Origin of the sequence: Streptomyces sp. NPDC057424 (assembly GCF_042803315.1) — a bacterium.
Classification (GTDB): Bacteria; Actinomycetota; Actinomycetes; order Streptomycetales; family Streptomycetaceae; genus Streptomyces.
Map to the genome: position 1 here is coordinate 1 of NZ_JBHVCP010000014.1, position 114,091 is coordinate 114,091.

The 114,091-nt window shown below is 71.1% G+C and carries 96 protein-coding genes, 7 pseudogenes and 1 riboswitch (1 of these 104 cut by a window edge); of the genes and pseudogenes, 35 read left to right on the forward strand and 68 right to left on the reverse strand.

Features of this window, described 5'->3' with window-relative positions; all coding sequences use genetic code 11:
* Positions 1-35: 35 nt before the first annotated feature.
* Positions 36-974 carry a PfkB family carbohydrate kinase gene (locus ACFU3E_RS14325; protein ID WP_384156538.1) on the reverse strand — a complete coding sequence of 313 codons (939 nt, stop codon included), beginning with the start codon at positions 972-974 and terminating at the stop codon, positions 36-38.
* 372 nt (positions 975-1,346) lie between these two features.
* Here ACFU3E_RS14325 and ACFU3E_RS14330 point away from each other — a divergent pair, with 372 nt between their 5' ends.
* Entirely contained in the window at positions 1,347-2,018 is a 672-nt protein-coding gene (locus ACFU3E_RS14330) for a potassium channel family protein (protein WP_384156541.1), read from the forward strand.
* Positions 2,018-2,692, forward strand: coding sequence for a potassium channel family protein (locus ACFU3E_RS14335; RefSeq protein ID WP_384156546.1), 675 nt, complete (start codon positions 2,018-2,020; stop codon positions 2,690-2,692). Before ACFU3E_RS14330 ends, ACFU3E_RS14335 begins: the two co-directional genes overlap by 1 nt.
* A 79-nt stretch (positions 2,693-2,771) precedes the next feature.
* On the opposite strand, the gene ACFU3E_RS14340 is transcribed toward ACFU3E_RS14335, so the two are convergent.
* The 6 genes and pseudogenes from ACFU3E_RS14340 to ACFU3E_RS14365 all read right to left on the reverse strand — a co-directional run bounded on the left by ACFU3E_RS14340 (position 2,772) and on the right by ACFU3E_RS14365 (position 6,159).
* On the reverse strand, positions 2,772-3,503 hold the full coding sequence (locus ACFU3E_RS14340; RefSeq protein ID WP_384156549.1) for a DUF3159 domain-containing protein: 732 nt from the start codon (positions 3,501-3,503) through the stop codon (positions 2,772-2,774).
* A gap of 3 nt (positions 3,504-3,506) precedes the next feature.
* Positions 3,507-3,905, reverse strand: a complete 399-nt coding sequence (locus ACFU3E_RS14345; RefSeq protein ID WP_384156552.1) for an OB-fold nucleic acid binding domain-containing protein — start codon at positions 3,903-3,905, stop codon at positions 3,507-3,509.
* 41 nt (positions 3,906-3,946) lie between these two features.
* A pseudogene (locus tag ACFU3E_RS14350) lies at positions 3,947-4,096 on the reverse strand (winged helix-turn-helix domain-containing protein); the annotation flags it as partial.
* A 77-nt stretch (positions 4,097-4,173) separates the two neighbouring features.
* Positions 4,174-4,926 carry a DUF3710 domain-containing protein gene (locus tag ACFU3E_RS14355; RefSeq protein WP_031106683.1) on the reverse strand — a complete coding sequence of 251 codons (753 nt, stop codon included), beginning with the start codon at positions 4,924-4,926 and terminating at the stop codon, positions 4,174-4,176.
* Position 4,927: 1 nt separating this feature from the next.
* Positions 4,928-5,497 carry a dUTP diphosphatase gene (gene dut / locus ACFU3E_RS14360; protein ID WP_384156808.1) on the reverse strand — a complete coding sequence of 190 codons (570 nt, stop codon included), beginning with the start codon at positions 5,495-5,497 and terminating at the stop codon, positions 4,928-4,930.
* 77 nt (positions 5,498-5,574) lie between these two features.
* On the reverse strand, positions 5,575-6,159 hold the full coding sequence (locus ACFU3E_RS14365; RefSeq protein WP_384156555.1) for a PaaI family thioesterase: 585 nt from the start codon (positions 6,157-6,159) through the stop codon (positions 5,575-5,577).
* Positions 6,160-6,217: 58 nt separating this feature from the next.
* Here ACFU3E_RS14365 and ACFU3E_RS14370 point away from each other — a divergent pair, with 58 nt between their 5' ends.
* Complete coding sequence (locus ACFU3E_RS14370) at positions 6,218-6,676, forward strand: DUF3093 domain-containing protein (RefSeq protein ID WP_384156558.1); 459 nt, start codon at positions 6,218-6,220, stop codon at positions 6,674-6,676.
* A gap of 47 nt (positions 6,677-6,723) precedes the next feature.
* Here the strand turns inward: ACFU3E_RS14370 and ACFU3E_RS14375 are convergent, their stop codons facing one another.
* From ACFU3E_RS14375 to ACFU3E_RS14390, 4 genes are all read right to left on the reverse strand, one after another.
* Entirely contained in the window at positions 6,724-7,695 is a 972-nt protein-coding gene (locus tag ACFU3E_RS14375) for a hypothetical protein (RefSeq protein ID WP_384156561.1), read from the reverse strand.
* A 13-nt stretch (positions 7,696-7,708) separates the two neighbouring features.
* The gene (locus ACFU3E_RS14380) at positions 7,709-8,005 is read right to left on the reverse strand and encodes a DUF4193 domain-containing protein (RefSeq protein WP_003993510.1); all 297 of its coding nucleotides are present in this window, start codon (positions 8,003-8,005) and stop codon (positions 7,709-7,711) included.
* Between the two features lie 406 nt (positions 8,006-8,411).
* Positions 8,412-9,659 carry a sensor histidine kinase gene (locus ACFU3E_RS14385; protein WP_384156564.1) on the reverse strand — a complete coding sequence of 416 codons (1,248 nt, stop codon included), beginning with the start codon at positions 9,657-9,659 and terminating at the stop codon, positions 8,412-8,414.
* Between the two features lie 6 nt (positions 9,660-9,665).
* Positions 9,666-10,319, reverse strand: coding sequence for a response regulator transcription factor (locus tag ACFU3E_RS14390; protein WP_010353034.1), 654 nt, complete (start codon positions 10,317-10,319; stop codon positions 9,666-9,668).
* A gap of 416 nt (positions 10,320-10,735) precedes the next feature.
* Here ACFU3E_RS14390 and ACFU3E_RS14395 point away from each other — a divergent pair, with 416 nt between their 5' ends.
* Positions 10,736-10,909: a hypothetical protein gene (locus ACFU3E_RS14395; RefSeq protein WP_363121754.1), complete on the forward strand. Its 174-nt coding sequence runs from the start codon at positions 10,736-10,738 to the stop codon at positions 10,907-10,909.
* A 121-nt stretch (positions 10,910-11,030) separates the two neighbouring features.
* Here the strand turns inward: ACFU3E_RS14395 and ACFU3E_RS14400 are convergent, their stop codons facing one another.
* Both ACFU3E_RS14400 and ACFU3E_RS14405 read right to left on the reverse strand, forming a co-directional pair.
* On the reverse strand, positions 11,031-11,846 hold the full coding sequence (locus ACFU3E_RS14400; protein WP_384156568.1) for an inositol monophosphatase family protein: 816 nt from the start codon (positions 11,844-11,846) through the stop codon (positions 11,031-11,033).
* Between the two features lie 8 nt (positions 11,847-11,854).
* Positions 11,855-12,982 (reverse strand): ferrochelatase, encoded by a 1,128-nt coding sequence (locus ACFU3E_RS14405; RefSeq protein ID WP_384156570.1) that lies wholly within the window; start codon positions 12,980-12,982, stop codon positions 11,855-11,857.
* Between the two features lie 171 nt (positions 12,983-13,153).
* Between ACFU3E_RS14405 and ACFU3E_RS14410 the strand changes: the two genes are divergently transcribed.
* The 3 genes from ACFU3E_RS14410 (at position 13,154) to sepH (ending at position 17,586) form a co-directional block, all read left to right on the forward strand.
* On the forward strand, positions 13,154-14,392 hold the full coding sequence (locus tag ACFU3E_RS14410; protein ID WP_384156573.1) for an MFS transporter: 1,239 nt from the start codon (positions 13,154-13,156) through the stop codon (positions 14,390-14,392).
* Positions 14,352-15,671 (forward strand): D-arabinono-1,4-lactone oxidase, encoded by a 1,320-nt coding sequence (locus ACFU3E_RS14415; RefSeq protein WP_384156577.1) that lies wholly within the window; start codon positions 14,352-14,354, stop codon positions 15,669-15,671. The genes ACFU3E_RS14410 and ACFU3E_RS14415 overlap by 41 nt, the downstream gene beginning before the upstream one ends.
* Positions 15,672-16,548: 877 nt before the next feature.
* Positions 16,549-17,586 (forward strand): septation protein SepH, encoded by a 1,038-nt coding sequence (sepH, locus tag ACFU3E_RS14420; protein ID WP_384156580.1) that lies wholly within the window; start codon positions 16,549-16,551, stop codon positions 17,584-17,586.
* Positions 17,587-17,649: 63 nt separating this feature from the next.
* Here sepH and ACFU3E_RS14425 read toward each other — a convergent pair whose 3' ends face one another.
* The gene (locus ACFU3E_RS14425) at positions 17,650-18,501 is read right to left on the reverse strand and encodes a sulfurtransferase (RefSeq protein ID WP_384156583.1); all 852 of its coding nucleotides are present in this window, start codon (positions 18,499-18,501) and stop codon (positions 17,650-17,652) included.
* A 257-nt stretch (positions 18,502-18,758) separates the two neighbouring features.
* On the opposite strand from ACFU3E_RS14425, the gene ACFU3E_RS14430 reads away from it, so the two are divergent.
* Positions 18,759-19,562 (forward strand): VOC family protein, encoded by an 804-nt coding sequence (locus ACFU3E_RS14430; protein ID WP_384156586.1) that lies wholly within the window; start codon positions 18,759-18,761, stop codon positions 19,560-19,562.
* A 22-nt stretch (positions 19,563-19,584) separates the two neighbouring features.
* Here ACFU3E_RS14430 and ACFU3E_RS14435 read toward each other — a convergent pair whose 3' ends face one another.
* From ACFU3E_RS14435 to ACFU3E_RS14450, 4 genes are read right to left on the reverse strand one after another with little or no spacing between them, the layout of a single operon-like run.
* Positions 19,585-20,235: a thymidine kinase gene (locus ACFU3E_RS14435; RefSeq protein ID WP_351627187.1), complete on the reverse strand. Its 651-nt coding sequence runs from the start codon at positions 20,233-20,235 to the stop codon at positions 19,585-19,587.
* Between the two features lie 46 nt (positions 20,236-20,281).
* Positions 20,282-21,478 carry an alkaline phosphatase family protein gene (locus ACFU3E_RS14440; RefSeq protein WP_384156590.1) on the reverse strand — a complete coding sequence of 399 codons (1,197 nt, stop codon included), beginning with the start codon at positions 21,476-21,478 and terminating at the stop codon, positions 20,282-20,284.
* On the reverse strand, positions 21,478-22,065 hold the full coding sequence (locus ACFU3E_RS14445; RefSeq protein WP_248506359.1) for a DUF5998 family protein: 588 nt from the start codon (positions 22,063-22,065) through the stop codon (positions 21,478-21,480). The genes ACFU3E_RS14440 and ACFU3E_RS14445 overlap by 1 nt, the downstream gene beginning before the upstream one ends.
* Before the next feature lie 51 nt (positions 22,066-22,116).
* Positions 22,117-24,951, reverse strand: a complete 2,835-nt coding sequence (locus tag ACFU3E_RS14450) for a GNAT family N-acetyltransferase (protein WP_384156594.1) — start codon at positions 24,949-24,951, stop codon at positions 22,117-22,119.
* Between the two features lie 179 nt (positions 24,952-25,130).
* On the opposite strand from ACFU3E_RS14450, the gene ACFU3E_RS14455 reads away from it, so the two are divergent.
* Positions 25,131-25,412 (forward strand): HPr family phosphocarrier protein, encoded by a 282-nt coding sequence (locus ACFU3E_RS14455; protein WP_033308341.1) that lies wholly within the window; start codon positions 25,131-25,133, stop codon positions 25,410-25,412.
* A 167-nt stretch (positions 25,413-25,579) separates the two neighbouring features.
* Here ACFU3E_RS14455 and ACFU3E_RS14460 read toward each other — a convergent pair whose 3' ends face one another.
* From ACFU3E_RS14460 to ACFU3E_RS14475, 4 genes are all read right to left on the reverse strand, one after another.
* Positions 25,580-26,275 carry a GntR family transcriptional regulator gene (locus tag ACFU3E_RS14460; RefSeq protein WP_384156598.1) on the reverse strand — a complete coding sequence of 232 codons (696 nt, stop codon included), beginning with the start codon at positions 26,273-26,275 and terminating at the stop codon, positions 25,580-25,582.
* A gap of 188 nt (positions 26,276-26,463) precedes the next feature.
* Complete coding sequence (locus ACFU3E_RS14465; protein WP_384156601.1) at positions 26,464-27,252, reverse strand: M23 family metallopeptidase; 789 nt, start codon at positions 27,250-27,252, stop codon at positions 26,464-26,466.
* 12 nt (positions 27,253-27,264) lie between these two features.
* Positions 27,265-27,429: riboswitch (cyclic di-AMP (ydaO/yuaA leader) on the reverse strand.
* 191 nt (positions 27,430-27,620) lie between these two features.
* The gene (locus tag ACFU3E_RS14470) at positions 27,621-29,009 is read right to left on the reverse strand and encodes a M16 family metallopeptidase (RefSeq protein ID WP_384156604.1); all 1,389 of its coding nucleotides are present in this window, start codon (positions 29,007-29,009) and stop codon (positions 27,621-27,623) included.
* Positions 29,006-30,373: a M16 family metallopeptidase gene (locus tag ACFU3E_RS14475; protein WP_384156606.1), complete on the reverse strand. Its 1,368-nt coding sequence runs from the start codon at positions 30,371-30,373 to the stop codon at positions 29,006-29,008. Before ACFU3E_RS14475 ends, ACFU3E_RS14470 begins: the two co-directional genes overlap by 4 nt.
* A 340-nt stretch (positions 30,374-30,713) precedes the next feature.
* Here ACFU3E_RS14475 and ACFU3E_RS14480 point away from each other — a divergent pair, with 340 nt between their 5' ends.
* Positions 30,714-33,170, forward strand: a complete 2,457-nt coding sequence (locus ACFU3E_RS14480) for a DNA topoisomerase (ATP-hydrolyzing) subunit A (RefSeq protein WP_384156609.1) — start codon at positions 30,714-30,716, stop codon at positions 33,168-33,170.
* Between the two features lie 6 nt (positions 33,171-33,176).
* Here ACFU3E_RS14480 and ACFU3E_RS14485 read toward each other — a convergent pair whose 3' ends face one another.
* Together ACFU3E_RS14485 and ACFU3E_RS14490 are read right to left on the reverse strand one after the other, a co-directional pair.
* A complete protein-coding gene (locus tag ACFU3E_RS14485; protein WP_384156612.1) occupies positions 33,177-34,364 on the reverse strand; it encodes a CobW family GTP-binding protein in 1,188 nt (395 codons plus the stop codon).
* A 241-nt stretch (positions 34,365-34,605) separates the two neighbouring features.
* A complete protein-coding gene (locus tag ACFU3E_RS14490; protein ID WP_384156615.1) occupies positions 34,606-35,766 on the reverse strand; it encodes a citrate synthase/methylcitrate synthase in 1,161 nt (386 codons plus the stop codon).
* A gap of 109 nt (positions 35,767-35,875) precedes the next feature.
* On the opposite strand from ACFU3E_RS14490, the gene ACFU3E_RS14495 reads away from it, so the two are divergent.
* The 4 genes from ACFU3E_RS14495 to ACFU3E_RS14510 all read left to right on the forward strand — a co-directional run bounded on the left by ACFU3E_RS14495 (position 35,876) and on the right by ACFU3E_RS14510 (position 40,594).
* Positions 35,876-37,135 carry a citrate synthase family protein gene (locus ACFU3E_RS14495; RefSeq protein ID WP_384156617.1) on the forward strand — a complete coding sequence of 420 codons (1,260 nt, stop codon included), beginning with the start codon at positions 35,876-35,878 and terminating at the stop codon, positions 37,133-37,135.
* A gap of 53 nt (positions 37,136-37,188) precedes the next feature.
* Entirely contained in the window at positions 37,189-38,133 is a 945-nt protein-coding gene (locus ACFU3E_RS14500) for a sucrase ferredoxin (protein ID WP_384156620.1), read from the forward strand.
* 101 nt (positions 38,134-38,234) lie between these two features.
* Positions 38,235-39,908 carry an ATP-binding protein gene (locus tag ACFU3E_RS14505; protein WP_384156623.1) on the forward strand — a complete coding sequence of 558 codons (1,674 nt, stop codon included), beginning with the start codon at positions 38,235-38,237 and terminating at the stop codon, positions 39,906-39,908.
* Positions 39,908-40,594 carry a response regulator gene (locus ACFU3E_RS14510; protein ID WP_384156811.1) on the forward strand — a complete coding sequence of 229 codons (687 nt, stop codon included), beginning with the start codon at positions 39,908-39,910 and terminating at the stop codon, positions 40,592-40,594. Before ACFU3E_RS14505 ends, ACFU3E_RS14510 begins: the two co-directional genes overlap by 1 nt.
* 84 nt (positions 40,595-40,678) lie before the next feature.
* Here ACFU3E_RS14510 and ACFU3E_RS14515 read toward each other — a convergent pair whose 3' ends face one another.
* The 3 genes from ACFU3E_RS14515 to ACFU3E_RS14525 all read right to left on the reverse strand — a co-directional run bounded on the left by ACFU3E_RS14515 (position 40,679) and on the right by ACFU3E_RS14525 (position 45,442).
* The gene (locus tag ACFU3E_RS14515; RefSeq protein ID WP_384156626.1) at positions 40,679-42,271 is read right to left on the reverse strand and encodes a cation acetate symporter; all 1,593 of its coding nucleotides are present in this window, start codon (positions 42,269-42,271) and stop codon (positions 40,679-40,681) included.
* Complete coding sequence (locus ACFU3E_RS14520) at positions 42,268-42,828, reverse strand: DUF485 domain-containing protein (RefSeq protein WP_384156629.1); 561 nt, start codon at positions 42,826-42,828, stop codon at positions 42,268-42,270. The genes ACFU3E_RS14515 and ACFU3E_RS14520 overlap by 4 nt, the downstream gene beginning before the upstream one ends.
* Before the next feature lie 490 nt (positions 42,829-43,318).
* Positions 43,319-45,442, reverse strand: coding sequence for a type IIA DNA topoisomerase subunit B (locus ACFU3E_RS14525; protein ID WP_384156631.1), 2,124 nt, complete (start codon positions 45,440-45,442; stop codon positions 43,319-43,321).
* Positions 45,443-45,884: 442 nt separating this feature from the next.
* On the opposite strand from ACFU3E_RS14525, the gene ACFU3E_RS14530 reads away from it, so the two are divergent.
* Positions 45,885-46,115: a hypothetical protein gene (locus ACFU3E_RS14530; RefSeq protein WP_033308327.1), complete on the forward strand. Its 231-nt coding sequence runs from the start codon at positions 45,885-45,887 to the stop codon at positions 46,113-46,115.
* A gap of 119 nt (positions 46,116-46,234) precedes the next feature.
* On the opposite strand, the gene ACFU3E_RS14535 is transcribed toward ACFU3E_RS14530, so the two are convergent.
* The 7 genes from ACFU3E_RS14535 to ACFU3E_RS14565 all read right to left on the reverse strand — a co-directional run bounded on the left by ACFU3E_RS14535 (position 46,235) and on the right by ACFU3E_RS14565 (position 57,708).
* Positions 46,235-47,083 (reverse strand): S1 family serine peptidase, encoded by an 849-nt coding sequence (locus ACFU3E_RS14535; protein WP_384156634.1) that lies wholly within the window; start codon positions 47,081-47,083, stop codon positions 46,235-46,237.
* A gap of 136 nt (positions 47,084-47,219) precedes the next feature.
* Positions 47,220-48,761, reverse strand: coding sequence for an RNA polymerase sigma factor (locus ACFU3E_RS14540; RefSeq protein WP_384156637.1), 1,542 nt, complete (start codon positions 48,759-48,761; stop codon positions 47,220-47,222).
* A gap of 426 nt (positions 48,762-49,187) precedes the next feature.
* Positions 49,188-50,075 (reverse strand): FadR/GntR family transcriptional regulator, encoded by an 888-nt coding sequence (locus ACFU3E_RS14545; RefSeq protein WP_384156640.1) that lies wholly within the window; start codon positions 50,073-50,075, stop codon positions 49,188-49,190.
* Between the two features lie 161 nt (positions 50,076-50,236).
* A complete protein-coding gene (locus ACFU3E_RS14550) occupies positions 50,237-52,390 on the reverse strand; it encodes an ATP-binding cassette domain-containing protein (protein ID WP_384156643.1) in 2,154 nt (717 codons plus the stop codon).
* A gap of 132 nt (positions 52,391-52,522) precedes the next feature.
* Complete coding sequence (locus ACFU3E_RS14555) at positions 52,523-53,281, reverse strand: NUDIX hydrolase (RefSeq protein ID WP_366714323.1); 759 nt, start codon at positions 53,279-53,281, stop codon at positions 52,523-52,525.
* A gap of 129 nt (positions 53,282-53,410) precedes the next feature.
* A complete protein-coding gene (locus tag ACFU3E_RS14560; RefSeq protein WP_384156814.1) occupies positions 53,411-55,330 on the reverse strand; it encodes a glycogen debranching N-terminal domain-containing protein in 1,920 nt (639 codons plus the stop codon).
* Positions 55,331-55,938: 608 nt separating this feature from the next.
* Positions 55,939-57,708, reverse strand: coding sequence for a DUF4192 family protein (locus ACFU3E_RS14565; protein WP_384156646.1), 1,770 nt, complete (start codon positions 57,706-57,708; stop codon positions 55,939-55,941).
* A gap of 141 nt (positions 57,709-57,849) precedes the next feature.
* Between ACFU3E_RS14565 and ACFU3E_RS14570 the strand changes: the two genes are divergently transcribed.
* Both ACFU3E_RS14570 and ACFU3E_RS14575 read left to right on the forward strand, forming a co-directional pair.
* A complete protein-coding gene (locus ACFU3E_RS14570; RefSeq protein ID WP_384156649.1) occupies positions 57,850-60,015 on the forward strand; it encodes a RecQ family ATP-dependent DNA helicase in 2,166 nt (721 codons plus the stop codon).
* A 312-nt stretch (positions 60,016-60,327) separates the two neighbouring features.
* A complete protein-coding gene (locus ACFU3E_RS14575) occupies positions 60,328-60,936 on the forward strand; it encodes a hypothetical protein (protein WP_384156652.1) in 609 nt (202 codons plus the stop codon).
* Positions 60,937-61,215: 279 nt separating this feature from the next.
* On the opposite strand, the gene ACFU3E_RS14580 is transcribed toward ACFU3E_RS14575, so the two are convergent.
* The 3 genes and pseudogenes from ACFU3E_RS14580 to ACFU3E_RS14590 all read right to left on the reverse strand — a co-directional run.
* Positions 61,216-61,845 (reverse strand): hypothetical protein, encoded by a 630-nt coding sequence (locus ACFU3E_RS14580; protein WP_384156655.1) that lies wholly within the window; start codon positions 61,843-61,845, stop codon positions 61,216-61,218.
* 68 nt (positions 61,846-61,913) lie between these two features.
* A complete protein-coding gene (locus tag ACFU3E_RS14585) occupies positions 61,914-62,615 on the reverse strand; it encodes a ribonuclease HII (RefSeq protein ID WP_384156658.1) in 702 nt (233 codons plus the stop codon).
* Positions 62,616-62,742: 127 nt separating this feature from the next.
* Positions 62,743-63,083: pseudogene (locus ACFU3E_RS14590) on the reverse strand (TetR-like C-terminal domain-containing protein); the annotation flags it as partial.
* A gap of 9 nt (positions 63,084-63,092) precedes the next feature.
* Between ACFU3E_RS14590 and ACFU3E_RS14595 the strand changes: the two are divergent.
* Positions 63,093-63,702: pseudogene (locus ACFU3E_RS14595) on the forward strand (MFS transporter); the annotation flags it as partial.
* Positions 63,703-64,076: 374 nt separating this feature from the next.
* Here the strand turns inward: ACFU3E_RS14595 and ACFU3E_RS14600 are convergent.
* The 3 genes from ACFU3E_RS14600 to ACFU3E_RS14610 all read right to left on the reverse strand — a co-directional run bounded on the left by ACFU3E_RS14600 (position 64,077) and on the right by ACFU3E_RS14610 (position 66,500).
* The gene (locus tag ACFU3E_RS14600) at positions 64,077-64,982 is read right to left on the reverse strand and encodes an ADP-ribosylglycohydrolase family protein (RefSeq protein ID WP_384156661.1); all 906 of its coding nucleotides are present in this window, start codon (positions 64,980-64,982) and stop codon (positions 64,077-64,079) included.
* Between the two features lie 12 nt (positions 64,983-64,994).
* Positions 64,995-65,654, reverse strand: coding sequence for a histidine phosphatase family protein (locus ACFU3E_RS14605; RefSeq protein WP_384156664.1), 660 nt, complete (start codon positions 65,652-65,654; stop codon positions 64,995-64,997).
* Positions 65,655-65,894: 240 nt separating this feature from the next.
* Positions 65,895-66,500 (reverse strand): YdbC family protein, encoded by a 606-nt coding sequence (locus tag ACFU3E_RS14610; protein ID WP_384156666.1) that lies wholly within the window; start codon positions 66,498-66,500, stop codon positions 65,895-65,897.
* Positions 66,501-66,655: 155 nt separating this feature from the next.
* Between ACFU3E_RS14610 and ACFU3E_RS14615 the strand changes: the two genes are divergently transcribed.
* Complete coding sequence (locus ACFU3E_RS14615) at positions 66,656-67,189, forward strand: TerD family protein (RefSeq protein ID WP_384156669.1); 534 nt, start codon at positions 66,656-66,658, stop codon at positions 67,187-67,189.
* An 83-nt stretch (positions 67,190-67,272) separates the two neighbouring features.
* Here ACFU3E_RS14615 and ACFU3E_RS14620 read toward each other — a convergent pair whose 3' ends face one another.
* Positions 67,273-70,170, reverse strand: coding sequence for a vitamin B12-dependent ribonucleotide reductase (locus ACFU3E_RS14620; RefSeq protein WP_384156671.1), 2,898 nt, complete (start codon positions 70,168-70,170; stop codon positions 67,273-67,275).
* A gap of 162 nt (positions 70,171-70,332) precedes the next feature.
* Complete coding sequence (nrdR, locus tag ACFU3E_RS14625; RefSeq protein ID WP_384156674.1) at positions 70,333-70,893, reverse strand: transcriptional regulator NrdR; 561 nt, start codon at positions 70,891-70,893, stop codon at positions 70,333-70,335.
* Between the two features lie 621 nt (positions 70,894-71,514).
* Between nrdR and lexA the strand changes: the two genes are divergently transcribed.
* The gene (gene lexA / locus ACFU3E_RS14630; RefSeq protein ID WP_030845416.1) at positions 71,515-72,294 is read left to right on the forward strand and encodes a transcriptional repressor LexA; all 780 of its coding nucleotides are present in this window, start codon (positions 71,515-71,517) and stop codon (positions 72,292-72,294) included.
* 199 nt (positions 72,295-72,493) lie between these two features.
* Here lexA and ACFU3E_RS14635 read toward each other — a convergent pair whose 3' ends face one another.
* The 4 genes from ACFU3E_RS14635 to ACFU3E_RS14650 all read right to left on the reverse strand — a co-directional run bounded on the left by ACFU3E_RS14635 (position 72,494) and on the right by ACFU3E_RS14650 (position 79,495).
* Positions 72,494-74,470, reverse strand: coding sequence for an ATP-dependent DNA helicase (locus ACFU3E_RS14635; protein WP_384156678.1), 1,977 nt, complete (start codon positions 74,468-74,470; stop codon positions 72,494-72,496).
* 215 nt (positions 74,471-74,685) lie between these two features.
* Entirely contained in the window at positions 74,686-75,411 is a 726-nt protein-coding gene (locus tag ACFU3E_RS14640) for a GNAT family N-acetyltransferase (RefSeq protein ID WP_384156817.1), read from the reverse strand.
* Positions 75,412-75,814: 403 nt separating this feature from the next.
* Positions 75,815-77,803, reverse strand: a complete 1,989-nt coding sequence (locus tag ACFU3E_RS14645) for an IucA/IucC family protein (protein WP_384156681.1) — start codon at positions 77,801-77,803, stop codon at positions 75,815-75,817.
* A gap of 222 nt (positions 77,804-78,025) precedes the next feature.
* Positions 78,026-79,495: an aminotransferase class III-fold pyridoxal phosphate-dependent enzyme gene (locus tag ACFU3E_RS14650; protein WP_384156684.1), complete on the reverse strand. Its 1,470-nt coding sequence runs from the start codon at positions 79,493-79,495 to the stop codon at positions 78,026-78,028.
* 328 nt (positions 79,496-79,823) lie between these two features.
* On the opposite strand from ACFU3E_RS14650, the gene ACFU3E_RS14655 reads away from it, so the two are divergent.
* The gene (locus ACFU3E_RS14655) at positions 79,824-81,047 is read left to right on the forward strand and encodes a trypsin-like serine peptidase (protein WP_384156687.1); all 1,224 of its coding nucleotides are present in this window, start codon (positions 79,824-79,826) and stop codon (positions 81,045-81,047) included.
* 75 nt (positions 81,048-81,122) lie between these two features.
* A pseudogene (locus ACFU3E_RS14660) lies at positions 81,123-81,320 on the forward strand (hypothetical protein); the annotation flags it as partial.
* An 85-nt stretch (positions 81,321-81,405) separates the two neighbouring features.
* Here the strand turns inward: ACFU3E_RS14660 and hflX are convergent.
* From hflX to miaA, 6 genes are all read right to left on the reverse strand, one after another.
* On the reverse strand, positions 81,406-82,899 hold the full coding sequence (hflX, locus tag ACFU3E_RS14665; RefSeq protein ID WP_384156690.1) for a GTPase HflX: 1,494 nt from the start codon (positions 82,897-82,899) through the stop codon (positions 81,406-81,408).
* Between the two features lie 126 nt (positions 82,900-83,025).
* Positions 83,026-84,591: a M1 family aminopeptidase gene (locus ACFU3E_RS14670; RefSeq protein ID WP_384156693.1), complete on the reverse strand. Its 1,566-nt coding sequence runs from the start codon at positions 84,589-84,591 to the stop codon at positions 83,026-83,028.
* Between the two features lie 128 nt (positions 84,592-84,719).
* Complete coding sequence (locus ACFU3E_RS14675; protein ID WP_384156696.1) at positions 84,720-86,894, reverse strand: RelA/SpoT family protein; 2,175 nt, start codon at positions 86,892-86,894, stop codon at positions 84,720-84,722.
* A gap of 296 nt (positions 86,895-87,190) precedes the next feature.
* Positions 87,191-88,063, reverse strand: a complete 873-nt coding sequence (gene dapF, locus ACFU3E_RS14680; RefSeq protein WP_384156699.1) for a diaminopimelate epimerase — start codon at positions 88,061-88,063, stop codon at positions 87,191-87,193.
* 71 nt (positions 88,064-88,134) lie between these two features.
* Complete coding sequence (locus ACFU3E_RS14685; protein WP_384156820.1) at positions 88,135-88,647, reverse strand: hypothetical protein; 513 nt, start codon at positions 88,645-88,647, stop codon at positions 88,135-88,137.
* Between the two features lie 108 nt (positions 88,648-88,755).
* Positions 88,756-89,694 (reverse strand): tRNA (adenosine(37)-N6)-dimethylallyltransferase MiaA, encoded by a 939-nt coding sequence (gene miaA / locus ACFU3E_RS14690; protein ID WP_384156702.1) that lies wholly within the window; start codon positions 89,692-89,694, stop codon positions 88,756-88,758.
* A 182-nt stretch (positions 89,695-89,876) separates the two neighbouring features.
* On the opposite strand from miaA, the gene ACFU3E_RS14695 reads away from it, so the two are divergent.
* A complete protein-coding gene (locus ACFU3E_RS14695; protein WP_384156705.1) occupies positions 89,877-90,146 on the forward strand; it encodes a hypothetical protein in 270 nt (89 codons plus the stop codon).
* Between the two features lie 26 nt (positions 90,147-90,172).
* Complete coding sequence (locus tag ACFU3E_RS14700; protein ID WP_384156708.1) at positions 90,173-90,514, forward strand: antitoxin; 342 nt, start codon at positions 90,173-90,175, stop codon at positions 90,512-90,514.
* Positions 90,515-90,634: 120 nt separating this feature from the next.
* Here the strand turns inward: ACFU3E_RS14700 and ACFU3E_RS14705 are convergent, their stop codons facing one another.
* The 3 genes and pseudogenes from ACFU3E_RS14705 to ACFU3E_RS14715 all read right to left on the reverse strand — a co-directional run.
* Entirely contained in the window at positions 90,635-91,348 is a 714-nt protein-coding gene (locus ACFU3E_RS14705) for a class III extradiol dioxygenase subunit B-like domain-containing protein (protein WP_384156711.1), read from the reverse strand.
* 58 nt (positions 91,349-91,406) lie between these two features.
* Positions 91,407-92,921, reverse strand: coding sequence for a tRNA (N6-isopentenyl adenosine(37)-C2)-methylthiotransferase MiaB (miaB, locus tag ACFU3E_RS14710; RefSeq protein ID WP_384156713.1), 1,515 nt, complete (start codon positions 92,919-92,921; stop codon positions 91,407-91,409).
* A gap of 63 nt (positions 92,922-92,984) precedes the next feature.
* A pseudogene (locus ACFU3E_RS14715) lies at positions 92,985-93,209 on the reverse strand (response regulator transcription factor); the annotation flags it as partial.
* A gap of 187 nt (positions 93,210-93,396) precedes the next feature.
* On the opposite strand from ACFU3E_RS14715, the gene ACFU3E_RS14720 reads away from it, so the two are divergent.
* A complete protein-coding gene (locus tag ACFU3E_RS14720; protein ID WP_384156716.1) occupies positions 93,397-93,882 on the forward strand; it encodes a cation:proton antiporter regulatory subunit in 486 nt (161 codons plus the stop codon).
* A gap of 4 nt (positions 93,883-93,886) precedes the next feature.
* Positions 93,887-95,104 (forward strand): cation:proton antiporter, encoded by a 1,218-nt coding sequence (locus ACFU3E_RS14725; RefSeq protein WP_384156719.1) that lies wholly within the window; start codon positions 93,887-93,889, stop codon positions 95,102-95,104.
* 53 nt (positions 95,105-95,157) lie between these two features.
* Here the strand turns inward: ACFU3E_RS14725 and ACFU3E_RS14730 are convergent, their stop codons facing one another.
* Complete coding sequence (locus tag ACFU3E_RS14730) at positions 95,158-95,565, reverse strand: MazG nucleotide pyrophosphohydrolase domain-containing protein (protein WP_384156722.1); 408 nt, start codon at positions 95,563-95,565, stop codon at positions 95,158-95,160.
* A gap of 98 nt (positions 95,566-95,663) precedes the next feature.
* Here ACFU3E_RS14730 and ACFU3E_RS14735 point away from each other — a divergent pair, with 98 nt between their 5' ends.
* On the forward strand, positions 95,664-96,665 hold the full coding sequence (locus ACFU3E_RS14735; RefSeq protein ID WP_384156724.1) for a TAXI family TRAP transporter solute-binding subunit: 1,002 nt from the start codon (positions 95,664-95,666) through the stop codon (positions 96,663-96,665).
* A gap of 127 nt (positions 96,666-96,792) precedes the next feature.
* Here the strand turns inward: ACFU3E_RS14735 and ACFU3E_RS14740 are convergent, their stop codons facing one another.
* Positions 96,793-98,199, reverse strand: coding sequence for a sensor histidine kinase (locus ACFU3E_RS14740; RefSeq protein ID WP_384156727.1), 1,407 nt, complete (start codon positions 98,197-98,199; stop codon positions 96,793-96,795).
* A 9-nt stretch (positions 98,200-98,208) separates the two neighbouring features.
* Positions 98,209-98,895 (reverse strand): response regulator transcription factor, encoded by a 687-nt coding sequence (locus tag ACFU3E_RS14745; RefSeq protein ID WP_384156729.1) that lies wholly within the window; start codon positions 98,893-98,895, stop codon positions 98,209-98,211.
* Between the two features lie 288 nt (positions 98,896-99,183).
* On the opposite strand from ACFU3E_RS14745, the gene ACFU3E_RS14750 reads away from it, so the two are divergent.
* The 6 genes and pseudogenes from ACFU3E_RS14750 to ACFU3E_RS14775 form a co-directional block, all read left to right on the forward strand.
* The gene (locus tag ACFU3E_RS14750) at positions 99,184-99,960 is read left to right on the forward strand and encodes an amino acid ABC transporter ATP-binding protein (RefSeq protein ID WP_384156732.1); all 777 of its coding nucleotides are present in this window, start codon (positions 99,184-99,186) and stop codon (positions 99,958-99,960) included.
* Positions 99,961-100,034: 74 nt separating this feature from the next.
* Positions 100,035-100,877 carry a glutamate ABC transporter substrate-binding protein gene (locus ACFU3E_RS14755; RefSeq protein WP_384156735.1) on the forward strand — a complete coding sequence of 281 codons (843 nt, stop codon included), beginning with the start codon at positions 100,035-100,037 and terminating at the stop codon, positions 100,875-100,877.
* A gap of 132 nt (positions 100,878-101,009) precedes the next feature.
* Complete coding sequence (locus ACFU3E_RS14760) at positions 101,010-101,687, forward strand: amino acid ABC transporter permease (protein ID WP_384156738.1); 678 nt, start codon at positions 101,010-101,012, stop codon at positions 101,685-101,687.
* Positions 101,684-102,592 carry an amino acid ABC transporter permease gene (locus ACFU3E_RS14765; protein WP_384156741.1) on the forward strand — a complete coding sequence of 303 codons (909 nt, stop codon included), beginning with the start codon at positions 101,684-101,686 and terminating at the stop codon, positions 102,590-102,592. Before ACFU3E_RS14760 ends, ACFU3E_RS14765 begins: the two co-directional genes overlap by 4 nt.
* Positions 102,593-102,874: 282 nt before the next feature.
* A complete protein-coding gene (locus ACFU3E_RS14770; protein ID WP_384156744.1) occupies positions 102,875-104,482 on the forward strand; it encodes an FAD-dependent monooxygenase in 1,608 nt (535 codons plus the stop codon).
* Positions 104,479-104,783, forward strand: a pseudogene (locus ACFU3E_RS14775) (rhodanese-like domain-containing protein); the annotation flags it as partial. The gene ACFU3E_RS14770 and the pseudogene ACFU3E_RS14775, both read left to right, overlap by 4 nt.
* A gap of 335 nt (positions 104,784-105,118) precedes the next feature.
* Here the strand turns inward: ACFU3E_RS14775 and recX are convergent.
* The 4 genes from recX to ACFU3E_RS14795 form a co-directional block, all read right to left on the reverse strand.
* Entirely contained in the window at positions 105,119-105,937 is an 819-nt protein-coding gene (recX, locus tag ACFU3E_RS14780) for a recombination regulator RecX (protein WP_384156747.1), read from the reverse strand.
* A 3-nt stretch (positions 105,938-105,940) separates the two neighbouring features.
* A complete protein-coding gene (gene recA / locus ACFU3E_RS14785; protein WP_384156750.1) occupies positions 105,941-107,065 on the reverse strand; it encodes a recombinase RecA in 1,125 nt (374 codons plus the stop codon).
* A 549-nt stretch (positions 107,066-107,614) separates the two neighbouring features.
* The gene (locus ACFU3E_RS14790; RefSeq protein ID WP_384156753.1) at positions 107,615-108,880 is read right to left on the reverse strand and encodes an AI-2E family transporter; all 1,266 of its coding nucleotides are present in this window, start codon (positions 108,878-108,880) and stop codon (positions 107,615-107,617) included.
* A 123-nt stretch (positions 108,881-109,003) separates the two neighbouring features.
* A complete protein-coding gene (locus ACFU3E_RS14795; protein ID WP_361305107.1) occupies positions 109,004-109,198 on the reverse strand; it encodes a DUF3046 domain-containing protein in 195 nt (64 codons plus the stop codon).
* Positions 109,199-109,277: 79 nt separating this feature from the next.
* On the opposite strand from ACFU3E_RS14795, the gene ACFU3E_RS14800 reads away from it, so the two are divergent.
* Positions 109,278-110,222, forward strand: coding sequence for a hypothetical protein (locus ACFU3E_RS14800; RefSeq protein ID WP_384156757.1), 945 nt, complete (start codon positions 109,278-109,280; stop codon positions 110,220-110,222).
* Here the strand turns inward: ACFU3E_RS14800 and ACFU3E_RS14805 are convergent, their stop codons facing one another.
* The 6 genes and pseudogenes from ACFU3E_RS14805 to ACFU3E_RS14830 all read right to left on the reverse strand — a co-directional run bounded on the left by ACFU3E_RS14805 (position 110,223) and on the right by ACFU3E_RS14830 (position 113,471).
* A complete protein-coding gene (locus ACFU3E_RS14805; RefSeq protein WP_384156759.1) occupies positions 110,223-110,534 on the reverse strand; it encodes an AzlD domain-containing protein in 312 nt (103 codons plus the stop codon).
* Positions 110,531-111,220 carry an AzlC family ABC transporter permease gene (locus tag ACFU3E_RS14810; protein WP_384156823.1) on the reverse strand — a complete coding sequence of 230 codons (690 nt, stop codon included), beginning with the start codon at positions 111,218-111,220 and terminating at the stop codon, positions 110,531-110,533. The genes ACFU3E_RS14805 and ACFU3E_RS14810 overlap by 4 nt, the downstream gene beginning before the upstream one ends.
* Positions 111,133-112,107: pseudogene (locus tag ACFU3E_RS14815) on the reverse strand (AraC family transcriptional regulator). The gene ACFU3E_RS14810 and the pseudogene ACFU3E_RS14815 overlap by 88 nt, the downstream one beginning before the upstream one ends.
* Positions 112,108-112,214: 107 nt before the next feature.
* On the reverse strand, positions 112,215-112,415 hold the full coding sequence (locus ACFU3E_RS14820; RefSeq protein WP_384156762.1) for a helix-turn-helix domain-containing protein: 201 nt from the start codon (positions 112,413-112,415) through the stop codon (positions 112,215-112,217).
* A gap of 20 nt (positions 112,416-112,435) precedes the next feature.
* On the reverse strand, positions 112,436-112,825 hold the full coding sequence (locus tag ACFU3E_RS14825) for a transposase (RefSeq protein ID WP_384156826.1): 390 nt from the start codon (positions 112,823-112,825) through the stop codon (positions 112,436-112,438).
* Positions 112,737-113,471: a transposase gene (locus ACFU3E_RS14830; RefSeq protein ID WP_384156765.1), complete on the reverse strand. Its 735-nt coding sequence runs from the start codon at positions 113,469-113,471 to the stop codon at positions 112,737-112,739. The genes ACFU3E_RS14825 and ACFU3E_RS14830 overlap by 89 nt, the downstream gene beginning before the upstream one ends.
* Before the next feature lie 187 nt (positions 113,472-113,658).
* Between ACFU3E_RS14830 and ACFU3E_RS14835 the strand changes: the two genes are divergently transcribed.
* Positions 113,659-114,091, forward strand: the start of a protein-coding gene (locus tag ACFU3E_RS14835) for an ATP-dependent helicase (protein ID WP_384156768.1). 4,478 nt of this gene lie beyond the right edge of the window; 433 of the gene's 4,911 nt are visible here — the first part of the coding sequence; the start codon lies at positions 113,659-113,661; its stop codon lies beyond the right edge, outside the window.

The following is a 114,091-nucleotide window of genomic DNA, read 5'->3' on the forward strand; positions in this document are numbered from 1 at the left end:
TCTCCGCGGCGTCGCGGAGATCCATCAGAAGCCCCCTACGAGTCCAGGGTGGCCCTCGGCTGCTCGGACCGCTCCAGCCCCGCCACCCCCGCGCTCAGCTCCTCCCGGCCGATGGCGGCGGCCCGGGTCGAGGGGATGGTGCAGGCGTAGGCGCCGGCGACCGTGCCGTGCAGCGCGCTGCGAGGGGGCGGGGTGCCGTTCAGCCAGGCGTGGAGGAACCCGGCGGCGAAGGCGTCGCCCGCGCCGTTGGAGTCGACGACCGGGGCCGGGGGTGGGGCGGCGGGTACGTGAGTGAGCTCCCCGTCGGCCAGCAGGTACGCCCCGGCCGCCCCGGCGGTGGCGACGACGATCCGGGCCCGGCCGCGCTCGGTGATCCGGCGCATGGTCCGCTCCGGGTCGGTCAGGGCCGTGCTGGACAGGAAGACCAGGTCGGCCTGGTGGGCGAAGGGCTCGTGGTAGGGGTTGGAGCCGTCCCAGTCGTGCAGGTCGGTGGAGATCGTGAGTCCCGCTTCTCGCAGGGCGGGCAGTGCGTGGGCGCAGGGCTGGGTGATGACGACGTGGGCGTGCCGGCTGACGGCCGCGAGTGCGCGCACGGCGGTGTCGGGCAGCCGGTCCGTGTCGGCGGTCCGGGTGGCGTCGTAGAGGGAGGACCGTCTGCCGTCGGGGCCGACGAGGTTGACCGCGCGTTTGGTGCCGAGCGGCTGCGGGACGGCGGTGAGCCCGATGCCGTGCTCCTGGTGCAGCGCGCGGACGAGGTCGCCCTCGGGGTCGTCTCCGAGCAGGTCTATATGGTGCGTGCGCAGGCCCAGTGCGTTCGTCCCGAGGGCCACGAAATCCCCGCTCTGGCCCGCCCGCGTCACGATCCCGGGCCGGATCATGTGGCTGTCCGCGAACGGCACGGGCAGTTCGGGCACGTGCACGATCGTGTCCACACCGGCGCCGCCCAGCACCAGGACGTCGATCTCGTGGTTCATCACGGCTTGCTCCCCCGTCACAAGGCCCCGAAGGGCATCATGGCCCATTCCGCCGGCGCCCGGGCCGAGCGGCGGTTCCAGCCCGACGGTGACACCGGTGTCCCGGCCGCCATCGGAGATGGTTGCAGGGCCTGTGGCCCCCGCCGCACCCGAGGGTCCTGGTGGGCTTTCCCGGCCTTGCCTATACGTTGGACACAGGCCATCGGCCGGGCGTGCGGACACCGAAGGGGATCACACCCGGCGTTCCCCGGCATGATGGTGCCTGGCGGCCCGCACATAAGGCCGCGAAGTGCTGCCCGGCGAGCCGAGAGAGAGACATGAGCAGAACACTGACGCAGGCCGGAAGGTCTGCGGGAAGCGTGGTGTGAGGCCATGCACATCGTCATCATGGGTTGCGGAAGGGTGGGTTCCGCGCTGGCCCAGAACCTGGAGCAACAGGGGCACACGGTCGCCGTGGTCGACCAGGACCCCACCGCCTTCCGCCGGCTGGGCTCCTCGTTCGGCGGCCGCCGGGTCACCGGTATCGGCTTCGACCAGGACACCCTGCGTGAGGCGGGCATCGAGGAGGCCGGCGCCTTCGCCGCCGTCTCCAGCGGTGACAACTCCAACATCATCGCCGCCCGCGTGGCCCGCGAGATGTTCGGCATCGAGAACGTCGCCGCCCGCATCTACGACCCCCGCCGCGCCGAGGTCTACCAGCGCCTGGGCATCCCCACGGTCGCGACGGTGCGCTGGACGGCCGACCAGATGCTGCGCCGCCTGCTCCCCTCCGGCGCCGAGCCGCTGTGGCGCGACCCCACCGGCGGTGTCCAGCTCGCCGAGGTGCACACCTCCACCGCCTGGGTCGGCCACAAGATCAGCCGGATCCAGGAGGAGACCGGCGTGCGCGTCGCGTTCCTCACGCGGCTCGGCGAGGCGGTCCTGCCCACCTCGCAGACGGTGCTGCAGGAGGGCGACCTGGTGCACGTGATGATGCGCACCGACGAGGTCGACAAGGTCGAGGCGGCGTTCGCCAAGGGTCCCGAAGAGGAGGGCGGTCACTGATGAGGGTCGCCATTGCCGGAGCCGGCGCCGTCGGCCGCTCGATCGCGGGCGAACTGCTGGAGAACGGCCACGAGGTCCTGCTGATCGACAAGGCACCGACCGCCATCTCGGTCGAACGCGTCCCGCAGGCCGAGTGGCTGCTCGCCGACGCCTGCGAGATCACGTCCCTGGACGAGGCGGCGCTCCAGCGCTGCAACGTCGTGATCGCCGCGACCGGCGACGACAAGGTGAACCTGGTCGTGTCCCTGCTGGCGAAGACGGAGTACGGCGTGCCGCGCGTCGTCGCCCGCGTGAACAATCCCAAGAACGAGTGGTTGTTCAACGAGTCCTGGGGCGTGGACGTGGCCGTCTCCACCCCGCGTCTGATGTCGGCCCTGGTCGAGGAGGCGGTGAGCGTGGGCGACCTGGTCCGCCTGCTCCGCTTCAGCCACGGCGACGCCAACCTGGTCGAGCTGACCCTGCCGGAGGAGTCGGCCCTGGCCGGCACGCAGGTCGGCGACGTCGAGTGGCCGCAGGACACATCGCTGGTGACGATCATTCGTGGCAACCGCGTCCTGACCCCCTCCCGGGAGGACTCCCTGGAAGCCGGTGACGAACTCCTCTTCGTGGCCGCCCAGGCCCGCGAGGAGCAGTTGGAGGACCTGCTGTCGGTACGACGCGACGCGGCGGGCTGAGCGCGTCCCCGAGCGTCTCCACGCAAGCGGAAGGGGCGCCCCGAGGACTCGGGGCGCCCCTTCCGTCAGCTCCGGAGGTTCACTGCTCGGCGGACCGGGCGGCAGCCTGCCGCTCTCGCTCCTCGGCCGCCTTCTCCTCCGCCTCCATCTCGGCGAACACGTCGATCGGCGCGGGCGCCTTCGCGAGGAACACCCACGTCAGGTACACCGCGAGGAGGAAGGGCGGGATCTTCAGGGCGACCAGGACCCAGCCCAGCTGCGTGGTGTCGGCCCACCAGTACAGCGGGAAGAGGATCGCGCACTTGGCGAGGAGGATCGCGCCCCAGGCGTAGCTGGCCTTCGCGTACGCCTTCTTGCGGCCGGGGTTGCGCGTGCGCCAGGAGAGGTTCTCCTTGAAGACCGGGCCGAGGATCAGCCCGATCAGCGGCGCCCCGCACAGGGTGGTGATGATGTAGGCGAGGCCCAGACCCAGCGTGTAGAGCATGCCGGGCAGGTAGAAGTCCTTGGCGTTGCCGGTCATCATCGCGAAGACGACACCGAAGGCCACGCCGAAGACACCGCTGAAGGCGTGCTTGACGGTGTCCTTCATCACCAGCCGGACCACGACCAGCACCAGCGACACGGCCAGCGCCGCGATCGCCGACAGGTGCAGGTCCTTGTTGATCGTGTAGATGGTGACGAAGAGGAGGCCGGGCAGCACCGTCTCCACCATGCCCCGCACGCCGCCGAACGCCTCGAACAGGGCGGCCTCGGTCACCGCCCGGGCGTCGTCCGCAGATGTCTCTTCGGTCGGCTTGTCGAGCGACGTCACCGGCTACTCCCGTCCGAGGGGTCTCAGTTCGTACTTGGGATTGAACAGCACCCGGCGGCCCCGGCTCATCGAGACCCGGCCCGAAGCGATCAGCTTGCGCCCCGGCTCTATCCCCACGATGGAGCGCCTGCCGAGCCACACCACGTCCAGTGCGGCGGAGCCGTCGAACAGCTCGGCCTCCAGGGCCGGTACTCCGGCGCGCGGCCGAAGGGTGACCGTGCGCAAGGTACCAGTAACCGTCACTATCTGGCGGTCCTGGCAGTCTCCGATCCGGATGCAGCCGGCCGTCTGGCTGTCCTCGCGCAGTTCCTCGGACTCCAGGTCCTCCTGCGACGAGGAGAGCCGGTCGAGCATGCGCCGGAAACGGCCCACCGGCTTTTCGGAACGAGGGACAGCACTCATATCTGAAGCGTACCGGGGCCTGCTGACGTAGGGCGAGGAGCCTATTTCTCGAACCGATACCTCATCCCCGGCTCGGTGATGAAGTGCCTGGGGTGCGAGGGATCCGCCTCCAGCTTCCGCCGCAACTGGGCCATGTACACGCGCAGATAGTTGGTCTCCGTCCCGTACGACGGCCCCCACACCTCCTGGAGACCAACACACCGTCAAGGTTCTGCGCACGGGAAAGGGCCGCACCCCCGGTGGGGTGCGGCCCTGGTGTCTCTGCGGGTCAGCGGACCTCGGTGATCTCCGGTCCGCGCTGGAGCTGGCCCATTCCACCGGCGAAACGGGAGCCCTCCTCCTGCTGGACGCCCTCGGGGACCATCTGGGCGTCGTTCGGCAACTTGAGGACGATCGGGTCGCGGGGCGCCATCGGGCCCTCGCCGCGCACCACGACCGTGTCTCGGAAGATCTGCTCGAGCAGCCCGGCGGCCTGCGGCTGCACCGCGCCCTGGCCCGAGATGACCCCGCGCAGGAACCAGCGGGGGCCGTCCACACCGACGAACCGCACGACCTGGAAGCCACCGGTGCCGTCCGGCAGCTGTACGGGCACCTGGGCGCGCAGCTCCCAGCCCAGCGGCCCCTCGACCTCGTCGACGATGCCGCCCTGCTGGGTGATGCCGGTGCCGATCTCCTCGCGCACCTCGCCCCAGATGCCCTCACGCTTGGGCGCTGCGAAGCCCTGCAGCTGGATGGCGCTGTCGCGCAGCACGACCGTCGCCGCAACGATCGCGTCGCCCGCGACCTCGACCCTGAGCTCCATGCCGTCGACGCCCGGCACGAACAGACCGCCCAGGTCGACCCGGCCTTCGCCCGGGTCCCGGACCTCCGAGTCGTCCCAGGGCCCGTCGGGGCGCGGCGCAGGCTCGAGCCTCAGGCGCTCGCGCTCGTCGTCCGCCTCAGTGTCGACACCGTCGACGACCTGCTCGGCCTCGCCGGCCGCGTCCTCGGCGGCATCCCTCTTCTTGCGACGTCCGAACACGTCACTGTCCTTCCCGGTCGGATACGACCGAAGCGTATCGATTCCCACCCGCCTGACCGCCCAGGGCGGCCTGACCGCTTGTGCCGCTCGTCCCGTCCACCGCGGCATGGCCTCCGGTGGACCCGAAGCCCCCCTCGGCCCGCGCGGAGCCGGGAAGTTCCGCCACCTCCTGGAAGCGGACCCTCTCGACCTGCTGGACTACCAGTTGGGCAATCCGGTCGAAGCGCTCGAACCGCACGGCCTCGCGCGGGTCGAGATTCACCACGATCACCTTGATCTCCCCACGGTACCCGGCATCAACCGTCCCCGGGGCATTCACCAGGGCGACGCCGCAGCGGGCGGCCAGACCGGATCGCGGGTGCACGAAGGCCGCGTACCCCTCCGGCAGCGCCACAGACACGCCCGTGGGCAGCACGGCCCGCTCGCCCGGCTCCAGTTGGCACGCCTCGGTGGTGCGCAGATCTGCCCCGGCGTCACCGGGCTGCGCATAGGACGGAAGCGGTACGTCCGGATCGACGCGCCGGATCAGCACGTCCAGCGGCTGCCGGCTCACAGGGCTCGTGGGGGTCATGCTGCTTTCCGGGCTCACGGGGCTGGTGGGGCTGTCGGTATCGCTGGGGCCGGCGGGCCGCACGGGGCGGTCCGTGCTCACGGGTTCACCTCGAAGGCGCGAGCGCGCCGGACCTGGTCCGGGTCGTTCATGGCCGCCTGGATCTCCTCCTGGCGGCCGTGGTCGACGAAGTGGTCGACCTTCACCTCGATGAAAAGCGCGTCCGCGTGCACGGCGACGGGCCCGTCGGGGCCGCCGACGCGTCCGGTCGCGGTGGAGTAGATCTTCCGCCCGGCCACCGCCGTCACCTCCGCCTCCAGGTACAGCGTGGTGCCGACGGGCACGGGCTGCACGAAGTCGGTCTCCAGCCGCCCGGTCACCGCGATCGTGCGCAGCAGCCAGTTCAGCGAGCCGAGGGTCTCGTCCAGGGCGGAGGCGAGCACACCACCGTGCGCAAGGCCCGGGGCTCCCTGGTGGGCGGGCTGGACGGTGAACTCGGCGGTGAGCGACACGCCCTCGCCGGCCCGCGCATCCAGGTGCAGCCCGTGCGGCTGGTCGCCGCCGCAGCCGAAACACGCGCCGTAGTGCGCGCCGAGGAGCTCACCGGGCGCGGGCGCGTCCGGGTGCCGCACCGGTTGCACGGCGTCGGCCGGAGGCTGAAGAGCTGCGGAAGTACGACTCACAGCCGCAGACCTTACCCGCGCGTCGGCCCCTGCCGGACACCGTGTCAAGCTTGGCCTCATGCAGCTCTCCGCCGCCCCGTACGAAGAACGCCTCACCGCCCCGCGGACCTGGTGGCTGATCTCGTTTTTCGTGGGCGTCTCGATGGCCCTGGTCCTGCTCCCGTTCGGCACGCTGCCGATGCTCGGCGGCCTGGCCGGGGGCACCGCGGTCGCGGCCGTCGCCGCGAGCTCGTACGGCTCGGTCCGCATCCGCGTGGTCGGCGACTCCCTGATCGCGGGAGAGGCGAAGATCCCACTGACGGCGCTGGGCGAGGCGGAGGTGCTGGACGCGGAGGAGGCCCGCGCCTGGCGCACCTACAAGGCCGACCCGCGCGCCTTCCTCCTGCTGCGCGCGTACATCCCCACGGCCCTGCGCGTGGAGGTCACGGACCCGGAGGACCCGACTCCGTACCTGTATCTGTCCACGCGTGAGCCGGAGCGCTTGGCGGAGGCGCTCCGGACGGCGAAGCCGTCGTAGCACACCTGACCGGGGCATCACCCGGCCGCTGTTCGACGGCCGAAGTCTCAGTGCCCCTCGCCGGGCCGGCGGCCGTGCCCACGGTCGTGCCGGTGGCCCTCGTGGCGGCCCAGGGGGTCGCTGGTGATCTCGCCCATCTCCAGGGCGTCCGCCGGACGTTCCAGAGCGGGGAGCACCTCCAGGGCCTCCCAGGGCACCTGGATCTTGCGCAGGTCCTTCCGGACGCGGCCGGCGAGCTTTCTCGTCTCGCCGCGGTTCATCACCGCCCCCACGGCGGCGCCCACCAGGAACGGCATCAGGTTCGGCATGCTGCGGACCATCCGCTTCATGATCCGCTGCCGCAGTTCTCGCTTCATGCGGCTGTTCAGCGCCACGCTGAGGGTCGACGGCTTGGACGCGTCGATCCCGCGCTCCCCCGACCACGAGTCGAGGTACGCGGTGCTGCGCTGCTTGAGGTTGCCGGGCGGCCGGACGCCGTAGACCTCGTGGAGTTCGGCGATCAGCTTCAGCTCGATCACCGCGACGCCGGTGACCTCGGCGGCCAGTTCCGTCGGCATCGCCGGGGGTACGGGGAGCATCGCGGCCGCTCCGATCCCCGCTCCGACCGTCGCCGTCGCGTTCGCGGCGCCCGCCACGAGCTTGTCCGCGAGCTCCTCGGGCCCGAGGCCGGGGAACTGCCTGCGCAGCGTCGCCAGGTCCCGCACGGGGACGCGCGGGGCCAGTTCGATGATCCGGTCGGCGAGGTGGGCGAGGCCGGCCCGGGCCCGGTCGCCGCCCCTGCGGGCGCCTTCCACGGCCCGCTCCCGGATCGTCCCCGCCCGCCGTCTCGCGACGGGTGCGGGGACGTCCACGGACGCCGGGAGGTCACCCCGGTCCGTTGCCGGTTCGAGCGAGGCCGCCCCCGTATCGGTTGAGCCTCGCTCGTCGTCACGCGCGCCGTACTGCGGGCCGTCCATCGGCCCTTCGTCCGCTTTCCGCTGGGAGAAGCGGCGCTTCCAGGGAGGGGTCGAGCCAGTCACGGCCGACCCCTCCTCAGTCGCAGTCGCGGCAGATCGGCTGACCGTTCTTCTCCCGGGCCAGCTGGCTGCGGTGGTGCACCAGGAAGCAGCTCATGCAGGTGAACTCGTCCTGCTGCTTCGGGAGCACCCGGACGGCCAGTTCCTCGTTCGAGAGGTCGGCTCCGGGCAGCTCGAGGCCTTCGGCGGCCTCGAACTCGTCGACGTCCACGGCGGAGGCCGACTTGTCGTTCCTCCGAGCCTTCAGCTCTTCGAGGCTGTCCGAGTCGACGTCGTCGTCGGTCTTGCGTGGAGTGTCGTAATCGGTTGCCATGGTCGCTCTCCCCCTCTGGGTGTCTGCGGTGTCTCCAGCGCACGTAACGCGTGAGAGGCCGGACTTGTGCCCGACCTGAGGCGGAGATTTTGCCTCACATCAAGGTCTGTTACTCAATCGACACCCAACCGGACTCCCCATGAGTGATCGGCTTGGATGGCGATGGGGACCGTACACGGTCCGAATGCTGCACGCCAAAGGCGTCTCACCGTGTACTTCCCGTGATCAAGACCCCCGAAAACCGGGACTTTCCCGGCTTTCCGACATCGGGCATGATCACGGAGAGTAGATAGCCGGAAAGGCACCCCTGTGATCGATCACACACGGCGCACGCGCGGCGAAGCCCCAGAAATTCCGCGCAAAGCGAACATCCCCGTGTGCCGCCGAGTTGATCGGCGACATGATCTCAGATCGGCAGCATGACTCGCATGACGAGTCCACCCCCCTCACGCGGCTGGGCGTAAATGTGCCCGCCGTGCGCCCGGGCCACGGACCGGACGATGGAAAGACCGAGCCCGACTCCCTTGTCACTACCCGTCCGCTCCGTGCGCAGCCGCCGGAACGGCTCGAAGAGGTTGTCGATCTCGTACGCCGGCACGACCGGGCCCGTGTTGGAGACGACCAGGACCGCCTGGCCGTGCTGGACCTCGGTGGTGACCTCGACCCAGCCGCCCTCCGCCACGTTGTAGCGCACGGCGTTCTGCACCAGGTTGAGCGCGATCCGCTCCAGCAGCACGCCGTTTCCCTGGATGACCGCGGGCTTCTGCTCGCCGCGGATCAGCACGCCCTTGCTCTCGGCCTCGCCGTGCACCTGGTCGATGGCCTGCGAGGCGACCTCGGCGAGGTCCACGGGCCCCCGCTCGACGATCTGGTTGTCGCTGCGGGCCAGCAGCAGCAGGCCCTCCACGAGCTGCTCGCTGCGCTCGTTGGTGGCCAGCAGCGTCTTGCCGAGCTGCTGGAGTTCCACGGGAGCGTTCGGGTCGGACAGGTGCACCTCGAGGAGCGTGCGGTTGATCGCCAAGGGCGTTCTCAGCTCGTGTGAGGCGTTGCCGACGAAGCGCTGCTGGGCCGTGAAGGCACGCTGGAGCCGCTCCAGCATGTCGTCGAAGGTGTCCGCCAGCTCCTTCAGCTCGTCGTCCGGGCCGTCCAGCTCGATCCGGCGGGACAGGTCGGAGCCCGCCACCGCGCGGGCGGTGCGGGTGATCCGGCCCAGCGGGGAGAGCACCCGCCCGGCCATGGCGTAGCCGAAGGCGAAGGCGATGACCGCCAGGCCGAGCAGGGCCAGGAGCGAGCGGCTGAGAAGGTTGTCGAGTGCGACATTACGCTGGTCGTCGATGCACTTGCTGATCGCCTCATTGAATTCGGCGAGCGTCGGACTGGCGGAGTTGACCGCAGGGCAGTTGTCACTGGCCACCTTGATCGCCGTGCCGTCGACGATCTTGAAGAGCGGCTCGTTCCCGGTGTTGAGCGCCTGCGCGGCCAGCAGGTAGATGATCGACAGCAGCAGGATGCCGGCGATCAGGAACATGCCGCCGTAGAGCAACGTGAGCCGTATGCGGATGGTCGGGCGCAACCAGGGGAACGGCGGCACGGGCCTTCTGGGGTCCCAGGTGGGCTTGGGGGGCGCCTGGTGGGACGCGGGAGTCGTCGCCACGGCGTATCAGATCCGGTAGCCCGAGCCGGGGACGGTGACGATGACGGGCGGCTCGCCCAGCTTGCGGCGCAGGGTCATGACCGTCACGCGCACGACGTTCGTGAACGGGTCGGTGTTCTCGTCCCAGGCCTTCTCCAGGAGCTGCTCCGCGGAGACGACGGCGCCCTCGCTGCGCATCAGCACCTCCAGGACCGCGAACTCCTTGGGAGCGAGCTGGACCTCCCTGCCGTCGCGGAAGACCTCGCGCCGGTTGGGGTCGAGCTTGATCCCGGCGCGCTCCAGGACGGGCGGCAGGGGCACGCTGGTACGCCGGCCGAGGGCGCGCACCCGCGCGATCAGCTCACTGAACGCGAACGGCTTGGGCAGGTAGTCGTCGGCGCCGATCTCCAGCCCCTCGACCCGGTCGCTGACGTCGCCGGAGGCCGTCAGCATCAGCACGCGCGTGGGCATGCCCAGTTCGACGATCTTGCGGCAGACGTCGTCGCCGTGCACGAGCGGGAGGTCACGGTCGAGGACGACCACGTCGTAGTCGTTGACGCCGATGCGCTCCAGGGCGGCCGCACCGTCGTACACGACGTCGACGGCCATGGCCTCCCGGCGCAGTCCGGTGGCCACCGCATCGGCGAGCAGTTGCTCGTCCTCGACGACGAGTACGCGCACGTTCCTGGTCCTTCCTCATGTCCACCCGCGTAGCCCTTCACCGGGCACACGCGGGCAGGGGTCTTCGACGGTGCCTTGGTGTGTTGCCCTCCATCCTGCCCTTTTCGGCCATAAGTCGGAGGTAAGGCGGGTGGGGGGGCGGTGACCCGAGAGGGAATACGAGATTTTCTCCTCCGGTTAGGTTTCCACGAAAGGGAGCTTGGGGAGGACGGCTTTACATCCCACGATCACGCTCTGCTGGCGCCGCACCACCATGCGGTGCGCATCAATCCGCTTTTGCGCAGGGCGGGCGTGGGTGTCCGGCACCGTCGCCGCCCGGCCGAGCGGCGCTGGGCATCCACATGCGGCGTGATCGTCCCTTCCGAACGGCACACCCCCGTGCCATCGACCCACGACCCAGGACGAGGGGGCGCAGCATGGACGCATTCACCGCAGGACTTCTGCAGCGCATAAGGGCGACCGAGTCCGATCTGTCCCGGGCTCGCGACGAGGGCGACGAGTTCCTCGTCGATGTGGAGCAGGGCGAGCTCGACGACCTGCGCCGTCTCGCCGCCGAGCACGGTGTGGAGGTCAGCGCGACGAGCGTCTGATCAGGCCGTACGAAAGCGGGCCCCGGCCAATCCAGCGCCGGGGCCCGCTTCGTTGTCGCAGGGGTGCGTTCACCTGGCGTTCGGCGCACCGAGGGCTGCTGCCGGGCGCGCCCCGGCCTTCTCAGTCGTGCCAGGCCCCGAAGTCCTCCAGGAGGCGCTGGAGGGGCTCGAAGATGCCGGGGGTACCCGCCACTGCCAGATCGCCTGACGGGCGCTCTCCGGGGCGTCCACCGGTCAGTGCGCCCGCCTCCCGGGCGATGAGGTCCCCCGCGGCGAGGTCCCAGGGGTGCAGGCCGCGCTCGTAGTAGCCGTCGAGGCGTCCCGCGGCCACGTCGCACAGGTCGACCGCGGCCGAGCCGCCGCGCCGGATGTCCCGCAGCAGCGGGATCAGCCGCCGGGCCACATCGGCCTGGTGGGCGCGGACGTCGGCGACGTAGTTGAAGCCCGTGGAGACCAGTGCCTGGTCCAGGGGCGGAGCGATGCGGCAGGCCAGCCTGCGCTCGCCGTCCCAGGCGCCGGTGGCCCAGGCCCCCCGGCCGCGCACGGCGTGGAACGTCTCGCCGCGCATCGGGGCCGTGACCACTCCGACGACGGTCTCGCCGTCCTGCTCGGCGGCGATCGAGACAGCCCAGGTGGGCAGTCCGTACAGGTAGTTCACCGTGCCGTCGAGCGGGTCGATCACCCAGCGCACGCCGCTCGTGCCCTCCGTGGCGGCGCCCTCCTCACCGAGGACGCCGTCGTCCGGGCGGCGCTCGGCGATCAGGCCCGTGATCAGCTTCTCCGCCGCGATGTCCATCTCCGTGACGACGTCGATGGGGCTGGACTTGGTCGCGGCGACCGCGAGGTCGGCCGGACGGCCGTCCCGCAGCAGCGCGCCGGCGCGGCGGGCGGCCTCCTGGGCGAGTTCGAGCAGGTCCGTGTGCAGGGGGTCGGTCACGGGGCTCCTCACGCGTAGGTGCTGTCGGCGCCCGCGGCGGCGGGCCGGGGGGCGCGGGCCGGGCAGCAGCCGACCGGGCAGAGGTCGTGGCTCGCCCCCAGGGCGCCGAGGGCGCACGGCGTGACGTCCTGCCCGCGCTCGACGGCGGCACGCTCCACGACGAGTTCGCGGATCGCGGCGGCGAACCTCGGGTCGGCTCCGACGGTGGCCGAACGCCGCATCGGCAGCCCGAGCTCCTCGGCCCTGGCCTTGGCCTCCGTGTCGAGGTCGTAGAGGACCTCCATGTGGTCGGAGACGAAGCCGATGGGGGCGATGACCACGGCCGGGACACCGGCTGCGTGCCGCTCGTCCAGGTGGTCGCAGATGTCGGGCTCCAGCCACGGGATGTGCGGGGCGCCGGAGCGGGACTGGTAGACGAGCTGCCAGGGGTGGTCGACGCCGGTACGCTCCCGGACGGCGTCGGCGATCTGCCGCGCCACGTCCAGGTGCTGCTTCACATAGGCGCCGCCGTCGCCGTGCTCCTCGACGGGACCGGAGGTGTCGGCGGAGGCGGTCGGGATCGAGTGCGTCGAGAAGGCGAGGTGTGCCCCGTCCCGGACGTCCTCGGGAAGCTCGGCGAGGGACTGGAGCACCCCGTCGATCATGGGCTCGAGGAACCCCGGGTGGTTGAAGTAGTGCCGCAGCTTGTCGACCTTCGGCAGTTCCAGGCCTTCCGCCTCCAGGGCCGCGAGGGCGTCGGCGAGGTTCTCGCGGTACTGGCGGCAGCCCGAGTACGAGGCGTAGGCGCTGGTGGCGAGGACCAGGACGCGGCGGCGGCCGTCGCGGACCATCTCGCGCAGCGTGTCCGTCAGGTAGGGCGCCCAGTTGCGGTTGCCCCAGTAGACCGGCAGGTCCAGACCGTGGCCGGCGAAGTCCTTGCGCAGGGCGTCCAGCAGGGCGCGGTTCTGGTCGTTGATCGGGCTGACCCCGCCGAAGAGGAAGTAGTGCTGCCCGACTTCCTTGAGGCGTTCCTTGGGGATGCCGCGCCCACGTGTCACGTTCTCCAGGAACGGGACCACGTCGTCCGGGCCTTCCGGGCCGCCGAACGAGAGCAGGAGCAGGGCGTCGTAGGGGCTGGCATCGCGCGCGTCTGGCATGAGTCGATCCTGCCACCCTGCGCTGACAGCCGGGAAACGGCGGGGTGACACCCGCGCGGCAGGCGGGCGCGGGGGTGCTCCGGGGCTGAGCCGAACGGGTACATCGGGGCACGCCGAGCCGTAAGCTGTGCCGACTGCGTTCGCAGCTTACTGAGCCCTTCGGAGACCCCGTTGCCCAGCTCTTACCGCGCCCTGTTCGCAGCCCCCGGCTCCAAGGGTTTCTCCGCTGCGGGCTTCCTCGGTCGCATCCCGGTGTCGATGATGGGCATCGGCGTGGTCACGATGATCTCCCAGCTCACCGGGAGGTACGGCCTCGCCGGCGCCCTGTCGGCCACCGTCGCGCTGTCCGCCGCGGTGGCCGGACCCCAGGTCTCGCGGCTGGTCGACCAGTACGGGCAGCGTCGTGTGCTGCGCCCGGCGACGCTGATCTCGCTGGCCGCGGCGGCCCTCCTGCTGTACGCGGCGCACTACGGGTGGCCCGACCGGGTGCTGTTCGTGGCGTGCGTGGGCATCGGCTGCGTCCCGAGCGTCGGCGCGATGATCCGGGCCCGTTGGGCGGCCCTCTACCGGGGGACACCGCAGCTGCACACCGCGTACTCCTTCGAGTCCGTGGTGGACGAGGTGTGCTTCATCTTCGGGCCGATCATCTCCATCGGCCTGTCCACGGCCTGGTTCCCGGAGGCCGGGCCGCTGCTCGCCGCCTGCTTCCTGGCCGTGGGCGTGTTCTGGCTGACCGCGCAGCGCGCCACCGAGCCCGAGCCCCACCCGCGCGAGCGGCGGGGCGGCGGGACGGCGATGCGCTCGCGCGGCCTTCAGGTCCTGGTGGCCACCTTCGTGGCGACCGGGGCGATCTTCGGGGCGGTCGACGTGGTCACCGTGGCGTTCGCCGACGAGGAGGGACACAAGGCCGCCGCGAGCATCGTCCTCGCGGTGTACGCGGCGGGTTCCTGTGTGGCGGGCATGGTCTTCGGGCTGCTGCACTTCGCCGGGGCACCGGAACGCAGGTGGCTGCTGGGCGTGTGTGCCATGGCCGTGAGTATGATCCCCCTCCTACTGGTCGGAAACTTGCCGTTTCTGACCGTGGCGCTGTTCGTTGCGGGTCTGTCCATCGCTCCCACGATGATCACGACCATGTCCCTCATCGAAGAGCACGTACCACGCGCGCAGCTCACCGAGGGCATGACCTGGGTGAGCACCGGGCTCGCGGGGGGTGTCGCACTCGGCTCCTCCGCAGCCGGCTGGGTGATCGACGCGGCCGGGGCGCGTGCCGGGTACGGGGTTCCGGCGGTGGCCGGAGCCGTCGCGGTCGCGGTGGGTTTCCTCGGGTTCCGCCGGCTCAAGCGACCGGCACCGGGTCGGGGAGGCTCCGTTGAGCAGCACAGCGAACGGAAAGAACGGCACGTGGCGTAACTGGGGCGGCAACGTCTCGGCACGTCCCGCGCGGGAGGTCACCCCTGCTTCCGTCGACGAGCTGGCCGCAGCCGTGCGGCGGGCCGCCGAGGACGGTCTGAAGGTGAAGGCCGTCGGCGCCGGGCACTCCTTCACGTCCATAGCCGCGACGGAGGGTGTGTTGATCCGCCCTCAGCTGTTGACCGGCATACGCAGCGTTGACCGCGAGAACATGACGGTCACGGTGGAGGCCGGCACCCCGCTCAAGAGGCTCAACATGGCCCTCGCACGCGAGGGTCTGTCGCTCACGAACATGGGCGACATCATGGAGCAGACGGTCTCCGGGGCCACCAGTACCGGCACGCACGGCACGGGCCGCGACTCCGGCTCGATCGCCGCCCAGATCAGGGGCCTGGAGCTGGTCACCGCCGACGGTTCCGTTCTCACGTGCTCCGAGAAGGAGAACCCGGAGGTCTTCGCGGCCGCCCGCATCGGCCTCGGCGCCCTGGGCGTCGTCTCCGCGATCACCTTCGCCGTCGAACCGGTCTTCCTGCTCACGGCCCGCGAGGAGCCGATGCCGTTCGGCAGGGTTCTCTCCGACTTCGAGGAACTCTGGGCCGAGAACGAGCACTTCGAGTTCTACTGGTTCCCGCACACCGGCAGCACCAACACCAAGCGCAACAACCGCAGCGCGGGCCCGGAGAAGCCCGTGCCGCAGCTCAAGAGCTGGATCGAGGACGAGTTCCTCTCCAACGGCGTCTTCCAGGTGGCCAACTGGGTCGGCCGCGCGGTGCCCGCCACGATCCCCGCGATCGCCCAGATCTCCAGCAAGGCCCTGTCCGCCCGGACTTACACGGACATCCCTTACAAGGTCTTCACGTCACCGCGCCGGGTGCGCTTCGTGGAGATGGAGTACGCCGTTCCGCGCGCGGCCGTCGTCGACGCGCTGCGGGAGCTGAAGGCGATGGTCGACCGCACCGGCCTCAGGGTCAGCTTCCCCGTCGAGGTGCGCACCGCCCCCGCCGACGACATCACGCTGTCCACCGCCTCCGGCCGGGACAGCGCGTACATCGCCGTCCACATGTTCCAGGGCACGCCCTACCAGCGGTACTTCACCGCGGCCGAGCGCATCTTCACCGCCCACGAGGGACGTCCGCACTGGGGCAAGATCCACACGCGGGACGCCGAGTACTTCTCCCGGGTGTATCCGCGCTTCGGCGAGTTCACGGCGCTGCGGGATCGTCTCGATCCTGATCGGCGGTTCCAGAACGACTACTTGCGGAGGGTTCTGGGGGCGTAGGCGAGGCACTGGGAGTGGCGGTCCCGGCTCTTCACTCCTGGTGGCGCTCGGGGTCGGGGTGAGGCCGGGTGCCGGACCGCCGCTCTCGCTGGAGGTGAGATGGTCCCGCCCCGCGGTGCACCGGACGTCCCCGAGCCGCCCGAATGACCGGAGTCCGGCGAGGATGCGCCGCCGCTGGAGAAGGCTCGCCCACCATCGTGCTGCGGCCCGCGCTGAGGCGGTGACCCGAAGCCGGCTCGTAGGTGGTGAGTCCGGCCATCGTCACGCCGAAGGCGGCGGCCGCCGCGAGCGCCGGCCGCCTCCGGTCTCCGGCCCGCGCGCGGAACACGGTGCCTGAGTGAACTCGCCCGATAGCAGGGGGGCTTGCTCGGCGGAAACGGCCGCCGGCCGGGTGGTCACCGCCGTCGCGTCCCGAATCTGCTCGCCGGTGCGCCTGAACTCGCCGGTGCGCCTGAAGCGGGGATGTGCGACCGAAGCCCCTAGTTCCGATTCCGGCGATTACGTGAAGATTCCCACGTTCAAGATCGCGAATCACGGGCAAGGGGCGGCCAAGTCGCCTCTCTTGCGAGAAGTTGGACGGCGCGCCAATCCACGCAGGTGGCCCGAATGGAGTACTGTTGCGAGCCCTGGGTCCGGTCTCCCGTGAGGGTGTACAGGACCTTGAGGACCGCCGGGAGGGGGCTAGTTGCACAGGGTGACAGCGTTAGTCACTTAGCGTTGCGAATAGGTAACCGTGCCATAACGGCGATCCAGGGCCCGCGCCCGACACGCCGGGCAACTCGGCAAGGTTGTGGCAGGCTGCACCCGGGCAGGCCACACTCGACTAGCGGAAGCAGCGACGCACGTGACGTCGGCAGGCACCACCCGGGAGGTCCCCATGCCCGAACTGCGTGTCGTGGCCGTCTCGAATGACGGCACACGGCTGGTGCTGAAGGCTGCCGACTCTACGGAGTACACGCTTCCGATCGACGAACGTCTGCGCGCCGCCGTGCGCGGCGACCGTCCCCGCCTCGGCCAGATCGAGATCGAGGTCGAGAGCCACCTCCGCCCCCGCGACATCCAGGCGCGTATACGTGCAGGCGCGACCGCGGAAGAGGTCGCGCAGATGGCCGGCATCCCCGTCGACCGGGTGCGCCGCTTCGAGGGTCCCGTGCTCGCCGAGCGTGCCTTCATGGCCGAGCGGGCCCGCAAGACCCCGGTCCGCCGGCCCGGCGAGAACTCGGGGCCGCCGCTGGGCGAGGCCGTGCAGGAGCGGCTGCTGCTGCGCGGTGCCGACAAGGACACCGTCCAGTGGGACTCGTGGCGTCGCGACGACGGCACCTGGGAGGTCCTGCTCGTCTACACCGTCGCAGGTGAGCCGCACTCGGCGAGCTGGACGTACGACCCGCCCCGGCGGCTCGTCCAGGCCGTCGACGACGAGGCGCGCTCCCTGATCGGCGAGTCCGACGACCTCGCCGCGCCCGAGCCCAGCTTCCCGTTCGTCCCCCGGATCGCCCGGCTGCCGCGTGACAGACCGTTGGACCGCCCCGAACGCGAGCGGCCCAGCCTGCCCGCGCAGGCGTCCGAACCGGTGGAGGAGACCACGGGCGAGCGTGACTCGCTGACCAGCCTCCTCGAGGCGGTACCGAGCTTCCGCGGCGACCTGGTGGTTCCGGAGCTCCCTCCGGCGGAGCCCGAGGAGGAGCCCGTCGTCGTCGCCGAGGTCGAGGAGGAGGAGCCCCCGGCTCCTGCGGCATCGGCCGGTTCCGCCTACGCGGACGTCCTCATGCCGCGCTCCGTGGGCAGCCACCGCGACCGGCTCGTCGGAGCCACCGACCGCCAGGCCGAGGCCGACGGCGTACGCCCGGGCCGCAGAGCGGCCGTCCCGAGCTGGGACGAGATCGTGTTCGGGACACGGCGCAAGAAGCAGGAGTAGCCGAATCGGCTTGCGAACGACGAGGGCCGCGCCTTACGGGTGCGGCCCTCGCCTCGCGTCAGCTCACTGCGGGTCCGGGCCGACGACGACCGGCCGGTCCGGGTCGGAGGACCACTCCGACCACGACCCCACGTACAGCTCGGCCGGAAGACCGGCGGCCGCCAGGGCCAGGACCTCGTGGGCGGCGGAGACCCCCGACCCGCAGTACACCCCGACGCGCGCACCCTCGGTCACGCCGAGTTCCTCGAACCGCGCCCGCAGTTCGCCCGCGGGAAGGAAGCGCCCGTCGGCCCCCACGTTCTCCGTGGTAGGCGCCGACACCGCGCCCGGAATGTGCCCGGCCACCGGGTCGATCGGCTCCACCTCACCCCGGTACCGCTCCCCCGCCCGCGCGTCCAGCAACACCCCGGACCGCGCCAGCGCCGCGGCGGCATCCGCATCGAGCAGCCCCGTCGCCCCCGGCTCCGGCACGAAATCGCCCTCCGCCGGAGCCGGCACGGACGTCTCCAACGAGCCCTCCCAGGACGGCAACCCGCCGTCGAGGACCCGCACGTCCGGGTGACCCGTCCAGCGCAGCAGCCACCATGCCCGGGCCGCCGCCCACCCCTGGCCGCCGTCGTAGACGACCACCGGCGTCCGGGCCGACACGCCCGCGCGGCGCATCGCGGCACCGAAGCGCGCGAGGTCGGGCAGCGGATGCCGTCCACCCTCGCCCGGCGCGGAGGCCAACTCCCGGTCCAGGTCGACGTAGACGGCCCCGGGGAGGTGCCCTGCCTCGTACGCGGCGCGACCGTCGAACGGCGGCTCGCCGGCCGCCTTGGCCGCGGTGAGCTGCCAGCGGACGTCGAGCAGGACCGGCGGGCGGGAGCCCTTGAGGTCCTTCGCGAGGTCGGATGCGGAGATGATGGCGTTCATGGCCCCATCCTCGCGCACGGGGGTGGCCTAGCCGTACGTGTCCGGCTACTCTGCTCGGCCGGAGCGGATCGGTCACATGGCGTACGGGAACAAGCACATGCTGTACAGCTGAACGACACCTGCCGATAAGCGCGCCGCGAGGGACAGGGGCCCGCACATCGGGCATTCTCCCGGACACCGGACGAGGGACGCCCCACAAGGCCGCCCCACAAGGCTGCGGAGAGCACGGCCACCGCGAGGCCGAGAAGAGAGTGACGATGACCGACGCACGGGAGTCCGCCGGCCCGAACGGTGACACACCCGCTCGGCACGCGCCCGGCGCGCCCTGCTGGGTGAGCCTGATGGTGCACGGCCCGGACGCGACCGAGGAGTTCTACGGGGCGCTGTTCGGCTGGGAGTTCCAGCCGGGACCCCAGCAGCTCGGCCCGTATGTGCGCGCGCTGCTCGACGGGCGCGAGGTGGCCGGCATCGGCAGGCTGCCACCGGACCGCCATCTGCCCATCGCGTGGACGCCCTACTTCGCCTCGGAGAACGTGGATCTGACGGCGGAGACGGTGCGCAGCCGTGGCGGCACGATCGGCGTGGGCCCGCTGGACGCCGCCGAGGCCGGCCGGCTGGCGATCGGCTCCGACCCCTCGGGCGCCGTCTTCGGCATCTGGCAGGCCGCCGCGCACCTCGGCACGGCCGTCTCGGACGTTCCCGGCACACCCGCATGGAACGAGCTGCTGACTTTCGAGTCGGCGAGCATCGCCAAGTTCTACCGCATGGTGTTCGGCTACGAGGAGGAGCCGGTGGTCTCCGCCGACTTCGACTACGTGACCCTGAACCTCGGCGGCGAACCGGTCGCCGGCATCCACGGCCTGGGGCACGCCCTGCCACGCGACCGGGGACCGCACTGGGTCACGTACTTCCAGGTCGCCGACGTCGACGACGCCCTGGACCATCTCGTCCACCTGGGCGGTCACGTTCTCAAGCCGGTCCACGACACCGCGCACGGGCGGGTGGCGAGAGTGGCGGACCCGGAAGGAGCGCGGTTCGCGCTGCTGCAACGGCCGCGCTGACGGCCCGCGGGCCGGACACAGGTCAGGCCGACGTCACCGGCAGCACGTCCGGGGACAGGGCAGCGGCGCGGGATGTCGCCGCGGTCATCCGGCGGCGGTGGTGACGGCGGCACAACACCTCGTAGCCGACCTCGTCGGCGGAGTGGGTGACGTCGCCGACGACCACCTGGGCGCCCTCGACGACCATCACGCCGCCTATCGTGCGGGCGTTGTGCGTGGCGCGGGCTCCGCACCAGCACAGGGCCTCGACCTGGAGCACCTCGACCCGGTCGGCCAGTTCCACCAGCCGCTGCGAGCCGGGGAACAGCTTGGAGCGGAAGTCGGTCGTGATGCCGAAGGCGTAGACGTCAAGGCTCAGGTCGTCGACCACACGCGCGAGTTGGTCGATCTGCTCCGGTGCGAGGAACTGCGCCTCGTCGGCGATCACGTAGTCCGCGCGGCCGCCCTGCGAGAGGTGGTCGACGAGGTAGCCGTAGAGGTCCTGCCCGTCCCCGACCTCCACCGCGTCCGTCACCAGGCCGAGGCGCGAGGAGAGCTTGCCCTCGCCGGCACGGTCGTCACGCGAGAAGATCATGCCCTGCAGGCCGCGCGCCGAGCGGTTGTGCTCGATCTGGAGAGCCAGCGTCGACTTCCCGCAGTCCATCGTTCCGCAGAAGAACACCAGCTCGGGCATGTGGAGTTGAGCACCTTTCGGCGTGAGGGGTCGGTGTGGGGCTGTCTCAGGAGCGTACTTCGAGCAGGGGGACCAGCTGCTCGGCGGGGGTCATCGAACCGTGGTTGCCGACCATCGCCGACTCCTTGGGCTCCCGCTGGGAGGCGATGAGCAGGACGTCGTCCCGCGCGGCTGCGACCACGTCACCGATCCGGCCGTACACCCGCTCGTCGATGCGCGGGCCGAACCAGCCCGCCGCGATGGCCTCGTCGCGTGAGGCCACCCAGAACTGCTCACCCAGCACCTCGCGCCAGCAGGTCAGCACGTCGTTCGCCGCGCCGGGTACCGCGTAGACGTGGCGGGCGCGGCCCTCGCCGCCGAGCAGGGCGACCCCGGCGCTCAGCTCCCAGTCCTCGTCGAAGTCGATGCGGTGCTGCTCGTCGAAGGGCACGTCGATCATGCCGTGGTCGGCGGTGATGTAGAGCGCGCTGCGCGGGGGCAGTTGCTCGGCCAGGCGCTGAACGAGGCGGTCGGCGTACATGAGCTGGCCACGCCAGGCGTCGGAGTCGACGCCGAAGCGGTGGCCGGCGCCGTCGACCTCGGCGAAGTACGTGTAGACCAGGGAGCGGTCGCCCGCGGCCAGTTGCTCGGCCGCCAGGTCGACGCGGTCCTCGCCCGACAGCCGCCCGAGAAACCTTCCGCCGCTGAGCGCGACCTTGGTCAGCGGGGTGTTCTCGAAGGTCGGGGACGACACCTGCGCGGCGTGCACCCCGGCCGCGTGTGCCAGCTGGAAGACCGTGGGGTACGGCTGCCAGGGGCCGGGCGGGGTCCACGGCTGCCAGCGCAGCTGGTTCATCAGCTCGCCGGTGTCCGGGTTGCGGACGGTGTAGCCGGGCAGGCCGTGCGCGCCGGGCGGCAGTCCGGTGCCGACGGAGGCGAGGGAGGTCGCCGTGGTCGCCGGGTAGCCGGCGGTGAGCGGACGCCCGGTGCCGCCGCGGGAGGTGGCGAGCAGGGAGGTCATGAAAGGGGCGTCCCCGGGGTGCGCCCGCAGCTGCTCCCAGCCGAGGCCGTCGATCAGGAACACGCAGTTCCGGTCGGCGGGGGTCAGCTCGCTGATCGCGGCGCCCATGTCCGGGACGCCCAGGCCGGCGGCCAGGGTGGGCAGGAGGTCGGCGAGCGACCCACTGCCGTACTCGGGGACGGGGGCGGAGGCGACGGCGAGCGGTTCGGGGTGGTGGTCCCAGGCCGTTTCGGGCTGTGCCATCAGCGGGTCGTGTCCGCGGTCGCCTCGGAGAGGGCCTGCGCGAACGCGAGCGCCTCACGCACGGTCTCCGGTCCGTCCCCGGCCTCGCTGACGCGCAGGCTGAGGTCGTCCGCCGTCGAGTTGCCGGTGTAGCCGTGGTCCGCCTCGCAGTTGGGGTCGCCGCAGGCGGCCGGCTCCAGGTCGATGCGGGAGACGGCGCCCCAGCCGATGGTGAGGACGACCTCGCGGGGCAGGGTCCCCGGCTTGTAGGACTCGGGGTTGGCGACCACGCGGCTGACCACGATCGACGAGATGCGGCCGATCTTCACGGACTCCGTCGACGTCGTGGCGTACGGCGTCGGGGAGGTGCTGTCGGCGGCCTGCTCGTCGGTGTGGCTGACGATGAAGCGGTTGTCCGTGAGGACGAGCACCGTCACGTGCCGCCGCACCTCGTTCTGGTCGAACGTCGTCTCCTGGTGGACCAGGTACGACCGGATGGGCTCGCCGCCCACGGCGGCCTCCACCGCCTCGGCCACGAGGGCCGGGTAGTAGCCGCTGCGTTCGATCGCCGACCGCAGCCCCTGGGTCGTCGTACTGGTCTTGGCCATGACGCCCATCCTACGGGGGGCCACTGACTGCGAGGGACAGCTCGCCCCCTGTCAGTACGCGGGGAGGGTCCGCGGGCCGAGGTCGTCGCGGGCGGGCGGGGGCGCGAGACGCACGGAGGCGCCGAGGACGCTCAGGCCGTGCGAGGCGACGACGACCGGCTCCAGGGTGACCGCGACGACCTCGGGGTGGTCGTCGACCAGCCGGGACACCCGCAGCAGCAGCTCCTCCAGGGCACGGGTGTCGGCCGGTGCGGAGCCGCGCCAGCCGAACAGCAGGGGGGCGGTGCGGATCGAGCGCACCAGCGAGGTCGCCTCACGGTCGGTGACCGGGATCAGCCGGTGCGCCGTGTCCCCGAGCAGCTGCGAGGCGGCCCCGGCGAGCCCGAAGGAGAGCACGGCTCCGGCCGCGGGGTCGATGACGGCCCGGACGACGACGTCCACACCGCGCGGTGCCATCCGCTGCACCACCGGCCGCAGCTCCTCCGGCGCGCCGAACAGCTCGGCCAACTCGGCGTACGACCTGCGCAGTTGGTCCTCGTCCGCAAGGTCGAGGCGGACGCCGCCCAGGTCCGCGCGGTGCCTGAGGTGCGGGGCGGTGGCCTTGAGGGCGACGGGGTAGCCGAGGGTACGGGCGGCTTCGGCGGCGGCGTCGGGGGTCGGGGCGGGCAGGGCACGGTGGACCTGGACGCCGTAGTGGCCGAGGAGGTCGCAGGTCTCGTCCGTGCCGAGTGTGAGTCCCTGCCCGCGCGCGAGGAGGCCGTCGATCAGCGCTGCGGCGCCCTTCTCGTCGATGTCCTCGTACTCGGGCACCTTGCCGGGGTCTGCGGCGTCGCGCCGCCACTGGGCGTAGGCGACGGCCTGGCCGAGGGCGCGGACGGCGCGCTCTGCGGCGGGGTAGGCGGGGATGAGGCGGGCGCCTTCGAGGGCCTCGGTGGTTCCTTGCACCTCCGCAGCCGGGGGGCGTCGTTCGGTGGGTGCCGGGCGTGGGGCGTCGTCGTTGTCCGCTGCGGTCTGCGGTGCCGTGCTCGCCGCCGCCGACAGGGCCTCGGCCAGGCCGCCGAGCTCCACGTGGACCACCAGGACCGGCTTGGCCGGTGCCGCGGCCGATGCCGAGCGCAGGGCCTCCGCGAGAGCCGCGTCACCGACCGAGCCCTCCCCCACCGACGGTATGGCGGTGACGACGACGGCGTCGCACCGGTCGTCGGCCAGGGCGCGGGACAGGGCGGCGTGGAAATCCGCAGCCGAGGCCGCGGTGGTCAGGTCCCGCGGGGGGTGCGGCCGCAGGCCTTCGGCGAGGCAGGCGTCGTACGTGAGCAGTCCGAGCGACTCCGAGTTGCCCAGGATCGCCACCCTGGGGCCGGCGGGCAGGGGCTGGCGCGCCAGCAGCAGGCCGGCGTCCACCAGCTCGGTGATGGTGTCGACGCGGATGACGCCTGCCTGCCGCAGCAGCGCCGAGACGGTCGCGTGCGCCAGCCGGGTCGCCCGTACGGCGTGCCCCTGGGGGGCGGCGCCGTGCCGCGCGCCCTGGACGACGACCAGGGGCTTGGCCGCGGCGGTCCGGCGGGCGAGCCGGGCGAACTTGCGGGGGTTGCCGATGGACTCCAGGTACATGAGGACGACGTCGGTGTCGGGGTCCTCGTACCAGTACTGCAGGACATCGTTGCCGGAGACGTCGGCGCGGTTGCCGGAGGAGACGAAGGTGGAGACACCGGTCACGCCCGTGACGCCGCCGCCGCGCCGGTGCAGCCGGGACAGCAGGGCGATGCCGATGGCGCCGGACTGGGCGAACAGGCCGATGCGGCCGGGGCGCGGCACCTCGGGGGCGAGGGAGGCGTTGAGCCGTACTCGCGGGGAGGTGTTGATGATGCCGAAGGCGTTGGGGCCGATGATCCGCATGCCGTACGTGCGCGCCTGCCGCACGAGTGCGCGCTGGAGTTCGCGCCCTTCGGGGCCGCTCTCGGCGTACCCGGCGGACACCACGACCAGCCCCTGCACGCCGTGCTCGCCGCATTCGGTGACGACCTCGGGGACGTGCTCGGCCGGTACGGCGACGACCGCGAGGTCGACCGGGCCGTCGATGTCCCGCACGGAGCGGTGGGCGGGCACCCCGCCGAGCTCCTGCTGCCCCTGGGGGAGGGCTTTGTTCACCGCGTACAGACGGCCGCTGTACCCGGCGTCCCGGATGTTGCGGAGGACGCTGCGGCCCACGCCGCCCGGCGTGCGCCCGGCGCCGATGACGGCGACCGAGCCGGGAGCGAGCAGACGCTGCACGGAGCGCGCCTCGGCGCGGTGTTCACGCGCGTACTGCACGGCGAGGGAGCGGTCGGTGGGTTCGAGGTCGAACTCCAGACGGACGACGCCGTCCTCGAAGCTGCGTTTCTGGGTGTAGCCGGCGTCCGTGAACACCTTGATCATCTTGGTGTTGGCGGGCAGCACCTCGGCGGCGAAGCGGCGGATGCCGCGCTCGCGGGCGACGGCGCCGATGTGTTCGAGCAGCGCGGAGGCGACCCCGCGACCCTGGTGGGCGTCCTGCACGAGGAAGGCGACCTCGGCCTCGTCGGCGGGTGCGGACGCGGGCGTTCCGTCGGCGCCGATCCGGTCGTAGCGTACGGTGGCGATGAACTCGCCGCCGACCGTGGCCGCGAGTCCCACCCGGTCCACAAAGTCGTGGTGCGTGAAGCGGTGGACGTCCTTGGCGGACAGGCGAGGGTACGGCGCGAAGAAGCGGTAGTACTTCGACTCGTCGGAGACCTGCTCGTAGAAGCTGACCAGGCGATCGGCGTCATCAACGGTGATGGGCCGGACGCGCGCGGTACCCCCGTCGCGCAGCACCACGTCGGCTTCCCAGTGGGCGGGATACTCGTGCCGGTCCGGCGAGGTCTGCATGGGCCCCAGAGTACGGCTAGCGTCCGGCAGCGGCGCGAGGCAGTCTGTGGAGGGCGTCAGTGGGGTCGAGGCCGCGACCCGACGGCACCCCTGGAGTGGAACGCGAGGACCGCTCCAGGTGGGCTTCACGATATGGGAAACTGGTCTAGACAACCCTGAACACCGAAGGGCAGCAACACATGGCTGAGCGCCGCGTCAACGTCGGCTGGGCCGAGGGCCTCCACGCCCGCCCCGCCTCCATCTTCGTCCGAGCCGCCACGGCCGCAGGCGTCCCGGTGACGATCGCCAAGGCTGACGGCAAGCCCGTCAACGCGGCCTCGATGCTGGCCGTCCTGGGCCTCGGCGCCCAGGGGGGCGAGGAGATCGTCCTCGCCTCCGACGCCGAGGGCGCGGACGCCGCCCTGGACCGGCTGGCGAAGCTGGTCTCCGAGGGTCTCGAGGAACTGCCCGAGACCGTCTGATTTCCCGAGCGTCCGATCCGGCGCACAGCGAAGGGCTCGTCCGAATTCACCGGGCGGGCCCTTCGCCATTCCCGGTCGGCAACCGGCGAGAATTCAGGAATTCCCTGTTTCCGGGCAGGGGAGACAGAGCCCTGCGAATTAGCTGCTCATTGTATACGGCTGCCGTGTTAATGCCGCAGGCTCGCCGTGTTTACGGGATGTTGCGAGTTCCTCACACGCTCGGTGCGCTCCCCGGCGGAGCCGAAGCGCAGGCGGTGCGCGCCCGTCGCGCGCTCGGTGTGCAGCGCCGTGACCGCCCGCGCCCGCTCGCTGTCCCCGCGCGCCACCGCGTCCACGATCGCGCCGTGCTCCGTCCAGGACTCCACCGGGCTGACCGGCGCGTCCACCGCGTACATCCACGCGATCTTGTGGCGGAGCTGGGTGAGCACCGAGGTCAGCGCGGGGCTGCCGGAAGCCTGGGCGAGCGTCTCGTGGAACCAGCCGCCGAGAGAGCGCAGATCCTCGCTGTTGCCCCGGCGGGCCCGCTCCTGGCCCAGCCGGACCAGGCCGCGCAGGACCTTCAGATGCGCCTCGGTGCGGCGCTGGGCGGCGCGGGCCGCACCGAGCGGCTCCAGCAGCATGCGCATCTCCAGCAGGTCGCCGGCCTCCTGCTCGGTGGGTTCGGCGACGCACGCGCCCGCGTGCCTGCGGGTCACCACGAAGCCCTCGGCCTCCAGGGTGCGCAGCGCTTCCCTGACGGGCACCCGCGAGACGCCGTAGCGGCGCGCGAGGAGTTCCTCGGTGAGCCGGCTGCCGCGTGCGTGGACACCCGCGACGATGTCGTCCCGGATGGCCGTGCACACCGAGTGCGCGGGAATACGCATGACCGACCTCCGCTTAATCCCCGTGAAACGCCGACGAACGGCGCGCGTTCCGTGACTCTATTGCAATGAGCCGGAATTTCCGACGCCAGGCGGGAATCCATGGATATTTTTTGGACAGCGGACGGCCGCACACGCCGAAAGCCCCGGCTCGGGGAGCCGGGGCTTCGGGGACAGCGGAGAGGTTCCGGTCAGACGCTGACGCCGTGCGAGCGGAGGTAGGCGACCGGGTCGATGTCCGAGCCGTACTCGGGGCTCGTACGGGCCTCGAAGTGCAGGTGCGGGCCCGTGACGTTGCCGGTCGCGCCGGACAGGCCGATCTGCTGGCCGGGGGTGACCTGCTGGCCCACCGAGACGCCGACGGAGGACAGGTGGCCGTACTGGGTGTACGTCCCGTCGTTCATCTTGATCACGATCTGGTTGCCGTAGGAGCCACCCCAGCCGGCCTCGACGACGGTGCCCGCGCCGACCGCGTGGACCGAGGTGCCGCTGGCGGCGTGGAAGTCGACACCGGTATGGCTGCCGGAGGACCACAGGCCGCTGCTGGCCTTGTAGCTGGTGGACACGTAGGAGCCGGAGATCGGGGACACGAAGGTGTTCAGGCGCTTGCGCTCGGCCTCACGAGCGGCGCGCTCCTTGGCCTCGCGGGCCTTCTCGGCGGCCTCCTTGGCCTTCTCGGCCAGCTCGGCGGCCCGCTTGCGGGCGGCCTCCTCGGCCTTCTGCTTCGCGGCGGCCTCGTCGGCGGCGTGCTGCTGCGCGAGGGCCTGGGCGTCGATCTGCTGGGCCGCGGTGTCGCCCATGGTGACGACCGGGGTGAGGCCGGTCTGCTCGGCGCTGGGCTCGGCGGCGAAGGCCGCGGGGGCCGCCACGGTGCCGATCACGCCGGTGGTGGCGAGGGCCGCGACGCCCGCCGCGCGGGCGGTGCCGCGCTGGATCCTGCTGGGACGACGGTGCTTCCCGGTGGCGCGAGTGAACGCCATGTGGTGGCTGGTCCTTTCCTTCCCTCTCGCCTACCGGGTTAGCTGACGGGTTCGGAGCAGGAAGGTCTCCTACGGACTCCCTCGCGACTCGCGCGGGCGTCCGATTCACCCCAGGGACTGCGGTGGGTCCCCGGCTCCCCTGGCTCGCGCCGTACGGGGACTCGGCGATGACTGTCCGGTGCCGCGGGTGCGGCGCACTGCCTGACGAACAGCCCGGATGACGCTAAGCGGCGCCGGTTTCAATTCCCAAACGGATCCCGGCTTTTGTAGCGCATCCCACAGGGCAGACAGGCAACCTCCATAGCAAATTCGGGCATAAAGGGGCCCTGGTGCCTTAGAAGACAACCAGGGCCCCTGCGCGCGTGCCGCTACTCGGCGGCGACGACGGTGACTTCGCCGATGCCGAGGGCCTCGACAGGCGCCTTGATCTGCGCGGCGTCACCGACGAGGACGGTCACCAGACGGTCCGTCGGGAAGGCGCTCACGGCCGCCGCGGTGGCCTCCACGGTGCCGGTCGCGGCGAGCTGCCGGTACAGCGTGGCCTGGTAGTCGTCGGGCAGGTGCTGCTCGACCTGGTCGGCCAGCGTGCTCGCGACCGCCGCCGCCGTCTCGTACTTCAGCGGCGCCACGCCGACCAGGTTCTGCACGGCGACGTCCCGCTCGGCGTCGGTCAGCCCCTCGGCGGCGAGGGTGCGCAGCACCGTCCAGAGGTCCTCCAGAGCGGGGCCGGTGTTGGGGGTGTCGACGGAACCGCTGATGGCGAGCATCGCGGCACCCGTACCGTCCGGGGCGGACCTGAGGACCTGGCCGAAGGCCCGTACGCCGTAGGTGTAGCCCTTCTCCTCGCGCAGGACGCGGTCCAGGCGGGAGGTGAGGGTGCCGCCGAGGCAGTACGTGCCGAGCACCTGCGCGGGCCACACGCGGTCGTGCCGGTCCGGGCCGATCCGGCCGATCAGCAGCTGCGTCTGGACGGCGCCGGGGCGGTCCACGATGACGACACGGCCGGTGTCGTCGGCGGTCACCGGCGGCACGGGGCGCGGCTCGGCCGAGGAGCCCGTCCAGGCGCCCAGCGTGTCCCCGAGCAGCACGTCGAGGTCGATGCCGGTGAGGTCGCCGACGACCACGGCGGTGGCCGTGGCGGGGCGGACGTGCTTCTCGTAGAAGGCGCGTACGGCCGCGGAGTCGATCGCCGCGACGGTCTCCTCGGTGCCCTGCCGGGGCCGCGACATGCGCGAGTCCGCCGGGAACAGCTCCTTGGAGAGCTCCTTGGCTCCACGGCGGGAGGGGTTGGCCAGCTCGTGCGGGATCTCGTCGAGGCGGTTGTTGACCAGCCGCTCGACCTCGCTGTCGGCGAACGCGGGCGCCCTCAGGGCGTCGGCGATCAGGTTCAGCCCCTTGGTCAGCCGGGAGGCCGGAACCTCCAGGCTGAGCCGTACGCCGGGGTGGTCGGCGTGCGCGTCGAGGGTGGCGCCCGCGCGCTCGAGTTCGGCGGCGAACTCCTCGGCGGAGTGCTTGTCGGTGCCCTCGGAGAAAGCCCGGGCCATGATCGTGGCCACACCGTCGAGGCCGGCCGGCTCGGCCTCCAGGGGGGCGTCCAGCAGCACCTCAACGGCGACGACCTGCTGGCCGGGGCGGTGGCAGCGCAGCACCGTCAGGCCGTTGTCGAGCGTGCCGCGCTCAGGGGCGGGGAAGGCCCACGGCCGGGGGTCGCCCGCCTGCGGCCGGGGGTGGAAGTCCATCGTGGCGAGCTCGGTCACTTGGCCGCCTCCTCGTTCTCGTCGCCGGCCGCGGCTGCGGTGTCCTCGGTGGCGTCCTCGTCGGCGACGGGCTCGTAGACGAGCACCGCGCGGTTGTCGGGCCGCAGGCAGGCCTTGGCGACCTCCTGGACCTCCTCCGCCGTGATCTCCAGCACACGCTGGACGGCGGTCAGGGCGAGCTGCGGGTCGCCGAACAGCACGGCGTACCGGCACAGTTCGTCGGCGCGGCCCGCGACCGTGCCGAGCCGGTCCAGCCACTCGCGCTCCAACTGGGCCTGGGCGCGTTCCATCTCCTCGGCCGTGGGGCCCTCCTCGGCGAACCGGGCGAGCTCCTCGTCGATGGCCGTCTCGATGACCGGAACCTCCACGTCACCGGACGTCTTCACGTCCAGCCACCCCAGCGAGGGCGCCCCGGCGAGCCGCAGCAGGCCGAATCCGGCCGCCACGGCCGTACGGTCGCGCCGCACGAGCCGGTTGTAGAGACGGGAGGACTCACCGCCGCCGAGGACGGTGAGGGCCAGGTCGGCCGCGTCGCACGCGCGCGTGCCGTCGTGCGGCAGCCGGTAGGCGGCCATCAGGGCGCGCGCCGGGACCTCCTCCTCGACGACCTCGCGCAGCTGCTCGCCGATGGTCTCCGGCAGCGAGCCGTCGCGCGGGGCGGGCTTGCCGTCGTGACCGGGGATGGAACCGAAGTACTTCTCGATCCAGGCGAGGGTCTGCTCCGGGTCGATGTCGCCGACCACGGAGAGCACCGCGTTGTTCGGCGCGTAGTAGGTGCGGAAGAAGGCGCGCGCGTCCTCCAGGGTCGCCGCGTCCAGGTCGGCCATCGAGCCGATCGGGGTGTGGTGGTAGGGGTGGCCCTCCGGGTAGGCGAGGGCGGTCAGCTTCTCGAAGGCGGTGCCGTAGGGGACGTTGTCGTAGCGCTGGCGGCGCTCGTTCTTGACGACGTCCCGCTGGTTCTCCATCGACTCGTCGTCGAGCGCGGCCAGCAGCGAGCCCATGCGGTCGGCCTCCAGCCAGAGGGCGAGCTCCAGCTGGTGGGCGGGCATGGTCTCGAAGTAGTTGGTGCGCTCGAAGCTGGTCGTGCCGTTCAGCGAGCCGCCCGCGCCCTGGACGAGCTCGAAGTGCCCGTTGCCCTTGACCTGGGCGGAACCCTGGAACATCAAGTGCTCGAAAAGGTGAGCCAGGCCAGTACGTCCCTTGACTTCGTGCCGTGAGCCGACGTCGTACCAGAGGCACACCGCCGCGACCGGGGTCAGGTGGTCCTCGGAGAGCACCACGCGCAGGCCGTTGGCCAGGCGGTGCTCGGTCGCTGTCAGGCCCCCGGAGCCTGCCTGGGCTGTGGCCGTGTGACCCATGGGCATGTACGTCCCTTCGCTCGCGGAGCGGTTGTTCAGACCGCGGATTCCTGCCGGTCCTGCCACTGTATGCAAGCGTGCGAGGCCCTGGTGAAGTTCCCGGCGGCCCACCTGGGACCGACTGCGTGACAGGTGCCCCGGACCGGGTCCTGGTCCCGGTTGTCAGTGCGGCGGTCCACAATGGTCGGCGTCAGATCCGGATCGCAGCAGCATGAGCGAGCCGCAGGGGCGGTCGAGACGAGAGGGCGAGCGCGCGGAGGCCCGAAGGGCTGGGTACGGTCGACGTCTCGTCCCCGACATGAACGCCCCATAGGCGAGTGACCAGTAACAGGAGGAGCCGGCAGCGATGGCCCGCCGCAGCACGAAGACCCCGCCGCCCGACGACTCGTACGAGGAGCGGATCCTCGACATCGACGTCGTCGACGAGATGCAGGGCTCCTTCCTCGAGTACGCGTACTCGGTCATCTACTCCCGCGCCCTGCCGGACGCACGCGACGGCCTCAAGCCGGTGCACCGCCGCATCGTCTACCAGATGAGCGAGATGGGCCTGCGTCCCGAGCGCGGGTACGTCAAGTGCGCCCGCGTCGTCGGCGAGGTGATGGGCAAGTTGCACCCGCACGGTGACGCGTCGATCTACGACGCCCTCGTGCGCATGGCCCAGCCCTTCTCGATGCGGGTCCCCCTGGTCGACGGCCACGGCAACTTCGGCTCGCTGGGCAACGACGACCCGCCGGCCGCCATGCGGTACACCGAGTGCCGGATGGCCGAGGCGACGAGCCTGATGACGGAGTCGATCGACGAGGACACCGTCGACTTCAACCCCAACTACGACGGCCAGGAGCAGGAACCGGTGGCCCTGCCCGCCGCCTTCCCGAATCTCCTGGTCAACGGCGCCTCGGGCATCGCGGTCGGCATGGCCACGAACATGGCGCCGCACAACCTGCGCGAGGTCATCGCCGCCGCGCGCCACCTGATCAGGTACCCGAACGCCGATCTCGACGCCCTGATGAAGCACGTCCCGGGCCCCGACCTGCCCACCGGCGGCCGCATCGTCGGCCTGTCCGGCATCCGGGACGCCTACGAGTCCGGCCGCGGCACGTTCAAGATCCGGGCGACGGTGTCGGTGGAGTCCGTGACGGCCCGCCGCAAGGGGCTCGTCGTCACGGAGCTGCCCTTCACGGTCGGCCCCGAGAAGGTCATCGCCAAGATCAAGGACCTGGTCGGTTCGAAGAAGCTCCAGGGCATCGCCGACGTCAAGGACCTCACCGACCGCGAGCACGGCCTGCGCCTGGTCATCGAGATCAAGAACGGCTTCGTGCCGGAGGCGGTCCTGGAGCAGCTCTACAAGCTGACGCCGATGGAGGAGTCCTTCGGCATCAACAACGTGGCCCTGGTCGACGGCCAGCCGCTCACGCTGGGCCTGAAGGAGCTCCTGGAGGTCTACCTCGACCACCGCTTCAACGTCGTACGGCGGCGCTCGGAGTTCCGCCGCACCAAGAAGCGCGACCGGCTGCACCTGGTCGAGGGCCTGCTGACGGCATTGCTGGACATCGACGAGGTCATCCGCCTCATCCGCTCCAGCGAGAACTCCGCGCAGGCCAAGCAGCGTCTGATGGAGCAGTTCTCGCTGAGCGAGATCCAGACGCAGTACATCCTCGACACGCCGCTGCGCCGTCTGACCAAGTACGACCGCATCGAGCTGGAGTCGGAGAAGGACCGGCTCAACGCGGAGATCGAGGAACTGACCCGGATCCTCGACTCGGACGCGGAGCTGCGCAAGCTGGTCTCCTCCGAACTGGCCACGGTCGCCAAGAAGTTCGGCACCGACCGGCGTACGGTCCTGCTGGAGTCGGGAGGTGCCCCGGTCGCGGCCGTGCCGCTGCAGGTGGCCGACGACCCGTGCCGGGTGCTGCTGTCCTCGACCGGCCTGCTGGCCCGTACGGCCAACGGCGAGCCGTTCGCGGAGGACGCCGGTGCCAAGCGCGTGAAGCACGACGTGATCGTCTCGGCGGTGCCGGCCACCGCCCGCGGCGAGGTGGGCGCGGTCACCTCGGCAGGCAGACTGCTGCGGCTGAACGTGGTCGACCTGCCCCAGCTCCCCGAGGCGCTGTCGGCGCCGAACCTCGCCGGAGGCGCGCCGCTGGCGGAGTTCGTCTCCCTGGAGGACGACGAGACAGTGGTCTGCCTGACCACGCTCGACGAGTCGTCGCCGGGCCTGGCGCTCGGCACGGCACAGGGCGTCGTCAAGCGCGTGGTGCCGGACTATCCGGCCCACAAGGAAGAGCTCGAGGTGATCACCCTGAGGGAGGGCGACCGGATCGTCGGCGCGGTCGAGCTGCGCACCGGCGAGGAGGACCTGGTCTTCATCACCGACGACGCGCAACTGCTGCGCTTCCAGGCGCCCCAGGTCCGCCCGCAGGGCCGCCCGGCCGGCGGTGTGGCGGGCATCAAGCTCACCGAGGGCGCGAAGGTCATCTCCTTCACCGCGGTGGACCCGGCGGTGGACGCCGTCGTCTTCACCGTCGCGGGCTCACGGGGCACGCTGGACGACTCCGTCCAGACGACGGCCAAGCTGACCCCGTTCGACCAGTACCCGCGCAAGGGCCGCGCCACCGGCGGTGTCCGCTGCCAGCGGTTCCTGAAGGGCGAGGACTGCCTGTCCCTGGCCTGGGCGGGCCCCGTCCCCGCTCTCGCCGCGCAGAAGAACGGCACCCCGGCCGACCTCCCGGACATCGACCCGCGCCGTGACGGCTCGGGTGTGTCCCTGGCGAAGACGGTGGCGGTGGTGGCCGGGCCGGTCTAGGCCGGTCTAGACCGGGGCCGCGGGATCCGCGGGTTCGATGGCATCCGTGGGTTCCGTGGGTTCCGTGGGTTCCGTGGGTTCCACGGGATCTGCCGAGTTCACCGGATGATCCGCCTCGGGATCGCGTACGTACCTCAGGACGCCCCACATGCCGTGCTCGTCGGCGTGTGGGGCATCACTCCCGCACGCCTCCAGCTCCTTGCCGAGGGCGGGGGCGTCGATCCCTGAGCCGATGAGGACGAGCTGGGTGAGGCGCTCGTCCCCGGCCGGCCACGGCTCCGGGTAGAAGCGCAGGAACCGTCCGACGGCGTGGACGGCGTAACGGTTGCGGACGTCGTACGGCCCGAAGTCGACGTACCCCTTGATCCGGTACAGCCCCTCGGGCCGGCTGTCGAGGAACGTCATCAGGCGGCGCGGGTCGAGGGGTTCCCGGGACACGAACGACAGGCTGTCGTAGGCGGCATGCAGGTGGCCGGCGTGGTCGTCCGCGCCGGGCTCGTGCGAGTCGTGCTCGCCCGAGTCGTGCTCGCCCGAGTCGTGCTCGTGCAGGTCGTCGAAGGACAGCTGCCCGATGCGTTCCTCGCTCGGCCGGCAGTCGAACAGGAACTCGGGGTCGATCCGGCCGTAGGTGGCCGGGACCACGGCGGCGCGGTCGACCAGGGAGCGGACCAGCCCGAGGACGCGTTCGCCGTCCGCCGCCCGGTCGAGCTTGTTGACCACGGCGAGGTCGGCCAGTGCGAGATGCCGGTCGATCTCGGGGTGCCGGGCCCGGGTGCCGTCGAACTCGGCGGCGTCGACGATCTCGACGAGGCCGCCGTAGACGACCCCCGGATGCTCGCTGGCCAGCAGCATCCGCACCAGTTCCTGCGGCTCGGCGAGACCGCTGGCCTCGATGACGATGACGTCGATACCGAGGGAGGGATCCGCGAGCCGCTCCAGGTACTGGTCCAGTTCACTCGCGTCGACGGCGCAGCACAGACAGCCGTTGCCGAGGGAGACCGTCGAGTCGCCGAGCGCTCCCGCCACGGCCATCGCGTCGATCTCGATCGCCCCGAAGTCGTTGACGAGAGCGCCGATACGGCTGCCGCCGCTGCGGTGCAGAAGGTGATTGAGCAGGGTGGTCTTCCCCGAGCCGAGGAATCCGGCCAGGACGACGACCGGGATCTGCTGCGGTTGCGGGCTCGGCTGGCTCACCGTGCGACCTCTCTCGCGCCGACGCGTGCACCGGCTCGCGTTCCCGGCACACGTGGGTAGTGGGGATGCCGCCCCAGGATACGAGCAGTGAGATCCACACCGATGAACTACGGACAGCAGCACGCGCGGGGCGGACGTCGGGCATGGTGCCGGTTGGCGACCCTCGCTTGCCTCCGTGACCCGCATCCCGGCGACCGGGGGTATGAAGAGCGACCGCACCGAGGAGAAGCCTGCGCAGGCCTCAGACAGGCACAGGCGCCGGTGCCTCCGGCCCCACGTACCGCGCCACCGGCCTGATGATCTTCGTGTCCTCCGCCTGCTCCAGGATGTTGGCGCTCCAGCCCACCGCCCGGGCCGCGGCGAAGGTCGGGGTGAACATCTCGCGCGGCAGGCCGCACAGTTCCATGACCAGGCCCGCGTAGTACTCGACATTGGTGTGGAGTTCCCGGCCGGGCTTCAGCTCCGCCAGGATCGCCTCGACATGCCGCTCAACCTCGACGGCGAAGTCCACCCGCGGCCCGCCGAACCCCTGGGCAACCTCACGCAGCATCCGGGATCGCGGGTCCTCCGTGCGGTAGATCGCGTGCCCGAACCCCATGATGCGCTCACCGGCGAGCACCCGCTGACGCACCCAGGGGCCGATACGGTCCGGGGTGCCGATCGCGTCCAGGGTGTCCAGCGCCCGGCTGGGCGCGCCCCCGTGCAACGGGCCCGACAGCGCCGCCACCGCGCCGGCAAGGCACGCCGCCACGTCCGCGCCGGTCGACGCGATGACCCGGGCCGTAAAGGTTGATGCATTGAATCCGTGATCAATGGTTGAGATCAGGTATTGCTCGATCGCTCGCGCGTGCTGCTCGGCCGGCACCGAACCGGTCAACATGTACAGATAGTTCGCCGCGTAGGACAGGTCCTCGCGCGGCTCCACCGGTTCGAGCCCCTGGCCCAGCCGGTGCAGTGCGGTGAGCAGCGTGGGTACGGCCGCGGCCGCCTCGATCGTGTCCTGCCGGCGCCGGTCGGCGTCGATGTCGTACACGGGGCGGAACCCCTTCGCCGCGCCGAGCAGCGAGAGGGCCGTACGCATCCCGGAGAGCGGCCCGGAGCGCCCGCCGGCCGCGGCGATGGCCGGCAGCGCCGCTCGCACCTCGTCGGGCAGCCGCCTCCGCGCGGCGGTCTCGGCAGCGAAGGTCGCGCCCCGCCCGGCGTCCGGCAGTTCGCCGTGCACGAGGAGATGCCAGACGTCCTCGAAGCCGCGGGTGCGCGCGAGGTCGACGGCGGAGTACTGCCGGTAGTGGTAGAAGCCCTCCAGACCGCGGACGTCGCCGATCAGTGTGTCGGTGACGACGACGCCGGCGAGTCCCCGGGGTGCTTCGACGAGAGTGGCTGCTGACCTGTTGACGGACATGTCTTCCTCCCTGGACTTGATCCGACTGTCCATGATTGATTCAGTTCGTGTCAATGTTGATTGAATCAATACATCAGTCAATGGCCTGCTGGACGGATACGGTGACCCCATGCGCGATCAAGAACCCGCCCCTCTGGACAAGGAACGGCGGCTGAGCACCAAGGAGGCCGCCCAGCTGCTCGGTGTGAAGCCGGAGACCGTGTACGCGTATGTGAGCCGCGGCCAGCTCAGCAGCCGGCGGGTGAGCGGCGGCCGTGGCAGCACCTTCGACGCCGGGGAGGTCGAGGCCCTCGCGCGGCGCAACAGGCGGGAGAGTACGGGCGCTTCCGGCTCCGGCGGCGAGCTGTCCGTCCGCACCCGCATCACGCTCATCGAGGGCGACCGCTACTTCTTCCGCGGTGTCGACGCGGCCGACCTGGCCGCACGGCACACCTACGAGGAGGTCGCCGAGTGGCTGTGGACGGGCCGGATGCTCCCGGGCAGCACGTTCACCGCGCCCGCCGCTTCCGTCGCCGTCGCCCGCCGTGCCGTCGACGCACTGCCCGAACACGCCGCTCCCACCGACCTGTTGCGGGTCGCGACGATCGCCGCCGCGACCACCGACCCGCTGCGGTTCGACCTGTCCGAGGACGCCGTGCTCGGCACCGCGCGCACCCTCATCCCCACACTCGTCGCCGCGCTGCCTCCGGCGGGGCACCGGCGCCGCGACGAGGGCCCCCTGGCCCACCGCCTGTGGACCCGGCTGTCGGTGCGCAAGGACCCCGACGAGGCGTCCCTGCGCGCCCTGGACACCGCGCTGGCCCTCCTCGTCGACCACGACCTGGCGGCCTCCACCCTCGCGGTGCGCGTCGCCGCATCAGCCCGTGCCCACCCCTATGCGGCCGTCTCCGCCGGGCTGGGCGTGATCGAGGGTCCGCTGCACGGCGCGGCCAGCGGGCTCGCCCACCGGCTGCTGCACGACGTGCTCGAACAGGGCGACGCCGCACCCGTGATCGCGGACGAACTGCGCGCCGGGCGCCGTATCCCGGGCCTCGGACACCGGCTCTACCCCGGCGAGGACCCACGCGCGCGGGCCCTGTTCGCCCTCCTGGAGCAGATCCCCCGCGCCGAGCCCGCGCTCCTCGCGGCCCGCGACATCGTCGAGACCACCGCCCGCCACGCCCCCCTGCACGCCAACGTGGACCTGGCCCTGGCCGTGCTCACCGCGTCCTGCGGCATGGCCCCGACCGCGGGCGAGACCATCTTCGGCGTGGCCCGGACGGCGGGCTGGATCGCTCACGCCCTGGAGGAGTACGGCGAACGCCCGCTGCGGATGCGCCCGAGTGGTCTCTACGCAGGTCCGAAGCCTCCTCAGCCACTACCGGAGTAGCACGGGAGGGGCCGAAAGTCGCCGCGGGCCGAAGTCAGGTTAGGCTCACCTCTGTGAGTACGTGCTCAAGCGTCTCCCGGGACTTCGACGAGCCCGTTTCGGGAACCGCGGCCACCGCGAGGACCTGGCTGTTGCTGGAACAGCCCGGTCCGTGGGGTGCCAAGGCGCTCACTTCGAGCCACCTGGACCCCGCCCTGGGGCGTGCCCTGGAGGCGGCCGCCAAGAACACGGGCGTACGGATCGCGCTCATCCGCCGCCCCGGGCGCCACGCGGACCGCCGCATGCCCGCGGCACGCCGGGTGTACGCGGCGCACGTCGTCCCGGGCGACGTGTGGCTGCACAGCGCCTCGATCTCGGACCCCGGGCAACTGCTCGGTCTCGACTTCGCGGCACTCGGCCGGGGCGACCACCGCATGTTCGACGCGCTGCTCGGCGGCCGGCCCCACGACGGCGACCCGCTCGCCCTCGTCTGCACCAACGGCAAGCGCGACCGCTGTTGCGCCCTCCTCGGCCGGCCCCTCGCGGCCGAGCTGGCGACGTCCGGGGTCGAGGGCGTGTGGGAGGTCACGCATCTGGGTGGTCACCGCTTCTCCCCCACGGTGCTCGTGCTGCCGTACGGATACGCGTACGGCCGGGCCGAGGCTCATTCCCTCAAGGAGGTCCTGCACGGCGCCCGGGAGGGGCGGATCGTCGTGGAGGGGTGCCGGGGCGGCTCGGCCTGGGACCGGCCCGGCCAGGCTGCCGAGCTCGCCGTGCGCACCAGGACCGGCGAATACGACGCTCAGGCGCTGCGTGTGGTCCGGACCTCCGGCGCGGCCCCGCGCTGGGAGGTGGCCGTCGCCCACGCCGACGGACGCCGCTGGCAGGTCGACGTGGCCCAGGGCGCGGCCCTGCCCGCCCGCCCGGAGAGCTGCGGGGCCTCCGTCCTCGGATCACCCGCGCGGATGGACGTGGTGGCGGTGCGCGAGGTGAGGGTGGCCACGGCACTGGCCGGCTGACCGTCCCGCTTCATACCTGGACGCTGCCCTGCACACGTTGATCGGGAGATCCACGCCACACCCGTCTAGGGCGGCTGGCCGGCCGCACGTACCGTCTTGGTATGAGCCCCACTCCCCCCGCACGCCGCCTGCGCCTCGGCCTGCCCCGGCGGGTGTTCTCGCAGGTACTGCTGATGCAGGTGGCGATCGCCGCGGGAGTCGCGGTGCTCGCGACCGGGTTGTTCCTCGCGCCCCTCAGCAACCAGCTGGACGACCAGGCGATGCGCCGTGCGCTCGCGATCGCGCAGACGACCGCGCAGCTGCCTGAGCTCGCGAAGGACCTGCGGGACACGCCGCCCTCGCCGAACGGCCCGGTGCAGCGGGAGGCGGAACGGATCCGGAAGGCCACCAAGGCCGAGTACATCGTGGTGATGGACTGGAGGGGCGTGCGCTGGTCGCACACGGACCCGCAGCAGATCGGCGGCATCGTCTCGACCGACCCCGGCCAGGCCCTGGCCGGCAAGGAGGTCATGGAGATCGACAGCGGCACCCTGGGCCGCTCGGCCCGCGGCAAGGTGCCGCTGCGCGACAGCGACGGCACCGTCGTCGGCGCGGTCTCGGTCGGCATCGCCTACGACAGCGTCCGGGCCCGCCTGATCCACGCGATCCCGGGGCTGCTCGCGTACGCCGGCGGTGCCCTGGCCGTGGGCGCGCTGGCCGCGTGGCTCATCTCCCGGCGGGTCCACCGGCAGACCAGGGATCTGGCTTTCTCGGACATCGCGGCGCTCCTTTCCGAACGCGAGGCGATGCTGCACGGCATCCGGGAAGGCGTCGTCGCCCTGGACCGCGCCGGCCGCATCCGCCTCGTGAACGACGAGGCACAGCGCCTGCTGGGCATCGGGGAAGCAGTGGTGGGCCGTTCTCCCGACGAGGCGCTCGGCGCGGGCCGTACGGCCGATGTGCTGGCCGGACGGGTCGCCGGCACGGATCTGCTCACCGTGCGCGGCCAGCGGGTCCTGGTCGCCAACCGCATGCCCACCGACGACGGTGGCGCCGTGGCCACCCTGCGCGACCGAACCGAGCTGGAGCAGCTGGGCCGCGAACTGGACTCCACCCGCGGCCTGATCGACGCCCTGCGGGCCCAGGACCACGAGCACGCCAACCGTATGCACACCCTTCTGGGGCTGCTCGAACTGGAGATGTACGACGACGCCGTCGAATTCGTCGGCGAGGTGGTCGGGGATCACCGGGCCACCGCGGAACAGGTCACCGAGCGGATCGAGGACCCGCTGCTCGCCGCCCTGCTGGTGGGCAAGGCCGCCGTCGCGGCCGAGCGGGGCGTCGCCCTGTGGGTGTCGGACCGGACCCGGCTGCCCGACCGGCTGGTCGACCCGCAGGGGCTCGTCACCGTCGTGGGGAACCTGGTGGACAACGCCCTCGACGCCGTCGTCGGCGACCTCCAGGCGCGCGTGGAGGTCGAACTGCGCGCCGAGGGGCGTACGGCGATCCTCAGGGTGCGGGACACGGGACCGGGGATCCCTCCGGAGCACCGGGAGTTGATCTTCACCACGGGATGGTCTACGAAGAAGCCGCCGGCTCACCGCGAGCGGGGTATCGGACTCTCTCTGGTGCGCAGGCTGGCGGAGCGGCAGGGTGGCAGCGCGACCGTCGGCGAGGCGCACGGCGGGGGCGCGGAGTTCACCGTCGTCCTGCCCGAGACGCTGGCCGAGCCGGGTCCCGAACCGGCCGTGGTGACCGTGCCGTCAGCTCCGCAGACCGCCGAGGAGGAGTCGTGATGATCGAGGTCCTGGTCGTGGACGACGACATGAGGGTCGCGCGGGTCAATGCCGCCTACGTCGAGAAGGTGCCGGGCTTCCATGTCGCCGGGGAGGCTCACAGCGCCGCGGAGGCGCTGCACCGGCTGGAGACGCTGCCCCGGCTGGACCTGGTGCTCCTGGACCACTACCTGCCGGACGCGACGGGGCTCGCGGTCGTCCAGGAGATGCGGCGGCGCGGCGACCAGACCGACGTGATCATGGTGACGGCGGCCCGGGACGTCTCCACCGTGCAGGCGGCGATGCGCCACGGCGCACTGCAGTACCTGGTCAAGCCGTTCGCCTTCGCCGGCCTGCGCGCCAAGCTGGAGGCCTATGCGGAGCTGCGCCGCACCCTGGACGGCGGTGGAGAGGCGGAACAGACCGAGGTGGACCGTATCTTCGGGGCCCTGTCGGCACCGTCCGAGCCCGCCCTGCCCAAGGGGCACTCCCCCACCACCGCGGAGTTGGTCCGCCAGTGCTTGATGCACGCGGACGGGCCCCTGTCCGCCCAGGAGATCGCCGAGCGGACCGGGGTGAGCCGCCAGACCGCCCAGCGCTATCTGAAGCTCCTGGAACGCACGGGACGGGCCAGACTGACACTCAAGTACGGCGACGCGGGCCGCCCGGAACACCGTTACGTGTGGGCGACCCGCGGCCAGGTGTAGTGCCCTGAGAGGCCGGTGACGCGGCCCGGCCCGCGTGCTGGACGCCGTCGCGGCGCTCCTGGCCGTGTCAGGGAAGGCACCGGCCTACGCCGCTCCTGCTCCGGTCAGCGACCGCACCTCGGTCTCCGCGTGCTTGGCCTCGTCCGGGGCCTCCGTCGAGGTGACCGTGCCCAGCCAGCCCGCGAGAAAGCCGAGGGGGATCGAGACCAGGCCGGGGTTCTGCAGCGGGAAGCACTGGAGGTCGATGCTCGGGAAGAGCGAGTCGGGGCTGCCCGAGACCACCGGGGACAGCACCACGAGCACCACGGCCGGGACCAGACCGCCGTAGACGGCCCACACGGCGCCCCGTGTGGTGAAGCCGCTCCAGAACAGGGAGTAGAGCAGCACCGGCAGGTTCGCCGACGCTGCGACGGCGAAGGCCAGGCCCACCAGGAACGCCACGTTGAGGTCCCGCGCCAGCAGGCCGAGTGCGATCGCCACCGCTCCGACACCGACGGCCGCGATACGGGCCACCGCCACCTCGCTGCGCGGCTTCCCGCCCCTGCGCCGCAGGGACGCGTACAGGTCGTGGGCCACGGACGCCGAGGACGCGAGCGTGATGCCGGCGACCACGGCGAGGATCGTGGCGAAGGCGACCGCGGCGACGATCGCGAAGAGAACCGTGCCCCCGGTGGATCCCGCACCACCGCCGAGATCGAGGGCCAGCAGCGGGACCGCCGTGTTCCCGGCCGCGTTCGACCCGCGTACCGTGTCCGGCCCCAGGATGGCGGCCGCACCGAACCCGAGCACGATCGTCATCAGGTAGAAGCCGCCGATGAGCCCGACGGCCCAGACGACCGAGCGGCGGGCGGCGCGCGCGGTGGGCACGGTGTAGAAGCGGGACAGGATGTGCGGCAGCCCGGCCGTACCCAGGACCAGAGCCAGCCCCAGACTGATGAAGTCGAAGCGGGCGGTCCAGTCCCCGCCGTACTTCAGCCCCGGCGCCAGAAACGCCTCGCCGTGCCCGCTGCGCTCGGCCGCCGTGAGCAGCAGCCGGTCCACGTCGCCGTGGAAGCGCATCAGGACGAGCACCGTCAGTGCGATGGTGCCGCCGAGCAGCAGAACGGCCTTGACGATCTGGATCCACGTGGTCGCGCGCATCCCTCCCAACGACACATAGATCACCATGAGGGCGCCCACACCGATGACCGTCCAGGCCCGCGCCGCGTCGCTCGTGCCCCCGAGCAGCAGCGCCACCAGGCTGCCCGCGCCGACCATCTGCGCCACCAGGTACAGAACGGACACCGTGACCGATGAGGTTCCCGCCGCGATCCGTACCGGCCGTTCCCTCATCCGGGCCGCCACGACGTCGGCGAGCGTGAACCGGCCGCAGTTGCGCACCAGTTCGGCGACCAGGAACAGCACCACCAGCCACGCCACGAGGAACCCGACGACATAGAGCAGCCCGTCGTAACCGAACAGCGCGATGAGCCCCGTGACTCCCAGGAAGGAGGCGGCCGACATGTAGTCGCCCGCGATGGCAAAACCATTCTCCATGGGCGAGAAGAGCCGCCCGCCCGCGTAGAACTCCTCCGCCGAGCCACGCCGGTTACGGCTGACCCAGGTGGTGATCCCCAGCGTGACCGCGACGAACGCGCTGAAGAGCAACAGCGCCAGCGTCTGGTGTTCCTCCGTCACGACCCACCACCGTTCACGCCACGCGTCAGTTCCTGTGTGTCCCAGCGCAGTTCGAGCGCGGCCCGGTCCCTGCGCAGCCGCGCATGCCGTGCGTACGCCCAGGTGAGCAGGAATGTGGAGAGGAACTGCCCGAGTCCCGCCACCATCGCCACGTTCACCGCTCCCGCCACGGGTCGTGCCATCAGCTCCGGTGCGGTCGTGGCAGCCACGACGTAGCCGACGTACCAGGCGAAGAAGGCCACGAACGCCGGCACCACGAACCTGCGGTACCGCCGCCGCACTTCCTGAAAGGCCGCACTGCGCTGCACTTCCAGGTACACATCACCCGCCGCGGCCCCCGTCTCGCCCGCTGCCCGTGCCGACGGAACCACCGCATGAGCTTGCGCCCCGTCGCCGGCCGACTCGCCCCAGCCGGAGGCGAGGGCGTCGTACCAGGGATCGTCGTACCTGAGCTGTCCGGCCTCCTCGGCCGGAACCGGATCATGACCGTCGAGAGGTCCGACCCGACTCTCCTGCCCGGTCCCGCCGCCGCGGGAACGGCCCTTGCTTGGCTGCATGCCCAAGGATGGACAGAACGGGAAGATCCCCGACTCTTCTTCCCCTCGCTCTTCACCCCATCAGGTGACCAACCCGCTGGTGGCCGCACGATTCCCTTCCCGTAGGCGTAACGCACCGCCTGGGCACGGCCCTTGAGCCGACGCTGGATCGTGCGGTCGCCGTACGCCCCGCTCGACAGCGCGCCCGGGCGCCGGGACTGCCCACGCCGAGCCACGGTTCCGGCCCGGACGAGCAGGGTGCCGGCGATGGGGATGCCGGCAGCGACCGCCGCCGACGCCTTCCGCGCCACGGAATTCGCCAGGTCACGGGATCGGAGCCTGGGTGGATCAAGGGTGGATCCCCGGCCGTGCGTCTCTCCACCGGGAGGGGGAGAGACGGCCTCGGCACGGCCGGGACGGTGCCGAGGCGCCGGATGCCTGCCGAACCGCTGCGGGTACGGCCTGGGCCCCCCACGCCCCGGCCGTACCCGCCAGCAGGCCGATGCCGCGGCTACGCGTCGATGCGCGACCGGTCCAGCGTCGCGGCCGAGTTGGAGATGAACTCCTTGCGCGGAGCCACGTCGTTGCCCATCAGCAGGTCGAAGACCTGCTCGGCGGCCTCCAGGTCGGAGAGGTTGATCCGGCGCAGGGTGCGGTGGCGCGGGTCCATCGTCGTCTCGGCCAGCTGGTCGGCGTCCATCTCGCCGAGGCCCTTGTAACGCTGGATCGAGTCCTTGTAGCGGATGCCCTTGCTCTGGAACTCCATGAGCGTGTCGCGCAGTTCGCGGTCCGAGTACGTGTAGACGTACTTGTCCTGGCCCTTCTTCGGCTGGACGACCTCGATGCGGTGCAGCGGGGGCACCGCAGCGAAGACCCGGCCGGCCTCGACCATGGGACGCATGTAGCGGTGGAACAGCGTCAGCAGCAGGGTGCGGATGTGCGAGCCGTCGACATCGGCGTCGGTCATCATGATGATCTTGCCGTAACGGGCGGTGTCGATGTCGAAGGTCCGGCCCGAGCCGGCTCCTATGACCTGGATGATCGCGCCGCACTCGGCGTTTTTGAGCATGTCCGTCACAGAGGACTTCTGGACGTTGAGGATCTTGCCGCGGATCGGCAGCAGCGCCTGGAACTCGGAGTTGCGGGCGAGCTTGGCCGTGCCGAGCGCGGAGTCGCCCTCGACGATGAACAGCTCGCTGCGGTCCACGTCGTCGCTGCGGCAGTCGGCCAGCTTCGCCGGCAGCGAGGAGGACTCCAGGGCCGTCTTGCGGCGCTGCGCGTCCTTGTGCTGCCGGGCGGCGATGCGTGTACGGGCAGCGGCGACGGCCTTCTCCAGCACGACGCGGGCCTGCTGGGCGGCGTCCCGCTTCGTGGACGTCAGGAACGCCTTGAGTTCCTTCGTGACCACGTTGTTCACGATGCGGCGGGCCGCCGAGGTCCCGAGGACCTCCTTGGTCTGGCCCTCGAACTGCGGCTCGGCGAGGCGCACGGTGACGACCGCGGTCAGGCCCTCCAGGGCGTCGTCCTTGACGATGTCGTCCTCGGCGACGCGCAGGAGCTTCTTGGTGCGCAGCACCTCGTTCATCGTCTTGGCGACGGCCTGCTCGAAGCCCGCGACGTGGGTGCCGCCCTTGGGGGTGGCGATGATGTTGACGAACGACCGAAGCGTCGTGTCGTAGCCCGTGCCCCAGCGCAGTGCGACGTCGACGCCGAGTTCGCGGGTGACCTCGGTGGGCGTCATCTGGCCGTGGTCGTCCAGGACGGGGACGGTCTCCTTGAAGGTGCCCTGCCCGGAGAAGCGGAGGACGTCGCAGACCGGCTTGTCCTTCGCCAGGTACTCGCAGAACTCGCTGATTCCGCCGTCGAAGCGGAAGGACTCCTCGCCCTTGCTGCCGCCCTCGCCGAGCCCGTATTCGTCGCGCACGACGATGGTGAGGCCGGGCACCAGGAACGCGGTCTGGCGGGCGCGCTGGTGCAACGTCTCCAGGTTGAGCTTGGCGTCCTTGAGGAAGATCTGGCGGTCGGCCCAGTACCGCACGCGCGTGCCGGTGCGGGTCTTGGGAATCTTCTTGGCCTTGCGCAGGCCACTCTTGGCCTCGAACTTGGCGTCCGGGCCGTTGCCGGCGAAGGCTCCGGGGACTCCGCGACGGAAGCTGATGGCGTGGGTGTGACCACCGCGGTCCACCTCGACGTCCAGTCGGGCGGACAGGGCGTTCACCACGGAGGCGCCGACGCCGTGCAGACCGCCGGAGGCGGCGTAGGAGCCGCCTCCGAACTTGCCGCCGGCGTGCAGCTTGGTCATGACGACCTCGACACCGGAGAGGCCGGTCTTGGGCTCGACGTCGATCGGGATGCCCCGGCCGTTGTCCCGGACCTCGACCGAGCCGTCGTCCTGGAGGATCACCTCGATGTGGTCGCAGTACCCGCCGAGGGCCTCGTCGACGGAGTTGTCGATGATCTCCCAGACGCAGTGCATCAGGCCACGGCTGTCGGTCGACCCGATATACATACCCGGGCGCTTACGCACGGCCTCGAGCCCCTCGAGGACGAGCAGGTGCCGCGCGGTGTAGTTGGACCCGTCCCGGTCTGCTCCTGCCAGCAGAGCTGTGGACGGCACGGACGTCTCGGCGGTCACGCGGTTCGCTCCTCGCTGAATTTCAGATGGGGCCCTTGTGGGTAAGGGCGCGGCTTCAGTCACCGGTGAGAGGGTACCGAGGCCTGGTAGAGCCGTTGTAACGCCACCCTCGTCGGAAACTCAGACTAGTCCACACTCGCATGCGTGTTCGATCCCTCGATGGAGTGAAGTACACATCACGTTCCCTTCCAGGCATGAACCATTTAGGCTCCGGGCACGTCCTCATGAACAACCGGCAACCCAGCCGGGAGGACCGACCACCGATACAACGCGAAGCCCCGTAAGACACATAGACACGCAATACGGCACATTCGCCGCCAACCGGCAGCAGACAGCCGCCTCGCAAAGATTCTTTCGAGGAAAAGCCACGAGCGGGAACGTTTTGGGGCTGGTTGGATGTTGACCCTGGTACGACAGCTCGTCGAGCTAGAGAAGAGGCGACGTGACTACTGTTCTGACCCCTGCGAGCCAGTTGACGGCCGCTGATCGCTGCGACCGCTGCGGCGCCCAGGCGTACCTGCGCGTCGTCCTGCTCAGCGGCGGAGAGCTGCTCTTCTGCGCCCACCACGGGCGCAAGTTCGAGCCGGAACTCAAGAAGATCGCCGCTGAGATACAGGACGAGACGGAGCGGCTCACGTCTGTTCCCGCGAACGCCTCCGAAGAAGAGCGCTGACACCTCGCGTCCGACGACGAGCCAGCCCGCCACCGGGGGTTGACGGGGGGGGTGCCTTTTTCAATGCGGCAGCCGCCCGTCCTCGTGCCATTACCTCGTTCGCGCTCCTCCAGGCCGCCTCACACGCCTTCCGGGGCCTGTGCCCATCCGAGCGTCCGCATGATGTGGGACACCCGCATGTACACGCCGGGGTTGCCGGCCCGGCCGCAGCCGATCCCCCAGGACACGAGCCCGACCAAGCGCCCCTGGGACACCAGCGGCCCTCCGCTGTCGCCCTGGCAGGCGTCCCGGCCCCCTTCGGCCTCCCCGGCGCACAGCATGCTCGTGACGTCGTAGGTGCCATCCGCGCCGCCCGGATACGCCTCTGCGCACAGCGCGTCGGGAAGCACACGCACTCGTGCCGCCCGAAGACTGTCCGGGTACTCGCCGGTGCCCGAGGTGTCGCCCCACCCGTACACCGTCGCGGTCCCACCCGCCGCGTACGCGGGATCACCGTCGGCCGCCATGGTGATGATCGAGTCACTCCGCAGCGGCTCGGCCAGAGTGAGCACGGCGAAGTCCCCGGCATTGCTGACACCGTCGTAGGCCGGGTTCACCCACGTACGGCGCACGGAGATCTCCTGGCCGCCGCGGCCAGAGAGCAGGTCTGTGCGTCCGGCTATGACCTTGAGGTCCCGTACCCGCTCCGGTGGCCCGCCCAGGACGTCCTCGTCCAGGCAGTGGGCCGCGGTGAGCACGGTGGTACGGCCGACCACCGCGCCGCCGCAGAACTGCCCCGCGCGTGTACCCCCGAACCGGTCACGACTGGACAGGGCCACCGTCCACGGACTCTGGGACGCCTCGACGGGAAACCCGCCTATGACCACGCTGTCGGCGGCCACAGGGGCGCTGGAGCCCATGGACAGGGCGGTTCCTGCCGCTGCCAGGACCAGCGGCAGGACCAGAGCTCGAGCCAGTCGACGACGCATACGCTCTCCTCACTCCGTGATGTCCGTGAGACACCCAGAGTGATCCACCCCGTGGGACCCCGCACCCGCGGCGCGACAGCACTGCGAAGGCCCGGCCCCCTCGGGGAACCGGGCCTTCCGTGTCGTACGGCCTCGCCTAGTCGAGGTAGTCGCGCAGCACCTGCGAACGGGACGGGTGGCGCAGCTTCGACATGGTCTTGGACTCGATCTGGCGGATCCGCTCACGCGTGACGCCGTAGACCTTGCCGATCTCGTCGAGGGTCTTCGGCTGACCGTCGGTGAGGCCGAAGCGCATCGAGACGACGCCCGCCTCACGCTCGGACAGCGTGTCCAGGACGGAGTGCAGCTGCTCCTGCAGGAGCGTGAAGCTCACCGCGTCGGCCGGGACGACGGCCTCGGAGTCCTCGATGAGGTCACCGAACTCGCTGTCGCCGTCCTCGCCCAGCGGGGTGTGCAGCGAGATGGGCTCGCGGCCGTACTTCTGGACCTCGATGACCTTCTCGGGGGTCATGTCGAGTTCCTTGGCCAGTTCCTCCGGGGTAGGCTCGCGGCCCAGGTCCTGGAGCATCTGGCGCTGCACGCGCGCGAGCTTGTTGATGACCTCGACCATGTGCACCGGGATACGGATGGTGCGGGCCTGGTCGGCCATGGCGCGGGTGATCGCCTGACGGATCCACCAGGTGGCGTACGTGGAGAACTTGTAGCCCTTGGTGTAGTCGAACTTCTCGACCGCGCGGATCAGACCGAGGTTGCCCTCCTGGATGAGGTCCAGGAACAGCATGCCGCGGCCGGTGTAGCGCTTGGCCAGGGAGACCACCAGACGGAGGTTGGCCTCCAGGAGGTGGTTCTTGGCGCGGCGGCCGTCCTCGGCGATGATCTCCAGCTCGCGCTTCAGCTTCGGCGCCAGCTTGTCGGCGTTCGCCAGCTTGTCCTCGGCGAACAGACCCGCCTCGATGCGCTTGGCGAGCTCGACCTCCTGCTCGGCGTTGAGCAGCGGGACCTTGCCGATCTGCTTGAGGTAGTCCTTGACCGGGTCAGCGGTGGCACCGGCGGCGGCGACCTGCTGGGCGGGTGCGTCGTCCTCGTCCTCGTCGGAGAGCACGAAGCCCGCGTTCTCGGCGGTGCCCTCGGGCTCCTCACCGGTCTTGCCGGGGGCTGCCTCCTCGAGCACCTCCTCCTCGGGGATCTCGGCGTCGTCCTTCTTGGCGCTGGTCTTCTTGGCCGCCGTCTTCTTGGCGACGGTCTTCTTCGCGGCCGCCTTCTTGGCCGTCGTCTTCTTGGCAGCCGCCTTCTTGGCGGGTGCCTCCTCCTCGGCGGCGGGCTCGACGGCGGGCGTCGCCGGCGTGGCGGTGGCGGTGGCCTTCCGGGTGGTCACCGCCTTGGCCGCGACCGTCTTGGTGGCGGTGCGCTTGGCGGGACTCTTCGCTGCGACGCTCTTTCGGGTGCGCTTGGGCTCTGCGGCACTGACCATCAGCGTCACACCCTCTTCCTCGAGGATCTGGTTGAGGCTGCGCAGTACGTTCTTCCACTGAGTGGCCGGAATCTGGTCAGCTTCGAAGGCCCGACGCACGTCATCGCCGGCGATCTGCCCCTCAGCCTTTCCCCGCTCAATGAGCGCCATGACAGAGACGGACTCGGCGATCTCCGGCGGGAGCGTACGGGATGTGCTGGCCGACACGAACAACCTCTCGGAACGTTGGAAAACGGCTTCCGGCCCCGTCCACAGGGGACTGGAGCCGACCGCCGGCTTGGGGATGGGCCGGCGGCGCGGGCGGGGGCCGGGAAGATGCACAGCGCCGTGAACGGCGTCCGTATTCCCTCCGCGGCTGTCACCTCTTAGGTCATCGCGTTCTTCCCGCGAGCGTTACGCCCAATCCGCGTGGCCCGAGTCACACCCCGTAAGCGAATGAAACCAGTCAGACACTGACAGAAGTGGTCACATACGGTACCGACTCGGCCGCCCCACCGCGCCACGAACCCTTCGCACAGTCGGACCCCGCAGGATCACGAGGATCCCACGGGGTCCGACGGGAGGCGGATCACCGATCAGGCACTGCCACAGGAGGGGGGTGGCACACCCGGCCGCGCCGCCCGCGGAACTCGGTCAGTGCTCGCGCGGGGCGGGCACGACCCGTTCCACCTCGGGATGAACCGTGAGGAGTTGACGCATGGCCGCCTCGGCCGCCGCTCCGTCACCGGTGGCCAGGGCGTCGCAGATGCGGCCGTGGTGCGCCAGGGACGCCTCGTTCGGCCGGTCACAGCCCGTGACCGGGCTGCCCGAGACCTGAAGAGCCGCGGACACGATTCCGGAGAGGTGCTCCAGCATGCGGTTGCCCGCGACCTGGATGAGCAGCGAGTGGAACTCGGAGTCGGCGCGGGAGAAGGTGAGCGCATCACCCTGGGCCATCGCGTGCCCCATGATCTCGATCATGTCCGCGAGGCGCTGCTGGACGTCCTCGCGCCCGTGCCCGGCGGCGAGGCGGGCGGCGAGCGGCTCGATCGTCCACCGCAGTTCGCTCAGCTCGCGACGCTGGTCGTCGCGCAGCGGCCCGAAGGCCCGCCACTCGATGATGTCCGGGTCGAGGAGGTTCCAGTCACTGACGGGACGCACGCGCGTGCCGACGTTCGGACGGGCACTCACCAGTCCCTTGGCCTCCAGGACGCGGAGCGACTCGCGGACGACGGTGCGGGAGACCTCGAAGCGCTGGCCGATCTCTTCGGGCACCAGCGGGCGGTCGGCGCCCAGGTCGCCGGAGACGATCATCTGACCCAGTTGCTGAACGAGTTGGCCGTGCAGCCCGCGTCCGCGGCTGCCCGCGGCACGTCGGCCCACTCGGCCCAGCTCGTGGTCCCCGCCGTCCCAGGCAGGGACTCCGACGCGGTCGACGGCGGGCGCCTCGGCGTACGGGTAGCGGTCGAGTTCGCCCGGGCTCGCGAGGCCGGAGTCAGCGGAGCGGGCGGCGGTCATCATGGTGTGCGCAAGGGTACTCACGCATCCTTTGTCGGCGTCGGCTCCAACTCCCTTGAGGTCTTTGGTGAAAAGCACACGAAAGGGTGATCGCTCACCCCGTCGCAATTGACGCCTTATCGGAAAGAAATGAGCGCTCTGCGGGGAGTTGCGCGCATGGCCGGACTAAGGGTTACGGACAGTCGTCACCGGAACCTGCCGCGCAGCGTGGTGAGCAGATACGCGCAGAGCAGAGCGGTCAGCGACAACGTCAGTGCCCCGCCCACAGGTTGGGAGACCACCTCGAACACGGCCTCCAGATAGCGCTCTCCCCCGAAAGGCCATCGCGGCAGGAGAGCCTCACGCAGCCGCACGGGAAGTCCGGCCGCTGTTCGCACGGACGGTCCGTTCACGAGCTTGTGCACGACGGGTACGACGAGGAGGGGGACGGCGGCCACGGCGGCGAGTCCGGCCGAGGTGGACCGGAAGACTCCTGCGGCGAGTACCCCGGCCCAGGCGCAGCCGACCATGAGCCCGATCCAACTCGCGCTCATCGGAAGCCAGTCGGCGGGAACCTGGGCGAGCTCCCGCCCGTAGACGAGATAGAGCACTTCGGCGTCGCAGCCGACGGTGAGGACGGCCAGCACCAGCGCGGTGGCGGAGGAGACGAGCAGTTTGGCGGCCAGCAATCCCAGCCGGCGGGGCACGGTGCCGCGGTCGGCCGCCAGGGCGGGGTGGCGGAACTCGTCACCGAAGGCCAGCGCGCCGAGCAGTCCCGCGCCGAGCGCCGCGGGCGGCAGGGGCAGCTCCTGCGGCCAGGCGGCCAGCAGGCGCGGCTGCGGGGTGTGCCCGATGCGCGCGAGCACGACGGCGGTCACGGCGGAGACGGCGAGCACGACGGCTCCGGTCAGGAACCCGGTGCCGATCCCGGCGGCACGGCGGATCTCGTAGCGGAGGGGGCGGAGGGGGCTGGGGGCGGGACGGACGGAAATGGGGGGCGGCAGAGGGGGCAGCGCGTCGAGCGCGCGAGCCGTGCGGGCGCCGGGGCGGGGCGGCGGCGGGGTCGCAGCCGAAGGACGGTTGCTCGAGCGGCCGGCCGAGGACGCACCCGAGAGCTCGTGCGGCTCGGCGCCGGGGTGCGGTTGCCCTGCGGAAGACGACGGCTCGTCCGGGTCGGGTGCGTTCGCGAGGGATCGCGGCTCAAGCGTGGGGCGCGGCTCGGCAGAGATGTCCACGGGGTCCACGGAGGAAGGCGGCGGCTCCACGCACTGCTCCGGTGCGTCCGAGAGGAATCCGGGCTCGAGCGAGGGCCCCGGCTCGAGCGTGCGGTCCTCGGCGTCCGTGGTGTACGGCCTCGACGGGTCGAGAGACGGCGCCGCTTTTCCGGCCCGGGTCGCACGGGTCGCGCGGTGCGTGTCGTTGACGTGCCCTGGCCCGGCGAGACCTCGGTCAGATGGCCCGCTCGTCTGACCGGCACCCGCGCCGGGCCCCATGTCCCCGATCTCGTCGGCCAGTCGGTGCACGACGATGCCGTGGCGGAACGCGATCTCACCGATGTCCGCGCAGGTACCGCCGTACACCGAAAGGCGGTTGCCGCCCTCTCGGACAACCTCGACGGAGCGCTGTGAGGTGCGGGCCTGTTTGGCCAGGAGAGCTGCCAGACGGGCCGCGTGCGGGCTGCGTACGGCGACACGGGGACGGAGGCGGGTGCGCGAGAACTCCGCGGCCTCCTGGTCGGCCACGAGCCTGCCCTGTTCCAGGGTGACGACGCGGTCGGCTGCGCGTGCGGCCCCCTTGGGGTCGGTCGTGGTGAACAGGACCGTGCCGCCCTGGGCGGCATGAGCGCGCAACATGCCGTGCAGCCAGATGCTCTCGCGGGCGGAGAGCCCGTCGGCCGGGTCGTCGAGGACGAGGGTGTGCGGGTCGGCCAGGAGGACACAGGCCAGGCCGAGGCGGCGGTCCATGCCGCGGGAGAGGGTGCCGAGGCGTTCGTCGCGCAGGCTCACGAGTCCCACCGCCTCGAGGACTTCGTCGGCACGCCGGACCGGAACGCCCGCGGCGGCACACAGCATGCGCAGATGACCGCGGACCGTGCGGGCGGGATGCCCCGGTACGTCGCCCAGCAGCACACCGACCTCGCGTGAGGGGTGGGCGATGCGGTGCAGGGGGCGGCCCCGGAAGTGGGTGATGCCGCGACCTTGTTGGAGTTCGAGCATGAGTCTGAGAACCGTCGACTTGCCGGCGCCCGGCGCTCCGAGCAGCGCGGTGATGCGGCCCGCCCGCGCCTCGAAGGAGACGTCGTCGGCTGCGGGCGGAAGCTCTTTTCGGGGCTTGCTGGTCAGTCCGAAGGCCTGGATCACTCACAGCAAGATAGCGCGCTATGTCCGGTTTTTGGGGCATCCCAAGGCCTGCCTCGGGCAGGACCCTCACCCGCGACCGGACTGCGGGCGGGTCGGGTTCCGGGGCCGGGGAGGCCCGGGCCCGCCCGTCGGTCACACCTCGGGGCGCAGCATCGGGGGGTTGAGCAGCGTCGCCCCACCGGCGCGGAAGAGCTGTGCCGGGCGTCCGCCCTGGCGGGTGGTCGTCCCACCGGTGGGTACGAGGAACCCGGGTGTGCCCGTGACCTTGCGGTGGAAGTTGCGCGGGTCGAGCGCCACGCCCCACACCGCCTCGTAGACACGGCGCAGTTCCCCGACGGTGAACTCGGGCGGGCAGAAGGCGGTGGCCAGCGAGGAGTACTCGATCTTGGAGCGGGCGCGCTCCACTCCGTCCGCGAGGATCTGCGCGTGGTCGAAGGCGAGCGGCGCGACCGGCTCGGCATCCCGCCCGTAACCGCCCTGCTGCAGCAGTTCCTCCACCGGAGCCCAGCGCGCGTTGCTGGCGTCTCCGCCCGCTCTGGGCGCGGGCAGGTCGGGGGCGAGAGCGAGGTGGGCGACGCTGACGACCCGCATCCTGGGGTCCCGCTTGGGGTCTCCGTAGGTGGCGAGCTGCTCCAGATGTGCGCCGTTGTCCTGGGCCGGGGCGGAAGGGTCGTGAACGCGCAGTCCGGTCTCCTCCGCCAGCTCACGTGCCGCGGCCTGCGCCAGGTCTTCATCGGCCCGCACGAACCCGCCGGGCAGCGCCCAGCGCCCCTGGAACGGCGGTTCGCCCCTGCGTACCGCCAGCGCGCACAGGGCGTGGCGGCGCACGGTCAGCACGACCAGGTCCACGGTGACGGCGAAGGGCGGAAACGCTGACGGGTCGTAGGGCATGCCGCGATCATAGTCGTCTGCCTGACGATAAACACTCCCTTCGCTGGTCCCTTCGCCTACTGATCCACTTCGGTCCGATATGGACTCCACCGCCCTTCCTGTTGTCCTGAAAAGGCACGTCGCCGCACGTCACACCCCCAGTTGCAGTCTGTCGGCCGCCTCCTCGACCATGGCGAGTCCCAGCCGGCTGACCCGCACGGAGAACGGGGCGCCCGCCACACGCAACCCCGTGAAGCCGATCTCCCCGAGAGGCGCGCTGCGCACGGGGCGCAAGGTCACCGTCCCCGCCGGGGCGTCGGGGCGGATGCCGGCGAGGGCGGTCAGCAGCAGCACTCCGGCGGCCGCCGCTGTGGCCGCGGGGCGGCAGGCTGCCGGGTGCGGGAGCGGAGCACTCCCTTCCGTGCGCTGCTCCCCCGCGTACATCTCGGGCAGCCGGTGGGCGAAGGTCTCGGCGGCCGCGAGTACGCCGCGCAGCAACGAGCTCGCTTCCTTCTCGTAGCCGGCGGCTGCGAGTCCCGCGACGGCGAGTGCGGTCTCCTGGATCCGTACGGCTCCTGCGCGGTGGCCGAACGGGTTGAATCCCGGTTCCTTCGTTCCCAGTCCGCGCAGGCCCCACCCCGAGTCCATGACCGGACTGCCGAGCAGCCGGGCGAGGTGCTCGGTCCGGGCTTTGTCGAGCAGGCCTGGCGCCAGCTCGCCCCCGCCCAGCAGGCCCGTGTCGAGGAGGTGCACGGCGGCCGCGCCCAGGTGGGGTACCGGGCTGCCGTCCGGGGCACGGGCTGTCGCGGGCCGGCCGCCCCCGCGGTCCTCGATCCAGAAGTCCTTCCGGAACTCGGTCCGTAAGGTCTGCGTCCACTGCCGGAGTGCCGCTCCCCCCGTCCGGCCGCAGGCGTCGAGGAGGTCGGCGCCGAGCAGGGCGGCACGGTGGGCGTGGGCCTGTGTCTCGCAGCGGACGGGTCCGCCCGGGTTCGGGTCGCCTAGGTAGGTGCCGTCACCCACGGTGGTTCGCAGCCAGGCCAGGCAGCGCTCGGCGGCGGGCAGCAGCTCTTCCGTCTCCTGGTCGGGGAGCCCCCAGCGGCGGGCCTCGGCAAGCAGGGCGGGGAAGAGCAGCGTGGCCTCTGTTCCCGTGCACTGCGGCGGAAGGTGCGGCCCGGCGTCCCGTCTGGGACCGGGGATCATTCCTGACTGCTTTCCGGCACCGGTGAGTTGGGTCCGGGCGAGGGTCCTCAGCGTTCCCGCGGCGAGGCCGGTGCCGAGCGGCAGCGTCATCCGGGCGGCGACGAGCGCGTCGGCGGGAGCCAGACCGCATCGCCAGGGCGCCCCGGCCGCGAGGTGGGTGTCGGCGGGGTTCGCGGAGTCACGCAGGAGGAGGGCCTGGAGATCCTCGATGCTCGTCCGCAGGAGGGAGGGGACTCTCCGGTCGTCGCCCTCCGCACGCGCGGCGGCCAGAGGGCTGGTCGCCGCGCGTCCCACGGCTCGGAGGGGCCCCGCGCCGTCCGGCCGTACCCGCAGTTCGACGGTTCTGCTGCCGCCGGGTGGCAGGTCGAGCTCCCACCGCAGCAACCCGGCCGAGGCGAGAGCGTCCGAGGGAGGTGGTTCGGCCGTGACGGACGCATTGCCGGTGGCGCAGGACCAGCGCAGGCCGGAGCCGTGGACACTGGCGGGGAGTTCGAGCTCTGCATTCCCGGAGGCGACCGTCCCGAGGTCGGCAAGATCCGTGCCAAGGACGATCTCGACCGGCAGCCGCAGGGGGCGGGGAGCCGCGCTTCGCAGGGTGATCCGCTCCGTGCCGTCCGCGAAGCGGTTGCGTTCCACGATCACGTCCGGGTCCGGTCCCACCTGCGGTGACGTGCGGAGTGTGCCCACGAACCTGGCACGGTCGGCCGAGACCATCCGGGCCAGTACCGCGAGGGGTTCTCGTCCGGCGACGCGGATCTCGCACCGGGAGAGCACCCGGCGGCCGGCGCGGTAGAAGCCCTCCAGCCCGCGGCCGGTCAGCTGCCCTGCCTCGGTCGAGATGGCCAGGCCGGGAAGGGCGACACAGATCATCGCGGTGTGGGCGGGGGGCAAGTCGGCGGACCAGCGCGGTCCGGGGATCGTGGCACCCCGGGGCGAGGGCGAAGCCCCGGGTGAGGGAGCCCGTCCGCGAGCGGCGGGCGGTGAGACCGGGCCGTAGCCCGCCCCCGCACCAGGGCGACGAGTCTGGCCGGCCCATCGGGGAGACGATCGGCCCGGGCCGGTCGACGATGGCGGGCACGAGTCGGGGCCGGTGGGCGCAGAAGGGAATGACGTACTGCCTGGGAACCTCGGCCCGTAGCCGTCGACACGTGCCGCCGGTCGCGGAGGGTCGGCCTGGTCCCCCGCCCTCGGCGGCCCGGGCAGGCCGTGACCCGGTCCGAGGGGTGGTGGGGGTCCGCCCTGGGGGCGACGGTCGTCGGCGGCGGAGGGCGGAGTCGGCTGTTGCATGGGAAGGCTTCCTCTGCGCTCGATGCGCCTCGATCGGGTTCGGCGCCGGTGCCGGAGGAGTCCGACGGGGCAGGGGCAGTGCGGCGTCACGGCCCGTCCAGCCGTTCCGCCACTCAGGTGAACGGTGGGAGGGTCCTTCGAGTCACGCCCGCGGCCCGGTCCCATGCGTCGCGAGGCCGCCCGGCGGAGGCTCACTCCTCACCGCCCGTGCCATGGCCGGGCTGGGCGCCTTCCTGGCCCGCGTCCCGGCAGGGCATGGCTGCCTTCTTCGGTGTACGCACACGCGCGCCGCCCGCTCGGACGCCGCCGGACCGCGTGGTACCCGCCGTCGCCGCACGGCTTGGGCGAGGACCGGTTTCGGTGGTACCGGCAGGGTGTGTGGTGCCCGCCGGCGTGCGCCGACCGGAGGTCGGGGCACCCATGTCACGGTCTTTCGCGCTGGTACGGCCGGAGACTGCGCCGGTGGTGCCGACGGCACGGGAGCGACGGAGACGGCGTGACGGCATCGCCGCCGGTGTCGGCTTGTCGTACGGCTCGGACCGGGGCGGCACGGCTGCCTGTGAGGGCTTGCCGCACGGCCCGGCCTGCGGCACGGCTGCCTGTGAGGGCTTGTCGCGTGAGTCCATCTCGAGCGCCGCAGTAGTCCCGCGCCGGGCGGACTCGTCACTGCCCGCCCGCGTTTCCAAGAGGTCGGCGACCGCGCGCCCACGGCCCTTGCGCTCCGCTCGCAGGCAGCTGCGGATCGACTCCGGGTCGAGGCCTTCGTTGCAGGCCTGGTGCAGGAGCCGGGCGAAGAGGTAGTCGGGGTCGGCACCCAGGGCCATGGCGAGGGCTTCGCGGGCCTCCAACTCGTCGCCGGTGGACCAGGCGACCCAACCGGCCAGGGTGAGCGGCGCAGCGGCATGTTCGCCGTAGGGCCCGACGCAGCGGCGAGCCAGTGCCCGCCAGAGGCGAAGGGCGTGTCCGGCCTCGTCGCCCTCCATCCACTCGGCCGCGCGGTCGCGGGTCGCCCGGTCCTGGAGGCCGAGGATCAGCCGGGCGGCCTCGTCGTGCCCGAGCAGTTCGTCGTCGCGGAGATCCGCCGGGAGCATTCCGGAGACGGGCTGTGCCTCGGCGAAGCGGCCCAGGATCCTCCCGGCCAGTTCCAGCGTCCCGTCGGCCACGGCGGCGCGGCCCGCGTCGTCCAGGATTTTCGGCACCAGGGCCATGCTGGCGGTGTCCAGGGCGGCCTCCTGTTCGAGGGCCGCGGCGTTCTCCCAGGGCAGCAGCCGGGTCCGGAGCTCCCGCAGTGTGCCGCGCACCTGGATACCGGCGTAGGTGGCGGCCGCGGCCAGCACGGAGGTGCCCGGCAGTCCCATGGGGGCTCCCTCGGGGGAGCAGCATGCCGCGTTGTCACAGCAGTAGGACCAGTAGCGGCCCTCCGAGATGCACAGTGCCTCGACCACCACGACGTCCAGGGAACCGCACTCGACGCGCAGCCTCTGGGCCAGCGGCCTCAGCCGTTCCACCACCTGCCGGCCGGTCTGGCCCTCCTCCGGTTCCTGGCACAGGAAGGCGACCATCGACTCGGGGCGGGCTCCTCGGCGCTCGCTGCCCGTCACGAGGCCATGGGACAGTTGCCGGGCCGCGGACGGCCAGTCGTCCGCGTTCGCGGGGATACCGAGCCGGGCCCGGCCTCCGAACCGCCCCTGTCCGTCCTTGTCGTGCAGGGCGACCAGGACGATGCTGTCCTCGGGGCGGTATCCGAGCAGGTACGGCAGGGCGTCGGCCAGTTCGGCCGGAGTGCGCAGGGTGACCTGGTGCTCGCCATCGTGACTGTCGTACGCGGTTCCGCGGGCGTGCAGCCGGGCCGCGTCACTCGTCTTCCTCTCCTGTTCACTGTTCTTCTGCCCGCCCTGCGCCTCGGGCCCGGTGATGTCACCGTTCTCGGGGGATCCGGTCGTTTCGCTGTGGTTCGTCATGCGAAGACGATCTCGCGGAACCTGAACCTCCGCTTGACCCTGTGGATAAGTCCAGTCAGGGACACGCCAGTCACGCCCCGCGCGTCCCCAGCTCTCGGTGCGCCTCCCCGGATGTCAGTGCCGTCCTGTTGTATGGAACGCATGGAGCACACGAGCAACGCGGAACTCCGGGCGGCTGCCGACGCGGTCCTCACCCGTCTCGTCGGAGACGTCTCGGGAGAGGCCAGGCTGCGCGAGGATCAGTGGCGGGCCATCGAGGCGCTGGTCGCCGACAGGCGCCGTGCCCTGGTCGTCCAGCGCACGGGCTGGGGCAAGTCCGCGGTCTACTTCGTGGCGACCTCGCTCCTGCGGGCGCGGGGCAGCGGTCCCACCGTCATCGTGTCCCCCCTGCTCGCGCTCATGCGGAACCAGGTCGAGGCGGCGGCTCGGGCCGGAATCCACGCGCGGACCATCAACTCGTCCAACACCGAGGAGTGGGATGCCGTTCAGGACGAGATCGCCGCGGGCGAGGTGGACGTCCTGCTGGTGAGTCCCGAACGGCTCAACAATCCGGACTTCCGGGACCAGGTGCTGCCCCGGCTCGCGGCCGCCACCGGGCTTCTGGTGGTGGACGAGGCCCACTGCATCTCCGACTGGGGCCACGACTTCCGGCCGGACTACCGCCGGCTGCGCACCATGCTCGCCGACCTCCCACCCGGTGTGCCGGTGCTCGCGACCACCGCCACGGCCAACGCGCGCGTGACGGCCGATGTCGCGGAACAGCTAGGCACCGGCGGGAGCTCGGACGCCCTGGTGCTCCGGGGCCCGCTGGACCGGGACAGCCTGAGTCTGAGCGTGCTGCGGTTGCCGGACGCCGCGCACCGTATGGCCTGGCTCGCCGAGCACCTCGACGAATTGCCGGGATCCGGAATCATCTACACCCTCACCGTGGCCGCCGCCGAGGAGGTCACCGCCTTCCTCCGGCAGCGGGGGCACACGGTCGCGTCGTACACGGGCAAGACGGAGAACGCCGACCGTCAGCAGGCCGAGGAGGATCTGCTCGGCAACAAGGTGAAGGCTCTGGTCGCGACCTCAGCGCTGGGTATGGGCTTCGACAAGCCCGACCTGGGCTTCGTGGTGCACCTGGGCTCGCCCTCCTCCCCCATCGCCTATTACCAGCAGGTGGGGCGCGCGGGACGAGGTGTGGAGCATGCCGAGGTGCTCCTGCTTCCGGGCAGGGAGGACGAGGCGATCTGGAAGTACTTCGCGTCGCTCGCCTTCCCCTCGGAAGACCTGGTGCGCCGCACACTCGACATCCTCGCGCATGCGGAGAAGCCGCTGTCGCTGCCCGCCCTGGAACCTCTGGTGGAGCTGCGCCGCTCCCGCTTGGAGACCATGCTCAAGGTCCTGGATGTGGACGGAGCGGTCAAGCGCGTCAAGGGCGGCTGGATCGCGACCCGGCAGCCGTGGACGTACGACGCCGAGCGGTACGCGTGGGTGGCACGTCAGCGCGAGGCCGAGCAGCAGGCCATGCGCGCGTACGCGTCGACGACCGAGTGCCGTATGGAGTTCCTGCAGCGCCAGCTGGACGACGAGGCCGCCAAGCCGTGCGGCCGCTGCGACAACTGCGCCGGTCCGCGCTTCGCCGCCGGCACCTCCGAGGAGGCGCTGGACGCCGCGCGTGTGGACCTGGGCCGGGCAGGTGTCGAGGTGGAGCCCCGCCGGATGTGGCCCACCGGGCTGCCGGCGATCGGAGTGGACCTCAAGGGACGCATCCCGACCGCCGAACAGGCCGCGTCGGGACGCGCACTGGGAAGGCTGTCGGACATCGGATGGGGCAACCGGCTGCGCCCCATGCTCGCGCCCCGGGCCCCCGACGGGCCCGTGCCCGACGACGTGGCGAAGGCCGTGGTGGACGTACTGTCCGACTGGGCCAGGGGCCCGGGCGGCTGGGCCCCGGGGGCACCGGAGAGCGGACCGCGCCCGGCCGGCGTCGTCACCGTCGCCTCGCGCACGCGACCTCAGCTGATCAGCTCTCTCGGGGCGCGCATCGCCGAGATCGGCAGACTGCCGTTCCTGGGAGCCGTGGAGTACACCGGTGACGCGCACCCGGGCTCCCGGAGCAACAGCGCCCAGCGGCTGAAGGCACTCGACGGGGCTCTGGCCGTGCCGCCCGCCCTCGCGACCGCCCTCGCGGAGGCCCAAGGCCCGGTCCTCCTCGTGGACGACTACACCGAGACCGGCTGGACCCTCGCGATCGCAGCCCGCATGCTCCGCCGCTCCGGCGCGCAGGGTGTGTTGCCGCTGGTGCTGGCCGTGCAGGGCTGACGGCGAACCCAAGGCGGAGCCGCTGCCCCCGCGCACACCTCTGGACGCCGTACACCCCCATGACGTACGAACGTGTCGTGCTCGAACGCCCCATGGGTGGTCCGGCGACACACGCGGTGGGGATATTAGCCGCGCATCATCTGATAACGGTCGGCTGCCCCAATTGCTCGTTGCCGCATTCAAGTTCGACAGGAAGAATTGAGGTCCGCTCCCGCACGGCTCGCCGGCCGCTCCGGTAGGGCTTCGCTGCGGTGCGCGCTCCCAGGAATCCGACCCCGCCCGCAGTGTGGGCGCGTAGCCGAAGGGAGGACCGTGACCTTCGGATTCGCTCCGGCCTCGGCAGCGGCGTCGACGTCCGCCGCTTCCGCCAACCGCTTGCTCGAACCCGCGGAATGGGCCGCCGCCGGGATCCCACTCCTGCGCAACCCCCGTGAGATCGTCAGCGGACTGCACGCCCGCCACCATCCGCAGCCCGCGACGGCTGTCGTCGCCGTGCTCGACCCGGACGAGCGGCTGCGGGCGAGTGCCTCGTTCGTGCGCCGTCCGGCCCCGGCCGACGGGTGGATGTTCCGCAACGCGCTGCTCGCGCAGCTGCGCCGGGTCATCCCGCACGATCTGCGCCGCCGCACGCCGGTGCGCACCGCGGTGCTGCTCTACTGCCGTGCGGGCGACGCGCGTTGGACGGAGGAGGACGGCGCGTGGATGTGGGGACTGCGCGACGCGTGCACCCTGCACGGGCTGCGCTGCGGGGCGTACATCACGCTGACCCGTGACGGCTGGCAGGTCCTCGGTGAGGGCCGGGGCGGACGCCGCCCGCACTCGGCCTCGGCACCGGAGCCGTTCGCCACGTCGGAGGCACCGCCCATACCGCGCACCGGCGGCGCCTCCGAGGTACTGCGCCGCGCAGCGGCGGCACGCTGAGTCCCGGAGAGACCGTTCCGCACGGATCCGGGACCGCGGACCGCCGCACGGCACACGTCGGCTTCTTCGACGGGCAGCCGGATCGAGCACTCCGAACCCGCCTTGGCCGAGCCGCGAGCAGGGCGGTCTGCCACAGAAGCACAGCGCTCCCCAGGCCGGCCAAGACTTCAGGGGCACGGTTTCCGCCTTCCGGGCGTGGTGAACCACCCGCCGTGCGGCGCCGCAGCAGCGGCGCCTCAGGTCTCCCCCCGGTGTCCTACCGAGCGCTACGGCAAGGGCTCAGACGCCCGCGCCCAGCACCGAGTTGATCCGCTGCGGGTCGCCACAGACGATCAGCAGGGCGCCGGCCCGGGAGTGGGCCAGGGACAGGGCGCTCACGGCTGCGGCCTCGGGACCGCCGTTGACGGCGACCACGACCACCGGACGCGACGCGGCGCGGGCCGCGATGGCAGCGTCCGTGTAGAAGACGTCGTCGCCGGCGTCGTGCTGGGCCCAGTAGGAGCTTTCACCGAAGGACAACTCGTGGGCCGCCCACGGGTGCTGCTCCCCGGTCGTGATCACCAGGACGTCGCCGGGGGCACGACCGGAGTCCAGCAGCAGGTCCACGGCCTCTTCGGCGGCGTCGAGGGCCCCCTCCACGGAAGCCGGGATCAGCTGGATCTGCGGGGTGGCCGGAGCGGCGGCGCCGGCGGCGGGACCCGACGGAGCGGGCTTGGCGGCCACCTCGTGCGGCGTACGTTGCACCGGCGGCGCCGGCCGGAGAGGGCCGGGGCGACCGGGGCGCGACGGAGCCGCGGGACGGGGGCCGGGTACGGGACGTGGGGTCGGCGCGGTACGGCCGCTGGCCGGAGTGGCGCGGGGACCCTGGGCACTCTCGTGAATCTGAGGCTCCTCGGGAATGAGAGGCATGGGTTGATATTAATCAAACGTTGGTACGACCCGCATCGGCGGGTGGCGCACGCGTGCGATCGAAACCGTCAGAAATCGAAGCCGAGCTGACCCTCAACTTCCGGAACGCTTCCGTCCGCCCAGCTGCGGACCTTCTTGAGATGCCGCCACTGGGGCAGCGCATCAAGATACGCCCACGACAACCGGTGGTAGGGGGTGGGGCCCCGCTCCGCCAGTGCGGCCTTGTGCACGGGCGATGGATACCCGGCGTTGTCCGCAAAACCGAAGTCTGCATGGTCGATACCCAGTTCGGCCATCATTTTGTCGCGCTGGACCTTGGCGATCACCGAGGCCGCGGCGACTGCCACGCAGGACTGGTCGCCCTTGATCACCGTACGGACCCGCCAGGGCGCGCCGAGATAGTCGTGCTTGCCGTCGAGGATGACCGCGTCGGGACGGACCGGCAGTGCGTCCAGCGCACGCCCCGCCGCAAGCCGCAGCGCGGCCGTCATCCCCATGGCGTCTATCTCCTCCGGGGAGGCATGCCCAAGCGCGTACGACGTCACCCAGGTCCGCAGCTCCTCGGCGAGGGCGGTACGTCGCTTGATGGTGAGCAGCTTCGAATCCGTGAGTCCCTCGGGCGGGCGGCGCAGTCCGGTGATCGCCGCGCAGACGGTGACGGGGCCGGCCCACGCGCCGCGCCCCACCTCGTCGACACCTGCAACGATCTTCGCTCCGGTCGTGGCCCGAAGGGAGCGCTCGACGGTGTGAGTAGGCGGTTCGTACGGCATGGCGCCCCTAGATTACGCCGCCCGGAAGCGCCTGCGACACCCCGGTCTGCCGCGGCGGCGTCACGGCCCGCGACACACCGAGTCGGGCATCGTGCAGCCGCGGCGTCAGGGCCCCTCGACCACAACGTCAGGAACAGTGCGGCCGCAGCAGCAGAACCATCAACTGGTCGTTCTTCTCATCGACTTCACGATCCTGCCATTCACAGCCGCACATCCTGGAGCGGTACATCATCATGGGCGGTATGGCGTCGAAGAGATAGCCGTTCACAGCCTCCGGGCGCACCTCTCCTCGCTCAATACCCCGGTCGAAGACCTCCCGCCACATCTTCATGGTGGGCTCACAACCCCCTCGAAGATCCCGCCACGGAGACGTTCGGCCTGCACTGTGTCGCATTCGTGAATCACCGAGCGAAGCGCGAACCCAGGGCGGGAGAACATCGCGTCGGGGAATGGCGTCGCACTCCGACAGCCCGGCGCCTCGTGCTGTTCGTGCGGAACGCGCTCGCGTACAGCCCGATCGAGGCCGGGCTCGCCTTCCTCGCGTGCTCCGCACCCGCGATGATCGGACTGGCCTGGCAGGCTCTCATCGACTCCGACAGCTCGTACGTCGGCGGGGTCCAGGCCCGATACTGGTGTTCGGCTTCCGCATGGGGCTGAACTTCGTGACGCTGACGCTCACCGCCCTCCCGGGTGTCGCCCCGCACGAGGCGGGCATGGTGTCCGGGCTCCTCAACACGACACAGCAGGCGGGCGGATCGCTGTTGTCTGTCCATCCCCGCGACGGCCTTCGGCAAGGCGACCGAGGACGAGCGACGGCCTTCGGCACGGTGACCGAGGACGAGGCGGAGAAGCAGCTTCCGCGGTTCATGGCCGAAGGGGCTGCCGAACAGAAGGCGGAGTCCGCCAGGACGCAGCAGTTGCCCGCGCCGTGGGGGCACGAGGTGCTGTCCCAGGGCGGGCGCATCTCGACGCCTTCATCCCGGCAGCCGCGATGGCCGCACTCGCCCTGGCCACGGTCTGGCTGGCGCTCCGGGTCCGCAAGAGCGGCCTTGAGGCACTCTCGGGCTCCGCCCGACCGCGGCTCGGCTGCCGGACCGCGAACCGGCTCCGGCGGCTCGCCGGCGGGCACGACGTGGACTCGCCGGCGGCCTGCGGGCCGGGTTCGCGACCGGCTGCGGGTGGCAGGGACGCATAAGAGGGACGGACGGTGAGGGCAGCAGCGCGGCCGTGGTCCACGCTCGCCCCCAGGACGCGCCACAGCACCCCACCAGCGGGCCAGAACAGCGAGCAGAACCTCCATGACCACCCCCCCTTCACGCTCCCGCACGGACGTCCGGCGTGTGCGCTTCCCGACGGCTCGCGCAACGGATGTCAGGAGAACGGGCGACCGGTCACGGAGAGTTCCCGATGTGCACCGAGATGCACACGGAGAGTGTTCTAAAGGGACAGGAGTCCTGACCGTCAGGCCGCCGTGGGCACCCAGTCCGGGAGCGGCTCCGTCCGCTCGACCCACTCGGCGGGCGGTGCCCCCGCCTTCCCTGCGGCGATCACACCCCCGACGATGGCGCACGTGGTGTCGACGTCCCCGCCCACCTGGGCGGTCGTCCAGAACGCCTGCTCGTAGTCGCCAAGGCTTCTCGCGGCCGACCAGAGAGCGAAAGGCACGGTGTCGTGGGCGGTCGTACGCCGCCCGCACCCCAGTACCGCAGCGACCGTGCCCGGGTCGCCGTAGTCGAGCATGTCCCGGGCGCGGCGCAGTCCCGCGCCCACGGCGCTCTTCGGTACCAGGTCGATGACCCCGTCGAGGAGGGCTCCGGCGCCGGGCGGTCCGTCAGGGGCTGCGGCGTAGGCGGCTGCCGCGGCGACGGCCATGGCGCCCACGACGGCCTCGCGGTGCTGATGGGTGGTGTAGGCGGAGATCTCCGCCTGGTGGGTCGCCTGTTCCGGATCGCCCGCGTACCACGCGCCCAGCGGGGCGATCCGCATCGCCGCTCCGTTGCCCCAGGATCCCTGCCCCTTGAAGAGCGCCGCGGCGAGTTCCCGCCAGTCGCCGCCCTCCCGGACGAGCCGCAGCAGGCGGTTGACCGCAGGACCGTAGCCCCGGTCGAAGTCGTGGTGCTCGGCGAAGGAGCGGGCCAGGGCGTCCTGGTCGATGCGGTGGTGGGCGGCCAGGACCGCGACGACCGAGCCTGCCATCTCCGTGTCGTCCGTCCACTGCCACGGCGCGGACGGCACCTCTCGGCGCTTCAGCATCGGGTAGTTCACCGGCACGAAGTACTGGGAACCCAGGGCGTCTCCGACGGACAGTCCGCGCAGGGAGGCCAGGGCGCGGTCCAGGCGCACGTCGGGGGAGGAATCAGCGGTCATCGCCCTGCCACTCTATCCGGAGATCCCGTACGGCTCGGGATCTCGCCAGCGGTGGAACGGCCGGTCGAGCGTGTACTTGCCGTCGCCCCCCAGAACGAGCATCCGCACCTCACCGTTCCCCGGATTCGACAGCGACTCGAACTCGGCGACCGTCCAGTGGAACCACCGCATGCAGAACAGCCGCATGGCCAGGCCGTGGGTGACGATGAGGACGTTCGGCGGGTGGTCGGGGTCCTCGAAGCTGCGGAACAGGCTCTCCAGGAAGCCGCCGACCCGGTCGTAGACATCGGCGCCGGACTCGCCCTGGGCGAAACGGTAGAAGAAGTGGCCGTATGCGTCCCGGTAGGCCTTCTGGAGGCGAACCTCGTCCCGGTCCTGCCAGTTGCCCCAGTCCTGCTCGCGCAGCCGGGGTTCCTCGCGCACCCGTATGAGTCCGGGGTCGAGGTGGAACGCGCGCAAGGTCTCGTGCGTACGACGGTACGGGGAGACGTACACGCTGACGCGCTCCTCGCCGAAGACCCGGCGCAGCTGCTCACCCGTCGCCTCCGCCTGCCGTCGGCCGCGCTGGGTCAGCGCCAGGGCATGGTCGGGTTCACGCTCGTAGACGGAGTCATCAACATTGCCCGTCGACTCGCCGTGCCGGACAAGGACGATGCGCCGTGGTCGTGCCATGCCAAGACCCTAGATCGGGGGAGGGCCGGTGGAGCACTCCCACCGCCCCCATACAGCGTAGGTCACACGATTCCTGCACCACACATCACAATGATCGCATGCACGTTCGACCAGAACAGCTCCGTCCGAGCCCGAGAGTCCCACCACCCGGGGTCACAGCACCCATGCGTCACGACACCGTGCGTCACAACACCCAAGCACTCCCGGAGCACTCCGGAGCGCCGTCCACACCGCGCGGCATCAGACCGTCCAGCTCGACTCCATGTCCACGACATCTCCGGTGAGCGCCTTCACGTCCGCCTCCGTCTGGGCCCTCAGCGCGAGCCGCTCCACGCGTTCGGTGCGGTACTTGCCGTGTTCGGCTGCCGACCGCCACATGGACAGCACCAGGAACTCGTTCCCGGGGGCCTCGCCGAACAGTCCGCGCACCATGCCGGGCGAGCCGGCCATCGCCGGATTCCAGACCTTCTCCTGCATCAGCACGAAGTGCTCGGCCCTCTCCTCGTGGATGCGGCAGAGCGCCACGCGCAGCAGGTCGGCGTCCGTGAAGCGCGGTTCGAAACCGGTCTTCACGTCGAAGCGGTAGTCGAAGAGTCTGACCTGGGCGTCCTTGAACGTGCCCGCCTGGGTTGACGCGAGCCGGTCGTGCGACCTTGCCATGAAGGAGTCGTAGAAGGCACGGCTCTCCCAGAACGCGAAGATGTGCGCCACGTCCTGCCGCCCCCGGCTCCAGCCACCCCCCTGCCCGCGAAACCCCGGCTCCCCCAGAAGCCCCGCCCACTTCCGCTGCCCCCGCTCGAAACCGCGGCGGTCCACCACGGTGCAGCGAATCCACTTGACCAGCACCGCGCCATGGTAAGGCCACGGAGCGTGGCGTCGGTCACTCCCGGGTGGACCGCTACCCCACGCGCGCACCCACGCACGTGGCAGGATGGACAAACAGTCATGAGGGCCCGGCAGTTGGGGCCAACGGACGGGTCGGTGCGGGGAAGGGGACTCTGGTGGACGGGCTCAACAAGGGGCTTCGCAAGGTCGAGATCGCGGTGCGGTGGGATCCCAGCCCGGCGGGGCAGGCGTCCACCGATCTGGACCTGGTCGCGGCGACCTACATGGCGGACGATCCGCACGGTGATCCCGCGTACGTGGTGCACTTCGACAGCCGCTCCCCCGACGGCACCATCACGCTCAACCGGGACAGCAAGGACGGCCAGGGCTTCGGCTACGACGAAGTGATGACACTGGAACTCGACCGGCTCGACGTCCGGTACGCGCGCGTGGTGGTCGGTGTCGTCATCCAGCAGCGCCCGGCGGAGCGCACCTTCGTCAGTGTGGGCAACCCCGGACTGCGCATCCGCGAGGGGTACACCGTCCTGACGGAGGACGACTTCGGCGGCGTCCTGGGGGCGACGGCGGCGACGGTCGCGGAGTTCACCCGGGACGGCTCCGGCCCGTGGGGCTTCCGCTCCGGACTCCGTGGTTTCGAAGGCGATCCCGTGGACTTCACCAGGACGATGGGTGCCGCACAGCGGCCCTGACCTCGCCGCCGACGAGGCAGGTACGACGAGAGGGGCACCGCCCGCGGGCGGTGCCCCTCCGTCATCGGCTCAGGCGCCCGGCGTCAGCTGCAGCCGCTGGTCGAGCCGCAGCCCTCGCAGATGTAGCAGGAACCGGCGCGCTGCATCTTCGTACCGCAGGAGAAGCACAGCGGGGCGTCGGCCTGGATGCCCAGCTGCATCTCCACCAGTTCGGCACTGGTGTGGGCCTGCTGCGGGGCGGGCTTCACCGCCTCGTCGGCCTTCGGAGCGGAAACGGCCTTCAGCTCCTGGGCGCGCGGCGCCGACTGGGCGAGGCCCTCGACGTCGACCTCGTCATCGCCCATGGTCTGCTCGTACGAACCCGTCTCCAGGTGACGCTGGCGCTCCTCGGCGGAGTGGATGCCGAGCGCGGAGCGCGTCTCGAAGGGCAGGAAGTCCAGCGCCAGGCGGCGGAAGATGTAGTCGACGATCGACTGAGCCATCCGCACGTCCGGGTCATCCGTCATACCGGCCGGCTCGAAGCGCATGTTGGTGAACTTCGAGACGTACGTCTCCAGCGGCACGCCGTACTGGAGGCCGACGGACACCGCGATGGAGAAGGCGTCCATCATGCCCGCGAGGGTCGAGCCCTGCTTGGACATCTTGAGGAAGACCTCGCCGAGACCGTCGTCCGGGTAGGAGTTGGCGGTCATGTAGCCCTCGGCGCCGCCGACGGTGAAGGACGTGGTGATACCGGGACGTCCCTTCGGCAGGCGCTTGCGGACCGGGCGGTACTCGACGACCTTCTCGACCGCGGTACGGATCGTCTCCTCGGCCTTCTCGGTGATCTCCGCCTTCTCCTTCTCCTTGGTCTTGGCGGAGAGCGGCTGGCCGACCTTGCAGTTGTCGCGGTAGATCGCGAGCGCCTTGACGCCGAGCTTCCACGCCTCGAAGTAGATCTCCTCGACCTCCTCGACGGTCGCCGTCTCCGGCATGTTGACCGTCTTGGAGATGGCGCCGGAGATCCACGGCTGGATCGCGGCCATCATGCGGACGTGACCCATCGGGGAGATGGCGCGCTCGCCCATGGCGCAGTCGAACACCTCGTAGTGCTCGGGCTTGAGGCCGGGGGCGTCGATCACGTTGCCGTGGTCGGCGATGTGGGCGACGATCGCCTCGATCTGCTCTTCCAGGTAGCCCATGCGGCGCAGGGCCTGCGGGACGGTGCCGTTGACGATCTGCATCGAGCCGCCGCCGACCAGCTTCTTGAACTTGACCAGCGCGAGGTCGGGCTCGACGCCGGTGGTGTCGCAGGACATCGCCAGGCCGATGGTGCCGGTCGGGGCGAGCACGGACGCCTGGGAGTTACGGAAACCGTTCTTCTCGCCGAGGCGCAGCACGTCCTGCCACGACTCGCTGGCGGCGGCCCACACCGGGGTGTCCAGGTCGTCCATGCGGACGGCCTTGTCGTTGGCGTCCGAGTGCTGCTTCATGACGCGCTGGTGGGCGTCGGCGTTACGGGCGTAGCCGTCGTACGGGCCCACGACCGAGGCGAGTTCGGCGGAGCGCCGGTACGCCGTACCCGTCATCAGGGAGGTGATGGCACCGGCGAGGGAGCGGCCCCCGTCGGAGTCGTAGGCGTGGCCGGTGGCCATCAGCAGGGCGCCGAGGTTGGCGTAGCCGATGCCGAGCTGGCGGAACGCACGCGTGTTCTCGCCGATCTTCTGGGTCGGGAAGTCCGCGAAGCAGATCGAGATGTCCATCGCGGTGATGACCAGCTCGACGACCTTCTGGAAACGCTCGGCCTCGAAGGACTGGTTGCCCTTGCCGTCGTCCTTCAGGAACTTCATCAGGTTCAGCGAGGCAAGGTTGCAGGACGTGTTGTCCAGGTGCATGTACTCGCTGCACGGGTTCGACGCGGTGATCCGGCCGGACTCGGGGCAGGTGTGCCAGGTGTTGATGGTGTCGTCGTACTGGATGCCGGGGTCGGCGCAGGCCCAGGCGGCCTCGGCGATCTTGCGGAAGAGCGCCTTGGCGTCGACCTCCTCGATGACCTCGCCGGTCATCCGGCCGCGCAGCCCGAACTGGCCGCCCTGGTCGACCGCCTTCATGAACTCGTCGTTGACACGGACCGAGTTGTTGGCGTTCTGGTACTGGACGGACGTGATGTCGTCGCCGCCCAGGTCCATGTCGTAGCCCGCGTCGCGCAGGACGCGGATCTTCTCTTCTTCCTTGACCTTGGTCTCGATGAAGTCCTCGATGTCCGGGTGGTCCACATCGAGGACGACCATCTTGGCGGCGCGGCGGGTGGCGCCACCGGACTTGATCGTTCCTGCGGAGGCGTCGGCGCCGCGCATGAAGGAGACCGGGCCGGAGGCGTTGCCGCCGGAGGAGAGCAGTTCCTTGGAGGAGCGGATCCGGGAGAGGTTCAGGCCGGCGCCGGAGCCGCCCTTGAAGATCATGCCCTCTTCCTTGTACCAGTCGAGGATCGACTCCATGGAGTCGTCGACGGCCAGGATGAAGCAGGCGGAGACCTGCTGGGGCTGCTTGGTACCGACGTTGAACCAGACAGGGCTGTTGAAGCTGAAGATCTGGTGCAGGAGGGCGTATGCCAGCTCGTGCTCGAAGATCTCGGCGTCGGCGGGCGAGGCGAAGTACTTGTGGTCCTCTCCGGCCTTCCGGTACGTCTTCACAATGCGGTCGATCAGCTGCTTGAGGCTGGTCTCCCGCTGCGGGGTGCCCACGGCACCGCGGAAGTACTTGCTGGTGACGATGTTGACCGCGTTCACCGACCAGAAGTCGGGGAACTCCACGCCGCGCTGCTCGAAGTTGACCGAGCCGTCGCGCCAGTTGGTCATGACGACGTCACGGCGCTCCCAGGCCACCTCGTCATAGGGGTGGACCCCCGGGGTGGTGTGGATGCGCTCGATACGCAGGCCCTTGCTCGCCTTGGCGCTCTTGGCGCGGGAACTCCGTGCCGGACCGCTCGCCGTCTCTGTCATGCCGCCTCCCTGTACGGGCGAAAACGCCCTGAAGTGCCCCGTTGTTCCCGTGGCACGGTGTTCTGTCTGGTGTTGCGGGCACCCACTCGCGTCGCCCGCAACAGGTCTTCATCGCCGCCGCCCGGCCGGGCCCGGAGCTGCCTTCCGGGTCCGGCCCACCGGTCAGTCGGCGGCGCCTGCGGGCTCGGGGACCTGTTCCGCCCTTCCGGGCCCGCGGTCGTCTTCCTGGCTCCCCGCAGCCGCGTCCTCGCGGTCTCCGTCGTCCGCGTGGAGGTGCCCCGTCTCCGCCCTGAGCTCCTCGATGGCCGCCTCGAAGTCGTCGAGCGAGTCGAACGCCCGGTAGACGGAGGCGAATCGCAGATAGGCGACGAGGTCGAGCTCCTGCAACGGGCCGAGTATGGCCAGCCCCACGTCGTGGGTGGTCAGCTCGGCGCTCCCGGTGGCCCGCACCGCCTCCTCGACCCGCTGGCCGAGCTGGGCGAGCGCGTCCTCGGTGACGGGCCGTCCCTGACACGCCTTGCGCACACCATTGATGATCTTCGTACGACTGAAGGGCTCGGTGACTCCGGACCGCTTCACCACCATGAGCGAGCACGTCTCCACGGTCGTGAAACGACGGGAGCAGTCAGGGCACTGGCGGCGCCTGCGGATCGATGTGCCGTCGTCGGTCGTACGACTGTCGACGACACGACTGTCGGGGTGCCTGCAGAAGGGGCAGTGCATGAATTCCCAACCCTCCTCACAGCAGACTCAATAGCCTCGCCGGGCCTCCTGCGCCCCACGAAGCAGCCCCCAGCATAGGCGATGACCATGGGCCTCGAGACCCGGGGGACCACAACTTCTGGGCCGCTGCCGCAATCCAACCACTAGATGTGGGGATTGGCTCATACATCCACGCCGTTCCAGCGTGTCGCGCGCGGAGGCGCAGGCGACGCGCGGCAGGCCGAGCCGCACCGACTCCGCGCGCCTCCGGAGGCACCGCCGCCGACGGCCTCACCCTGGACGCGACCGCGCCCGTTCCTGCACAGCCATATCGCTGCGGCACATGCGGAGATACCGTGGGCGCCGCGAGGAGGGGACGTGGGACTCCCGCACAGATGAGGGCTGATCCCGGGGCAGGGGAATGCCGGATGGCAGACTGGGACACCGCCCACGAGGCGATCACCCCGGCGGTGAAGAGTACAGCAATGGGCGCTTTTGCCCGCCAGGCGACGCGGCTGCCAATACACCCGGACACATGATCGCGTCCGATGATTCGCGATTTTTCACTCGAACGTGTGTTTGGCGCAACCTTTCGAAAGCAACTACCGTTGTCCAGCAGGGAGACCATCGAGAGGGGCCGACGTGACCACCACCGCAGACAGTGCCGCCATCACTGCCCAGGACCGCTCCCAGGGCCGACTGGAGCCGGTGCATGCGATGAACGAAGCCACGAACCCTGAGGGGCACAAGCGCTCCCTGCCGGGCCGACCTCCCGGCATCCGGGCGGACAGCTCCGGACTCACCGATCGCCAGCGCCGCGTGATCGAGGTCATCAGGGACTCCGTGCAGCGTCGGGGCTACCCGCCGTCGATGCGGGAGATTGGTCAGGCCGTCGGCCTCTCCAGCACCTCCTCCGTCGCACACCAGCTGATGGCACTGGAGCGCAAGGGCTTCCTGCGCCGCGACCCGCACCGCCCGCGCGCGTACGAGGTGCGCGGTTCCGACCAGGCCGCCTCGGTGCAGCCGACGGACACCGCGGGCAAGCCGGCCGCGTCGTACGTGCCGCTGGTCGGCCGGATCGCCGCCGGTGGCCCGATCCTCGCCGAGGAGTCCGTCGAGGACGTCTTCCCTCTCCCCCGCCAGCTCGTCGGCGACGGTGAGCTGTTCGTCCTGAAGGTCGTGGGTGACTCGATGATCGAGGCCGCGATCTGCGACGGCGACTGGGTCACGGTCCGCCGCCAGCCGGTCGCCGAGAACGGCGACATCGTGGCCGCGATGCTCGACGGCGAAGCCACCGTCAAGCGCTTCAAGCGCGAGGACGGCCATGTCTGGCTCCTGCCGCACAACGCGGCCTACGAGCCGATCCCCGGCGACGACGCGACCATCCTCGGCAAGGTGGTGGCCGTACTGCGGCGCGTCTGACAGCGCGCACCGCGTCCGGTGGGCCCAGCGGGCCCGCCCTCTGACCGGGCCCCGGGACCTCTGCGCCGGTTCCGGGGCCCTGCGCTGTCCAGCAACACGGGTCGGACCTGTGGGCCCGCGCAGGCTCGTGCATGCTGGCACCGCGCAGCTTCATACAGGTGGGCTGGCCGGTGCTCAGCCGCCGGCCAGCCCCCGCATCTCATCCCTCTTCCGTCTGCTGGGCAGCCGCATCGATCGCCGCCAGCGACTTCCGTACCTGGTTACGGTCCGTCGTGAACCAGAAGTCGGGCAGTGACGCCTTCAGGTAGCCCCCGTACCGGGCCGTCGCGAGACGCTGGTCGAGGACGGCCACCACACCGCGATCCCCCGACGCCCGCACGAGACGGCCCGCGCCCTGGGCCATGAGGAGCGCTGCGTGGGTGGCGGCGACCGCCATGAAGCCATTGCCGCCCGCGTCCTCGACGGCCTTCTGGCGTGCGCTCATCAGGGGGTCGTCCGGGCGCGGGAACGGAATCTTGTCCATGACGACCAGCTGGCAGCTGGGTCCCGGGACGTCCACACCCTGCCAGAGCGACAGAGTACCGAAGAGGCAGGTCCTCGGATCGGCCGCGAAGTTCTTGATGAGCTCGCCGAGCGTCTCCTCGCCCTGCAGGAGGATCGGGAACTCAGGGATCCGGGACCGCAGTTCCTCGGCGGCCAGCTGAGCGCCCCGCATCGAGGAGAACAGGCCGAGGGTTCGGCCGCCTGCCGCCTGGATCAGCTCCGTGAGTTCGTCGAGCATGTCCGCGCGATCGCCGTCCCTGGCGGGACGGGCCAGGTGCTTGGCGACGTAGAGGATGCCCTGCTTGCGGTAGTCGAAGGGCGAGCCGACGTCGATGCCCTTCCACTTCGGGACGTCGTCGCCCTCGGTGCCCTCGGGAGCGAGGCCCAGGGAGGCGCCTACACCGTTGAAGTCGCCGCCCAGCTTCAGCGTCGCGGACGTCAGGACAACGGAGCGGTCCGCGAAGAGCTTCTCCCGCAGCAGTCCGGAGACGGACATGGGGGCGACGCGCAGGGAGGCGCCGAAACGGTCGTGGCGCTCGTACCAGACCACGTCCCACTCGGAGCCGTTCGTGATGCGCTCCGCCACGTCGTGCACGTTCTCCACCGAGGCGAGGGCCTGCTTGCGGACGGCGTCCTCGTCCTGAACGGACTTGTCGCGGGTCGCGCCGATCGCGGAGATGACCGTGCGGCACGCATCGCGCAGCGCCATGAGGGCATAGCCGAGGTCCTCGGGAACCTCCTCCAGACGTCCCGGCAGCGCCAGCTCCATCAGCCGTTCGAACCCCTCGGCGGCGGTCTGGAGCTGGTCGGCGGCCTTCTCGTTGACCAGCTTCGCGGCACGGCGCACCGCGCGGTTGACCTGGCCGGGAGTGAGCTCGCCGGTGGCGACTCCGGTGACCCGGGAGACCAGTTCGTGCGCCTCGTCGACGATCAGCACCTCGTGCTGCGGGAGGACCGGGGCGCCCTCGATGGCGTCGATGGCGAGCAGCGCGTGGTTGGTGACGACGACCTCGGCGAGCTTGGCCCGCTCCCGGGCCATCTCGGCGAAGCACTCGGCGCCGTACGCGCACTTCGAGGCCCCCAGGCACTCCCTCGACGACACCGACACCTGAGCCCAGGCCCGGTCCGAGATGCCGGGGGTGAGGTCGTCACGGTCACCGGTCTCGGTCTCGTCGGCCCAGTCGCGCACCCGCAGCAGGTCCTGGCCCAGTTTGCTGGTGGGTGCCGCGGCCTCGAACTGGTCGAAGAGGCCCTCCTCCTCGTCCTGCGGGACACCTTCGTGCAGCCGGTGCAGGCACAGGTAGTTCGACCGGCCCTTGAGCATCGCGAACTCCGGGCAGCGGCGCAGCAGGGGGTGCAGCGACTCGACCGTTCTGGGCAGGTCGCGCTCCACCAGCTGGCGCTGCAGGGCCAGGGTGGCGGTCGCGACGACCACCCGCTCCCCCTGCGCCAGCGCGGGCACCAGGTAGCCCAGCGACTTGCCGGTACCGGTGCCGGCCTGGACCAGCAGGTGGGAGCCGTCGTCGATCGCTTCCTCGACGGCTTCGGCCATGGCCACCTGACCGGGGCGCTCCGTACCGCCGACGGCAGTGACGGCAGCATGCAGGAGTTCGGGGAGTGAGGGCTTCGTCATAGCGCGACCACCCTACGACCCTGCACTGACAATCGGGCGATCAAGGCCGGGGCGGGGGACGGGATCAAGACCGTGGGCTCCTCGAAGGGGACGGGGGATGGGCGGCCGGCTGCGTGCGTGAGGTCACGACGGAACTGCTCGGAAGATTCGCGCGGCAGCCGGGAACTGCGGCGGCACGGGCCACGTTCAATGAGTGACGGCGCGATGACACAGCGCTACAACAGGTGTCGGAGGGACCGGTCTCGGACCATGAGGGCGGCCCGCTTGGCGGGCAGGTCGACCTCGGCGGAGAACCGGAAGCCGGCAGCCAGGAAAGCGGCGATGGAGGGGGTGTTGCGCATGTCGGGTTCCGCGATGACACGCGCGCAGGAGGGCCGCTGCGCGAGAACGAGGTCGGCCACGGCCCGGAGCAGCAGACCGCCGAGGCCACGCCCCCGGTCGGCGACCCCACCGACCAGGAGGTGGATCCCCGTGTCATGAGGCCTGGCCGGGTAGTGACGGGCCAGCGGGTCCAGATCCGCCCGGTAGATCTCCCAGTAGCTCATCGGTACTCCGTCCAGTACCCCGATGCACGGCACGCTGCGCCCGTCGCCGGCGAGCTGGGCCCTCAGGTGTTCCTCCGTTACCTCCTGCGGTCCGGACAGCTCCCAGAACGCCGCGGCGGCGGGGTCGTTCATCCAGCGGCTGATGAGCGGAAGGTCGCGTTCGAGGCGCGCCGGGACGAGGCGGAACAGGCCTGTGGGCGTGTCGGCCGGACCCCATTCGGCGACGCGGTCGAGGAGGTCGTCCTGGCGGAGAGCGAAGGAGGGGCGGAACGGCTCACCTGCCGCGGCGAGGGAGACGGACTGCGTCCCGGCCCGCTCCCGGCTCCTGGCTCCGTGACCGTCGAAAGTGTCGACCGCGGCCAGGTCGACGAGCTCGTCCGGGAGCCGCAGGTCCATGGTGTCCTCGCTGTGCCCGCCCGCCCGGGGATGCTCGCCCGGCCTCGCTCCGGGATCCGCGTCCGTCCCGCAACGGGAGTCGACGGGACCGAAGCTCCCGGCGACGGTGAGGTCGCCGGTGCAGGCGCCCGGCTCACCACCCGCGACGTCACCGTCGCAGGCACCGGACTCGGCATCGGCGCAGGCACGGTGGTCACCGTCGGAGTCGGAACCCGGCGTGACATCGGAGTCGGCGCGGGACCCGGTGCCGGAGGCCACGTCGGCCATGACGGGGACGGCGCTACCGGTCTCGGCGATCGGGTCGGCGGGAGGCACCGAACGCTCCTCTCGGACAGGGGGTGGGGCATGCCCTCACCAGGGATGAAGGAGGTGGATCAGCTGTGGTCAGGATCGATCGGGAGGGTCAGGAGTGCAGGGGGTTGGCGATGGTGACGTAGACGGACTGGGTGTCGACCGGGCCCACGAGCTCGTCGAGGCCGTGCAGCCGGGTCAGCAGGTTGGCCTTGCAGCGCAGGACGGGCGAGTCGAGCAGCCGGGCGGGCACTGAGGTGCGCAGCCGGGCCGGGCCGGAGGCGACGTCTCCGAGGAAGCGGCGGAAGGCGGCGAGCAGCAGCCGCTCGTCGGCCAGCCCCTGGGAGCCGAACGCGCCGATGAGGCCGAGCACGTTGTTGACCACCAGGTAGTACACGAGCCGTTCGTCGATGACCTCGTCGCAGACGAACGTGTCGCTCCGCTCTCCGATGCCGGGCAACCGGGCGTCGAGGTCCGCGCGCCGGGACTCGCGGTAGTAGTAGCCCTGGTTGTCGCGGTAGTGGCCCCCCGTGGGCCAGCCGTCGGCATCCAGCAGGAGCAGGGTGTTCTGCTGGTGAGCCTCCAGAGCGACGCCGGCCTCTGCGTCCAGCCAGAGGACGGGACGCACCACGTGCGCGAGGTAACGCAGGAACCACTCGGTGGCGACGGCTCCGCGGGGTCGTCCGGTCCGGCGGGCGAGCCGCGTGACGACCCCGGCCAGCCGGGACCGCAGGGCCAGGCCGTGGTTCTCCGGACACCCCGCAGCGTCCTCCGGCGGGGTCGGGGAGCACGGGCGCGGCAGGACAAGGCCGACGATGCAGGAAACGTCGTCCGAGGGGCTGAACGGGTTGTGGCGGATCACCACGTCCAGGCCGGGCATCGGGGCGCCGTCGGGCGTGTCGACGGCGAGCCAGGCCGGGTCCCGAACGATGTCGAAGCCCGGGTGCACGGCCCGCCACTGCGGTGCCAGGCCGCTGCGGAGCAGGCGGTGGACCTCGACGCCGCGGTGGAGTTCCTTGCGGAGGTTCTCGCGGCGGGAGTTGGTGATGCGCAGGCCCAGCGAGAGCTTGAGCATCGCGGGGGCCTGGGTTCGGTAGACGGTTCGTACGGAGGAGGTGGGGTGCCAGTGAGGGCCGTGGGTGCCGAGGTCACGGAGCAGTCCGGTGTCCAGCAGGGCGGCGGTCTCCGGACGGTGCCGGACCTCGTGTGCCTGCCAGGGGTGCAGGGGCAGTAGGGCGTACCCGTCCGGAAGCGCCGGTGCGGTATCGGCGAGGCGGGCGGTGAGCCGGGGCGCGGCGACAGGGCGGCCGCGTTCGGTCCAGGAGGAATCGGTGACGAGGACAGAGGGAGCGACAGCCATCCAGTGCAGTGGGAAGGAGCCGCGTGACTCGGGCGAGTACAGCGGTGCCTCGGCCTCGGAGAGACCTTCGCGGCTCTTCGGCGTGGGGTGCAGGGGGTGTCCGAGGAGGAGTGCCTGCTCGGCGGACAGGAAGAGGTCGGGGCCGTCGGCCGGGCGCTCCCGGCGGTCGGTGACGAAGCGGGCGACACGGCGAAGGGAGTCGGCGACACCCGCGACGAGTCCGGCGCCGTCGCTGTGACCAGCGGTGACGGAACTGGGGGCGCCTGTGGGGAGGGAGTCGTGGGCGCGGTTGGTGCCGGGGCCGTCGGCGGACGTCTCCCTGGTGAGCAGGGCGGCGATCGTGACGGCGTCGGCAGGTGGGGCGTGCTCGGGAGTACCGGCCAGACGAGGAGAGCCGAAGCGGTGCCAACCCGTCGGGGACCAGTAGCGGACCGGGGCGAGGACGGCCGTGCCGGTGGCGGGAAGGGGGATGCGCAGGACGCCGTCGGCCGGGGCGGGCTGGTCGGTCTCGCGCGCCCAGCAGCGCAGCAGGTTCTCCACGGCGGCGGCCTGGGCGACGGCGTGCGGGTCGGGATGCTCCAGGGGGTCAGTGCCATGGCCTTCGCTCAGCCCTTGGGCGGGCTGTGCCGCCGGCCGTTGTCGGGGGACCCACGGGTTGGGCGACGTCCCCGCGGTCAGGGCGCCGACGGGGCCTTGTCCCGGCGTCGATGCGTGGTCGTCGGGGTGGGGGGTGGCGTTCACTGCAGCTACCTCATGGGGTGGTTCCGGATCATGCAGGTGGGGGGCTGTGTGGGCCGAGCAGCTTCGCTCGGCGTGACGGCGGGGCGCGAGGGCGGAGTGCGACCGTGCGGGCGTGCGGGACTCACGGAGCAAAGGCGCCTGTCGGGCAGGTCGGCCTGTGCGCGCAGGCGGCCTGGCGCGCAGGCAGGGCACGCGCTCACACGCCGTAGGGGCTCACCGCGTTCACGGTGCGGCTGCCGTGCCGCCCCCACGGCACCGAGCCGCTGTCCGGACCGCGTCGGCCAGGCGGTCCAGCACGGCGGCCGCTTGTTCATCGGTGAGGGTCAGGGGCGGCAGTAGTTGCACGACGCTCGCGGGACGGCCGCCGAGTCCGACGATGAGGCCGCGCCGCAGGCACTCCTGCTGGACCGCGGCAGCCAGTGCGGGGGCGGCGGGGAGGGGGCGGCGTCCGCTCCCCGGCGTCACCGATGCCGGCACACCGCCATCCGCAGCTCCAGGAGCACCCCAAGAGCCGGAGTTTTCCCTTCCCTCCGGATCCACCAGCTCAACCCCGATCATCAGTCCCCTCCCCCGCACATCCCCCACGCACGCGAACTCAGATGCCAGCTTCCGGAGTTGACCCAGCATGTGTGCTCCCAGGGCCGCCGCGCGCTCGGCTAGGGCGTTCTCCCGGACGTGGGCGAGGGTCGCCGTGCCCGCGGCCATGGCGAGTTGGTTGCCGGGGAAGGCGTCGGCGGGGGTGCCGGGTTCCCAGGTACCGAGGTTCTCGCTGTGGACCACGACGGCCAGCGGCAGGCTGCCGCCGATGGCCTGGGAGAGAACCATCACGTCGGGGGTCACCCCACTGTGCTCCACCGCCCAGAAGGCTCCGGTCCGGCCCACGCCGGTCTGGACCTCGTCGACGATCAGCGGAATGGACCGGTCGGCACTGAGCTGTCGCATGCGCCGCAGCCAGGTGTCCGGTGCGGGGATCACCCCGCCCTCGCCCTGGACGGGTTCGACGATCATCCCGGCGGGCATCGGCACCCGGGACCCGGGGTCGTCGAGGAAGGACTCGGTCCAGCGGGCGGCGAGGTCGGCCCCGCGCTCGCCCCCGGCACCGAAGGGGCAGCGGTAGTCCTGCGGGTAGGGCAGGTGGGCGATCCGTGCGTCATGGGCGTCCGCGGAGGTGTCGTCGAGACCCCTGGCGGCACTTCCGCGGCCTGTGCCGGTGAAGGCCAGGAGACCTCTCCGTCCGGTCACCGCGCGTACCAGCGCACAGGCGGTCTCGACGGCTTCGCGGCCGGCAGGCCCGCAGAACCGGACGCGTGCCCGCTCGCCGAGGCCTGGTGGCAGGGTGCGGAACAACTCGGTGAGGAAGGCGTCTTTGACGGGTGTCGCCAGGTCGAGGGCGTTCAAAGGCGCGCCGGAATCGAGGACCTTGCGGATGGCCTCCAGGACGACCGGGTGATTGTGTCCGAGAGCGAGCGTGCCGGCGCCGGAGAGGCAGTCCAGGTAGCGGCGGCCGTCCGCGCCCTCGATGGTCAGCCCCCGGGCCCGCACCGGAACGATCGGCAGGGCACGGGCGTAGGTCCGGGCAGCGGATTCGCGTGCGGCCTGACGGCGCAGGATTCCCTCGTGCGCCGCGCGCACGATGAGGGCGGTGTCGTCGGCGGCTCCGCCGGAGAGGGATTTCACCTGCGTACCCCCCACCGCGGCCTCCTCTGACGCACAACCCCCATGGGTGGATCCGCCACGACTTCCCTGACCTCCCACTGGGCACGGGCATAGAGGACCGCGCACAGACAGCAGGCCCCACCGCTACCAACCCCGGACCACTCGCGGGGTTACGGGTTGCCTCAAGATCTTTTCCGTGACGGAACTGTTGCGGATCCGTCGGATCGCCCTCACAGCCACCGCATAGTGTGTGGTGCCGTTCCCGGACACCGTGAGGTCGTCCCGAACTTCCCGCATGACAGCGGGAATCGGGATCGAAGCGCCGGTTCGTCCACGTTCGTTCCGTATCAGGGGGAGTCAGATCATGCGATCCACACGGCCGTCGTCCCATGCCAGCCGAGGGGGGAGGGCGCGCCGCAGGAACTCCCCTCTGTCGGCTGCCGTGGCCCTCGCCTCGGCGCTCGCGCTGACCGCCACCGCCTGCGAGTCGGGCGATGCCACGGCGGGCGGTGAGGTCTCCGCGTCCGCCACCGCCTCCGACGACGGCAAGCTCAGGATCCCGGACGACATCAGGGACCGGCTCCGCGACCACGGGATCGACATCGACAAGTGGAAGAACGGCGCCTGGAAGAACTGGGACCGGGACGACTGGCTGCGCGAGGCCAACGAGTACATCAACCCGATCATCGAGGGGCTCTGGAACCCGGACCGAATGCGCGAGGCCGAGGAGCCCGACCAGGGCGTCGGCGACAGCGACCTCTCCGGTGACCAGGGCGTGACCGACCCGACGCCCGAGCCGGTCGAGGCGCAGGCCGTGCCGCCGTCGTACCACGCCGGCGCCCCGACGGCCGGGAAGGTGTTCTTCGACTCCCCCAAGGGGTCTGCCGTCTGTTCGGCGACCGTGGTGAAGGATCCGGCGCACCCGGGCAAGTCCAACCTGGTGTGGACGGCGGGGCATTGCGTGCACGCGGGCAAGAAGGGCGGCTGGTACCGCAACATCGCGTTCGTGCCGTCGTACAACGACGACGGCAAGCCGGTGGAGGCGCTGGAGAACGCCACCCGTGAGGACGTCGCTCCCTACGGTGTCTGGTGGGGCGACTGGGCACAGACCTCGGACCAGTGGATCGAGCAGGGCGGTTCGACGGGCGGCGACGGCGCGCCGTACGACTTCGCGGTCATCCATGTGACGCCGGAGAAGGGCAGCGGCGGCAAGTCGCTGGAGGAGGTGGTCGGTTCGGCGCTTCCGGTCGACTTCAAGGCGCCCACGGTACCGCAGGTGAAGAGTGTCACGGCGATCGGCTATCCGGCCGCGCCGCCCTACGACGGGCAGAAGCTGTACCGGTGCCAGGACCGGCCCGGGCGGCTCTCGGTCACCGCGTCGGATCCGACGATGTACCGCATCGGCTGCACCATGACCGGCGGTTCGTCCGGCGGCGGCTGGATCGCGACCGGCTCGGACGGCAAGCCTGCGCTGGTGTCCAACACCTCGATCGGCCCGGTCACGTCGGGCTGGCTGGCCGGACCACGCCTGGGCGGCGTGGCCAAGGGCGTGTACGACTCGGTGAGCAAGAAGTTCGCCGGTCGGTGACGGACCGTTGATCCGCGCCGTCGGTGGCCCACCCGGAGCACCCGACGGCCCGGCCCACCGGCCCACCATCGCCCGCCGACGATGTACCGCATCGGCTGCGGCGTGACGGGCGGTTCGTCCGGCGGCGGCTGGTTCCGGGTCCTGAACGGCAAGTCGGTGCCGGTCTCCAACACCTCGATCGGCCCGGCCGACAACACCTGGCCGGCGGGTCCGCAGCTGGGCCGCGACGCCGAGGCGCTCTACCAGAACATGAGCAAGACGTACGGCGGTCGGTGCCCCGCACCGGCTGAAGGCCCGCTCCCTGGTCACAGGAGGCGGGCCTTCTCGCGTTCAGGCGGGATGTGCGCTCAGGCCGGGCTCAGAGCGCCGGCGCCGGAGCGTACGGCGTGAGCTCCGCCGCAAGTTCCTCGTGCACCCGCACTTTGAGCAGGGTCCCCTCCGGGGTGTGCTCCTCGGAGATCACCTCGCCCTCGTCGTGGGCACGGGCGACCAGCTTGCCGTGCGTGTAGGGCACGAGCGCCTCGATCTCGACCGACGGGCGCGGCAGCTCGTTGTCGATGAGTGCCAGCAGCTCCTCGATGCCCAGGCCGGTGCGGGCCGAGACGGCGATGGAGCGCTTCTCGACGCGCAGCAGCCGCTGCAGGGTGAGCGGGTCGGCCGCGTCGGCCTTGTTGATCACGACGATCTCGGGTACGTCGGTGGCGCCGACGTCCCTGATCACCTCGCGTACGGCAGCCAGCTGCTCCTCCGGGACCGGGTGCGAGCCGTCCACCACGTGCAGGATCAGGTCGGACTCGCCGACCTCCTCCATCGTGGAGCGGAACGCCTCGACCAGGTGGTGGGGCAGGTGGCGCACAAAGCCGACCGTGTCGGCCAGCGTGTACAGCCGTCCGCTCGGGGTCTCGGCCCGGCGCACGGTCGGGTCGAGGGTCGCGAACAGGGCGTTCTCGACCAGCACGCCCGCGCCCGTGAGGCGGTTGAGCAGCGAGGACTTGCCGGCGTTGGTGTAGCCCGCGATGGCCACGGACGGCACCTTGTGACGCTTGCGCTCCTGGCGCTTGATCTCGCGGCCGGTCTTCATCTCCGCGATCTCCCGGCGCATCTTCGCCATCTTCTCGCGGATCCGGCGCCGGTCCGTCTCGATCTTGGTCTCACCGGGGCCACGGGTGGCGAGACCGCCGCCCTTGCCGCCGCCCATCTGCCGGGACAGCGACTGACCCCAGCCACGCAGTCTCGGCAGCATGTACTGCATCTGCGCGAGGGCGACCTGTGCCTTGCCCTCTCGGGACTTGGCGTGCTGGGCGAAGATGTCCAGGATCAGGGCCGTCCGGTCGATGACCTTGACCTTGACGACGTCCTCGAGGTGGATCAGCTGGCCGGGGCTGAGTTCACCGTCGCAGATGACGGTGTCCGCGCCCGTCTCGACGACGATGTCACGCAGTTCCTCGGCCTTGCCGGATCCGATGTACGTGGCCGCGTCGGGCTTGTCGCGTCGCTGGGTGACTCCGTCGAGCACCAGCGCGCCGGCCGTCTCGGCGAGGGCGGCGAGCTCCGCGAGGGAGTTCTCCGCGTCCTGCACGGTTCCCGAGGTCCACACGCCGACGAGGACGACCCGCTCCAGGCGGAGCTGGCGGTACTCGACCTCGGTGACGTCCTCGAGCTCGGTGGAGAGACCCACCACACGGCGCAGAGCCGCGCGGTCGGAGCGGTCGAACTGATCGCCGTCCCGCTCTCCGTCGATCTCGTGGCTCCAGGCGACGTCCTCTTCCATCAGGGCATCGGCCCGAAAACCCTCGGGTTGGCTGTGCGCGAAGCGCTTGGAGTCCTGGGAAAAGGAAGAAGAGGAGGTCATTGGATCCTTACGTAGGTGGGAAACCGTTCACTGTCTGCAACGCACGGGCGGTCCGGGAGATTCCCGGCGGCCCGTGCCGCGCCGACCTGAAGATGGTCGCACGGCACGGGGCGTCTCGTCACCGTGTTATCGGGCGGGTGCCCTCGCCGGCCGGGCCTGCTTCGCAGGGGCCTGCGGCTTCGCAGGGGCCTGCGGGTTTGCGGGTGCCTGCGGGTTTGCGGGTGCCTCCTGCTTCCAGTCCGGGTGCCCCGGCATCGGTGGGGTCTTCTCGCCGTAGAGCCAGCCCTGGAAGAAGCCGTCCAGGTCGCGCCCGGAGATCTCGGCGGCGAGCCGGACGAAGTCCTCCGTCGTGGCCGTGTCGTCCTGGTGACGGGTGACCCAGGCGCGTTCCAGGCGTTCGAAGGCCGGGCGGCCGATCTCCTGGCGCAGGGCGTACAGGACGAGCGCGGCCCCGTCGTAGACGTTGGGCCGGAAGATACCGGTCTTGCGGGCGGGGTCGGGTGCCTTGGGGGCGGCGGGTGGTCCGCCGGCGGCGCGCCAGCGGTCGGAGGCGCCGTAGGCGGCCTTCATCCGGTCCCGCAGCGGCTTGCCGGCCTGCTCCTCGGCGTACAACGCCTCGTACCAGGTGGCGTGCCCCTCGTTGAGCCACAGATCGGACCAGGTGCGGGGACTGACGCTGTTGCCGAACCACTGGTGGGCCAGCTCGTGGACCATGATCGATTCGACGTACCACGGGGGGTAGACCGGCTCGGTGAAGAGTTCGCGCTCGAAGAGGGAGAGCGTCTGGGTCTCCAGTTCGAAGCCGGTGGATGCGTCGGCCATGAGCAGGCCGTACGTCTCGAAGGGGTAGCGGCGGCCGACCTTGCTCTCCATCCACTCGATCTGGGCGGGGGTCTTCTCCAGCCAGGGTTCGAGCGCCTTGCGGTGCTCGGTCGGGACGACGTCCCGTACCGGCAGCCCGTGCGGGCCGGTGCGGTGCAGCACCGTGGAGCGGCCGATGGAGACCTGGGCGAGCTCGGTGGCCATGGGGTGCTGGGTGCGGTAGGTCCGGGTCGTCGACCCGCCCGACTTCTCCACGCCGGCGGGCAGGCCGTTGGCGACGGCCGTGTGTCCGTCGGGCGCGGTGACCCGGATGGTGAACATCGCCTTGTCGGAGGGGTGGTCGTTGCACGGGAATACCAGGTGGGCGGCATCGGCCTGGTTGGCCATGGCGAGACCGTCCGCGGTGCGCACCCAGCCGCCCTCGCGGTCCTTGGCGGGCATGGGATCACTGGTGTGCCGCACGGTGATCCGCATCCAGTTGCCGTCCGACACCGAGTCCTCGGGCGTGATCACCAGGTCCTCACCGGCGGTGCGGAACTCCGCGGGGTCGCCGTCGACCTCGACCGACTCGACCGTGCCGTGGGCGAAGTCCAGGTTGACGCGGTCCAGGTCGGCGGTCGTCCAGGCGTCGATGGTGGTGACGGCCCGCAGCGGCTCGCTGTTGTTGCCCGGATAGGTGAAGGAGAGGTCGTACGCCGCCACGTCGTAGCCGGGGTTGCCGAGGTACGGGAAGAGGCGGTCGCCCACGCCGAGCGGGACGGCGGGGGCGCTCGCGGCGACTAGGCAGACGGAGACCGCCGAGGTGAGCAGGGCGGCGGTGGTCCGGCGACGGCTGGGGGTGGTGGCCTGGCTGCGGGGGGTCAGGAGCATGCCCCACGGCTATCAGCGCGCGGGCGGCCGGCGGGGACGGCGCGCTTTCGTCCCACCCGAACCGGGGACCGGGGCCTGCGCCGGGTGCCGCCCCGGCCGCGTGGAGGCCGTCGGCGGCACGCGCCGGGTCAGTCGCCCTGCGGTTGTGGCTGCGCCCGGCTGACGTCGTACACCCCGGCCACGTTGCGCATCGCGCGCATCAGGGCGGGCAGGTGTCCGGCGTCCGGGAGCTGGACGGTGTACGTGTGCCGCACCTGCTGCTGGGTCGGGGGCTCCACGGTCGCCGAGACGATCTCGGCGCCCTCGGAGGCCATGGCCTCGGTGAGGTCGGCCAGCAGATGGGGACGGACGAACGATTCGGCGACCAGGGTGACCCGGCACTCGGCGGCCTCCCCCCAGCGCACGCCGACCTCCGCGCGCCCCCCGTCCTTCATACGCGCCACCGCGGCGCACTCCACGCGGTGCACGGTGACCGCTCCCCCGCGTACGGCGAAGCCGGTGATCCCGTCGGGCGGCACGGGCGTGCAGCAGCGGGCGAGGCGGACGGTCGCGCCGGGCAGGTCGGCGAGGACGTGACCGGTTGCGGCCCGGTCGGCGGGCTGCTCGGGGGCCGCGTCCGGGTCGGGTACGTCGGCGGGCCGGAGGGCCGTCCGGCCCTCGGCGATCCGCGCCTCGCTCTGCTGGGACTCCGCCTGCGCCGGATGGGCGGTCAGCCACCGCTGGATGGCGATCCGGGCCGCGGGCGTGTGGGCGTGCTCCAGCCACTCCCGGGAGGGCTCCGACGCCGGGTCCTGGCCCATGAGGAGCTGGACGGTGTCGCCGTCCTTCAGGACGGTGCTCAGCGTCGCCAGACGGCCGTTCACCCGGGCGCCGATGCAGGCGTGCGCGTCCTCGCCGTACTGCGCGTACGCGGCGTCCACACAGGTCGCGCCCTCGGGCAGGCCGAGCGTGCCGCCGTCTGGCCGGAAGACGGTGATCTCGCGGTCCTGGGCGAGGTCCTCGCGCAGGGTCGACCAGAAGTGGTCGGGGTCGGGTGCCGCCTCCTGCCAGTCGAGGAGCCGGGAGAGCCAGCCGGGGCGGGTGGGGTCGACGCGCTCGCCGTCGGCCGGGTCGTCCGGGGCCGGTGCGTACGGGTTGCCGAGGGCGACGACACCGGCCTCGGCGACCTTGTGCATCTGGTGAGTGCGGATGAGGACCTCGACGACCTGGCCGTTTTCGCGCGCCACGGCCGTGTGCAGCGACTGGTACAGGTTGAACTTCGGTACGGCGATGAAGTCCTTGAACTCCGATACCACCGGCTTCATACAGGTGTGCAGTTCGCCCAGGACGCCGTAGCAGTCGGCGTCCTCGTTCACCAGGACGAGGACGCGGCCGAAGTCGGAGCCGCGGAGCCGGCCGCGTTTGCGGGAGACGCGGTGCACCGAGACGAAGTGACGGGGCCGGATGAGGACTTCGGCCTGGATGTCCGCCTCGCGCAGCACACCGCGTACCTCGTCGGCGACCTCGGCGAGCGGGTCGTCCGTGCGGGCCGCGTTGCGGACGATCAACTCCCTGGTGTGCGCGTACTCCTCGGGATGCAGGATCGCGAAGACCAGGTCTTCCAGTTCGGTCTTGAGCGCCTGGACGCCGAGCCGTTCGGCGAGCGGGATGAGCACGTCACGTGTCACCTTGGCGATGCGCTCCTGTTTCTCGGGGCGCATGACGCCGAGGGTGCGCATGTTGTGCAGCCGGTCGGCGAGTTTGATCGACATGACGCGGACGTCATTGCCGGTGGCGACGAGCATCTTGCGGAATGTCTCGGGCTCGGCGGCGGCGCCGTAGTCGACCTTCTCCAGTTTGGTGACGCCGTCGACGAGGAAGCGGACCTCCTCGCCGAACTGGTCGCGGACCTGGTCGAGCGTCACGTCCGTGTCCTCGACGGTGTCGTGCAGCAGGGACGCGGTCAACGTCGTGGTCTCGGCGCCGAGTTCGGCGAGGATCAGCGTCACGGCGAGCGGGTGTGTGATGTACGGCTCACCGCTCTTGCGCATCTGGCCGCGGTGCGAGGACTCGGCCAGGACGTAGGCGTGGCGCAGGGGCTCCAGGTCCGCGTCGGGATGGTGGGCGCGGTGGGCCTCGACGACATGGCTGATGGCGTCGGGCAGCCGGCCCCGGGTGGTGGGGCCGAGCAGGGCGGCGCGGCCGAGACGGCGCAGGTCGATCCGGGGGCGGGCCTTTCTGCGCGGGGCTGTCGGCGTCACCGGTCCTGACACCGCGCCCGGCATCGGGCCTGGGGTCACGGAATTCGTGGCCTCCGCACTCATGGGCACCTCCGGCTGCGTCAACCGGCGGACGGGGTGCCCCAGAGCGGACACGGCTCAGGGAGCGGCTTCGGTCCCCCGTCCGGGCCGGTGCTTGATGCTACCGAGCCCACCACGCCCGACTGACCGCCTCTCGCCGAGCGTGAAACTGATCACCCATTCGAGGGACGAATGTGAGGTTTGTACCCCCAGAGGTCACGACTTCGTCGAGGTGATTCTCGCCAAGTGGCCGAATACCAACGGTGGTTTCGGGACGGAGGCCGAGGGGGAGCGAGTGTTCCAGGACGAGCTGCCCCGGCTCACGCGGACGCGGCGGTTCCCAGCCAGTCCGCGTCGATCTCGCCTTCGGCCAGGATCACGGCCGGGCCGGTCATCTCGATCTCGCCGTCGGGGCGCTCGGTGATCACCAGGGTGCCGCCGGGGACGTCCACGGTGTAGGTCGCGGGGGTGCCGGTGGCCGTCGGGTCGGCGCCGTCGCGACGCGCGGCGGCCACGGCGACCGCGCACGCGCCCGTGCCGCACGAGCGGGTCTCACCGGAGCCGCGCTCGTGCACGCGCAGCGCGACGTGCCCGGGGCCGCGGTCGGCCACGAACTCGACGTTCACACCGTCCGGGTAGGCGGCGGCCGGGCTGAAGGGGGGCGGGGAGAGCAGGTCACCCGCGTGCGCCAGGTCGTCCACGAAGGCGACCGCGTGCGGGTTGCCCATGCTGACGTTCCGGGCGGGCCAGCTGCGCTCGCCGACACTCACCGTGACGTCGCCCTCGGGGAGCACTGCCTTGCCCATGCCCACGGTCACGTCGCCGTTCTTGGCGATGTGCACGGTCTTCACGCCCCCGCGGGTGGCGACAGCGAGGTCCCCCTCGGTCGCGTGGCCGGCGCGCTGGAGGTAGCGCGCGAACACCCGCACGCCGTTGCCGCACATCTCCGCGATCGAGCCGTCGCCGTTGCGGTAGTCCATGAACCACTCCGCCTCGGCCGCCATGCCCTTGGCCTCCGGGTGGGCGGCGGACCGCACGACGTGCAGCAGCCCGTCTCCACCGATGCCCGCGCGCCGGTCGCACAGGGCGGCGACGGCGGCCGGGGGCAGGTCGATGGTGTTCTCGGGGTCCGGGACGATCACGAAGTCGTTCTCGGTGCCGTGGCCCTTGAGGAAGGCGATCCGCGTGCTCATGCCTCGATCGTAAGGGGTGCCTAGGACAGTGCCGGCGTGCCTGGGACAGCACCCCCGCGCTCCTACGGCGATCAGCGCAGCCGTGCCACTCGCCACACGGCGAGGACCACCACGAGGGCCACGACCAGGGCGTACGCGAGGACGACCCGCCAGTCGGGTCTGCGGCCGGAGCCGCGGGCCGGCAGGCCCGGCCAGGTGTAGCCGACGCGGCGGGCGGCCATCATGCCCCAGCCGGCCGCGCACGAGCAGATCAGCAGACCCAGCATGGCGATGACGGCCCCGCTGTCGCCGAAGTCGAAGGCGAGCGGGAACGCGAACATCAGGGAGCCGAGTGCCGCGAGGCCCACGATGGGGGCGAGCTGCCAGATGCGGAGCCGGCGCTGCGGGCGCAGCTCGACCTCGACCTCGTCCGCGAACATCTCGCCGGGCTCGGGACCGTCGTCCGTCACACCCTGCGTCTCGTCGGGCCCGTCGGAGCTGAGGTGGTCCGCCTCCTGCTCCGGCTCGTCCCGGTGCCCCGTCTCATCCCGCTCGGCGGTGATGTGATCGGTGCTTCGTGCGGTGTCGCGAGGGCCGGCCTCCATCGCCACGCGCCCTCCCAACTAGGACTCAACTCGGTCGATCGAAGCTCGATGATGGCACGCCGCCGAAGGACCGGATGACGGCCTGGGCGTCCCGATGCCATGACGTGATCAGGCTGTAACCGGTCGTTCGACCAAGGACAGCGCGAGCTGCGGAAGTTCCGTGAGATCGGCCGCTGCCCCACTCAACCAGTGCACCCGCGGGTCGCGCCTGAACCACGAATCCTGGCGGCGCGCGAAGCGCTTGGTGGCACGCACGGTCTCGGTCCGCGCTTCCTCGAGCGTGCACTCCCCGGCGAGCGCCGCGAGCACCTGCTGGTAGCCGAGCGCGCGCGAGGCCGTACGCCCTTCACGCAACCCCTGCGCCTGAAGTGCGCTCACCTCGTCCACCAGGCCGGCGTCCCACATCCGGCCGACACGGCGTGCGATGCGCTCGTCCAGCTCGGGGCGGGCCACGTCGACGCCGATCTGGAGGGTGTCGTACACCGAGTCGTGGCCGGGGAGATTGGCCGTGAAGGGCCTTCCGGTGATCTCGATCACCTCCAGGGCGCGGACGACCCGGCGGCCGTTGTTCGGCAGGATCGCCCGAGCGGCCTCGGGGTCGGCGGCGGCCAGGCGGGCGTGCAGCGCGCCGGAGCCACGCAGCGTGAGTTCCTCCTCCAGCCGGGCGCGGACCTCGGGGTCGGTACCGGGGAACTCCAGGTTGTCGACGGCCCCGCGCACATAGAGTCCGGAGCCGCCGACCAGGATCGGCCAGCGGCCCTCGGCGAGCAGGGCCTCGATCCGCTCCCGGGCCAGGCGCTGATACTCGGCGACGGACGCCGTGACGGTCACGTCCCAGACGTCCAGCAGGTGGTGGGGGACGCCGCCACGCTCTTCGGGCGTCAGCTTGGCGGTGCCGATGTCCATCCCTCGGTAGAGCTGCATGGAGTCGGCGTTGACGACCTCGCCGCCGAGACGCTGGGCCAGGAATACGCCCAGATCGGACTTTCCGGCCGCAGTTGGTCCGACTACGGCGATGACGCGGGGGGCGGAGGGTGCACTGCTCACCGCCCCAGTCTCGCAAACATCAACCCCTGGTCTCGAACGAGTTACGTGACGCGACGGCCGCGGGGTCGTTGCCCGTTGCGAGGTTCCTGCCGCCGGATCGCAGAGGCGGTGGCCCGGGCCGCGCAAATTGACGCACCGGGCAACGCGGGATTTCGCCCGCACGAGTAACGTATGGAGTGGATATGGGCGTTTTTGCACGACTTCTCCGGCGGTCGAAGGCCACGGCGGAGACGCCGGCGGCCGAGGCCCAGACCAGCACGGCGAAGGCCGGGCCCGAGACGGCGGCAGCCGAGGCAGCGGAGACGAAGGTCACCGACGGAGCCGAGGACGCGGCGAAGCCGACTGCCGAGGACCCCACCGAGGTCACCGAGCCCGAGGGCGTCGACATCCCCAAGCAGCAGTCCACCGACAAGGCGGCCGACAACGAGGCCGGCGAGGGCGCCCGTACGTGACCGCCCCGCGCGAGGGAAGGTGAGCCATGGGTCTCCTGGAGAACGTGAAAGCCAAGCTGAGCCCGGCCATGAGCAAGGTCTCGGACCTCGCACACCGGCACGAGGGCAAGATCCACCACGGTCTCGACAAGGCAGCGCATGCCGTCGACAGGAGGACCAAGGGCAAGTACAGCAACAGGATCCAGTCAGGCGCGGGCCGGGCCAAGGGCGCCATGGACCGACTCACCCACCATGGCGACCGCACACCTCACCCCGGCGGCACGACGACGCCGCCCGGGACCGGCCGGACGGCTCCCTCACGGGACCCGGCTCCCCCACCGGAGGCGGGCGGCACTCCGCGTCCGGAGGCACCGCCTCCCGCTTCCTGAGCGCGCATCAGCGCAGCAGGTTCCGAGCGCACACCGGCACACGGAGAGGCACATCGGCGCACGGCCGCGGAGCCAGAGGGCTCCCGGCCGTCCGCCGTTTCCCGCGCCCTGCCGCCCGGCCTACGACCAGGCGGCGACGACGTATCCCACGCCGTACGGCGCGGCCTCGTACAGCAGCGAACCGCCGAGGTCCGCGCCCTCGGCCGCGCCCGCCAGGACCTGCCAGGGGGCCCGGCCGGACACCTTCAGCTCCTGCGCCAGCCGGGTGTCCAGCGTGGCCAGTGCGGCCGTGTCCGCCGCGCCGAGCGCCCGTGCGACCTCCGCGTCGAAGGGCGCCGCCCGCTCGTCCAGATAGCCCGGGGCCTTGAGGGTCCGGCACGCGCTGGCGTCACCCAGCACCAGCAGGGCCACCCGCTCGTCCCGGGCGGCGATGTCCCTCCCGGTCCGCGCGCACAGCTCGGGCGGGTACGACTCCCCCACCCCGAGTCCCTCGACCGGGGCGTCGGACCATCCGGTCCGCTCCAGCAGCCAGGCCGCCACCGCCAACGCGTACGGCAGCCGCGGTTCCGTGCCCGCGCCCCCGGCCGGTCCCAGCCGTACGGCGAGGTCGACGCCGAAGCCCCGGAAGGACCCCGCTGTTCCCTCCGGGTACGTCTCGGGCCGCGCACGGTCCACCGGTCCGACGACCACGAGCCGGCCGGGCCTGGCAGCGGCGAGCACGCCCAGCGCGTCCGTACATGCGGCCCGCGCGGGATCCAGTTCCGGGGCTGCGCCCGCGGCGACCTCGGGAACCAGGAGGGGCGGGCAGGGGCAGACGGCGGCGGCGACAAGCATGATCGGCAGGGTAGCTCTCAGGAGCCGCCGCTACCGCACGGGGCGGCAGCGGTCCGGGTCAGTCGCGGCCGCACCCACTCGCCACGGCCGGCAGGGGCTCGGGGGCGCCGACCTTCGGCAGGCCCAGCATCACGCCGGCGGGCTTGGCCTGCTCGGCCGCGTTCCGCTTCTCCCAGGCGTCCCCCGCGCGCGTGCGGCGCACGTCCAGCACAGCGCCCTCGGCGAGGAGGTGGTGCGGGGCGGCGTAGGTGATCTCGACGGTGACCACGTCGCCGGGGCGGACCTCCTGGTCCGGCTTGGTGAAGTGGACGAGGCGGTTGTCGGGGGCGCGGCCGGACAGGCGGTGGGTGGTGTCGTCCTTGCGGCCCTCGCCCTCGGCGACCATCAGCTCCAGTGTGCGGCCGACCTGCTTCTTGTTCTCCTCCCAGGAGATCTCTTCCTGGAGGGCGACGAGCCGCTCGTAGCGTTCCTGGACGACCTTCTTGGGGATCTGGCCGTCCATCTCGGCGGCCGGGGTGCCGGGACGCTTGGAGTACTGGAACGTGAACGCCTGGGCGAAGCGGGCCTCGCGCACCACGTGCAGCGTCTGCTCGAAGTCCTCCTCGGTCTCGCCGGGGAAGCCCACGATGATGTCGGTGCTGATCGCGGCGTGCGGGATGGCGGCGCGGACCTTCTCGATGATCCCCAGGAAGCGCTCCTGGCGGTAGGAGCGGCGCATCGCCTTCAGGACCGGGTCCGAGCCGGACTGGAGCGGCATGTGCAGCTGCGGCATCACGTTCGGCGTCTCGGCCATGGCGGCGATCACGTCGTCGGTGAAGTCCCGCGGGTGCGGGGAGGTGAAGCGGACACGCTCCAGTCCGTCGATCTTCCCGCAGGCGCGCAGCAGCTTGCTGAAGGCCTCGCGGTCGCCGATGTCGGAGCCGTACGCGTTGACGTTCTGACCGAGCAGCGTGATCTCGGAGACGCCCTCGGCGACCAGCGCCTCGATCTCGGCGAGGATGTCGCCGGGGCGGCGGTCCTTCTCCTTGCCGCGCAGGGCCGGGACGATGCAGAAGGTGCAGGTGTTGTTGCATCCGACGGAGATGGAGACCCAGGCCGCGTACGCGCTCTCGCGGCGGGTGGGCAGCGTCGAGGGGAACGCCTCCAGCGACTCGGCGATCTCGACCTGCGCCTCGTCCTGCACGCGCGCGCGTTCCAGCAGGACGGGCAGCTTGCCGATGTTGTGGGTGCCGAAGACGACGTCCACCCAGGGCGCCCTCTTCACGATGGTGTCGCGGTCCTTCTGCGCGAGACAGCCGCCGACCGCGATCTGCATGCCGGGGCGGCTCGCCTTCTTCGGGGCGAGGTGGCCGAGGTTGCCGTACAGCTTGTTGTCGGCGTTCTCCCGCACGGCACAGGTGTTGAAGACGACGACGTCCGCCTCGTCGGCGTCCTCCGGGACGCGGACGTAGCCGGCGTCCTCCAGCAGTCCGGACAACCGCTCGGAGTCGTGGACGTTCATCTGGCACCCGTAGGTGCGTACCTCGTATGTGCGCGTGCCGCCCACTGACTGGCTCCGGTCGATGCTGCTCATGGGGACAAGGGTAGGCGGTCGGCGCATGTGGCTCGGCCGCCTGTGGACAACCCCGCAGCGGGCTCAGGGCTCGATGAGTCCGGCCCTGATCACGTGCCGGGCCGGCTCCAGGCGGTCGCGCATGCCGAGTTTCTGGAGGAGATTGGCGCGGTGGCGCTCTACGGTCTTGGCGCTGGTGAAGAGGAGGTCGCCGATCTCCTTCGAGGTGTGGCCCTCGGCGACCAGCTCGAGGGTCTCCTCCTCGTGTTCGGTGATGGCCCTCTCCGGCAGGCCGTCGCCCCGGTGCACCGCCCCCCTCCCCCCTCTCCGGTGACCGGCCGCTGCGTATGTCCGTCACGACACCCGTGTCGTCACCGTACGGCCGGATGGGAGCATGCGGACGTGACCCGTCCGATGATCGGCGCCGCTCATCAGGCCGTCAAAGCGCGATAGCCAAGTCGGATAATGCGAAACAAGGCAAACGAGGGGAAGTATCGTGTCAGCTCCGCGCCTGAGGGCGACGCCGCTGCCGGGGATCGGGGTCCAGTACGACCTGGAGACCCGTGAACACCGCCATCTGTCGGTGGTGGCGCACCGCGACGGCACGCGCACGGTGAACGTGTACCGGGCCGACGATCCGGACTCCTGCGCGCAGTCCCTGCGGCTGACCAGCTCGGAGGCGGGTTCGCTGATCGACGCGCTGAAGCCGTCCCACCACAGCCCGAGCCTGCTGTACACCACGGACCTGGGGCTGGTCGCCGAGCGGATCGAGGTGGCCGCGACCTCGCGCTGGAACGGGCGGGAGCTGGGCGACATGCGGATGCGGACGGAGACGGGCGCGTCGGTGGTGGCCGTGCTGCGCCGCGCCGAGGCCATCCCGTCACCCGCGCCGGACTTCCGGCTGGCCGGTGGTGACACGCTGATCGTCGTCGGCACCCGTGAGGGCGTCGACGCGGCCGCGACCATACTCGGGCGGGAGTGAGCCGTTGCACTCCGCGGTTCTGCTCATCGAGTTCGGTTCCATCATTCTCGGCCTCGGCCTGCTCGGCCGGTTCGCCGCCCGGTTCCGGCTCTCGCCGATACCCCTGTACCTCCTGGCAGGTCTGGCCTTCGGCGAGGGCGGTCTGCTGCCGCTGGGCGCGAGCGAGGAGTTCGTCGCCACGGGCGCGGAGATCGGCGTCATCCTGCTCCTGCTGATGCTGGGCCTGGAGTACACGGCGAGCGATCTGGTCTCCAACCTCAAGACCCACTACCCGTCCGGTCTGGTCGACTGCGCCCTCAACGCGCTGCCCGGGGCGGCCGTGGCGCTGCTGCTCGGCTGGGGTCCGGTGGCCGCCGTCGTGCTGGCCGGAGTCACCTGGATCTCGTCGTCCGGCGTGATCGCGAAGGTGCTGGGCGACCTGGGCCGGGTCGGCAACCGAGAGACGCCGGTGATCCTCAGCGTGCTGGTGCTGGAGGACCTGGCGATGGCGGTGTACCTGCCCATCGTCACGGCGCTGGTGGCCGGAGCCGGACTGATGGCCGGCAGCGTGACACTGGCCATCGCGCTGGGCGCGGCCGGACTCGTGCTGTTCCTGGCCTTGCGCTACGGCAGGCTCATCTCACGGTTCGTCTCCAGCGACGACCCGGAGAAGCTGCTGCTGGTCGTGCTGGGTCTGACGATCCTGGTCGCGGGTATCGCGCAGCAGCTCCAGGTGTCGGCGGCGGTGGGGGCCTTCCTGGTGGGCATCGCGCTGTCGGGCGAGGTCGCGGAGGGTGCGCACACCCTGCTGAGCCCTCTGCGCGACCTGTTCGCGGCGGTCTTTTTCGTCTTCTTCGGGCTGCACACCGACCCGTCGAGCATCCCGCCCGTCCTGCTGCCCGCCCTCGCACTGGCCGCCGTCACCGCGCTGACGAAGATCGCCACCGGGTACTGGGCGGCCCGGCGGGCCGGGATCTCCGTGAAGGGCCGCTGGCGGGCGGGCGGCGCGCTGGTGGCCCGCGGCGAGTTCTCGATCGTCATCGCGGGCCTCGCGGTCGCGGCGGGTGTCGAACCGTCCCTCGGCCCCCTGGCCACGGCCTACGTGCTGATCCTGGTCGTGCTGGGCCCGCTGACCGCGCGTTACACCGAGCCGGTGGCGTCCTGGTGGGCCCGTCGACGCGAGCCCCGCCGTCCGGAGCCCGCGCCCCGGGCTGCCGAGGCCGAGGCACCGGTAGCCGACTGAGGGGGTGGGGCCGGGCGGCCCGGGTCCGGATGGCCCGGAGCGTGCCCCCCGGGTCAGGCGCCTCCGCCCGGCACCCATCCCTGCCGGCGCAGCACCCCTGGCACGTCCGGCGCCTCGTAGTGCTCTCCCTTGAGGACCTTGCCGTCCTCGCGGCGGGACACCGAGCCGTCGGGGCCGATCTTCGTCATGTTGGAGCGGTGGATCTCGGCGAGCACCGCGTCCAGGTCGATGCCGTGCACGAGAGCGGTGCCGTACGCGACGTAGACCACGTCCGCCAGCTCGTGGGCGAGCCGGTCGAGCGGGCCCCGCACCGACACCTCGGCGACCTCCGCGGCCTCCTCCGCGAGGAGGTCGCCGCGGTGTGCGGCCAGTTCCGGTGAGACCTCCGTCGGCGAACTGCGGGCGTCCAGGCCGAATGCGCGGTGGAATTCACGGACCAGGTCGGCGGGCGAAGAGCTCATGGGGGCGACTGTAGTGGCGCCCGCCGACACGCCCCCGCCCTCCCCCTGTGACCCGTTGCCCTGGTCAGGGGGGCGCCCCGGCTGGCAGGATCGCCCGCATGTCCAGAACGCTTCCCCCCATCGGCAGGCGCCGGGCCCTGCAGGGCGGCACCGCCTCCCTCGTGGTCCTCGGCCTGCTGATGTGGTGGCTGCGTCCCTGGGCCGAGGAGCCGCCGAGCGGGACCATCACGTTCAGCACGGGCACCCGAGCGGGGGTCTACCACGAGTACGGGGAACTCCTGCGCAACGAGATCGACAAGGACATGCCCGAGCTGAAGGTGCGGCTGCTGACCAGCGCCGGCTCGCAGGAGAACGTCGCCGACGTGGCGACCGGCAGGACCGACTTCGCGATCGCCGCCGCGGACGCGGTCGCCACGTACGGACTCGACAACGGCCCGGGCGCCGACCGGCTGCGCGGCGTGGCCCGTCTGTACGACGACTACGTCCAGCTCGTCGTGGCGCCCGACTCGGACATCCACTCGGTCGCCGACCTGCGGGGCAAGCGCGTGGCCATAGGGCTGCCCGACTCCGGCGTACGGCTGATAGCCAACGGCGTTCTCAAGGCGGCCGGCATCGACCCCGAGAAGGACATCAAGCCGTCGTCGGACGGCATCGACACCGGGCCCAGGCGGCTCGGGCACGGCCTCGACGCCTTCTTCTGGTCGGGCGGACTGCCCACGGACGGTCTCAGCCGGCCGGCCAAGGAGTCGTCATCGGCCTTCCGGTTCGTGCCGATCGATGCCACGCTCGTGGCCAAACTGCACGACCAGGGCGGTGCCACGCGCTACTACCGCGCCACCAAGATGCCCGAGTCGGCCTACCCCACCATCCAGCGCGGCACCCCGGTGCCCACCCTGGCCGTGTCCAACATGCTGCTCACGCGCAGCGACATGGATCCGCGGCTCACCAAATGGCTGACCCGCACGGTGCTCGACAGCAGGGACCTCATCGGCGCGACCGTCCACTCCGCCCAGCTGGTCGACGTCCGCACCGCGATCTACACCGACCCGCTGCAGCTGCACGCCGGTGCCCGGCGCTACTACCAGTCGGTCAAGCCGTAGCGCCCGAGCCCTCCGCTTGCCGGCTGCCGTCCTGCCGCAGCGCCCGGTCCTCGCCGTCGCCATCCGCCTTGCGGCAACGCCCGGCCTCCGCCGTCGCACTCCGTCATGCGGCAACGCCCGGCCTCCGTCATGCCGCAGGCGCCGACCTCGGCACCGCCACCGTCACCTTCAGCCCGTGCGGCTCGTGACGGTCGAACGCGATCGAACCGCCGCCCGCCGCGAGCAGTGCCCGAGAGATGGACAGCCCGAGGCCCGAGCCCTTGACGTTCTGATGCCGGCCGCTGCGCCAGAAGCGGTCGCCTACGCGGGCCAGCTCCTCGTCGGTGAGACCGGGGCCGTGATCAGTGACGACGACGGTGGAGGTGTCCCCGTGGGAGGCCACGGTCACCTCGACGGTCTGGTCACCGGGGGTGAACTTCACCGCGTTGTCGATGACCGCGTCCAGCGCGCTGGACAGCGCGACCGGGTCGGCCCACGCGGTGGTGGGCCGGCAGTCCCCCACCAGGCGTACGCCCTTGGCCTCGGCGGTCGGGGCCCAGGCCGCGAGGCGTTCGGCGGTGAGGCCGCCGATGTCGGTGATCTTCAGATCCGCCTCGGTGTGCTCGGCCAGCGCCAGGTCGAGCAGGTCGTCCAGGACCTGCGCGAGGCGCTTGCCCTCGGCCTGGACCGAGGCGATCTCCTTGTTGCCCTCGGGCAGCTCGAAGGAGAGCAGCTCGATGCGCAGCAGCAGCGCCGCGAGAGGGTTGCGCAGCTGGTGCGAGGCGTCGGCGACGAAGGCGCGCTGCTGCTCCAGCACGTCCTCGACGTTGTCGGCCATCTCGTTGAACGACCGGGCCAGCCGCTGGAGTTCCGGCGGCCCGCCGGCGGCGGCGACCCGGGACTTGAGCCGCCCGGTGGCGATGTCGTGGGTGGTGGCGTCCAGGACCCGCACGGGCTTGAGCACCCAGCCGGTCAGCCGCAGGGCGGCACCGACGGCCAGCAGCATCGCGGCGGACTCACCCGCGCCGATGACCAGCCAGCCGTGCAGGGTGCGCGAGCGCATCTGCCCGGTCGGCGAGTCGGTGACGACGACCGCGACGACGTCGCCGTCCCGGATGACCGGCGAGGCGACCACCAGGGTGCGGCGCTGCCAGGGCCACACCTGCTTCGGGTCGTGGCTGCGGCGACTGAGCTTCGCCTCGTCGAAGGCGTCCCGGACCTCGCCCTCCTTGGGCAGGGACCACTTGGCGGGAGCCTGGGCCATGGGGTGGCCGGTGCGGTAGAAGACACCGGAGCGGATGCCGTAGACCTCGTAGTAGCTGCGGAGCTCGCTGCTGAGGGTGGCCAGGCGCTCGTTCTCGAACGCGCTGGTGGCACCGTCGGGAGAGTCGGTGACGAACTGTGCGAGGGCCGCGAAGCGTGCCGTGTCGTCGATCCGGTCGACCACGACGTTCTGCTGCTGCGCGCCGGCGAGGCTGACCGCGAGCGGGATGCCGAGCGCGAGGAGCACGGCCGCCATCAGGACGATGAGCAGCGGGAGCAGACGAGTGCGCACCCGGCCCCGCTATACGGAGGGCGCGACGAGCCGGTAGCCGACTCCGCGTACGGTCTCGATGAGGGCGGGCATCCGCAGCTTGGCGCGCAGGGACGCGACGTGCACCTCGAGGGTGCGCCCGGTCCCCTCCCAGCTGGTCTGCCACACATCGCTGATGATCTGCTCGCGGCGGAAGACCACGCCGGGCCGCTGAGCGAGCAGGGCCAGCAGGTCGAACTCCTTGCGGGTCAGCTGGATCACCGACCCGTCCACGGTGACCCTCCGCGTGGGCAGCTCGATGTGCACCGGGCCGAGCCGCAGCTCGGTCTCGATGCCGCTGGAGGTGTCCTCGTGGGAGGTGCGCCGGCTCACCGCGTGGATGCGGGCGAGCAGCTCCCCGGTGTCGTAGGGCTTCACCACGTAGTCGTCGGCGCCCAGGTTGAGGCCGTGGATGCGGGAGCGCACGTCGGAGCGCGCGGTGACCATGATCACCGGGGTGCTGGTGCGCTTGCGGATCTTGCCGCAGACCTCGTATCCGTCCTGGTCGGGCAGGCCGAGGTCGAGGAGGACGACACCGAAGCAGTCGCCCTCGGGAACGAGTGCCTGGAGGGCTTCCTCACCGCTGCGCGCGTGCGTGACGTCGAACCCGTGCCGCGCCAGAACCGCCGACAGGGCGGCGGCGACGTGGTTGTCGTCCTCGACGAGCAGCAGTCTCATCCGGGCCCCTTTCGGTTCACTGGCCGTACGATCTGGAGGTGTACAAAAAGGCGTGCACGCGCGCGTGCACCGTGTGCAGTCACGCTGATGGATGAGGACGGCGTCAAGAGGGTTCCGGTTGCGGACCGCTTCCGTTACCCGGCTGGTATGAGCGCTGGTCCCAAGTGCTACGACACGTGTCCGATTGCTATCGGATCGTGATGCTCAGATTCCCCTCAGATGTAATGACGCAGGTCGTAGAGGGTAACTACTGTCCTCCGAAACCGAGGAGGACGGAGCCTGAGAGCGATGACCGAAGTATCGGTGGCCAAGGAAGATGTGGCCGCGACCGGAGAACTGGTCGTCCTGAAGAGCGTCAACAAGCACTTCGGCGCGTTGCACGTACTCCAGGACATCGACCTGACGATCGCCCGCGGTGAAGTCGTCGTGGTCATCGGGCCCTCCGGGTCCGGCAAGTCCACCCTGTGCCGCACCATCAACCGCCTGGAGACGACCGACTCCGGCACGATCACGATCGACGGCAAGCCGCTGCCCGCCGAGGGCAGGGAGCTGGCCAAGCTGCGCGCCGATGTCGGGATGGTCTTCCAGTCCTTCAACCTCTTCGCGCACAAGACCGTGCTCGAGAACGTGATGCTCGGCCAGATCAAGGTCCGCAAGAAGGACAAGAAGGCGGCCGAGGAGCGGGCCCGGGCGCTGCTCGACCGGGTCGGCGTGTCCGCGCAGGCCGAGAAGTACCCGGCACAGCTCTCCGGCGGCCAGCAGCAGCGCGTCGCCATCGCACGGGCACTGGCCATGGAGCCGAAGGTGATGCTCTTCGACGAGCCGACCTCCGCGCTCGACCCCGAGATGATCAACGAGGTGCTGGAGGTCATGCAGCAGCTCGCCCGCGACGGCATGACCATGATCGTCGTCACCCATGAGATGGGTTTTGCACGATCGGCCGCAAACCGCGTGGTGTTCATGGCAGACGGCCGAATCGTCGAGGAGGCTGCGCCCGACCAGTTCTTCAGCAGTCCGCGCAGCGATCGCGCCAAGGACTTCCTGTCGAAGATCCTGCATCACTGAGGCGCGCGTCGCGCTCGCGACGACCCGCGTCACCCGCAACGACGGTTTTCTCTTCACGGCAAAGGATGTTCACCATGAAGCTCCGCAAGGTCTCCGCTGCGGCCGCCACCGCTCTTGTCCTCGCTCTGACCGCCACCGCCTGTGGTGGCGACGACGGCGGTGACTCCAACGGCTCCGGCTCCGGCGGCGGTGACAAGATCAAGATCGGCATCAAGTACGACCAGCCCGGTCTGGGCCTGAAGGAGCCCGACGGTTTCTCCGGCTTCGACGTGGACGTGGCGACGTACGTGGCCAAGGAACTGGGCTACGAGCCCGACCAGATCGAGTGGGTCGAGACCAAGAGCGCCGACCGTGAGAACGCGCTGGCCCGCGGTGACGTGAAGATGATCGCGGCCACGTACTCGATCACCGACGAGCGCAAGGAGAAGGTCGACTTCGCCGGTCCGTACCTGCTGGCCCACCAGGACCTGCTGGTGAAGGCGGACTCGGACATCAAGGAGGGCACCGACCTCAACGGCAAGAAGCTGTGCTCGGTGACGGGCTCCACGTCGGCGCAGAACGTCAAGAACGAGATCGCCCCGAAGGCACAGCTTCAGCAGCGCGGCGGCTACTCGGAGTGCATCGCGGGTCTGCAGAGCGGCGCCCTCGACGCCGTGACCACGGACGACTCGATCCTCGCGGGCTTCGCGTCCCAGGACGAGTACAAGGGGCAGTTCAAGCTCGCCGGACTGAAGCTGAGCAACGAGAACTACGGCATCGGTGTGAAGAAGGGCGACACCGAGACCGTGAACAAGATCAACGACGCGCTGGAGAAGATGGTCAGCGACGGCGCCTGGAAGAAGGCCGTCGAGGAGAACTTCGGGCCGGCGAACTACAAGTACGAGGAAGCCCCGAAGATCGGCCAGATCGTCCAGTAACGCGGAACTCCGCCGACGCAGGATCCCCGCGGTCGCAGCGGGGATCCGCAGGCGCGCCGCCGCCCCTCGCTTCTCCGGCGGCGGCGCGGCACGTCCGCCACCTAAGCCACACACCCGGAAGCGCGGGAGATCGTGTTCGACTTTCTTTCTGACTATGACAACCCGACCCTGCTGGGTGCCTTCTGGGTCACGGTGCAGCTCACCGTCTTCTCGGCCATCGGCTCGCTGATCTGGGGCACCCTGCTGGCGGCCATGCGGGTCAGTCCGGTTCCGCTGATGCGCGGGTTCGGCACCGCCTATGTGAACTTCGTCCGGAACATCCCCCTGACCGTCATCATCGTCTTCACCTCGCTCGGCCTGTCCGACATCTTCGGTGTGACGATGGGCGCGCCCGACGATTTCGAACTCAAGAACTTCCGGCTGGCCGTACTCGGCCTCGTTGCCTACACCGCGGCCTTCGTCTGCGAGGCGATCCGCTCCGGCATCAACACGGTGCCCGTCGGGCAGGCGGAGGCGGCCCGTGCCATCGGGCTCAGCTTCAGCCAGGTCCTGCGGCTCGTCGTGCTGCCGCAGGCGTTCCGTTCGGTCATCGGACCGCTGGCCAACGTGTTGATCGCGCTGACCAAGAACACCACCGTGGCGGCTGCGATCGGCGTGGCGGAGGCCGCCCTCCTGATGAAGGAAATGATCGAGAACGAAGCTCAGACAGTGCTCATCGGCGCGGTCTTCGCCTTCGGTTTCGTGGTACTGACCCTGCCCACTGGCCTCTTCCTCGGTTGGCTGAGCAAGCGACTGGCGGTAAAGCGATGACGTCCGTTCTCTACGATGCCCCGGGCCCGAAGGCCAAGCTGCGCAACGTGCTCTTCTCGGTGCTCTTCTTCGTCCTGCTCGCCCTCCTGCTGTGGTGGATCTGGCAGACGATGGAGGACAAGGGCCAGCTGAAGTGGTCCCTGTGGAAGCCGTTCACCACGTCCGAAGCCTGGACGACGTACCTGCTGCCTGGACTGGCCGACACTCTGAAGGCCGCGGCTCTCGCCATGGTCATCGCCCTCCCGCTGGGAGCCGTACTCGGCATCGCCCGCATGTCCGACCACCGCTGGGTGCGCATCCCGTCCGGCGCAGTGGTCGAGTTCTTCCGGGCCATCCCGGTGTTGCTGCTGATGCTGTTCGCCAACGAGTTCTACGTCCGCTCCACGGGCATCCCCAGCGACGAGCGGCCCTTGTACGCGGTCGTGACCGGCCTGGTGCTCTACAACGCCTCGGTTCTCGCCGAGATCGTACGCGCCGGCATCCTGTCCCTGCCCAAGGGGCAGTCTGAGGCCGCCATGGCGATCGGTCTGCGCAAGAGCCAGACGATGTCGAGCATCCTGCTCCCGCAGGCCGTCACCGCCATGCTGCCCGCCATCGTCAGCCAGCTGGTCGTCATCGTGAAGGACACCGCGCTGGGCGGCGTGATGCTCGGGTTCACCGAACTGCTCAACACGCGCAGCACACTCGCGGCCAACTACGCGAACGTCATCCCCAGCTTCATCGTGGTGGCGGTCATCTTCATCGTCCTGAACTTCATCCTCACATCCTTCGCCTCGTGGCTGGAGGGCAGGCTGCGCCGCAGCAGGAGGAGCACGGGTGCTGTTCTCGGTGCAGACAAGGTCGACGACGTGAACGCGGCCGAGGTGGGCGGCACCTACGGAACCGGTGCCGGCGGCTCTATCTGACGGCCCGACGACCTCTACTGCTGTGGCCCGCCGGATCCCCGGCGGGCCACAGCAGTGCCGAGCCAGAAGCCATGCGGTTTCCGTGCCACCCTGGCGCCCCATCACGTGACGAGCGAGTCGTCCCGCAACCCTTGATGCGATGCCATGATCGGCACCAGCCCTTGGTCACTTGACGCAAGCACCGGCAATGGGTTGCATACGTTCTGTGATCGTGCACCCTGCTCCGACTTTCTGTTCACCTACGTCTCTCAGGACACCTCAGCGGGCAGGGGGCGCCGCGTCGTGGACCCGGTGATCATCGTCGGAGCGGGACCCGTCGGGCTCACGCTCGCCTTGGCGCTGGCGCGTCAGGAGGTGCCGTGCGTCGTCCTCGACGAGGGCCCGGGCAAGGACGAACCCCGTGCGGCGCGCACCGTCGTCCTGCGCGAGGACACCGCCGCTCTGATGGCACGGCTGACCGGCATGCCCCTCGCCCGAGCCGGTGTGCACTGGGCCGGATGGCGGTCGATGCGGCGCAAGCAGGTGATCCGCGAGATCGTCTTCGACGACACCGAGCCCACCCCCCTGCACATCGCCCAGCACGTGCTGACCGGCGCCCTGCGCGCGGCCCTTGCGGGCGAACGGCTCGTCAAAGTCGCGGTGGAGAGCAGGCTCGACGGTGTCGAACAGGAGTCCTCGGGCGTCACGGCCCACACCCGCGGTCCCAAGGGAACGTGGTGGCGCGGCAGCTACCTGGTCGGCTGCGACGGCCCCCGCTCGACCGTGCGCAAGCTCCAGGACATCCGCTTCCCGGGCCGTACGGCGGTGGAACGCCACGCCGTCGCCGCGCTCCGCACCGAATTGCCCTGGCACGACGAGGCGTTGCTGCACCGGCTGCCGCCCTGGCGCATGTCCGGACCCTCGGCCGGCGAGGTCGCCGCGCGCCCGCTCCCGGACGGCGTCTGGCGCCTGGACTGGCTCCTGCCGCCCGGCAAGGACCTGGTCACGCCCGAGCTGCTGCTCACCCGCATTCGGGAGACCCTGGCGGGCTGGGCGGGCGGCACGACCCCGTCGTACGAGCTGCTGGACACCGGTGTCCACACCGTCCACCACCGGCTGGCCCGCCGCTGGCGCGCCGACCGCGTGTTCCTCGCCGGGGACGCGGCCCACCTGCTCGGGGCGCTGGGCACGCACGGGCTCGACGAGGGCCTGCGGGACGCCGACAACCTCGCCTGGAAACTGGCCCTGGCCTGGCACCACGGGCCTCACGAGGCGCTCCTCGACAGCTACCAGACGGAACGCCGGGCGGTCGTCGCCGCCCGGCTGCGCGCCGCTGACCAGGCGTTGCCGCTGCTGCGCGGCGGTGGAGGGCTGCGCGCCGTCGTCCCCGGCTCGTCCCGTGGCCACGACGCCCTCCTCACCGACGGTCACCTGGGGCACGGCCAGCTCGGCGCACCGGGGACGTACGCCGACTCACCGCTCGCGCCCCGATGCCTCGAAGGAGAGACCCCGGTCGGCACACCGATCGGAGCACCGGTCACCGATGTACGGGTCACCGCGGAGGACGGCACCTTCGTACGACTGCGGGACCGGCTCGGCCGCGGGGCGCTGCTCGTGGTGCTGATCGCGCCGGGCACCGGCGTCTGGGAGCGCAGGCACTGGGTCGGCGCGGGCATCATGCCGCAGCTCGCGGCGGCGGTCTCAGCACTGCCGCACCCCGCCGAGCTGCTCGTCGCCGAGAGCTATCCGGGCGCGGCCGCGCACACGGTGCTCCTGGTGCGCCCCGACGGGCACCTCGTCACCGCGCTGGGCGGAGTGCGCCCGGCCGCCCTGTACGCGGCGGCGGAGGCCACGGTGGGCGGACCGGTGAAGGCGCAGGCAGAGGCCGGTGCTACAGCCGGCTCGCGCTGACGTCAGTCAAGGCCACCCGGGCCGGCGACGCGCCCCGGGCCGATATCCGCTACGCCGCCCTGCGCGGACAGGATGGCCTCATCCCGGCGCCCTCGTCGTCGAGCGCAACGAACTGGAATGGCGCCTCGACCCCCAGGGCAGCCACCGCCTCCGCGAGGTCACTGGCCACGCCCTGCGCATCGTCGTGATCTGCAACGAGGGCTACGCGTCCAGTCTGGCGGCCCGGTCCTCGCACCGGCTGGGACTGCACCGGGCCACGGACCTGGTCGGGGGGTTCCAGGCTTGGCGGGGGGGCGGGGTTGCCGGTGGAGTGAGCTCTGGAGTGGCTGCGGGAGGGCTGGTCCTGCGGGCCTCAGCCCTCGATGCAGTTGCGTCGGCTGGTCATGCGTCGCAAGCTATGGCGACCCGAGCCACCTCAGGCTTCAGTCTCTCCCCCGCGAGGGGATGTAACGGCGGAACCCGTCGGCCAGGGCCCCCGCTGCCTCAACGACGGCACGTCCGCCTCCACCGCCGGTCGCACGTTGATCTTCATGCGCTGAGCCTAGGACGGGCACAGCCGCACATGTCGCGGCAGTTGCTCGGCAGGCCTCGTGCGGCTGCCTTGCCACCCGGACCTCAACCCCGTCAGTACGCCCCTCAGAATCCCTCGTCCCCGAGAAGGTCCGTGTTCTCCCCCTCCTCCTCCAGCGCCTGCCGGACCACCCGCAGGGCCATGCCCTCGGGGTAGCCCTTGCGGGCGAGCATGCCCGCGAGGCGGCGGAGGCGTTTGTCGCGGTCGAGGCCGCGGGTGGAGCGGAGCTTGCGGTCGACGAGTTCCCGGGCGGTCGCCTCCTCCTGCTCGGAGTCGAGCTGGGAGACGGCCTCGTCGATCAGCGTGGAGTCGACGCCCTTGGTCCGCAGCTCCCTGGCGAGCGCGCGCCGGGCCAGCCCTCTGCCGTGGTGGCGGGACTCCACCCAGGCGTCCGCGAAGGCCCCGTCGTTGATGAGGCCGACCTCTTCGAACCGCGACAGCACCTCCTCGGCGGCGTCGTCCGGGATCTGCCGCTTGCGCAGGGCGTCGGCGAGTTGCTTGCGGGTCCGCGGGGTCCCGGTGAGCAGGCGCAGGCAGATCGCCCGAGCCTGCTCGACCGGGTCCCCTGGAGGTGCCCCCTGCTCGGCCCTCGACGAGGAGGGGGCACCTCCGTCCTCGGCATCGGCCGCGGCCTCACCGAAGCCACGCCGACGACGACCGCGCCTGCCGCGCGGCCCGCCGTCACGCGAGCCACCCCCGGGCGAGCCGCCCCCGCGCGGCCCGGTCTCGTCCCCGTCCCCGTACAGCAGGTCGTCCTCGTGCGGTGTGTCCCAGAGGCCGTCCGCCCCGTCCGCGGCCGATCCCGTGTCGCCTCCGGTGTCCCTCCCCCGTGGGACACCGGAGGCGGCGTACTCGTACTCCGCCCAGTCGGTTCGCCGTGTCACGGGTCAGCTCTTGGCTGCGGCGGCCTTGGACTTGGCGGTCTTGGCCGGTGCCGGGGCGGGGACAGCGGGTGCCGCGTCAGCCGGCACGGAGACCGCGGCGTCCGTGCCCGGCTCGGCGGCCGGCTCCTCGGGACGCACGCCGACGCCCAGCTTCTCCTTGATCTTCTTCTCGATCTCGTTGGCCAGGTCGGGGTTGTCCTTGAGGAAGTTGCGCGCGTTCTCCTTCCCCTGGCCGAGCTGGTCACCCTCGTACGTGTACCAGGCGCCTGCCTTGCGGACGAAGCCGTGCTCCACGCCCATGTCGATCAGGCCGCCCTCGCGGCTGATGCCCTGACCGTAGAGGATGTCGAACTCGGCCTGCTTGAAGGGCGGCGCGACCTTGTTCTTGACGACCTTGCAGCGGGTGCGGTTACCGACCGCCTCCGTACCGTCCTTCAGGGTCTCGATGCGACGGATGTCGATGCGCACCGAGGCGTAGAACTTCAGCGCCCGGCCACCGGTCGTGGTCTCCGGGGAACCGAACATCACGCCGATCTTCTCGCGGAGCTGGTTGATGAAGATCGCGGTGGTCTTGGACTGGTTGAGCGCGCTGGTGATCTTCCGCAGGGCCTGGCTCATCAGGCGGGCCTGCAGCCCGACGTGGCTGTCCCCCATCTCGCCCTCGATCTCCGCGCGCGGGACGAGCGCGGCGACGGAGTCGATGACGATGAGGTCGAGGGCGCCGGAGCGGACCAGCATGTCCACGATCTCCAGGGCCTGCTCGCCGTTGTCCGGCTGGGAGAGGATGAGGTTGTCGATGTCGACGCCGAGCTTCTTCGCGTACTCGGGGTCGAGTGCGTGCTCCGCGTCGACGAAGGCGACCTGGCCTCCGGCCTTCTGCGCGTTCGCCACCGCGTGCAGGGTCAGGGTGGTCTTACCGGAGGATTCCGGTCCGTAGATCTCGACGACACGGCCGCGGGGCAGACCGCCCACGCCGAGGGCCACGTCCAGGGCGGTGGAGCCGGTCGGGATGACCTCGATGGGCTCGTTGGTCCGGTCACCCATGCGCATGACCGCGCCCTTGCCGAATTGCCGTTCAATCTGTGCGAGCGCGGCATCCAGTGCCTTCTCGCGGTCGGTTCCTGCCATGGGTTCCACCCGATTTGCTTGAGTCGATCGCTTCACGTCAAAGACGCTAACGCCTGCCACTGACAATGCGCCCCGACGCACGTCCGGCCTGTGGATAACTCGGGCATTTCTCTACCCAAAGTACGTCGAAATGCCCTTCGTTGAGCCTCGCCGGTGCCTTCATGAGAATGGATGTTCGATTTTCGTGTCAAGCGCACCACGCGGCATCGCGCGCCATGTTGCGTGCCGGGGCGTGCCCGTGCCTCAGTACCGTGCTGTCCCGCCAGGGTCCCGGCCCTCACCCGCGGCCTGCTCGATCCGGCCACGGCTTCCGAGGCGGAGCGGGTGCTCTGCAACGCCCTGACGGACGGTGTCTTCAGACGGGGCCCGGCCATGCCGGCAGCTCTGCCGTTCCTGCTCCGTCTCGCCGCCGATCCGCCGCCGATCCGTCGGTGCCGTGCGGACCGAGCTGGTCGAGGTCCTGCTCGTCGCGGAGCGCTCATCCCACCCATCGAGCGGGCGAGCCTCTTGGAGGCCGCGACGCCGTAGGAGCCGGGCGGCCAGGGCCTCTCAGGAGGAGCTCTCCCCGGAGCATCCGTCTCCGGGCCGCTCCACCCCCGGCCGCCGTATCCACACCCCTCTGGCGCGCGTGAGCAGGCCCGGCCCCTCTCCTCGTCGGCGGTGGCCGTGCACCCGGGGGTCGTCCGTGACGTCGTAGCGCCTCACATACGCCCCCAGGAACGCCTGGAGGGTGGCGATGGCGGGGATGGCGATCAGCGCGCCGACGGCGCCGAGGAGAGCGGTGCCGGCGACGACCGAGCCGAAGGCGACGGCAGGGTGGATGTCGACGGTCTTGGAGGTCAGCTTGGGCTGCAGCACGTAGTTCTCGAACTGCTGGTAGATCACGACGAAGACCAGCACCCACAGCGCGTACCAGGGATCCACCGTGAATGCGATCAGCATGGGCAGGGCGCCCGCGAGATAGGTGCCGATGGTGGGGATGAACTGCGACACCAGGCCCACCCACACGGCGAGCACGGGCGCGTAGGGCACGTCCAGAGCCTGGAGCAGGACGAAGTGCGCCGCACCGGAGATCAGCGCCATCAGGCCACGGGAGTAGATGTAGCCGCCGGTCTTGTTCACGGCGATCTCCCACGCGCGCAGCACTTCGGCCTGGCGGGCTGGCGGCAGGACCGAGCAGATCGCGCGGCGCAGTCGCGGGCCGTCAGCGGCGAAGTAGAACGAGAACAGGGCGACTGTGAGCAGCTGGAAGAGGCCACCGATGACCTGGGCGGACACGTCCAGGACGCCTGTGGCGCTGTTCTGGACGTAGTTGCGCAGCCAGTCGGAGCGGAGCAGGCCCTCCTGGATGTCGACGCGCTTCAGGTCGGTCCTGAAGTGCGTGTTGATCCAGTTGATGACGGAGTCGAGGTACTCGGGGAAGCCCTCGATCAGCTTGATGATCTGGTCCGCGAGGACGGAACCGAGCAGGGTGACGAAACCGGCCGACACGATCATCACGCCGATGAAGACCACGAACGCGGCGAACCCTCTGCGCATGCCGCGCGAGGCCATCCAGCCCACCGCGGGTTCTATCGCGAGCGCCAGGAAGAACGCGATGAGGATGTTGATCAGCAGGCCGGTGAGCTGGTGGAAGGCCCAGCTGCCCAGTTGGAACACAGCGACGAGGGCGAGCGCGAGCACCATGGCTCGGGGCAGCCAGCGCGGCATGCGGCCGTTCGCCCCGGCCCCGCCGACCGGAGGCCTGACGGGCGGCGTCGTACCGGAAGCTGAGGGCTGCTGGGTTGCCTGCCCGGTCTCGTCAGTGGGTGCCACGGTCCAAGTCTCGCCCACGCCACCGACAGCCGTGTACCCGTGTGCGATCTTCGTGACCGGTCAGCGACGTCCGAGGCCGTCCGGCCGATCCGGCCGGTGGTCTCCGAGGCTCATCGGCAACGGTCAGCGCCTCTCCCGGGGCACGTCCATCACCGAGCAGACCACCTGCCAGACCTCTTTGGCGTCCCAGCCGGCCGCCAGCGCCTCGTGCACCGTGCGTCCGCCGAGCTCGGACATCACATGGTCGCGCGCGAAGGTTTCGGCGTAACCAGAACCGAAGTGCTCCGCCATCCGCTGCCAGAAGACCGTCAACCGCATGCCTCCAGTATCCCGCCCCTGGGGTGGGCCTGAGCCGTGGCCGCCTGCCGCCACCGCTTCGCGCCCTACGGTCTGACCCATGGCCCAAACAGGAGCTACCGAAGTCCCCCCGACGTCCCCGCGGCACAGCCCCGTCTCGCGTGCGGAGCGTTTCGTCTGGCTCACCGCGCGCGTGCTCGAGCAACACCGCTTCGCCCACCACTTCCGGGGCGCCGCCGCCGATCCGGTGGAGACCGCCCTGGACGCCTACCGCAACGAGGACGGTGGATACGGCCATGCGCTGGAGCCCGATCTGCGCGGCCCGGTCAGCCAGCCGCTGCACACCGCGCACGCCCTGCGCGTCCTGGACGCGGTCGGACGCTGCGCCGGTCAGCGCGTGGAGCGCATGTGCCGCTACCTGACGTCCATCTCCACGACGGACGGTGCCCTCCCCGCGATCCACCCCAGCCAGCGTGACTACCCCACGGCCCCGTTCGTGAGAGTGGTGGACGACCCGCCCAGCGACCTCCTGGCCACCGGGCCGGTGGTGGGTCTGCTGCACCGCAACGAGGTGTGGCACGCCTGGCTGTTCCGGGCCACGGACTTCTGCTGGCAGGCGGTCGAGTCCCTGGAGACGTCGCATCCGTACGAGATCGAGGCCGCCGTGGCCTTCCTGGACTCCGCCCCCGACCGCCCGCGCGCGGAGGCGGCCGCCGGCCGTCTCGGCCGGCTGGTCCGCGAGTACCGTCTCGCGGCCCTGGACCCCTGCGACCTGGACGGGTATCCGGTGTCCCCCGGCTACGCCCCGGGGGAGCACCACTTCCCGTACGACTACGCGCGGACGCCGCGCTCGCTCGCGCGCGCGTGGTTCACGGACGCGGAGATGGCCCGCTCCCTGGACCATCTAGCGGCCCAACAGCAGGAGGACGGCGGCTGGCCTGTCCGGTGGCGCCACTGGGCCCCGGCCCCCGCCCTGGAGGCGCGTCCGCTCGTGACGATCGAGGCCCTGCGCGTGCTCAGCGCGTACGGCCGCGCGATCGACTGATCATCCCGCCCCCATGGCCCGCACCCCCGCGGTCACCAGCACGGCCGCGGCGACGACGAGCAGGAACGGGGCGCGCAGCATCAGCGCGACGGCCGCGGCGGCGAGTCCGGCGGCCCGGGCGTCCAGCACCAGGGTCTGCCCGTCGGCGAAGGTCTGCTGAGCGGTGAGGGCCGCGAGCAGCGCGACGGGCAGCAGCGCGGCGAGGCGTTTGACGACGGGCCGCTCCAGGGCTCCTGCGGGCACCAGGAGCCCGGCCAGCTTGACGGCGTAACACCCGAGGACGGTCGCCCCGATCGCGATCCAGACGTTCACCGTGTGTCCCCCTGTCCCCTGCGCCGGCCGTCCGCCCACAGCACGGCCGGCGCCGCCAGCGCGGCCAGCAGCACGGGCACCCCGGCGGGCAGCACCGGCAGTAGCCCGAGCCCCAGCAGCACGGCGAGCCCGGCGACGGCCCGCTCGGTGCCGGACCTCAGCATGGGCGCCAGCAGCGCCAGGAACACCGCGGGCCCGGCGGCGTCGAGACCCCACGCGTCGGTGTCCCCGAGGGCCTCGGCGCCCAGGGCACCGAGCAGCGTGGTGAGGTTCCACAGGAGGTACAGGCTCAGCCCGGTCACGACGAACCCGAGCCGTGCGGCACGCCGGGTGGGCTGGGCGAGCGCGACGGCGGCCGTCTCGTCGATCACCCACTGGGCGGCGAACGGCCGTACCGCGCGCGGGAGGGCCAGCAACTGCGAGAGACGCAAGCCGTAGAAGGCGTTCCGTACGCCCAGGAAGAAGGCCCCGGCAGCGGCGGTGAACGGGCTGCCACCGGCCGCGAGGGCCCCCACCAGGGCGAACTGGGACGCACCGGTGAACACCAGAAGACTGAGCGCGCACGTCTGCAGCAGCGTGAGTCCGCTGCCGGCCGCCGTCACGCCGAAGGCGAACCCGGACAGCCCGACGGCCACCCCGACACCGAGGGCGTCGCGTACGACCGCCCGATCCGCCTTTCCACCGATATCCGCGTCCTCGAGAACCGTCTGATCTGCCACGCCCCGCACGCTACGGCCAGTGACTAGCGCGAATCTTGTACGTTCTTGCGCTCCCGCTGGTACGCCCCCGGAGGCACACCGACCATCCGGCTGAAGTGCCGGTTGAGATGCGGCTGATCGGTGAACCCGACGGCCACGGCGACCTCGGCGGGCGCCGTCCCCGCGTCCAGCAACCGCCGCGCCCGCCGGACCCGCGCGTCCGTGAGCCACGCGTGCGGCGGCATCCCGTAGACGTCCCGGAAGGCCCGCAGCAGGGCGAACGGGCTGGTCCCGAGGCCGGCCGCGAGCTGCTCCAGGGTCGGCGGACGTGCCATCCGCTCCTCCAGCACCCCACGCGCGCGTGCGGCGATCCGAGCTCCCGCCGTCCGCACCTCCCGCCGCGGCAGGTGCCCGCCGTTCAGCCGCAGCAGCCTGGTCACGGCGACTCTCAGCAGCGTGTCCGCGGCCAGCGCGTTACCCTCGTCGGCGGCCCGCAGCACCTGGTGCACCAGGCCCACGGCGTAGGGATCGTCCATCACCGGGCTGACGAACCCCGGCGTCCCGCGCAGTGCCGTCGTCTCGGCGGCGATCTCCGCCACCACGTCGGGCGGCGGGTACACGGCCCCGTACCGCCATCCTTCGGGCACCCCGGCCCGCCCGGTGTGCGGCGTGTCGGGATTCACCAGTGCGAGGGCCCCGGCCCCGGCGTACTGATCACCCCCGCCGTGGTGGAACACCTCCACCCCGTCGGCGATGGCGGCGATCACGAAGTTCTCGTGCGTGTGCCGCACGAACGTCTTGCGCACATACCGGGCCCGCAGCAGATCGACCCCGGGCAGCGCGTCGTACTGCCAGTGCCGTGCGCGCTCGTTCATACGACCATTGTCCGCGGCTGCGGACGACGCGATGCACCCCCTGCCGCCACCCGCGGCGAAACGGCAGGCCGCGAGCCGTCGAGGCCCCGTTGATGTTCCTATCGCTGTCAAGCGGCTTGGAGCCAGTCGCGGTAGGCGTGGGCGAGGTCGTCGTCCCTTCTCAGTCCTCTTTCGACTCTGGAAATGGTGGTGGGCCAGACTCCGAAGTGCTGCGCGACGGCGGTGAGGGTGATGTTCTTGGTTTGTCGCAGGGGCCGCAGGCCGGCGATGCCGGGGATGGTGACCGTGGTGGTCAGGCAGCGGAACATCTCCCGGGCGATGGCCCGTTTCAGGAGCCGGATGATCTCCTTCGGCCCGCGGCGGTCTGCCGTGCCACGTAGGCGCGGGTGTGGGAGTCGCTGGACATGCGGACCAGGGCGATGCGATAGAGGGCGGCGTTGGCTGCCCGGTCACCGCCTCGGGACAGGCGGTGCCGGTTGGTCCTGCCGCTGGAGGCGGGGGCCGGGGCGGCTCCGCAGAGGGCTGCGAAGGACGCTTCGGTCCGTAAGCGTTCAGGGTTGCCTCCTGCCGTGGCCAGCAGCTGGGCCGCGGTGTCGGGGCCGACTCCGTAGGCGGCCCGCAGGCCGGGGTTATGGGTGGTGACCTCGTTGTCCAGGGCCTTGGTGAGGGCCTCGTGCTCGGCGGTCAGTTCTTTGACGCGTCGGCCGAGGCTCTTCAGTGCGGTGAGGACCGCGACGTGGAGCGCGTCCCCGGTCGGCCGCAGCCGGGCCAGGGCGTCGGTGCGGGCTGTCCCTTTGAGCTGTCCGTATCGGGCGCGGATGCTCTCGGGCGCGGTGATGAGTGATCTGGTTCAGGGCGGCGGCGCGTGCCTTGACGGCGGAGCGGGCGGCGTTGTGCAGGGCGCGTATGCCGGCGACGGTCTCGTCTTTCGGCGCGCCTTGGGCTCGTCCGGACAGTGCGGCCCGGGCGGCGGCGTAGGCGTCGATGGGATCGGACCTTCCGATGCGGCGGCGTTCGGCCCGGTCGGGCCGGTTGACCTCGACGACCTGATGCCCGTGCGAGCGGGCGGCACCGGTGAAGCCGGCGCCGTAGGAGGCAGTGCCTTCTACGCCGATCGCCATACGTGGCCGTGGGCGCTCAGAAATGCCAGAGCCGCAGCGTATCCGGCTGCCGTGGTGGTGAACTCGGCGTCGGCGAGGTGTCCGCCGTTGTCGCTGATGACCGCGACGTGGACGGTGTCGGCATGGGAGTCGCCCCCGCCGAACACATCCTGGTCCGCGGTCTCCTCTGCGTCCTTTGATGCCCTGCTGGTAATGCCTTCCCAACCGGAGGTGGGCACCGGCCGGGTGGCGCAGACAGGACATTGAAGGGGCTTCTGGCCAAGCTCCTGTCAGGTCATGTTCCGTCCGGCCGGAGCCATGAGAACAGGTCCCGGCGACCGGACAGAACAACACGAGGACAGCCCAGCAGGACGTCAGTCAGTGCCCGGGGCACGACCACCGGAACCCGAGTATCAGCATCAATGTCAGTGCCGGGGTGCACGATGGACGCATGCCCAGCAATGCGTACCGAGCCCTGGACGGCTTCTCCCCCGCGACCCGCGCCTGGTTCACGGGGGCGTTCTCCGCGCCCACCTCGGCCCAGGCCGGCGCGTGGCAGGCCATCCACGAGGGTTCGGACGTGCTGGTCGTCGCCCCCACCGGCTCGGGCAAGACCCTGGCGGCTTTCCTGGCCGCGCTGGACCAGCTGGCCTCGGCGCCTCCCCCCGCCGACCCGAAGAAGCGCTGCCGGGTCCTGTACATCTCGCCCCTCAAGGCCCTGGCGGTGGACGTCGAGCGCAACCTGCGCAGCCCGCTGACCGGCATCCGCCAGGAGTCCGTGCGCCTCGGCCTGCCCGAGCCCGAGGTCAAGGTGGGCATCCGCTCGGGCGACACCCCCGCCGCCGAGCGCCGCGCCCTGGCGACCCGCCCGCCGGACATCCTGA

Bases quoted from the DNA above. Each gene is read 5' to 3' on its own strand.
- dut (WP_384156808.1), bottom strand. From the start codon at position 5,497: ATGACCCCCACGAGCCCTGTGAGCCGGCAGCCGCTGGACGTGCTGATC.
- ACFU3E_RS14675 (WP_384156696.1), bottom strand. From the start codon at position 86,894: ATGAGTGCGGAGGCCACGAATTCCGTGACCCCAGGCCCGATGCCGGGC.
- miaB (WP_384156713.1), bottom strand. From the start codon at position 92,921: ATGAGCAGCATCGACCGGAGCCAGTCAGTGGGCGGCACGCGCACATAC.
- ACFU3E_RS14765 (WP_384156741.1), top strand. From the start codon at position 101,684: ATGACGTCCGTTCTCTACGATGCCCCGGGCCCGAAGGCCAAGCTGCGC.
- ACFU3E_RS14585 (WP_384156658.1), bottom strand. From the start codon at position 62,615: ATGCCGTACGAACCGCCTACTCACACCGTCGAGCGCTCCCTTCGGGCC.
- ACFU3E_RS14820 (WP_384156762.1), bottom strand. From the start codon at position 112,415: ATGTTCCGCTGCCTGACCACCACGGTCACCATCCCCGGCATCGCCGGC.
- ACFU3E_RS14460 (WP_384156598.1), bottom strand. From the start codon at position 26,275: ATGCGTATTCCCGCGCACTCGGTGTGCACGGCCATCCGGGACGACATC.
- ACFU3E_RS14655 (WP_384156687.1), top strand. From the start codon at position 79,824: ATGCGATCCACACGGCCGTCGTCCCATGCCAGCCGAGGGGGGAGGGCG.
- ACFU3E_RS14520 (WP_384156629.1), bottom strand. From the start codon at position 42,828: ATGCAGCCAAGCAAGGGCCGTTCCCGCGGCGGCGGGACCGGGCAGGAG.
- ACFU3E_RS14695 (WP_384156705.1), top strand. From the start codon at position 89,877: ATGGGCGTTTTTGCACGACTTCTCCGGCGGTCGAAGGCCACGGCGGAG.
- ACFU3E_RS14480 (WP_384156609.1), top strand. From the start codon at position 30,714: ATGGCCCGCCGCAGCACGAAGACCCCGCCGCCCGACGACTCGTACGAG.
- ACFU3E_RS14475 (WP_384156606.1), bottom strand. From the start codon at position 30,373: ATGCCCATGGGTCACACGGCCACAGCCCAGGCAGGCTCCGGGGGCCTG.
- ACFU3E_RS14560 (WP_384156814.1), bottom strand. From the start codon at position 55,330: ATGATCTGTGTCGCCCTTCCCGGCCTGGCCATCTCGACCGAGGCAGGG.
- ACFU3E_RS14425 (WP_384156583.1), bottom strand. From the start codon at position 18,501: ATGAACGCCATCATCTCCGCATCCGACCTCGCGAAGGACCTCAAGGGC.
- ACFU3E_RS14450 (WP_384156594.1), bottom strand. From the start codon at position 24,951: ATGCAGACCTCGCCGGACCGGCACGAGTATCCCGCCCACTGGGAAGCC.
- dapF (WP_384156699.1), bottom strand. From the start codon at position 88,063: ATGAGCACGCGGATCGCCTTCCTCAAGGGCCACGGCACCGAGAACGAC.
- ACFU3E_RS14430 (WP_384156586.1), top strand. From the start codon at position 18,759: ATGACCGACGCACGGGAGTCCGCCGGCCCGAACGGTGACACACCCGCT.
- ACFU3E_RS14600 (WP_384156661.1), bottom strand. From the start codon at position 64,982: ATGACCGCTGATTCCTCCCCCGACGTGCGCCTGGACCGCGCCCTGGCC.
- ACFU3E_RS14555 (WP_366714323.1), bottom strand. From the start codon at position 53,281: ATGCCCTACGACCCGTCAGCGTTTCCGCCCTTCGCCGTCACCGTGGAC.
- ACFU3E_RS14440 (WP_384156590.1), bottom strand. From the start codon at position 21,478: ATGGCACAGCCCGAAACGGCCTGGGACCACCACCCCGAACCGCTCGCC.
- ACFU3E_RS14345 (WP_384156552.1), bottom strand. From the start codon at position 3,905: ATGAGTGCTGTCCCTCGTTCCGAAAAGCCGGTGGGCCGTTTCCGGCGC.
- ACFU3E_RS14735 (WP_384156724.1), top strand. From the start codon at position 95,664: ATGTCCAGAACGCTTCCCCCCATCGGCAGGCGCCGGGCCCTGCAGGGC.
- ACFU3E_RS14335 (WP_384156546.1), top strand. From the start codon at position 2,018: ATGAGGGTCGCCATTGCCGGAGCCGGCGCCGTCGGCCGCTCGATCGCG.
- ACFU3E_RS14395 (WP_363121754.1), top strand. From the start codon at position 10,736: ATGGACGCATTCACCGCAGGACTTCTGCAGCGCATAAGGGCGACCGAG.
- ACFU3E_RS14795 (WP_361305107.1), bottom strand. From the start codon at position 109,198: ATGCGGTTGACGGTCTTCTGGCAGCGGATGGCGGAGCACTTCGGTTCT.
- ACFU3E_RS14670 (WP_384156693.1), bottom strand. From the start codon at position 84,591: ATGCTCCTGACCCCCCGCAGCCAGGCCACCACCCCCAGCCGTCGCCGG.
- ACFU3E_RS14685 (WP_384156820.1), bottom strand. From the start codon at position 88,647: ATGGAGGCCGGCCCTCGCGACACCGCACGAAGCACCGATCACATCACC.
- ACFU3E_RS14455 (WP_033308341.1), top strand. From the start codon at position 25,131: ATGGCTGAGCGCCGCGTCAACGTCGGCTGGGCCGAGGGCCTCCACGCC.
- ACFU3E_RS14830 (WP_384156765.1), bottom strand. From the start codon at position 113,471: ATGTCCTGTCTGCGCCACCCGGCCGGTGCCCACCTCCGGTTGGGAAGG.
- ACFU3E_RS14435 (WP_351627187.1), bottom strand. From the start codon at position 20,235: ATGCCCGAGCTGGTGTTCTTCTGCGGAACGATGGACTGCGGGAAGTCG.
- ACFU3E_RS14370 (WP_384156558.1), top strand. From the start codon at position 6,218: ATGCAGCTCTCCGCCGCCCCGTACGAAGAACGCCTCACCGCCCCGCGG.
- ACFU3E_RS14730 (WP_384156722.1), bottom strand. From the start codon at position 95,565: ATGAGCTCTTCGCCCGCCGACCTGGTCCGTGAATTCCACCGCGCATTC.
- ACFU3E_RS14800 (WP_384156757.1), top strand. From the start codon at position 109,278: ATGGCCCAAACAGGAGCTACCGAAGTCCCCCCGACGTCCCCGCGGCAC.
- ACFU3E_RS14700 (WP_384156708.1), top strand. From the start codon at position 90,173: ATGGGTCTCCTGGAGAACGTGAAAGCCAAGCTGAGCCCGGCCATGAGC.
- ACFU3E_RS14745 (WP_384156729.1), bottom strand. From the start codon at position 98,895: ATGAGACTGCTGCTCGTCGAGGACGACAACCACGTCGCCGCCGCCCTG.
- ACFU3E_RS14570 (WP_384156649.1), top strand. From the start codon at position 57,850: ATGGAGCACACGAGCAACGCGGAACTCCGGGCGGCTGCCGACGCGGTC.
- ACFU3E_RS14445 (WP_248506359.1), bottom strand. From the start codon at position 22,065: ATGGCCAAGACCAGTACGACGACCCAGGGGCTGCGGTCGGCGATCGAA.
- ACFU3E_RS14605 (WP_384156664.1), bottom strand. From the start codon at position 65,654: ATGGCACGACCACGGCGCATCGTCCTTGTCCGGCACGGCGAGTCGACG.
- ACFU3E_RS14565 (WP_384156646.1), bottom strand. From the start codon at position 57,708: ATGACGAACCACAGCGAAACGACCGGATCCCCCGAGAACGGTGACATC.
- sepH (WP_384156580.1), top strand. From the start codon at position 16,549: ATGCCCGAACTGCGTGTCGTGGCCGTCTCGAATGACGGCACACGGCTG.
- ACFU3E_RS14505 (WP_384156623.1), top strand. From the start codon at position 38,235: ATGAGCCCCACTCCCCCCGCACGCCGCCTGCGCCTCGGCCTGCCCCGG.
- nrdR (WP_384156674.1), bottom strand. From the start codon at position 70,893: ATGCACTGCCCCTTCTGCAGGCACCCCGACAGTCGTGTCGTCGACAGT.
- ACFU3E_RS14635 (WP_384156678.1), bottom strand. From the start codon at position 74,470: ATGACGAAGCCCTCACTCCCCGAACTCCTGCATGCTGCCGTCACTGCC.
- recA (WP_384156750.1), bottom strand. From the start codon at position 107,065: ATGGCAGGAACCGACCGCGAGAAGGCACTGGATGCCGCGCTCGCACAG.
- ACFU3E_RS14620 (WP_384156671.1), bottom strand. From the start codon at position 70,170: ATGACAGAGACGGCGAGCGGTCCGGCACGGAGTTCCCGCGCCAAGAGC.
- ACFU3E_RS14535 (WP_384156634.1), bottom strand. From the start codon at position 47,083: ATGCGTCGTCGACTGGCTCGAGCTCTGGTCCTGCCGCTGGTCCTGGCA.
- ACFU3E_RS14510 (WP_384156811.1), top strand. From the start codon at position 39,908: ATGATCGAGGTCCTGGTCGTGGACGACGACATGAGGGTCGCGCGGGTC.
- hflX (WP_384156690.1), bottom strand. From the start codon at position 82,899: ATGACCTCCTCTTCTTCCTTTTCCCAGGACTCCAAGCGCTTCGCGCAC.
- ACFU3E_RS14580 (WP_384156655.1), bottom strand. From the start codon at position 61,845: ATGCCTCTCATTCCCGAGGAGCCTCAGATTCACGAGAGTGCCCAGGGT.
- ACFU3E_RS14405 (WP_384156570.1), bottom strand. From the start codon at position 12,982: ATGCCAGACGCGCGCGATGCCAGCCCCTACGACGCCCTGCTCCTGCTC.
- ACFU3E_RS14495 (WP_384156617.1), top strand. From the start codon at position 35,876: ATGCGCGATCAAGAACCCGCCCCTCTGGACAAGGAACGGCGGCTGAGC.
- ACFU3E_RS14755 (WP_384156735.1), top strand. From the start codon at position 100,035: ATGAAGCTCCGCAAGGTCTCCGCTGCGGCCGCCACCGCTCTTGTCCTC.
- ACFU3E_RS14325 (WP_384156538.1), bottom strand. From the start codon at position 974: ATGAACCACGAGATCGACGTCCTGGTGCTGGGCGGCGCCGGTGTGGAC.
- ACFU3E_RS14380 (WP_003993510.1), bottom strand. From the start codon at position 8,005: ATGGCAACCGATTACGACACTCCACGCAAGACCGACGACGACGTCGAC.
- ACFU3E_RS14750 (WP_384156732.1), top strand. From the start codon at position 99,184: ATGACCGAAGTATCGGTGGCCAAGGAAGATGTGGCCGCGACCGGAGAA.
- ACFU3E_RS14465 (WP_384156601.1), bottom strand. From the start codon at position 27,252: ATGGCGTTCACTCGCGCCACCGGGAAGCACCGTCGTCCCAGCAGGATC.
- ACFU3E_RS14330 (WP_384156541.1), top strand. From the start codon at position 1,347: ATGCACATCGTCATCATGGGTTGCGGAAGGGTGGGTTCCGCGCTGGCC.
- ACFU3E_RS14490 (WP_384156615.1), bottom strand. From the start codon at position 35,766: ATGTCCGTCAACAGGTCAGCAGCCACTCTCGTCGAAGCACCCCGGGGA.
- ACFU3E_RS14640 (WP_384156817.1), bottom strand. From the start codon at position 75,411: ATGGACCTGCGGCTCCCGGACGAGCTCGTCGACCTGGCCGCGGTCGAC.
- ACFU3E_RS14705 (WP_384156711.1), bottom strand. From the start codon at position 91,348: ATGCTTGTCGCCGCCGCCGTCTGCCCCTGCCCGCCCCTCCTGGTTCCC.